General features: G+C 69.9%; 98 protein-coding genes and 2 pseudogenes (2 of these 100 cut by a window edge). 44 read left to right on the top strand and 56 right to left on the bottom strand.

Going from position 1 to position 115,343, the window contains the following annotated elements:
• The 9 genes from mgtA to dacB form a co-directional block, all read left to right on the top strand.
• Positions 1 to 1,848: the 3' portion of a magnesium-translocating P-type ATPase gene (gene mgtA / locus AB0H21_RS04915; RefSeq protein ID WP_358511828.1), read on the top strand. It extends 804 nt beyond the left edge of the window; only the last 1,848 of its 2,652 coding nucleotides appear in the window; its start codon lies beyond the left edge, outside the window; the stop codon is at positions 1,846 to 1,848.
• Positions 1,849 to 2,055: 207 nt separating this feature from the next.
• Positions 2,056 to 2,316, top strand: coding sequence for a Sec-independent protein translocase subunit TatA (tatA, locus tag AB0H21_RS04910; RefSeq protein WP_358511825.1), 261 nt, complete (start codon positions 2,056 to 2,058; stop codon positions 2,314 to 2,316).
• 244 nt (positions 2,317 to 2,560) lie between these two features.
• Positions 2,561 to 3,979 (top strand): LCP family protein, encoded by a 1,419-nt coding sequence (locus AB0H21_RS04905; RefSeq protein ID WP_358511822.1) that lies wholly within the window; start codon positions 2,561 to 2,563, stop codon positions 3,977 to 3,979.
• Between the two features lie 181 nt (positions 3,980 to 4,160).
• A complete protein-coding gene (locus tag AB0H21_RS04900) occupies positions 4,161 to 5,468 on the top strand; it encodes a hemolysin family protein (protein ID WP_358511819.1) in 1,308 nt (435 codons plus the stop codon).
• A gap of 137 nt (positions 5,469 to 5,605) precedes the next feature.
• Positions 5,606 to 5,833, top strand: coding sequence for an SRPBCC family protein (locus AB0H21_RS04895; protein WP_358511816.1), 228 nt, complete (start codon positions 5,606 to 5,608; stop codon positions 5,831 to 5,833).
• Between the two features lie 54 nt (positions 5,834 to 5,887).
• Entirely contained in the window at positions 5,888 to 6,082 is a 195-nt protein-coding gene (locus tag AB0H21_RS04890; protein ID WP_358511814.1) for a hypothetical protein, read from the top strand.
• 102 nt (positions 6,083 to 6,184) lie between these two features.
• The gene (locus AB0H21_RS04885) at positions 6,185 to 6,493 is read left to right on the top strand and encodes a 4a-hydroxytetrahydrobiopterin dehydratase (RefSeq protein WP_358511811.1); all 309 of its coding nucleotides are present in this window, start codon (positions 6,185 to 6,187) and stop codon (positions 6,491 to 6,493) included.
• Between the two features lie 116 nt (positions 6,494 to 6,609).
• The gene (locus tag AB0H21_RS04880; RefSeq protein WP_358511808.1) at positions 6,610 to 7,152 is read left to right on the top strand and encodes a DUF1707 and FHA domain-containing protein; all 543 of its coding nucleotides are present in this window, start codon (positions 6,610 to 6,612) and stop codon (positions 7,150 to 7,152) included.
• Positions 7,153 to 7,379: 227 nt separating this feature from the next.
• Complete coding sequence (gene dacB, locus AB0H21_RS04875; RefSeq protein WP_358511805.1) at positions 7,380 to 8,942, top strand: D-alanyl-D-alanine carboxypeptidase/D-alanyl-D-alanine-endopeptidase; 1,563 nt, start codon at positions 7,380 to 7,382, stop codon at positions 8,940 to 8,942.
• Positions 8,943 to 9,027: 85 nt separating this feature from the next.
• Here dacB and ilvC read toward each other — a convergent pair whose 3' ends face one another.
• From ilvC to AB0H21_RS04850, 5 genes are all read right to left on the bottom strand, one after another.
• Positions 9,028 to 10,014, bottom strand: a complete 987-nt coding sequence (gene ilvC, locus AB0H21_RS04870) for a ketol-acid reductoisomerase (RefSeq protein WP_358513011.1) — start codon at positions 10,012 to 10,014, stop codon at positions 9,028 to 9,030.
• 39 nt (positions 10,015 to 10,053) lie between these two features.
• Positions 10,054 to 10,578: an acetolactate synthase small subunit gene (ilvN, locus tag AB0H21_RS04865; RefSeq protein ID WP_358511802.1), complete on the bottom strand. Its 525-nt coding sequence runs from the start codon at positions 10,576 to 10,578 to the stop codon at positions 10,054 to 10,056.
• 58 nt (positions 10,579 to 10,636) lie between these two features.
• The gene (locus AB0H21_RS04860) at positions 10,637 to 12,427 is read right to left on the bottom strand and encodes an acetolactate synthase large subunit (protein WP_358511799.1); all 1,791 of its coding nucleotides are present in this window, start codon (positions 12,425 to 12,427) and stop codon (positions 10,637 to 10,639) included.
• A 417-nt stretch (positions 12,428 to 12,844) separates the two neighbouring features.
• Positions 12,845 to 15,502 carry an EAL domain-containing protein gene (locus tag AB0H21_RS04855; protein WP_358511796.1) on the bottom strand — a complete coding sequence of 886 codons (2,658 nt, stop codon included), beginning with the start codon at positions 15,500 to 15,502 and terminating at the stop codon, positions 12,845 to 12,847.
• A gap of 243 nt (positions 15,503 to 15,745) precedes the next feature.
• The gene (locus AB0H21_RS04850; protein WP_358511793.1) at positions 15,746 to 16,654 is read right to left on the bottom strand and encodes a 2-hydroxyacid dehydrogenase; all 909 of its coding nucleotides are present in this window, start codon (positions 16,652 to 16,654) and stop codon (positions 15,746 to 15,748) included.
• Between the two features lie 82 nt (positions 16,655 to 16,736).
• On the opposite strand from AB0H21_RS04850, the gene AB0H21_RS04845 reads away from it, so the two are divergent.
• The gene (locus tag AB0H21_RS04845; RefSeq protein WP_358511790.1) at positions 16,737 to 17,933 is read left to right on the top strand and encodes a PQQ-dependent sugar dehydrogenase; all 1,197 of its coding nucleotides are present in this window, start codon (positions 16,737 to 16,739) and stop codon (positions 17,931 to 17,933) included.
• A gap of 57 nt (positions 17,934 to 17,990) precedes the next feature.
• Here AB0H21_RS04845 and AB0H21_RS04840 read toward each other — a convergent pair whose 3' ends face one another.
• The 8 genes from AB0H21_RS04840 to AB0H21_RS04805 all read right to left on the bottom strand — a co-directional run bounded on the left by AB0H21_RS04840 (position 17,991) and on the right by AB0H21_RS04805 (position 29,015).
• The gene (locus tag AB0H21_RS04840) at positions 17,991 to 20,405 is read right to left on the bottom strand and encodes a VanW family protein (protein ID WP_358511787.1); all 2,415 of its coding nucleotides are present in this window, start codon (positions 20,403 to 20,405) and stop codon (positions 17,991 to 17,993) included.
• A gap of 256 nt (positions 20,406 to 20,661) precedes the next feature.
• Complete coding sequence (gene gatB, locus AB0H21_RS04835) at positions 20,662 to 22,170, bottom strand: Asp-tRNA(Asn)/Glu-tRNA(Gln) amidotransferase subunit GatB (protein WP_358511784.1); 1,509 nt, start codon at positions 22,168 to 22,170, stop codon at positions 20,662 to 20,664.
• Positions 22,163 to 22,801 carry a DUF4276 family protein gene (locus tag AB0H21_RS04830; RefSeq protein ID WP_358511781.1) on the bottom strand — a complete coding sequence of 213 codons (639 nt, stop codon included), beginning with the start codon at positions 22,799 to 22,801 and terminating at the stop codon, positions 22,163 to 22,165. Before AB0H21_RS04830 ends, gatB begins: the two co-directional genes overlap by 8 nt.
• Positions 22,801 to 24,114, bottom strand: a complete 1,314-nt coding sequence (locus AB0H21_RS04825; RefSeq protein ID WP_358511778.1) for an AAA family ATPase — start codon at positions 24,112 to 24,114, stop codon at positions 22,801 to 22,803. The genes AB0H21_RS04830 and AB0H21_RS04825 overlap by 1 nt, the downstream gene beginning before the upstream one ends.
• A gap of 27 nt (positions 24,115 to 24,141) precedes the next feature.
• Entirely contained in the window at positions 24,142 to 25,632 is a 1,491-nt protein-coding gene (gene gatA / locus AB0H21_RS04820; RefSeq protein WP_358511775.1) for an Asp-tRNA(Asn)/Glu-tRNA(Gln) amidotransferase subunit GatA, read from the bottom strand.
• A complete protein-coding gene (gatC, locus tag AB0H21_RS04815; RefSeq protein ID WP_114027854.1) occupies positions 25,629 to 25,928 on the bottom strand; it encodes an Asp-tRNA(Asn)/Glu-tRNA(Gln) amidotransferase subunit GatC in 300 nt (99 codons plus the stop codon). The genes gatA and gatC overlap by 4 nt, the downstream gene beginning before the upstream one ends.
• Before the next feature lie 148 nt (positions 25,929 to 26,076).
• Entirely contained in the window at positions 26,077 to 28,146 is a 2,070-nt protein-coding gene (locus tag AB0H21_RS04810) for an EAL domain-containing protein (RefSeq protein WP_358511772.1), read from the bottom strand.
• A 284-nt stretch (positions 28,147 to 28,430) separates the two neighbouring features.
• Complete coding sequence (locus AB0H21_RS04805) at positions 28,431 to 29,015, bottom strand: TetR family transcriptional regulator (protein WP_358511769.1); 585 nt, start codon at positions 29,013 to 29,015, stop codon at positions 28,431 to 28,433.
• 189 nt (positions 29,016 to 29,204) lie between these two features.
• Here AB0H21_RS04805 and AB0H21_RS04800 point away from each other — a divergent pair, with 189 nt between their 5' ends.
• Positions 29,205 to 30,161 (top strand): SDR family NAD(P)-dependent oxidoreductase, encoded by a 957-nt coding sequence (locus tag AB0H21_RS04800; protein ID WP_358511766.1) that lies wholly within the window; start codon positions 29,205 to 29,207, stop codon positions 30,159 to 30,161.
• A gap of 50 nt (positions 30,162 to 30,211) precedes the next feature.
• Here the strand turns inward: AB0H21_RS04800 and ligA are convergent, their stop codons facing one another.
• The 3 genes from ligA to AB0H21_RS04785 all read right to left on the bottom strand — a co-directional run bounded on the left by ligA (position 30,212) and on the right by AB0H21_RS04785 (position 34,350).
• A complete protein-coding gene (ligA, locus tag AB0H21_RS04795) occupies positions 30,212 to 32,500 on the bottom strand; it encodes an NAD-dependent DNA ligase LigA (RefSeq protein ID WP_358511763.1) in 2,289 nt (762 codons plus the stop codon).
• 237 nt (positions 32,501 to 32,737) lie between these two features.
• Entirely contained in the window at positions 32,738 to 33,214 is a 477-nt protein-coding gene (locus AB0H21_RS04790; RefSeq protein ID WP_358511760.1) for a hypothetical protein, read from the bottom strand.
• A 131-nt stretch (positions 33,215 to 33,345) separates the two neighbouring features.
• Complete coding sequence (locus AB0H21_RS04785) at positions 33,346 to 34,350, bottom strand: methionine synthase (RefSeq protein ID WP_358511757.1); 1,005 nt, start codon at positions 34,348 to 34,350, stop codon at positions 33,346 to 33,348.
• A 92-nt stretch (positions 34,351 to 34,442) separates the two neighbouring features.
• Here AB0H21_RS04785 and AB0H21_RS04780 point away from each other — a divergent pair.
• Positions 34,443 to 34,763 (top strand): annotated as a pseudogene (locus AB0H21_RS04780) (ATP-binding cassette domain-containing protein); the annotation flags it as partial.
• Positions 34,760 to 35,395: an MBL fold metallo-hydrolase gene (locus AB0H21_RS04775; protein WP_358511754.1), complete on the top strand. Its 636-nt coding sequence runs from the start codon at positions 34,760 to 34,762 to the stop codon at positions 35,393 to 35,395. The pseudogene AB0H21_RS04780 and the gene AB0H21_RS04775, both read left to right, overlap by 4 nt.
• A gap of 29 nt (positions 35,396 to 35,424) precedes the next feature.
• Here the strand turns inward: AB0H21_RS04775 and mnmA are convergent, their stop codons facing one another.
• Positions 35,425 to 36,495, bottom strand: coding sequence for a tRNA 2-thiouridine(34) synthase MnmA (mnmA, locus tag AB0H21_RS04770; RefSeq protein WP_358511751.1), 1,071 nt, complete (start codon positions 36,493 to 36,495; stop codon positions 35,425 to 35,427).
• A 110-nt stretch (positions 36,496 to 36,605) separates the two neighbouring features.
• Between mnmA and AB0H21_RS04765 the strand changes: the two genes are divergently transcribed.
• Positions 36,606 to 37,631 carry a DUF695 domain-containing protein gene (locus tag AB0H21_RS04765; RefSeq protein WP_358511748.1) on the top strand — a complete coding sequence of 342 codons (1,026 nt, stop codon included), beginning with the start codon at positions 36,606 to 36,608 and terminating at the stop codon, positions 37,629 to 37,631.
• A 69-nt stretch (positions 37,632 to 37,700) separates the two neighbouring features.
• On the opposite strand, the gene AB0H21_RS04760 is transcribed toward AB0H21_RS04765, so the two are convergent.
• Positions 37,701 to 38,645: a MerR family transcriptional regulator gene (locus AB0H21_RS04760; RefSeq protein ID WP_358511745.1), complete on the bottom strand. Its 945-nt coding sequence runs from the start codon at positions 38,643 to 38,645 to the stop codon at positions 37,701 to 37,703.
• A gap of 173 nt (positions 38,646 to 38,818) precedes the next feature.
• On the opposite strand from AB0H21_RS04760, the gene AB0H21_RS04755 reads away from it, so the two are divergent.
• Positions 38,819 to 40,171, top strand: a complete 1,353-nt coding sequence (locus AB0H21_RS04755; protein ID WP_358511742.1) for a helix-turn-helix transcriptional regulator — start codon at positions 38,819 to 38,821, stop codon at positions 40,169 to 40,171.
• 109 nt (positions 40,172 to 40,280) lie between these two features.
• Here the strand turns inward: AB0H21_RS04755 and AB0H21_RS04750 are convergent, their stop codons facing one another.
• Positions 40,281 to 40,943 carry a pentapeptide repeat-containing protein gene (locus AB0H21_RS04750; RefSeq protein WP_358511739.1) on the bottom strand — a complete coding sequence of 221 codons (663 nt, stop codon included), beginning with the start codon at positions 40,941 to 40,943 and terminating at the stop codon, positions 40,281 to 40,283.
• A gap of 230 nt (positions 40,944 to 41,173) precedes the next feature.
• Here AB0H21_RS04750 and AB0H21_RS04745 point away from each other — a divergent pair, with 230 nt between their 5' ends.
• The 6 genes from AB0H21_RS04745 to tgmC all read left to right on the top strand — a co-directional run bounded on the left by AB0H21_RS04745 (position 41,174) and on the right by tgmC (position 45,217).
• Positions 41,174 to 41,419, top strand: a complete 246-nt coding sequence (locus tag AB0H21_RS04745) for a hypothetical protein (protein WP_358511736.1) — start codon at positions 41,174 to 41,176, stop codon at positions 41,417 to 41,419.
• Positions 41,391 to 41,909, top strand: coding sequence for a DUF6879 family protein (locus AB0H21_RS04740; RefSeq protein ID WP_358511733.1), 519 nt, complete (start codon positions 41,391 to 41,393; stop codon positions 41,907 to 41,909). Before AB0H21_RS04745 ends, AB0H21_RS04740 begins: the two co-directional genes overlap by 29 nt.
• An 8-nt stretch (positions 41,910 to 41,917) precedes the next feature.
• Positions 41,918 to 42,784: a helix-turn-helix transcriptional regulator gene (locus tag AB0H21_RS04735; protein WP_358511731.1), complete on the top strand. Its 867-nt coding sequence runs from the start codon at positions 41,918 to 41,920 to the stop codon at positions 42,782 to 42,784.
• A gap of 87 nt (positions 42,785 to 42,871) precedes the next feature.
• Positions 42,872 to 43,132, top strand: coding sequence for a putative ATP-grasp-modified RiPP (gene tgmA / locus AB0H21_RS04730; RefSeq protein ID WP_358511728.1), 261 nt, complete (start codon positions 42,872 to 42,874; stop codon positions 43,130 to 43,132).
• A 4-nt stretch (positions 43,133 to 43,136) separates the two neighbouring features.
• On the top strand, positions 43,137 to 44,099 hold the full coding sequence (gene tgmB, locus AB0H21_RS04725) for an ATP-grasp ribosomal peptide maturase (protein ID WP_358511725.1): 963 nt from the start codon (positions 43,137 to 43,139) through the stop codon (positions 44,097 to 44,099).
• Positions 44,096 to 45,217: an ATP-grasp peptide maturase system methyltransferase gene (gene tgmC, locus AB0H21_RS04720; protein WP_358511722.1), complete on the top strand. Its 1,122-nt coding sequence runs from the start codon at positions 44,096 to 44,098 to the stop codon at positions 45,215 to 45,217. The genes tgmB and tgmC overlap by 4 nt, the downstream gene beginning before the upstream one ends.
• A 26-nt stretch (positions 45,218 to 45,243) precedes the next feature.
• On the opposite strand, the gene AB0H21_RS04715 is transcribed toward tgmC, so the two are convergent.
• Complete coding sequence (locus AB0H21_RS04715) at positions 45,244 to 45,555, bottom strand: hypothetical protein (protein ID WP_358511719.1); 312 nt, start codon at positions 45,553 to 45,555, stop codon at positions 45,244 to 45,246.
• Positions 45,556 to 46,414: 859 nt separating this feature from the next.
• On the opposite strand from AB0H21_RS04715, the gene AB0H21_RS04710 reads away from it, so the two are divergent.
• The 3 genes from AB0H21_RS04710 (at position 46,415) to AB0H21_RS04700 (ending at position 49,377) form a co-directional block, all read left to right on the top strand.
• Positions 46,415 to 47,122 (top strand): hypothetical protein, encoded by a 708-nt coding sequence (locus AB0H21_RS04710; protein ID WP_358511716.1) that lies wholly within the window; start codon positions 46,415 to 46,417, stop codon positions 47,120 to 47,122.
• A gap of 145 nt (positions 47,123 to 47,267) precedes the next feature.
• The gene (rplK, locus tag AB0H21_RS04705; protein ID WP_358511714.1) at positions 47,268 to 47,693 is read left to right on the top strand and encodes a 50S ribosomal protein L11; all 426 of its coding nucleotides are present in this window, start codon (positions 47,268 to 47,270) and stop codon (positions 47,691 to 47,693) included.
• A gap of 247 nt (positions 47,694 to 47,940) precedes the next feature.
• Positions 47,941 to 49,377, top strand: a complete 1,437-nt coding sequence (locus tag AB0H21_RS04700) for a DUF234 domain-containing protein (protein ID WP_358511711.1) — start codon at positions 47,941 to 47,943, stop codon at positions 49,375 to 49,377.
• Positions 49,378 to 49,652: 275 nt separating this feature from the next.
• Here the strand turns inward: AB0H21_RS04700 and AB0H21_RS04695 are convergent, their stop codons facing one another.
• Complete coding sequence (locus tag AB0H21_RS04695) at positions 49,653 to 50,813, bottom strand: cysteine desulfurase family protein (protein ID WP_358511708.1); 1,161 nt, start codon at positions 50,811 to 50,813, stop codon at positions 49,653 to 49,655.
• 59 nt (positions 50,814 to 50,872) lie between these two features.
• On the opposite strand from AB0H21_RS04695, the gene AB0H21_RS04690 reads away from it, so the two are divergent.
• Positions 50,873 to 51,382, top strand: coding sequence for a TetR/AcrR family transcriptional regulator (locus AB0H21_RS04690; RefSeq protein ID WP_358511705.1), 510 nt, complete (start codon positions 50,873 to 50,875; stop codon positions 51,380 to 51,382).
• 268 nt (positions 51,383 to 51,650) lie between these two features.
• On the top strand, positions 51,651 to 52,865 hold the full coding sequence (locus tag AB0H21_RS04685) for an MFS transporter (protein WP_358511702.1): 1,215 nt from the start codon (positions 51,651 to 51,653) through the stop codon (positions 52,863 to 52,865).
• Positions 52,866 to 53,016: 151 nt separating this feature from the next.
• On the opposite strand, the gene AB0H21_RS04680 is transcribed toward AB0H21_RS04685, so the two are convergent.
• The 20 genes and pseudogenes from AB0H21_RS04680 to AB0H21_RS04585 form a co-directional block, all read right to left on the bottom strand.
• Positions 53,017 to 53,535, bottom strand: coding sequence for an NUDIX hydrolase (locus AB0H21_RS04680; RefSeq protein WP_358511699.1), 519 nt, complete (start codon positions 53,533 to 53,535; stop codon positions 53,017 to 53,019).
• Positions 53,536 to 53,815: 280 nt separating this feature from the next.
• Entirely contained in the window at positions 53,816 to 55,255 is a 1,440-nt protein-coding gene (locus tag AB0H21_RS04675) for a hypothetical protein (RefSeq protein WP_358511696.1), read from the bottom strand.
• 271 nt (positions 55,256 to 55,526) lie between these two features.
• Positions 55,527 to 56,384 carry a hypothetical protein gene (locus AB0H21_RS04670; RefSeq protein ID WP_358511693.1) on the bottom strand — a complete coding sequence of 286 codons (858 nt, stop codon included), beginning with the start codon at positions 56,382 to 56,384 and terminating at the stop codon, positions 55,527 to 55,529.
• Positions 56,381 to 56,944: an RNA polymerase sigma factor gene (locus AB0H21_RS04665; RefSeq protein WP_358511690.1), complete on the bottom strand. Its 564-nt coding sequence runs from the start codon at positions 56,942 to 56,944 to the stop codon at positions 56,381 to 56,383. The genes AB0H21_RS04670 and AB0H21_RS04665 overlap by 4 nt, the downstream gene beginning before the upstream one ends.
• 178 nt (positions 56,945 to 57,122) lie before the next feature.
• Positions 57,123 to 57,248 (bottom strand): annotated as a pseudogene (locus tag AB0H21_RS04660) (electron transfer flavoprotein subunit alpha/FixB family protein); the annotation flags it as partial.
• Between the two features lie 224 nt (positions 57,249 to 57,472).
• Complete coding sequence (gene narI, locus AB0H21_RS04655) at positions 57,473 to 58,207, bottom strand: respiratory nitrate reductase subunit gamma (protein WP_358511687.1); 735 nt, start codon at positions 58,205 to 58,207, stop codon at positions 57,473 to 57,475.
• Positions 58,204 to 58,812, bottom strand: a complete 609-nt coding sequence (narJ, locus tag AB0H21_RS04650) for a nitrate reductase molybdenum cofactor assembly chaperone (protein ID WP_358511685.1) — start codon at positions 58,810 to 58,812, stop codon at positions 58,204 to 58,206. Before narJ ends, narI begins: the two co-directional genes overlap by 4 nt.
• Positions 58,809 to 60,464: a nitrate reductase subunit beta gene (gene narH, locus AB0H21_RS04645; protein WP_358511682.1), complete on the bottom strand. Its 1,656-nt coding sequence runs from the start codon at positions 60,462 to 60,464 to the stop codon at positions 58,809 to 58,811. Before narH ends, narJ begins: the two co-directional genes overlap by 4 nt.
• Positions 60,464 to 64,129: a nitrate reductase subunit alpha gene (locus tag AB0H21_RS04640; RefSeq protein WP_358511679.1), complete on the bottom strand. Its 3,666-nt coding sequence runs from the start codon at positions 64,127 to 64,129 to the stop codon at positions 60,464 to 60,466. Before AB0H21_RS04640 ends, narH begins: the two co-directional genes overlap by 1 nt.
• A 16-nt stretch (positions 64,130 to 64,145) precedes the next feature.
• Positions 64,146 to 65,339 (bottom strand): MFS transporter, encoded by a 1,194-nt coding sequence (locus tag AB0H21_RS04635; RefSeq protein ID WP_358511676.1) that lies wholly within the window; start codon positions 65,337 to 65,339, stop codon positions 64,146 to 64,148.
• A gap of 422 nt (positions 65,340 to 65,761) precedes the next feature.
• Positions 65,762 to 66,715, bottom strand: coding sequence for an electron transfer flavoprotein subunit alpha/FixB family protein (locus AB0H21_RS04630; RefSeq protein WP_358511673.1), 954 nt, complete (start codon positions 66,713 to 66,715; stop codon positions 65,762 to 65,764).
• A gap of 13 nt (positions 66,716 to 66,728) precedes the next feature.
• Complete coding sequence (locus AB0H21_RS04625) at positions 66,729 to 67,508, bottom strand: electron transfer flavoprotein subunit beta/FixA family protein (protein WP_358511670.1); 780 nt, start codon at positions 67,506 to 67,508, stop codon at positions 66,729 to 66,731.
• 336 nt (positions 67,509 to 67,844) lie between these two features.
• Positions 67,845 to 69,068: a serine/threonine-protein kinase gene (locus AB0H21_RS04620; protein ID WP_358511667.1), complete on the bottom strand. Its 1,224-nt coding sequence runs from the start codon at positions 69,066 to 69,068 to the stop codon at positions 67,845 to 67,847.
• A gap of 84 nt (positions 69,069 to 69,152) precedes the next feature.
• Complete coding sequence (locus AB0H21_RS04615) at positions 69,153 to 71,420, bottom strand: serine/threonine-protein kinase (protein WP_358511664.1); 2,268 nt, start codon at positions 71,418 to 71,420, stop codon at positions 69,153 to 69,155.
• Positions 71,421 to 71,427: 7 nt separating this feature from the next.
• Entirely contained in the window at positions 71,428 to 74,157 is a 2,730-nt protein-coding gene (locus AB0H21_RS04610) for a protein kinase (RefSeq protein WP_358511662.1), read from the bottom strand.
• Between the two features lie 438 nt (positions 74,158 to 74,595).
• Positions 74,596 to 75,120, bottom strand: coding sequence for a YbaK/EbsC family protein (locus tag AB0H21_RS04605; protein WP_358511659.1), 525 nt, complete (start codon positions 75,118 to 75,120; stop codon positions 74,596 to 74,598).
• Between the two features lie 3 nt (positions 75,121 to 75,123).
• Positions 75,124 to 76,809, bottom strand: coding sequence for an FAD-dependent oxidoreductase (locus AB0H21_RS04600; RefSeq protein WP_358513009.1), 1,686 nt, complete (start codon positions 76,807 to 76,809; stop codon positions 75,124 to 75,126).
• A gap of 68 nt (positions 76,810 to 76,877) precedes the next feature.
• Positions 76,878 to 77,720 (bottom strand): M55 family metallopeptidase, encoded by an 843-nt coding sequence (locus AB0H21_RS04595; RefSeq protein ID WP_358511656.1) that lies wholly within the window; start codon positions 77,718 to 77,720, stop codon positions 76,878 to 76,880.
• Between the two features lie 221 nt (positions 77,721 to 77,941).
• Positions 77,942 to 78,346, bottom strand: coding sequence for a hypothetical protein (locus AB0H21_RS04590; protein ID WP_358511654.1), 405 nt, complete (start codon positions 78,344 to 78,346; stop codon positions 77,942 to 77,944).
• Between the two features lie 139 nt (positions 78,347 to 78,485).
• On the bottom strand, positions 78,486 to 78,698 hold the full coding sequence (locus AB0H21_RS04585; protein ID WP_358511651.1) for a hypothetical protein: 213 nt from the start codon (positions 78,696 to 78,698) through the stop codon (positions 78,486 to 78,488).
• A 23-nt stretch (positions 78,699 to 78,721) separates the two neighbouring features.
• Between AB0H21_RS04585 and AB0H21_RS04580 the strand changes: the two genes are divergently transcribed.
• Positions 78,722 to 79,423, top strand: coding sequence for a hypothetical protein (locus AB0H21_RS04580; RefSeq protein ID WP_358511648.1), 702 nt, complete (start codon positions 78,722 to 78,724; stop codon positions 79,421 to 79,423).
• Between the two features lie 493 nt (positions 79,424 to 79,916).
• Here the strand turns inward: AB0H21_RS04580 and AB0H21_RS04575 are convergent, their stop codons facing one another.
• Positions 79,917 to 80,690, bottom strand: a complete 774-nt coding sequence (locus AB0H21_RS04575) for an enoyl-CoA hydratase-related protein (protein ID WP_358511645.1) — start codon at positions 80,688 to 80,690, stop codon at positions 79,917 to 79,919.
• A gap of 137 nt (positions 80,691 to 80,827) precedes the next feature.
• On the bottom strand, positions 80,828 to 83,431 hold the full coding sequence (glgP, locus tag AB0H21_RS04570; RefSeq protein ID WP_358511642.1) for an alpha-glucan family phosphorylase: 2,604 nt from the start codon (positions 83,429 to 83,431) through the stop codon (positions 80,828 to 80,830).
• 431 nt (positions 83,432 to 83,862) lie between these two features.
• Here glgP and AB0H21_RS04565 point away from each other — a divergent pair, with 431 nt between their 5' ends.
• From AB0H21_RS04565 to AB0H21_RS04540, 6 genes are all read left to right on the top strand, one after another.
• Positions 83,863 to 85,890 (top strand): alpha-1,4-glucan--maltose-1-phosphate maltosyltransferase, encoded by a 2,028-nt coding sequence (locus tag AB0H21_RS04565; RefSeq protein WP_358511639.1) that lies wholly within the window; start codon positions 83,863 to 83,865, stop codon positions 85,888 to 85,890.
• Positions 85,891 to 85,942: 52 nt separating this feature from the next.
• Positions 85,943 to 87,655 carry a maltose alpha-D-glucosyltransferase gene (gene treS, locus AB0H21_RS04560; RefSeq protein WP_358511636.1) on the top strand — a complete coding sequence of 571 codons (1,713 nt, stop codon included), beginning with the start codon at positions 85,943 to 85,945 and terminating at the stop codon, positions 87,653 to 87,655.
• Positions 87,652 to 89,082, top strand: coding sequence for an aminoglycoside phosphotransferase (locus tag AB0H21_RS04555; RefSeq protein ID WP_358511633.1), 1,431 nt, complete (start codon positions 87,652 to 87,654; stop codon positions 89,080 to 89,082). The genes treS and AB0H21_RS04555 overlap by 4 nt, the downstream gene beginning before the upstream one ends.
• Positions 89,083 to 89,129: 47 nt before the next feature.
• Positions 89,130 to 89,582, top strand: a complete 453-nt coding sequence (locus AB0H21_RS04550) for a hypothetical protein (protein ID WP_358511630.1) — start codon at positions 89,130 to 89,132, stop codon at positions 89,580 to 89,582.
• Positions 89,583 to 89,741: 159 nt separating this feature from the next.
• Positions 89,742 to 92,051 carry a 1,4-alpha-glucan branching protein GlgB gene (glgB, locus tag AB0H21_RS04545; RefSeq protein ID WP_358511627.1) on the top strand — a complete coding sequence of 770 codons (2,310 nt, stop codon included), beginning with the start codon at positions 89,742 to 89,744 and terminating at the stop codon, positions 92,049 to 92,051.
• A 68-nt stretch (positions 92,052 to 92,119) separates the two neighbouring features.
• Positions 92,120 to 93,811: a S49 family peptidase gene (locus tag AB0H21_RS04540; protein WP_358511624.1), complete on the top strand. Its 1,692-nt coding sequence runs from the start codon at positions 92,120 to 92,122 to the stop codon at positions 93,809 to 93,811.
• Positions 93,812 to 93,815: 4 nt separating this feature from the next.
• On the opposite strand, the gene AB0H21_RS04535 is transcribed toward AB0H21_RS04540, so the two are convergent.
• A complete protein-coding gene (locus AB0H21_RS04535; protein WP_358511621.1) occupies positions 93,816 to 94,223 on the bottom strand; it encodes a cupin domain-containing protein in 408 nt (135 codons plus the stop codon).
• A gap of 61 nt (positions 94,224 to 94,284) precedes the next feature.
• Here AB0H21_RS04535 and AB0H21_RS04530 point away from each other — a divergent pair, with 61 nt between their 5' ends.
• The 4 genes from AB0H21_RS04530 (at position 94,285) to AB0H21_RS04515 (ending at position 98,174) form a co-directional block, all read left to right on the top strand.
• Positions 94,285 to 94,758 carry a MarR family winged helix-turn-helix transcriptional regulator gene (locus AB0H21_RS04530; RefSeq protein ID WP_358511618.1) on the top strand — a complete coding sequence of 158 codons (474 nt, stop codon included), beginning with the start codon at positions 94,285 to 94,287 and terminating at the stop codon, positions 94,756 to 94,758.
• Positions 94,759 to 94,881: 123 nt separating this feature from the next.
• Positions 94,882 to 96,090, top strand: coding sequence for a DUF262 domain-containing protein (locus AB0H21_RS04525; RefSeq protein WP_358511615.1), 1,209 nt, complete (start codon positions 94,882 to 94,884; stop codon positions 96,088 to 96,090).
• The gene (locus AB0H21_RS04520; RefSeq protein WP_358511612.1) at positions 96,083 to 97,228 is read left to right on the top strand and encodes a DUF3696 domain-containing protein; all 1,146 of its coding nucleotides are present in this window, start codon (positions 96,083 to 96,085) and stop codon (positions 97,226 to 97,228) included. Before AB0H21_RS04525 ends, AB0H21_RS04520 begins: the two co-directional genes overlap by 8 nt.
• A gap of 25 nt (positions 97,229 to 97,253) precedes the next feature.
• Complete coding sequence (locus tag AB0H21_RS04515; protein ID WP_358511609.1) at positions 97,254 to 98,174, top strand: hypothetical protein; 921 nt, start codon at positions 97,254 to 97,256, stop codon at positions 98,172 to 98,174.
• Positions 98,175 to 98,269: 95 nt separating this feature from the next.
• Here the strand turns inward: AB0H21_RS04515 and AB0H21_RS04510 are convergent, their stop codons facing one another.
• From AB0H21_RS04510 to AB0H21_RS04475, 8 genes are all read right to left on the bottom strand, one after another.
• Positions 98,270 to 98,740 carry a carboxymuconolactone decarboxylase family protein gene (locus AB0H21_RS04510; RefSeq protein ID WP_358511607.1) on the bottom strand — a complete coding sequence of 157 codons (471 nt, stop codon included), beginning with the start codon at positions 98,738 to 98,740 and terminating at the stop codon, positions 98,270 to 98,272.
• Between the two features lie 205 nt (positions 98,741 to 98,945).
• Positions 98,946 to 99,113 carry a hypothetical protein gene (locus AB0H21_RS04505; RefSeq protein ID WP_358511604.1) on the bottom strand — a complete coding sequence of 56 codons (168 nt, stop codon included), beginning with the start codon at positions 99,111 to 99,113 and terminating at the stop codon, positions 98,946 to 98,948.
• Positions 99,110 to 99,589 carry a flavin reductase family protein gene (locus tag AB0H21_RS04500; RefSeq protein WP_358511601.1) on the bottom strand — a complete coding sequence of 160 codons (480 nt, stop codon included), beginning with the start codon at positions 99,587 to 99,589 and terminating at the stop codon, positions 99,110 to 99,112. Before AB0H21_RS04500 ends, AB0H21_RS04505 begins: the two co-directional genes overlap by 4 nt.
• Positions 99,590 to 99,651: 62 nt before the next feature.
• Positions 99,652 to 100,716: a hypothetical protein gene (locus AB0H21_RS04495; RefSeq protein WP_358511598.1), complete on the bottom strand. Its 1,065-nt coding sequence runs from the start codon at positions 100,714 to 100,716 to the stop codon at positions 99,652 to 99,654.
• Between the two features lie 170 nt (positions 100,717 to 100,886).
• Positions 100,887 to 101,813, bottom strand: coding sequence for an ABC transporter substrate-binding protein (locus AB0H21_RS04490; protein WP_358511595.1), 927 nt, complete (start codon positions 101,811 to 101,813; stop codon positions 100,887 to 100,889).
• Between the two features lie 35 nt (positions 101,814 to 101,848).
• Positions 101,849 to 102,520: an ABC transporter permease subunit gene (locus tag AB0H21_RS04485; RefSeq protein ID WP_358511592.1), complete on the bottom strand. Its 672-nt coding sequence runs from the start codon at positions 102,518 to 102,520 to the stop codon at positions 101,849 to 101,851.
• Entirely contained in the window at positions 102,517 to 103,182 is a 666-nt protein-coding gene (locus tag AB0H21_RS04480; protein ID WP_358511590.1) for an ABC transporter permease, read from the bottom strand. The genes AB0H21_RS04485 and AB0H21_RS04480 overlap by 4 nt, the downstream gene beginning before the upstream one ends.
• Positions 103,175 to 104,215: an ABC transporter ATP-binding protein gene (locus AB0H21_RS04475; protein WP_358511587.1), complete on the bottom strand. Its 1,041-nt coding sequence runs from the start codon at positions 104,213 to 104,215 to the stop codon at positions 103,175 to 103,177. The genes AB0H21_RS04480 and AB0H21_RS04475 overlap by 8 nt, the downstream gene beginning before the upstream one ends.
• A 401-nt stretch (positions 104,216 to 104,616) precedes the next feature.
• Between AB0H21_RS04475 and AB0H21_RS04470 the strand changes: the two genes are divergently transcribed.
• Positions 104,617 to 106,290 carry a hypothetical protein gene (locus AB0H21_RS04470; protein WP_358511584.1) on the top strand — a complete coding sequence of 558 codons (1,674 nt, stop codon included), beginning with the start codon at positions 104,617 to 104,619 and terminating at the stop codon, positions 106,288 to 106,290.
• Positions 106,291 to 106,322: 32 nt separating this feature from the next.
• On the opposite strand, the gene AB0H21_RS04465 is transcribed toward AB0H21_RS04470, so the two are convergent.
• Complete coding sequence (locus AB0H21_RS04465; RefSeq protein WP_358511581.1) at positions 106,323 to 106,790, bottom strand: acyl dehydratase; 468 nt, start codon at positions 106,788 to 106,790, stop codon at positions 106,323 to 106,325.
• 644 nt (positions 106,791 to 107,434) lie between these two features.
• On the opposite strand from AB0H21_RS04465, the gene AB0H21_RS04460 reads away from it, so the two are divergent.
• From AB0H21_RS04460 to AB0H21_RS04445, 4 genes are all read left to right on the top strand, one after another.
• Positions 107,435 to 108,094, top strand: coding sequence for a TetR family transcriptional regulator (locus AB0H21_RS04460; protein WP_358511578.1), 660 nt, complete (start codon positions 107,435 to 107,437; stop codon positions 108,092 to 108,094).
• Between the two features lie 191 nt (positions 108,095 to 108,285).
• On the top strand, positions 108,286 to 108,957 hold the full coding sequence (locus tag AB0H21_RS04455) for a FadR/GntR family transcriptional regulator (RefSeq protein WP_358511575.1): 672 nt from the start codon (positions 108,286 to 108,288) through the stop codon (positions 108,955 to 108,957).
• A gap of 274 nt (positions 108,958 to 109,231) precedes the next feature.
• Positions 109,232 to 109,579 carry a YciI family protein gene (locus AB0H21_RS04450; protein ID WP_358511572.1) on the top strand — a complete coding sequence of 116 codons (348 nt, stop codon included), beginning with the start codon at positions 109,232 to 109,234 and terminating at the stop codon, positions 109,577 to 109,579.
• A gap of 94 nt (positions 109,580 to 109,673) precedes the next feature.
• On the top strand, positions 109,674 to 110,972 hold the full coding sequence (locus tag AB0H21_RS04445; protein ID WP_358511569.1) for a sigma-70 family RNA polymerase sigma factor: 1,299 nt from the start codon (positions 109,674 to 109,676) through the stop codon (positions 110,970 to 110,972).
• A gap of 103 nt (positions 110,973 to 111,075) precedes the next feature.
• On the opposite strand, the gene AB0H21_RS04440 is transcribed toward AB0H21_RS04445, so the two are convergent.
• Positions 111,076 to 111,651 (bottom strand): hypothetical protein, encoded by a 576-nt coding sequence (locus AB0H21_RS04440; RefSeq protein ID WP_358511566.1) that lies wholly within the window; start codon positions 111,649 to 111,651, stop codon positions 111,076 to 111,078.
• 337 nt (positions 111,652 to 111,988) lie between these two features.
• Between AB0H21_RS04440 and AB0H21_RS04435 the strand changes: the two genes are divergently transcribed.
• On the top strand, positions 111,989 to 112,273 hold the full coding sequence (locus AB0H21_RS04435; RefSeq protein WP_358511563.1) for a hypothetical protein: 285 nt from the start codon (positions 111,989 to 111,991) through the stop codon (positions 112,271 to 112,273).
• Between the two features lie 282 nt (positions 112,274 to 112,555).
• On the opposite strand, the gene AB0H21_RS04430 is transcribed toward AB0H21_RS04435, so the two are convergent.
• Positions 112,556 to 113,155 (bottom strand): superoxide dismutase family protein, encoded by a 600-nt coding sequence (locus AB0H21_RS04430; RefSeq protein WP_358511560.1) that lies wholly within the window; start codon positions 113,153 to 113,155, stop codon positions 112,556 to 112,558.
• Positions 113,156 to 113,496: 341 nt separating this feature from the next.
• A complete protein-coding gene (locus tag AB0H21_RS04425) occupies positions 113,497 to 113,895 on the bottom strand; it encodes an amidohydrolase family protein (protein WP_358511558.1) in 399 nt (132 codons plus the stop codon).
• Between the two features lie 260 nt (positions 113,896 to 114,155).
• On the opposite strand from AB0H21_RS04425, the gene AB0H21_RS04420 reads away from it, so the two are divergent.
• Positions 114,156 to 115,343 carry the 5' portion of a cytochrome P450 gene (locus AB0H21_RS04420; RefSeq protein WP_358511556.1) on the top strand. 15 nt of this gene lie beyond the right edge of the window, so 1,188 of the gene's 1,203 nt are visible here — the first part of the coding sequence; its start codon is at positions 114,156 to 114,158; the stop codon falls past the right edge of the window.

Genomic DNA, 115,343 nt, shown 5'->3' with positions numbered 1-115,343 from the left:
TGGAGCCTGGTCCGGTTCATGGTGCTCATCCCACCGCTCGCCCTCATCGTCAACGTCGTCCTGCGTGGCCGGGGGCTGGAGGCTCTGCCGTTCGCCGTGGCGGTGGCGGTCGGGCTCACGCCGGAGATGCTGCCGGTCGTCGTGACCGCGGCGCTGGCGCGGGGCTCGGCCGCGCTGGCGCGCGGCAGGGAAGTGATCGTCAAGAGGCTGCCCGCGCTGCACGATCTTGGTGCGATGACCGTCCTGTGCACGGACAAGACCGGCACTCTTACCCAAGACCGTCCGATCGTGGACTGCGCGATCGGGCCGGACGGCCGCCGAGATGAGCAGGTACTCCGCTGGGCGGCCGTGAACAGCCTATGGACGCTGCAGCTCGCGGACCTGCCGTCGCCGGACGCTCTGGACGAGGCGATCCTCCAGGCCACCCAGGAGTTCGAGGGGTTCGAGGGTGTGGCGGCCCTGCCGTTCGATCCGGTGCGCCGCATCTCCTCCGCGGTGGTGCACCATCCTGGATCCGCGGACTCGCAGACGCTGGTGGTCAAGGGCGCCGTCGAGTCGGTGCTTCAACGGTGCACGCGGGCGCGCACCGCGGGTACAGATCACCGATTGGACGCCGCCACCCTGGACCGGCTACACCACCTCGCCGAGAAGAAGGCCGGGGAAGGGCGGCGGCTGATCGCCGTCGCCATCGCGCGGCGTCCGGGGCGCATCGGCCCGTACGGCCCCGAGGACGAGCAGGACCTGATCTTTCTCGGCTTCGTGGCATTGCGCGACGCTCCGGTGCCCGGTGCCGCCGACGCGCTCGCCGTCCTGGCCCGTCGCGGAGTCACCGTCAAGGTCCTCACCGGCGACCATCCCGCGACCGCCGGGCAGGTCTGTCGTGATCTCGGCATCGACCCCGGTGCGGTCGTCGTCTGCGACGAGATCGACGGCCTTGACGACGCGGCCCTGCGTGAGCTGGCCGGCCGGACGACGGTCTTCGCCCGATGCTCCCCTGACCACAAGGCGCGGATCGTGCAGGCCCTGCGGGAAGCCGGTCACAATACCGGTTTCCTGGGGGACGGAGTCAACGATCTTCCTGCTCTGCGCGCCGCCGACGTCGGGATCTGCCCACGTGACGCCGTCGATGTCTCGCGCGAGGCCGCAGATGTGGTGCTGGCCGCCAAAGACCTCGCCGCCATCGGCCACGCGATCCTGGTCGGCCGCCACAGTACCGGCAACATCGTCACCTACCTGCGCGTGGTCCTGTCGTCCAACCTCGGAAACGTCATCGCGATGCTCGGCGCGGGACTGTTCCTGCCCTTTCTGCCCATGCTTCCGATGCAGGTCCTGGTGCAGAACCTGTGCTTCGACGCGGCACAGCTCGCCTTCGTCTTCGATCGGCCCGACCCCGCGGCGCTGCGCCGTCCTTCCCGGCTGATGCCGCGAGGGCTGTTTCGTTTCGTCGTGGGCTTCGCCTCGCTCAACGCGATGGCCGACCTGGCCACCTTCGCCGTGCTGGCCTCGGTGGTATCCGGCTCCACCGAACCCGGCGGACAGGCGTTCTTCCACTCAGGCTGGTTCGTCGAGAACCTGCTCACCCAGGCGTTGATGATGCTGCTGTTGCGCCGGCGACGAGCTGTCTCTGTTCCGCTGTTCGTCGCGATCGGCGCTCTGGCCTGCATTGGAATCCTGCTGCCGCTTTCCCCGGCCGCCGCCTTCCTCGGGCTTGCCACACTGCCGGCGACCTTCTACATGGTGCTGGCAGTCGTGGTGGTGCTGTACGGCGGCGCGCTGGCGTCGCTCACTCTCGCGAGGCGTGCGTCCACCGCCGAACGGTTGCCCGCTGTCGTCGGGGACGACGCCTAGGGCTCCGCGGTAACGCGCGGAGCGCTCATCGTGGGACCGGGCAGGGGTTCGGCCGCGGCGGCTTCTTGTCATCCCATGGCAGCTCCTGTTGAAGCGCGCGACATAGGTTGTATAGTTGCGCAATGCAGCAAGTGTGAGCCTTGGCGTCGAGACACGCGACCAAGCCCGGCGTGTGCCCTGACAAGGAGAGAAGGGATAGAAGGACCCATGCTCCTTCGCAATGGCCTCGAGCCATGGCATCTGATGATCGTGGCGCTGGCGGCGATCCTTCTGTTCGGCTCCAAGAAGCTCCCGGACGCGGCCCGGGCTCTAGGCCAGTCGCTGCGCATCCTCAAACACGAGACCGCGGCCATGAGGGACGACCACGATGGCCGGCCATCGGAGCCTCAGGCGCGACAGGTGACCGCCTCGGGCGCGATCACCGCCGGCACGGACGGCGTGGTGCGTCCGGACGGCGCCGCCGGCTGAGTCCTGGTACGGGGAGGGGAGTATGGCGGCCGCACACCCACGAACCGCTTTCGGCCGGAGGTCCCAGCGACTGGCGGCGATCGCGATGTGGACGTTGGTGTGGATGTTGCATGCCTACGACGTGTGGCTCCGCTGAGCCGGCGACGTCGGCGAGTCTCATCGCGAAAGCTACGCACGCGGCTCCAGGAGCCGACGGGAATCCTTCCAGGGCAGCGCCCCTGGCTTCGTCTCCATGGAGTTTCACTTGAGCACCGGGCTTGCGGACACCCGCCCTCCCGCGCCCGCCGAGGCTCCGCCGCGGCGCCGTAGACGGCGTTGGCTGTGGTGGGTCGTGTCGATCGTGATGACGCTGGTACTCGTCATCGTCGGCGTCGTGGTGGCGGTCTACGTGAAGCTGAGCGGCAACGTCAAGCACATCGACGTGACCGCCGACGATCTCGGCGCGACCCGCCCGCCCAAGGCCCCCACCACCGCGTTCAACGTGCTGATCGTCGGTTCCGACCAACGGGACGGTAAGAACGCCAAGTACGGGCACCACATAGACGGCGAGCGCACCGACACCATCATGCTCGCCCACCTGTCGTCCAAGCGCGACAACGCGATGGTGATCAGCTTTCCGCGTGATTCCCTGGTCCCGTTGCCCGCCTGTCGCGCGAAGGGCAAGCTGCCGGGCCAGCGGCCGCACCTCGGCATGATCAACGAATCCTTCAACAGCGGTGGCATCGGATGCACCTGGAAGACGATCGAAACGCTCACCGGCATCCGGATCGACCATTTCGTCAAGGTCGACTTCACCGGATTCAAAGGCATGGTGAACGCGGTCGGCGGCGTCGAGGTCTGCCTGCCCGAACCGATCAATGACAGAAAGGCACTGCTGCGCCTGCCCGCCGGCCGCCAGACCCTCAAAGGAGAGCAGGCCCTGGGCTACGTGCGCGCTCGCTACAGCCTGGGCGACGGCTCCGACATCGGCCGCATCCAGCGGCAGCAGATGTTCATCGCCTCGATGATCAAGAAGGTGATGAGCGGCGAGACGCTCACCGACCCCGCCCGCCTGCTGGGCTTTCTCGACGCGGCGACCAAGTCCGTGACCACCGATCCCGAGCTCACCCCCGGAGTCATGAAGGACCTGGCCGACAGCGTCCAGGGATTGGCGGCAGGGCAGATCCGGTTCGTCACCACGCCATGGCGCTACTCCCTCAGTCACCCTGGCCGCGTCGAGTGGGTTCAGCCGCAGGCGCGAACCCTGTTCCGCGTCGTGGCAGGGGATAAGACCCTCGCGGGAGCGGGTGTCAAGGGCGGCCAGACCAAGGTGCCTCGCTCCAAGGTCCAGATCGAGGTGCGCAACGGCACCTACCGCAGCGGCCTGGCGATTCAGGTCGCCGCCGCCTTGGAGCAGCGGGGCTACCACGTTACCAAGATCGGTGACGCCGCGCACAAGCCCTCCCCCAACACCACCATCCTGTACTCGCCGAAGGGAGCCTCCCGCGTGCCGACCCTCACCGAGGATCTGCCCACCGCCACGACGAAACTCGTCCCGAACGCCGACACCTCACGGCTGGTGGTGACGCTCGGAGACGACTGGAAGGGATTCAAGGCCGAGCGGCCTGAAGACTCGGAGGCCCTGCGAGGCATCGACGCCCGCCATGACTCCTGTGCGACGTGACCCGACCTGGAATGCCGGCCTGGCTTCTTCGGTGAGCCCGGGCGGTCGGGCCGGGCGGATCGCCGCCATGCAGTGGTCGCTGACGGAGGACGAACGCGGGGAGACCGGATCCCCTTGAGGGAACTTCGCCGCCCTGTAGGTCCGTTTTAGCTATACCTATCCCCCAAGGAGCCCCTCTGTCGTGGATGGCTACTGGTTTCAGCTTGTCCTCGTCATCGTCCTGGTCATCATCAACGCGATCTTCGCGGGGAGCGAGCTCGCCCTGATCTCACTGCGTGAGGGGCAGCTTCGCCGGCTGGAACAGAAAGGCGCGGGCGGACGAGCCCTGGTGCGCCTGGCCCGCGATCCGAGCCAGTTCCTGGCCACCATCCAGCTCGTCATCACCTTGTCCGGATTCCTGGCGTCGGCCACCGCCGCGGTGACCTTGTCCGAACCTCTGGTACCTCTACTCGGCTTTCTGGGCGCCGCCGCCGACCCGGTGGCGATCGTGCTCGTCACGATCGCGCTGACCTTCCTGACGCTGGTGTTCGGCGAACTGGCGCCCAAGCGGGTGGCGATGCAGCGTGCCGAGACGTGGGCACTGGTGGTGGCCCGGCCACTGAGCCTGATCGCCACCGTGTCGCGGCCGGTGGTGTGGGCCCTGGCCAAGTCCACCGACCTCGCGGTGCGGCTGATGGGCGGCGACCCGAGCCGGCACAGGGAGGAGATCAGCTCGGACGAGATCCGTGAACTGGTCGCCGCCCACCGCGGCTTCACCCCCGAGCAGCGCCTGATCATCTCCGGCGCGGTCGAGATCAGCGAGCGGGTTCTGCGTAAGGTTCTCGTCCCACGGCGCGATGTCTTCACCCTGGACGCCGAGGCCCCGACGGCGCACGCGGCCCGCCTCCTGGCCGCTTCGGGACACTCGCGCGCCCCGGTCGTCCGCGACGGCACCCTGGAAGGGGCCGTGGGGATCGCCCACTTACGTGACCTGCTCACCGATGAGTCCGGGCGCACCGCCGCGGCGGTGGCGCGCCCGCCGCTGCTGCTGCCCGACAGCCTGCCGGTCTCCGACGCGTTGCGTCGCTTCAAGGGCGAACGCCAGCAGTTCGCCCTCGTCATCGACGAGTACGGCGCCGTCGACGGCATCGTCACCCTGGAAGACCTGCTGGAGGAGGTCGTCGGGGAGATCTACGACGAGACCGACGACGATGTGATGGAAGTTCACCGCGAGGCCGACGGCAGCATGCTGCTGCCCGGCGCATTCCCCATGCACGACCTGCCCGACCTCGACGTGCACCTGGAAGACCGCCCCGACGGCGACTACACGACCGTCGCGGGCCTGGTGCTGGCATTGCTCGGGCGCGTTCCCACCGCGCCCGGCGAACGCGTCGCCCTGGGAGGCTGGCAGATGACGGTCGTCGCCATCGACCGCCACGCCATCACCCGGATCCGCTTCCAACCCCCCCAGACCACCCCGGCGGCGCCGGAGCCGCACGTCAGCCGCTGAGTAGTCCGTACCGCCTTCGCCGTACGTTTCCGGCGAGCGACCGCGCGGTTCGCCGCGTACGGTTGGAACGTGGAGGCGAGAAGCCGGATGCTCTCACCTCGCGGGCAGTTCCTCCAGTTCCTCAGCGCGAGCAGACCATGCCGGGAAAGCGAGGAGAATCGCACACGATCGACACGTCGATTACGATCCGCGCCACTCCTGCGCAGGTCTGGGCGATCCTCACCGACTTCGGCGCGTACGAGAGCTGGAATCCGTTCATCCTGCGCGCCCGGGGCGAGGCGGTCGTGGGCGGCACGGTCGCGCTACACATCCCTATTCGCGGCTTTTCATGGCGCACCTCAGCCCTTTTACTAGGCGAGGCGTAAGCGGCTATTTGGGCGGCGCTCCGGGAATTGACACTATTGCACCGCTATGGCCGGATGACCAAGGTGACCGATCTGAATCACCCATCACACCCGTCCTCCGAGGGTTACCATCACCGTAATCGCCGGATGGTGGACCGCAGTGAATTCGTCATCGGCTTTCCTTGCGGCACCGATCCGGCGAGCGGCACATGGTACACAATCGAATATGCAGCCCATATCAGCAAACCTCGGCTGATCCTCCCCATATAAGACGAGGAGGGCTGAACTCCAGAATGGCCGAATCCGCACGGCAAGCCGCTGCTCGCACTCTTCGCATCCGCGAGCCGCGTAGACCGCAGTGAGGAGAAGACGATGCCCCCTCAGCCGTTGACCGACGACCAGATCGTCATCCAGCTTGGCGGCCTGCCTGGATGGAAGCGTGACGGCCACACCATCACGCGGACGTTCAAGCACTCCTACCACGAGTGCGTGCACCTGGCGATGTACATCGCCGCCAAGGCGCGCGAGATCGGTCACCATCCCGACATCCACATCACCTGGCAGCGGATCCAGTTCGCGATCACCACGCATGACTCCGGAGGCAGGCTGACGGCCAAGGATTTCGACCTCGCGCGCCACATCGACGCGATCGCCACCGGCCACGGCGCCAGCCCGGCCTGAGAGCGAGGACGCCACAGAGACGCGAGGTTTCTCTGGGAGCGGTGGGGTGGGCGGCGTGGGGGACGAGATCCCGTATATTCTGGACACCTTGCCGTTGCCAGACCGATACTCGGGACATGAGTTCGACGCACCCGCCTGTGCGCGCCTCCGACGGGGATCGCGAACGCGCGATCAGTGATCTTCGCGATCATGCCGTCGAGGGGAAGATCTCACACGACACCTTCCTCGGACGGGTCGATCAGGCGCTGCGCGCCCGCAGTCGTGTCGAGCTGACCGATCTGGTGTCCGATCTGCCTCCACGCGGCAAATGGCGGCGCAGGCTGACGGACGCGGTGTCCGCGTTCTCGGAGCTGACGACCCGGGTGGAGAACGCCTGGCGGCGTCCGCGGCTGCCCCGGCTCGCGCTGCCCGTGGACAGCCGGGTGCGGTACGTCGTCGGCCGCGGCTCGGAGTGCGATCTGATCCTCACCGATCTCACCGTCTCGCGCGTGCACGCCGAGCTGCGCCGCGAGAGCGAGGACTGGCTGCTGGTCGACCTCGGCTCGCTCAACGGAACCCGGCTGAACGGCTGGCGTCTGGTCGGCCCGGCCCGGGTGCGCATCGGCGACGAGATCTCGTTCGGCGAGTGCGCGTTCATGGTCTCGTCTCCCGTGGCCTGACCCGCGCGCACGGGGCCTGCCGTCGCCCGGCCCACCGGCGAGCCTTCCACGGCGTCCCGCGCCGGCCCAGGGGCGGCCCGCGCGGTTCCGGGACGGCGGCCCGGTGATCTCTGTACCGTTCGGGGGTACAGGGGATTGTGGCGTCGTGGATACGTAGGTTTCCGTATTGTCCGGCGGCGCCGGTGTTGTCGATGATCCCCCAAGGCCGAGCCCCTGGAGGCACCCCCATGCGCAGACACCGAAAAGTCACCACGTTTCTGGCCGCCGCCGCGCTGGCCGCGACGTTGACCCAGGCGACCGGCGGCGGGGCGAGCGCCGCGGACCCGGCTCCCGGCGTGACCGACCTCGTCCAGGATCTCGACCAGATCCTCAGCGCGCCGTTCCTCGGCGTGGCGCGGGCGGGCGTCGTCGTCAGGAGCGCCGCGACCGGCGAGCAGCTCTACGCGCAGGACGCCGGCAAGGTCTTCGCCCCGGCGTCCAACACCAAGCTGCTGACCTCCGCCGCCGCCGTGGACGGCCTCGGTCTCGATTACCGCTTCACCACGACCGTGCTGAGCTCCGGCCGCCGCGCCGGGTCCGCGCTGGCCGGCGATCTGTACCTCAAGGGCACCGGCGACCCGACCTTGCTCGCCGCCGACTACGACGCGCTCGCCGCGAAGGTGGCGGACGCGGGGATCAAGCTGGTCACGGGCAAGCTGGTCGCGGACGACACCTGGTTCGACGACGTGCGGCTCGGCACCGACTGGGCGCAGGACGACGAGCCGTACTACTACTCGGCGCAGATCTCGGCGCTCACCGCTTCACCGAACACCGACTACGACGCCGGTTCGTTGATCGTCTCGGTGGCCCCGGGAAGCGCGCAGGGCTCCGCCGCCAAGGTGAGCACCACGCCCGCGACCGATCACGTCACGATCGAGAACCACGCCACCACGGGCGCCTCGACCGACGTCACGGTCACCCGCGTGCACGGCACGAACCGGATCGTGGTCACCGGCACGGTGGCGAACACCTACCAGGAGTGGATCGCCGTCGACGACCCCACCGGGTACGCGGCGTCGCTGTTCCGGGCGGCGCTGGCCGAGCACGGCGTGCGCGTCCTCGGGAAGACCGTCCGGGGGGCGACGCCGGGGACGGCGGCGAGCGTGGCGGAGCGCGAGTCGATGCCGCTGCGCGAGCTGCTCGTTCCGTTCATGAAGCTCAGCAACAACATGCACGCCGAGATCCTCGTCAAGGCCCTCGGCCGCAAGGTGTCCGGCCAGGGCACGTGGGACGCGGGGCTGGCGGCCGTCACCGCGTTCGCGAAGGCCAACGGGATGGCGAACGTGCGGCTGCGCGACGGCTCGGGCCTGTCGCGGGTGGACGCCGTCGCGCCGGGCGAGCTGACGGCGTTCCTGATCGCGCTGCGCGCCAAGCCGTGGTACCAGACCTGGTACCAGGCGCTGCCGATCGCGGGCAACTCCGACCGGTTCACGGGCGGCACGCTGCGCAGCCGCATGGCCGGGACTCCGGCGGCGAACAACGTGCACGCCAAGACCGGCTCGCTGACGTCGGTGAGCGGGCTGTCGGGGTACGTGACCAGCGCGGACGGCGAGCCGCTGGTGTTCTCGATCCTGTCCAACCAGTACCTGACCGGCAACCCGAAGAGCGCGATCGAGGACGCGATCGCCGTGCGGCTGGCGCGGTTCAAGCGCGACACCCCGGTGAACACGGCCGTCCCGCTGCGGACCGCGCCGGACGCGGGCGAGGATCGCGGGCTGGAGTGCTCCTGGCTCAAGCCCGCCCAGTGCTGACCTGGGCGGCCTGACACGAACTCCTGGACGCGCGGAGGCCGGTCCCCTCACATGGAGCACATGGAGGGGACCGGCCTCGGCGGGATCACTTCTCCTTGAGCCAGCTCATCATCGGGCGGAGCTTGGCGCCGGTCTTCTCGATCGGGTGCTCGGCGAGCTCCTCGCGGTACTTGCGGAAGTTGCCCTGGCCGCCGTCGAACTCCTCGACCAGCTCGCGGGCGAAGGCGCCGGACTGCACCTCGCCGAGGATGCGCTGCATCTCCTTCTTGGTCTCGCTGGTGACCACGCGCGGCCCGCGCGAGTAGCCGCCGTACTCGGCGGTGTCGGAGACCGACCAGTACATCTTGGAGATGCCGCCCTCGTACATGAGGTCGACGATCAGCTTCATCTCGTGCAGGCACTCGAAGTAGGCGACCTCGGGCTGGTAGCCCGCCTCGACGAGGGTCTCGAAGCCGGTCTTGATCAGCTCGGACACGCCGCCGCACAGCACGGCCTGCTCGCCGAACAGGTCGGTCTCGGTCTCCTCGGTGAAGGTGGTCTTCAGCGCGCCGGCGCGGGTGCCGCCGATGCCCTTGGCGTACGACAGCACGAGCGGCCAGGCGTTGCCGGTGGCGTCGCGCTCGACGGCGACGAGCACCGGGACGCCGCGCCCGGCGGTGAACTGGCGGCGGACGAGGTGGCCGGGGCCCTTGGGGGCCACCATGGCGACGTCCACGCCCTCGGGGGCCTCGATCAGGCCGTAGCGGATGTTGAGGCCGTGGCCGAAGAACAGCGCGTCGCCCTCGACGAGGTTCGGCGCGACGTGCTCGGCGTACAGGTGGCGCTGGATGTGGTCCGGCGCGAGGATCATGATGAGGTCGGCCTCTTCGGCCGCCTCCCCCGGCGTGACGACGCGCAGGCCGTCGTTCTCGGCCTTCTCGCGGCTCTTGGAGCCCTCCGGGAGGCCGACGCGGACGTCCACGCCCGAGTCGCGCAGCGACAGCGCGTGGGCGTGACCCTGGCTGCCGTATCCGAGGACGGCCACGTGCCGGCCCTGGATGATCGACAGGTCGGCGTCGTCGTCGTAGAAGATCTCAGTCACTTGCTTGTGCCTTTCGTGGGTTCGTACGGCTCACGCGCTGCGGTCCAGGGCCCGGAGCGAGCGGTCGGTGATGGAACGGGCGCCGCGGCCGATGGCCACCATGCCCGACTGGACGAGCTCCTTGATGCCGAACGGCTCCAGCACCCGGATGAAGGCGTCGAGCTTGTCGGGCGTGCCGGTGACCTCGATGGTCACGGCGTCGGTGGCGACGTCCACGCAGCGCGCGCGGAAGAGGTTGACGAGCTCCAGTACGTGCGAGCGGGTCTCGGAGTCGGCCCTGACCTTGATCAGGGTGAGCTCGCGCTGCACGGACTGGGTGGGGTCCAGCTCGACGATCTTGATCACGTTGACCAGCTTGTTGAGCTGCTTGGTGACCTGCTCCAGCGGCAGCTCGGCGACGTTCACGACGATGGTCATACGCGACACGTCGTCGTGTTCGGTCGGCCCGACCGCGAGCGAGTCGATGTTGAAACCCCGCCTGCTGAACAGCGCGGCGACCCGGGCCAGCACGCCCGGCTTGTTCTCCACGAGAACCGACAGCGTGTGGCGGCTCATGCATTCCCTCCCGCGAAACCGGTCAGTCGTTGGCGGCGTGCGCGGACCCGGGGCCCGGTCACACGTCCTCCTCGTTGTCCCACACGGGAGCCATGTCCCGCGCGATCTTGATCTCGTCGTTGCCGGTACCGGCGGCGACCATGGGCCAGACCATGGCGTCCTTGTGGACGACGAAGTCGACGACCACCGGCACGTCGTTGATCTCCATGGCCTTGCGGATCGTCGCCTCGACGTCCTCGGGGCGCTCGCACCGCAGCCCGACACAACCGTACGCCTCCGCCAGCTTGACGAAGTCGGGGATGCGGCGGACCGACTGCAGGTCGGTGTTGGAGTAGCGCTCGTTGTAGAAGAGCGTCTGCCACTGCCGGACCATGCCGAGGTTACCGTTGTTGATGATCGCGATCTTGATCGGCACGCCTTCGAGCGTGCAGGTGGCGAGCTCCTGGTTGGTCATCTGGAAGCAGCCGTCGCCGTCGATCGCCCAGACCACGGCGTCGGGCCGGCCCATCTTGGCGCCCATGGCCGCGGGGACCGCGAAGCCCATCGTGCCCGCGCCGCCGGAGTTGATGAACGTGCCCGGCTGCTCGTAGGTGACGAACTGCGAGGCCCACATCTGGTGCTGGCCGACGCCCGCCACGTAGAAGGCGTCCGGGCCGACGATCTCGCTGAGCCGCTTGATGACGTATTGCGGGGCCAGCGAGCCGTCGCCGGGGTCGTCATACCCGAGCGGGTAGGTCTCCTTGTAGCCGTTCAGGACGGTCCACCAGGCGGTGTAGTCGCCGACGTGGCCCTCGGCCTGCTCGTGCTTGACGGCGGCGACCAGATCGGTGAGCACCTCCCGGCAGTCGCCAACGATCGGCACGTCGGCGTGGCGGTTCTTGGAGATCTCGGCCGGGTCGATGTCGGCGTGGATGACCTTGGCGTGCGGGGCGAAGGTGTCCAGCCTGCCGGTCACGCGGTCGTCGAAGCGGGTGCCGAGCGCGATGAGCAGATCGCTGCGCTGGAGGGCGCCCACGGCGGCGACCGTGCCGTGCATGCCGGGCATGCCGAGGTGCAGCGGGTGGCTGTCGGGGAAGGTGCCCCGGGCCATCAGCGTGGTGATGACCGGGATGCCGGTCAGCTCGGCGAGCTCGGCGAGCTCGGCGGAAGCGCGGGCCTTGTGAACGCCACCGCCGACGTACAGCACCGGACGCCTGGCCTCGGACATCAGCCGCGCCGCCTCCCGGATCTGCTTGGAGTGCGGCCGGGTGACCGGGCGGTAGCCGGGCAGGCGCATCGTGGGCGGCCAGGAGAACGGGGCCTTGGCCTGGAGGGCGTCCCTGGCGATGTCGACCAGGACGGGCCCCGGGCGGCCGGTCGAGGCGATGTGGAAGGCCTCGGCGATGATGCGCGGGATGTCGGCGACGTCGGTGACCAGGAAGTTGTGCTTGGTGATCGGCATGGTGATGCCGCAGATGTCCGCCTCCTGGAACGCGTCGGTGCCGATGAGCGGCGACGCGACCTGGCCGGTGATGGCGACGATCGGCACGGAGTCCATGTAGGCGTCGGCGATGGCGGTCACGAGGTTGGTGGCGCCGGGGCCGCTGGTGGCCATGCACACCCCGACCTTGCCGGTCGCCTGCGCGTACCCCTCGGCCGCGTGGCCGGCGCCCTGCTCGTGCCGTACGAGGACGTGCCTGACCTTGGTGGAGTCGTAAAGCGGGTCGTAGGCGGGCAGGATGGCGCCGCCGGGGATCCCGAACACCGTGTCGACCCCGACGTGCTCCAAGGCCCGGACGAGGGCCTGCGCACCTGTCAATTCTTCGGTCATCGGCTCGTTTCCTTGCGTGGCTGAGCTGTGTGTGGCCATAAAAAATGCCCCGCCCGCCGGGAGGGCGGTGCTGGGGCTGCGCGCAGGCTGGGGACTCTTCGTCAGCGACCCGCGCGCCGGCGAATTACTACGCCATCGAGCCGAGCCCGCAGGCCGGCAATCTGGTCCCCAGTGATACGCATGCCGCAACGATAGCCCCTGACACAACCGACGTGTCAAATCCCCGGACACAAGTCTCACGATATGGGATCTCGGACCTATGGCCGCACCTCTGGCACGGCGTGTTCGGGGCGCTGTGCCTATGGCCTCGCTCCGCTCGGCGGTTCGGGGCGCCCCGGAGGCGGCGTTCTTCCGTCGTCACTCGGAAGGGGCTCGTCCCGGCCCTCCTCCTCCAGAACACCGCCGCGCCCGAACAGCCTATGGCCACGTCTCCAGCACGGCGTGTTCAGGGCGCCTTCAGGCGGTGTTCTGCAGGGGAGTGCAGTTCGTGCGCATCAGGGAGTCGACGCCGCGGGCCGCCATCGGGCGGGCCACCAGGTAGCCCTGGCCGCGCGTGCAGCCCATCTCGCGCAGGAGCTCCAGCTGCTCGGGGCGTTCGATGCCCTCGGCCACGACGGTCAGCCCGAGATCGTGCCCGAGCCGGACGATCGTACGCGTGAGCAGGGCGAGCGTCTCGTCGCACCCGAGGCCGGACACGAACGACGGATCGATCTTGATCATGTCGACGGGAAGCTGGCGGAGCAGCGCGAGCGAGGCGTAGCCGGTGCCGAAGTCGTCGATGGCCAGGCGCACGCCGAGCGCCCGCAGGGACGACAGGCGGGCGATGACCTCCTCGGCGTCCTCGACCAGCATCTCTTCGATCACCTCGAGGGTGAGCGCGCTCGCGGGCAGCCCGCTCTCGGCCAGCGCCGCCTCGACCGTCTCGACGAACCGGGGCGCGGTGATCTGGCGGCTGGACAGGTTGAGCGACAGCCCGATGTCCCAGGACGAGGCCCGCCACGCGGCCACCTCCCGGCACGCCTCGCGCAGGATCCACTCGCCGAGGGGGACGATCAGCCCGGTGTCCTCGGCGGCGCCGAGGAACTGCTGCGGCGGGACGAACGTGCCGCCCGACCACCAGCGCACCAACGCCTCCACGGCGGTCACCCGGGACGTCGCCAGGTCCACGACCGGCTGGTACTCGACCGCGAACTGCTCGGCCAGCAGCGCCCGCTGGAGGTCGGCGGCGAGCTCCAGGCGGCGTACGACGTCGGCGTGCATGTGGGCGGCGAACACCTCGACCCGGCGCCCGCCGAGCTCCTTGGCGCGGGTCATCGCGACGTCGGCGTTGCGGATCAGATCGCCCGCCGGGACGCCGTCCTCGGCGAACGCCACGCCGACGCTCGCCGTCAGTGCGATGTCGCGGTCGGCCACGCGGAACGGCTCGGAGGACACCGCGCGCACCAGGCGCTCGGCGAGGTCTATGGCGGACTGCCCCTCGGCGCCCCCGCCCGAGCCGCCGGACTCCAGCAGCACCGCGAACTCGTCGCCGCCCCAGCGGGCGAGCGTGTCGTCGGAGTTGACGGCGGCGCGCAGCCTGCGGGCGGCCTGGCTCAGCAGGTAGTCGCCGCTGGCGTGGCCCACGGAGTCGTTCACGCCGGTGAACCCGTCCAGGTCCATGAACACCACGGCCATGCGGGCGGCGCCCCGGCGCGCGAGCAGTTCGCGGGTGCGCTCCTCGAAGTAGGCGCGGTTGGGCAGGCCGGTGACGCCGTCGTGGAAGGTCAGGTGGGCGACCTGGTTGCGGAGGGCGACCTGGTCGCTGACGTCGCGCGTGGAGATCAGGACGAGGTCCTCGCCCTCGCGCGGGTGGCGGGTCGCGACGGACTCGGCGGGCCGCCAGGTGCCGTCCGCCGCGCGCACCCGGCAGGAGACCCGGCAGGCCCCCACGCGGTCGGGGGAGGATTCGTCCTCGGTGGTCATGGTCCGCAGGGCGGCCTGGAGGGCGGGTACGTCCTCGGAGTGGACGTACCCGAAGACCGCCTGGCCGACAAGCTCCTGGGGGCTGTAGCCGTACAGGGCCTCCACGCCGGAGCCCATCTCCTGGATCACCCCGTCGCGGTCCAAGACCAGGACGATGTCGCCGACGTTCTCGGCGAGCTGGATCAGCCGCCGCTCGCCGGTCTCCAGGGTGGTGCGCATGCTGGTCGTCGACAGGTCCAGGAAGAAGACCTTGACCAGCAGCACGAGCATGATCGAACCGCCCGCGACGGGCAGCACCGGCGTCAGCGGCGGGGCCCATCCGGCGACCATGCGCACCGCCACGACGACGGTGGCGACGGCGACCAGGGCCAGCGGCGCGCCGTCCACCACGACGGCCGCGGCGGGGCCGGCCGGGCGGGCGCGGGTGCGGGTGGACCACGGCGTGGCCGCGAGCAGCAGCAACGCCACCGGGGCCAGCATGCCCACGACGAGCGGAGGCCCGTCCGAGGCCGTGGCCCGCCCGATGGACGTGGCGAACTCGCCGACCGTGATCGTGGCCAGTACGGCCAGCGCCGCCAGCCCGGCGCGGCGCTCGGCCGAGCGGGCGGCCAGCACGGCGGGCGCCACCGCGCACGTCGCGAGCAGGCACAGCACGGGCGAGGCCAGCGAGGTCGGCTCGTCCGCCTTGGCGTAGACCGGGGCGAGCAGCAGGACCCAGCAGATCGTGAACAGCGACGCCGCGCTGAGATAGGCCCCGGCTACGTACTGGAGCAGGTAGCTGCCGTACGCGGGCCTGCGGGCGGTGCGGCCCGTGCCGAAGGCGAGCAGCAGGGTGCCCACGAGCAACAGCACGTCGGCGAAGGTCAGCACGAAGGGTGTGCCGTCGGCCAGCGGCCGGACGCCGACCCCCGCCACCCAGGTGACCGCCCCGAAGGACAGCCAGCGCAGGGAGGAGGACCGCCGCCGCGAGCGGCGCGCGGCACGCACGGAGGCGACGAACAGCGAGATCGCGGCGATCAGGCCCGCGACGACCCCGGCCACCGCGGTGACGACCACGGAGGACCCGTTGACCAGGAGGGCCGCCGCGAGCGCCACCGCGCCGAGACCGGCGGCGGCGCTCAGCGGGACCCTCGGGTCACGCAGGCCGTTCAACGTCGTCGCCCATGCGGCTCATCCCTGTCACGTGGCAAGTGTCGCGCCCGAGCGGCGGCGCGGGAGGCGGCAACCGCGAGGTCGTCACCGTTCCGATAACCACCATGCCACCCCGCAACAACTGGGCCCGCAACAACCGGGCCGGGCGCGCGATGAGACTCACCGTACGCAGCAGAGGTCACGAGGCAGCTACGGTCTGGGTTTGCTTTCCTATCGGTCCGAGTCAGGACGCGCTGTCAACGCTCAGTACAAGCCTGTGATGAGGTTCTTCAGCGGTTCCCCGGACAAGTATCTCAGCATCTGAGACCGCATGAGCCGGCGCAGGCGGCGGATCGAGGCGGGGGTGCTCCCGGCGACGTGCGGGGTGACGAACAGGCCCGGCGCCGTCCACAACGGGTGGTCCTTCGGCAGGGGCTCGGGGTCGGTGACGTCCAGCGCCGCCCGCAGCCGCCCCGATCGTAGCTCGGCCAGGAGCGCGCCGGTGTCCACCACCGGACCCCTGGCCGCGTTGACCAGAACGGCGCCGTCCTTCATCGCGGCGAGGAACCGGGCGTCCACAAGTGCCGCGGTCCCCTTGGTGGACGGCACGAGCAGGACCACCACGTCGGCCTCGGGCAGCAGGCGGGGAAGCTCGTCCTGACCGTGCACGCCCTCGCGGGCCGTCCTCGCCACGCGGACGACGTCCACCTCGAAGCCGTCCAGGCGGCGCTCCAGGGCCTCGCCGATAGCGCCGTACCCGACGATCAGGACCGTGGAGTCGGCGAGCACGCCGGTGTGGCGGTAGGTCCACTCGCCGCGCTCCTGGGCCGCGGCGAAGGCGGGGAACTCGCGCAGGACCGCGATCATGGCGCCCACGACCCACTCGGCGGTGCCCGCGTCGTGCACACCGCGGGCGTTGCACAGCACCACCCCGTCCGGCAGGTGCCCGAGGTACGCGTCCACGCCGGCCGTGACGGTCTGCAGCAGGCGCAGGCCGGTCATGCGGCGCAGAAGGCCCGGCAGGCCCGGCGGCGGGATCAGCGAGGGGATCCAGACCTCGACCTCCTCGGCGCCCTCGGGAGGCTCCCCTGTGCCGTCGAAGATGACGCACTCGACGTCGGGCAGGTCGGTCAGAACCTCCGCGACGGCCTGCGAAGGCACCCAAATCTTCATGACCGTCAACCCTAACGACGGTCTCGCGGTGCCCGGAACCTGGCGGCCGGGGCAGGAGTATTGAATCCACGGAGGAGGTCACATGACGAACCGATCGTTCCACCCCGGCCCCCGGCGGGGCGCGGCCACGGCGTCCACCGGAGCGCTCGCCAGGGTGCCCACCGGAGTGCTCGTCAGGGTGCTCGCCGGGGTTACGGCCGTGGCCCTGGCGGCCGGGTGCTCGGCGGGACATCCCGGACGCGCGGACGGCGCCGAGCCCACCGCGGGGGCGGGCTCCCGGCACGCCTCGCCGCCGGACATCGCGCCCGAGCGCACCCCCGGGACGCCCCGGACGCTCGCGGCAAACCTCGCGGTGCCGTGGGCGATCGCGTTCCTGCCCGGCGGCGACGCGCTGGTCACCGAGCGGGACTCCGCGCGACTGCTGCGCGTCACCCCCTCCGGCCGGGTCTCCCAGGTGGGCGTGATCGAGGGCGTCGACCCGGGCGGCGAGGGAGGCCTGCTCGGCGTGGCCGTCTCGCCCACGTTCGCGCGGGACCACTACGTCTTCGTCTACTTCACGGCCGCGAGCACCAACCACATCGTGCGGTACCGGTACGACACGGCCCTGTCCGACCCGGTGAAGATCCTCGACGGCATCCCCAAGGGCCGCATCCACAACGGGGGCCGCCTCGCGTTCGGCCCCGACGGCTACCTGTACGCCTCCACGGGCGAGACGGGCGACCCTTCCCTGTCCCAGGCCCTCGGCTCGCTGGGGGGCAAGATCCTGCGCATGACCATGGACGGCAGACCCGCGCCCGGCAACCCGTTCGACAACGTGATCTGGAGCTACGGCCACCGCAACGTGCAGGGCATGGCCTGGGACCCCGCGGGCCGCATGTACGCCACCGAGTTCGGCCAGAACGCCTTCGACGAGGTCAACCGGATCGAGAAGGGCCACAACTACGGCTGGCCGAAGGTCGAGGGCTTCGGCGGCGGCGGCGCCTACACCGATCCCCTGCTCACCTGGACCCCGGCCGAAGCCTCGCCGTCGGGCATGGCGTACGCGGGCGGGTCGCTGTGGGTGGCGGCGCTGCGCGGGCAGCGGCTCTGGCAGATCCCGCTCACCTCGGACGGCAAGGTCGGCAAGCCGATCGCGCGGTACAGGGGCGAGTACGGGCGGCTGCGGGCGGTGGCGGCGTCGCCGGACGGCAAGGCGCTGTACGTGAGCACGAGCAACAAGGACGGACGGGGGTCGCCGAAGGACGACGACGATCGCGTCCTGGTCGTGCCGCTGCAGTAAAGGGACTAGAATCAGGACACGAAAGAACCCGTGAAAGGGGCACCGGCATCGGTGCCCTTATCCACGGCCGTTCCCGCTGTGGCCGCTCTGGGTGCCGTTTCTGGCCGCTGGTGCCGTGAGCATGGCGCTCTGGCTCCCACGGCTGTTCCCATGGCCGTTCTGGTTGCCGTTCGTGTACCGGTTGGGGGAGCCGTTCTTGTTCTGGCCGCCCTTGTTCTGGCCGCCGTTGTTCTGGCCGGAGCCATCTAATCGCTTGTTCCCGTTCGGTACGTCCGACATGGGCTCTGGGGCCTGATCGCCGGTCGGATTATCCGGTTTCGAGCGATGTAATGGTGTCGGATCGGGCGTCGGCGCGATGTCGGGCTTCGCGTCCGGCCGGCGCCGGGGGCCGCTCCCTTCCGCGCCCAGCGATCCGCCGTCCTGGCAGACCACCTTGCGCTGCGGCTCGTACGTGACGGTCGCCGGCTTGTCCCGCCGGACGACCTCGCCGTCCTTGGAGAACACGCGGGTCACCGTCACCGTGAACCCGGGCCCGCCGCCCATCGGGAGGCAACGCGGGTCGTCGTCGGTGACCGTCTCCGGCTGGGTGACGGCGGTCCGCTCGGAGGTCTCGGCCTCGATCTTGTCGTAGGTCCTCGTGCTCCACAGGTTCACCGTCACCGACGTGCCGGTGGAGGCGGTGGTGATCAGCACGCCGTGCTCGGTGCCGTTCTTCCACCGCAGATCCTGGTCGGGGTACTCGACCGCCGCGTCCCGCCCCGGCGGATAGCGCACGACGTGGAAGGTGTGCGTCGTGTGCTCGACATCGTCCATGCCGGCGAAGTAGGCCGCGTTGTACATGGTCGTCGCGAACTGCGAGACTCCCCCGCCCATGGCGATGACGAGGTGGTCGTCCTCGATGGCCTGGGCGGCGATGAACCCCCGCGCGACGGTCGGCGCGCCGATGGCTTCGTTGAGCGAGAACGTGTCCCCCGGCCTCACCACGAGGCCGTCCACGAGGCGGGCCGCCCGCTGGATGTTGGTCACCCGCGCGGCGCAGCACGAAAAGGAGGTGGTGAACTCGCCGACCTTCTCCTTCACGCCGAGCTTGAGCGCCTCGGCGTCGGTGAGCGATGGCCGGGTGATCGCGAGCGACACCGGGATCGTCCTGCTGCCGCCCTGGTCGATCAGCCTGGTCAGGGCGCTGGTCAGCTCGGCGTCGTCGATGCCCCTGCCCGCGCGGGCGGGCACGAGCTTCGGCGCGCCGTTCTCGATCACGAACCTGGCCGCCCTCGGCGCCTGGGTGACCCCGACGAGCCCGGCCTCCACGCCGCCGACCGCCTTACGCGCGTCGAACTTCGGCTCGACCATGCCGTTCTGCTGGGGCTCGAAGACGAGGTTCGCGGCGATGACCGCCGGGGAGAGGACGGCCCGCTGGGAGCCGTTCGTCAGGGTGATCGGCCCGGACACCGCGCGGCGGGCGTCGTCGAGGAACCCCGCGAACGCCTCCTGGCTCGCCTTCGGGCGGACGGTCACGACCGTGAGCGTGGCGGCGGAGGAGGCGGGGCCGTTGACGAAGGCCCGCCTGATCGCCTCCTCGGTGGCCTGCCGGTCGAGCGCGACGCCCTCGCGCGGGGGGATGACGCGCGGCCTGGTGCCCTCATAGACGATGCGCCCCTCACGCGCCGGGCGGTCGATCGTCTTGGCGATCTTGCGTACGCGCTGGGCGAGCTTGACGTGGTTCGTCGAGATCTTGAGCGGGAGCTCCTGCTCGCCGGTGAAGGCCTGCAAGACGTCGGCGGGGGCCGGGAAGCCCGTCTCCGCCTCGGCGACCGTCGACTGGGCGTCGATGGCCAGACCGACCTCGGCGGGCTTGAACTTGTCCAGGGGACGGCCGCGCAGCAGGAGCGAGAGATCCTGCTGGTCGTTGCCGTCGAAGCGCGCGTGGACGCGGTCGAGCGCCTCGGTCTCGGTCAGGCCGCCGATCTCGACGCCGGCGACGTGGGTGCCGGGCAGCACCTTGCCCCACATGAACGTCGCGGGGACGACGTAGGCGAACAGGAACAGCAGGGCGAGGCCGCCGGCGACGACCAGGAAGCGCCGCAACCTGCTCTTCCCGGGGGGAGGCTCCGGGACCATGATGATCGACGGCTGGCCGTCCGGATCGTCCATACTCCACCGCACCCGCGCGGTGCCGGTCATCGGCCACGGCTGGGCGGGCGGGGACGGCGGGGGCAGCGTGCCGGGCTGGCCGGATGACGGACCTGGCGTGGCGGCGGGCTTGGGCGGCGGCGCGGGAGGGATCAACATCTCGGGCGACACACCGGGCGGCAGGGGCGTCACGCCCCGCGGCAGCTTCTTCTTGGGCGGGGTCGCGCCGGGCGTCGGGTCCGCGGGGGCCTTCCGGTCGGCGGGCAGGGCGACGGGAGTTTCCGGTCGCACCGCCGCGAAAGGGTCCGGCGGCGGGTCGATGGACGCTCCGGCGTTCCGCACGCCCCCGTCTCCTCCCGCTCTCCGTACCGGTTCCCCCGCCTCACCCTAAACCACGGGCACTCGCAAATTCTTCTACATCAGCGGATGAATCCAGCCCCACGCGCGGCCGATTGGGGGGTGAAAGAAATATCCAGTCAGAAAGAATCGCACCCCGCGGTCGAGACGGTGACGGGCCCCGCGAGCACATCGCGGGACCCGTGACCCCTCCGGACCTGGGACGGGACGGCCGGGGCACGCGCCCGGCGCCCGGACGGTTTTATTCGCCGACCCCGAGCCGCTCAAGGATCAGCTCGCGGGCGCGGCCGGCGTCGGCCTTGCCCCGGCTGGCCTTCATCACGCCGCCGACCAGCGCGCCCACCGCGGCGATCTTGCCCGCGCGCACCTTGTCGGCCGCGTCGGCGTTCGCCGCGAGCACCTGGTCGATGATCGAGGTGAGCTCGCCCTCGTCGCTGACGATGCGCAGGCCCCGGGCCTCGACGACCTCGTCCGGCGAGCCCTCGCCCGCCAGCACGCCCTCCAGCACCTGCCGGGCCAGCTTGTCGTTCAGCGCGCCCGAGGCGACCAGCTCGACGACCCGGGCGATCTGCGCGGGTGTGATCGGCAGGTCGGCCAGGGCCGTGCCCGTCTCGTTGGCCCGGCGGGCCAGCTCGCCCATCCACCACTTGCGCGCGTCGGCGGCGGGCACCCCGGCCGCGACCGTGGCCTCCACCAGGTCGATCGCGCCGGCGTTGTACATCGCCGCCATGTCGAGCTCGGAGACGCCCCATTCGTCGCGCAGGCGCCTGCGCCGGGCCGCGGGCAGCTCGGGCAGCTCGGAGCGCAGCTCCTCGACCCACTCGGGGGCCGGGGCGATGGGCAGCAGGTCGGGCTCGGGGAAGTAGCGGTAGTCCTGCGCCTCCTCCTTGGAGCGGCCCGAGGTGGTGGCGCCGGTGTCCTCGTGGAAGTGGCGGGTCTCCTGAACGATCTTCCCGCCGTCGGCGAGGATCGCCGCCTGGCGCTCGATCTCGCCGCGCACGGCGCGCTCGACGCTGCGCAGCGAGTTGACGTTCTTGGTCTCGGTGCGGGTGCCCCACTCGCTGCCGCCGCGCGGCATCAGCGAGACGTTCACGTCGCAGCGCAGCGAGCCTTCCTCCATGCGGACGTCGGACACGCCGAGCGCGCGCATCAGCTCGCGCAGCTCGGTGACGTACGCGCGGGCGACCTCGGGGGCGAGGCCGTCCGTGCCAGGGATCGGCTTGGTGACGATCTCGACCAGCGGGATGCCCGCCCGGTTGTAGTCGACGATCGAGTAGTCGGCGCCGTGGATGCGGCCGGTCGCGCCGCCGACGTGCGTGGACTTGCCGGTGTCCTCCTCCAGGTGGACCCGCTCGATCTCGATGCGGACCGTGGAGCCCTCGACCTCGACGTCCAGGTAGCCGTTGACGCACAGCGGCTCGTCGTACTGGCTGATCTGGTAGTTCTTCGGCATGTCCGGATAGAAGTAGTTCTTCCGGGCGAACCTGCACCATTCCGCGATCGTGCAGTTCAAGGCCAGGCCGATGCGGATGGTCGACTCGATCGCCTTGTCGTTCGCCACCGGCAGCGCGCCCGGCAGCGCCAGGCAGACCGGGCAGACGTGGGTGTTCGGCGGCGCCCCGAACGTCGTCCGGCACCCGCAGAACATCTTCGACGTCGTGCCGAGCTCGACGTGCGTCTCCAGCCCGAGCACCGGCTCGAACCGCTCCAGCGCCTCGTCGAACGGCATCGTCGCCAGCGTGTCAGCCATGCTGATAACCCAATCCTTCCAAAGCCTTGATCATGTCATTCCACCACTGCTGGAAGGCGGGCACCTTCCTCAGCACGCCTACATCGGCGAACTCGGCCATGGAGATGTAGAAGTCGCGGACCACTCCTGGCTTGGCAGGGTTCATCCCGGCTTCTCCCTTCAACAACCCCTCCAGGACCGCCTTCGGGTCCGGGCAGCCCTCCACCGCCGCGCCCGACACCAGACCGTTCCTCACGCGACGGACGCTCAGAGCCCGCGCCAAGGCCACGTGGTCCGCGAGGATCCACGCCTCGGTCTCCCGCATGGGCACCACCGCCACCAGAGGCTCGGCGAAGTCGCCCGCGTCCCATGTCCGCCGCATCCTGGCGATGACGGGGTCGGACTTGGCGGTCGGCGCTCCATCGTGGTGGTAGAGCACCACGTCGAAGGCGCCGCGTTCACCTTCGAGGGCTGCGAGCACCGGCTCCGGGTGCTGGCTGCCCGCCTTCACCATACTGCGAACCTCTTGGATCTCCCGGCACGCCGGAAACGACTCCAAGGCCATGGTCTCCAGCGCCCGCCGTAACAAGATCGGTAGGAACCAGTCGTCCGAGGGACCTTCCCGCACCAGCACGCAGCTCAAGCTCCGCATCAGACCGACGCCTCTACTCCGGCGCGGAACCTGCTCAGCTCGGACTCGGTCACCCGGGGCCAGCGCTCACCGTCGACCCGTACCGGGCCTTGATCCTCCCTAAGCCGCCGGACGCGGGTGACCCGGCTGGCCACCCCGTTCTCCAGGATGGTGGTCATGTCCAGGAAAGCGAGGTTGGCGGAGGGCACCTCATCGAGCACGATCGGCGAATGACTGGTGAAGATCGCCTGACGGTACGGGAGCGGGCCGCCTGAGGCATCCCGCTCAGGAGGTTCACTCACGTCGGTGACCAGGCCGGCGGTCAGGGCAAGCAAATGCCGGAATCGTTCAGGGAAAACACCGTTCTCCGGCTCCTCGACGGCCGCGACGCCTTCATCGTGCAGGACCGCGAGGATGGCGAGCATGCGCAGGGTGCCGTCGGAGGCGAACTCGGCGCCGATCCCCTGCTCGTATGGAGAGGAGAACTCCAATCGCGCATCCCTGCGATTCTTGTCCTCGACGATCACGAAGTCACTGACTTCTCTGACCAGCCCGACGAGGTGCATCTTTATCTCGCCGATCACACCCAGTGGGCGCTCCTTGGACCTGGTCGACCTCCCCAGGTACCGCAGATAGTTCGGTAGATCACGGCCTGACGTGTCCATGAGCGTAGGACCGCCGAACTCACTGGACAGGCGCAGCGAGCTTGCCTCCAGGTGAAGAAACCGGACATCGTTGAGCTCGATGAGGATCTGCCTGACGACGCCTGCGTCCTCGATGGTCGAATTATCGGGATCTTTCGAGGATGTCAGAGCCATTTCCAGCAAGCTAGAGACCCCAGGCACCTGCGACAGGTCAGGGGCGAGCTGCACCTCACGCCGCTCCGGGTATGTGACCCATCCTTCGGTGTACCACTCGGGCGCCAGCGCGACGGCCTCCGGCCATCGATCCTCAGCGGGCGACAATGCGATAAGCCGCTGACCCTCCACGACGATTCTCTCGAGAGAGTCTTCCGGCTCGGTCCACGCGAGATCGAACTCATAACGCCATCGATTGGGCAGGCGTTTCAGGCCCAATAGGAACTCGACCGCGAAGCGCATCCGGTCCACCTGGGTGCCGTCCCCACGCCTGCGGAACAGACCACGGGCGTCACCGCGGACGGCCGCCACGGCAGAATCCAGCCCGTGAACGGCCGCCCTCGAGAGAAAGGACAAGGCGTCCAACAGATTGGACTTGCCGCTGGCGTTGGTGCCGATGAGGACGAGGAACGGCGGCACGTCCAGCGCGAAGTTCTCGAACGACTTGAAGCCGTCGATCTCGATGCGTGTGATCATGACGCCGTTCCTCCCTCCGCCGGATCGTTACAGCGAGGGCGCCTTGGACAACAGCGGGCCGCCCCACCGGGCCTCGTACGCCTTCTCGACGGCGGCGCCCACGCGGTAGCAGCGGTCGTCGCCGAGGACCGGGGCCATGATCTGCAGGCCCACCGGCAGGCCGTCCTCGTCGGCGAGGCCGCACGGCACCGAGATGGCCGCGTTGCCCGCGAGGTTGGCCGGGATCGTGCACAGGTCGGCGAGGTACATCGCCATCGGGTCGTCGGCGCGCTCGCCGATCGAGAAGGCGGTGGTCGGGGTGGTCGGCGAGACCAGCACGTCGACCTGGTGGAAGGCCGCCTCGAAGTCGCGCGCGATCAACGTGCGGACCTTCTGCGCCGAGCCGTAGTACGCGTCGTAGTAGCCGCTCGACAGGGCGTACGTGCCGAGCATGATGCGCCGCTTGACCTCGGCGCCGAAGCCCTGGGCGCGGGTCAGTGCCATGACCTCCTCGGCGCTGCGGGTGCCGTCGTCGCCGACGCGCAGGCCGTAGCGCATGCCGTCGAACCTGGCCAGGTTGGACGAGCACTCCGACGGGGCGATCAGGTAGTAGGCGGGCAGGGCGTAGGTGAAGTTCGGGCAGGAGACCTCGACGACCTTGGCGCCCAGCGACTCCAGCAGCTCGACCGCCTCGCGGAAGCGGGCCAGTACGCCGGGCTGGTAGCCCTCGCCGCCGAACTCCTTGACCACGCCGACCCGCAGCCCGGCGACGTCGCCGTGGCGGGCGGCCTCGACCACCGGCGGCACCTCGGAGTGGATGGACGTGGTGTCCATCACGTCGTGGCCGGAGAACGCCTCGTGCAGCAGCGCGGTGTCCAGGACGTTGCGGGCGAACGGGCCCGGGGTGTCCAGCGAGGAGGCGAAGGCGATCAGCCCGTAGCGGGAGGAACCGCCGTACGTCGGCTTCATACCGACGATGCCGGTGACGGCCGCGGGCTGGCGGATCGAGCCGCCCGTGTCGGTGCCGGTGGACAGCGGCGCCTGGTAGGAGGCCACCGCGGCGCTCGAACCGCCCGACGAGCCGCCGGGGATGCGCGCCAGGTCCCACGGGTTGCGCGTCGGACCGTAGGCGGAGTTCTCGGTGGAGGAGCCCATCGCGAACTCGTCCAGGTTGGTCTTGCCGAGGATCACCAGACCGGCCTCGCGCAGGCGCGCGGTCACCGTCGCGTCGTACGGCGGCCGGTAGCCTTCGAGGATCTTGGAACCGGCCGTGGTCGGCATGTCCTTGGTCGTGAAGACGTCCTTGTGGGCGATCGGCACGCCCGCGAGGGGGCCGAGCTCCTCGCCGGCGGCGCGGCGGACGTCGACCGCGCGGGCCTGCTCCAGCGCCGACTCGGCGGCGACGTGCAGGAACGCGTTGACCCGCCCGTCGACCTCGGCGATGCGGTCCAGGTGGGCCTGGGCGACCTCGACCGCCGAGACCTCGCCCGAGGCCATCAGCGCGCCGAGCTCGGCGGCGGTCTTGCGGGTGAGACTCATGCCTCCTCCCCGAGGATGCGCGGGACGCGGAAGCGATCGTCCTCGACGGCCGGGGCGGCCGCCAGGGCCTGCTGCGGGGTCAGGCTCGGCCGCGTCTCGTCGGGACGGTAGACGTTGGTGAGCGGCAGCGCGTGCGAGGACGGCGGGACGTCGTCGGTGGCGACCTCGGCCACGCGCGCGACCGCGCCGATGATGGCGTCGAGCTGTGTCGCGTAGTGATCGAGCTCGGCGTCGGCCAGCGCCAGCCGGGACAGCCGGGCGAGGTGAGCGACCTCGTCGCGGGTTATGGCGGACATGAGTCGTTAACCCGTTTCATGGATGGCAATTGGACAGTGTCATCATCCTAGGGCGCGTGACCGAACGTGGCCGAACCATTAACCTTCGTTCGCCGTACCCGGGGACGCGCGCCCGCCCCGGGCCGTTGTCCGCCCGGAGAACCCGAGGCTAGCGGGCCGTGAACTCGGCCGAGCCGTAGCGGTCGTACGACGGGGCCGCGTCCATGCGTGCCCGCAGCCAGGCCGTCATGTCGTCGGCGGGCATCGGCTCGGCGAACCGCCAGCCCTGGGCGGCGTCGCACCCCATCTCCCGCAGGATACGCGCGACCTCCTCCGACTCCACACCCTCGGCCACCGATCGCAGCCCGAGCGAGCGCACCAGGTCGACGATCGAACGGACGATGCGCTCGTCGTCCACGGACTTACCGAGTCGCTGCACGAACGAGCCGTCGATCTTCACCTCGGACACCTGGAGGCGCTGAAGCCGGACCAGCGAGGAGTAGCCGGTGCCGAAGTCGTCCAGGGACAGCGGGATCCCGAGCTGGACCAGCGCGTGCACCGAGTCGGAGGTGTAGGCCTGGTCGGTCATCAGGATGCGCTCGGTGACCTCCAGCTGGATCGCGCGCGGCGGAAGCCCGAGACGGTCGAGCCCGGCCTCCAGCGTCTCCGGCAGCGCCGAGTCCAGCAGGTCGCGGGCCGAGACGTTGATCGAGATCGGCACCTCCAGCCCGGAGTGCCACCATTCGGCCGCCTGCTCCAGCGCCGCGTCGATCACGTGCGCGGTGATCTGGTGCATCAGGTAGGACTGCTCGGCCAGCGGGATGAAGTCGGCCGGCGAGATCCGGCCGCGCTCGGGGTGCCACCACCGCAGCAGGGCCTCGGCCCCCTCGACCGTACCTGTGGCCAGGCTCACCTTCGGCTGGTAGTGCAGCCGAAGATCGCTGCCGCCGATGGCCCGGCGCAGGTCGCCGAGGAGGTTCAGCCGCTCGGGCGAGTTGCGGTCCCGCTCGGCCACGTACACCTCGACGCCGCTGCGGCCCTCCTTGGCGAAGTACATCGCGACGTCCGACCGCTGCAGGAGCAGCTCGAAGTCCGGCGCGTGGTCAGGGTACAGCGCGATGCCCACCGACGCGTCCATGTCGAAGGTCATCCCCTCCAGCCGCACGGGCTGGGTCAGGGCGGCCCGTAGCCGCGCCGCCACCTCGCGGGCGGCGGCCGCGTCCCGCACCGTCGGCAGGAGCACGGCGAACTCGTCGCCGCCGAGCCGCGCCACCACGTCGCCGGGCCGCACGCTGTGGGTCAGGCGGTGGGCGACGATCTGCAGCAGCCGGTCCCCCACGGGGTGCCCGAGGGTGTCGTTGACCTCCTTGAACCGGTCGAGGTCCAGCAGGAGCAGGCCGACCCGCGCGTCGCCGCGGGACTCCGACAGCGCCTCCTCCGTCCGGAGGATCAGCAGCTTGCGGTTGGGCAGGGACGTCAGGCCGTCGTGCATGGCCTGGTGGTCGCGGCGCACCGACATGGAGGCGGTGAAGTACATGGTGGCCAGCGGGGCCACGAACAGGGGGACCAGCGCGGGCGAGCGGCTCATCACGACCACGACCAGCGGCGCGAGGCCGAGGAGCGCGGCGTAGACGAGGCTCTGGTGGCCGATCGTCGTCCGCAGCACGCGCGTCAGCGACCGGCGCTCGTGCAGCGCGACGGCCCCGCACACGAGCAGGCCCCGCATGACGAAGTAGGCCAGCGCCGCCAGCCCGACCGCGATCATGTCGGTGCCCTCCGGCACCCAGGGGAAGGCCGGGCGCGGGTGGTGCCCGAACAGGCCGAGGACGACCGCGGCGGCCGTCGAGGCCAGCGTGACCTGCGCGACGTTGAACGCCACGCGGTGCCAGGCCCTGCGGTAGGACAGCCCGCTGACCACCAGTGCCAGCCCGTGGATCAGCACGGCCACCGACAGGCCGTGGTAGAGCAGTATCGCGAAGGTGAACAGCGTCGAGGTCGCGGTCCCTCCCGCCAGGCGCGAGATGGACACCACGATCGGCCGGAGCTCTCCGAGCACGACCAGCACCACCAGCACCCAGAACAGCGAGGTGCGCCCCAGCTCGGACAGCTCCTCGAGGCCGAGCCGGACTTCGGCGACAACCAGCGCCGCGAAACCGGTGGTCACGACCCCGGCCAGGTACGTCCAGAGCGGAGAGAACGGCCGCGGTGCGGTGTCGCGCGTGTCGGATGGGTCCGTCATAGGCAAGTAAACCCCCAAGAGGTCACTATGGGAGGGTACGGCCTCTGGGCCACTTCGCGAAACCGCTTGCGCACGTTCCGTCACCGGAGATTTCCGCCGCCCCCTTTCCCGCCTCGCAACGCCGCCCAAATCCCCTCAAACCCCCACCGTCCGCACCCCCCGAGAGGGGGAAGCCCTGGCAGAACAGCCCCGCCTTCACCGTCACCCGTGTTCACCGGCACGACCGCGACACGGCCCGCATTGGCCAGACGTGGCCGCAGGACGGAAGGCCTAAGGGATGCGGGTCAGTCGCCGCGGGGGGTGTTGTGGCGGAGGGCGTCCATGAGGAGGTCGAGCATGCGGCCCGCCTGCTCGCGCTGGGCGGGATCGCCTGCGACGAGGGAGATGCCGCTCAGGCTGGCCAGCACGTCACCGGGAAGGACGTCGGCGCGCATGACGCCCGCCTCGGCCCCCGCCCGGAGCAGCGCGGTCATCGCGGCGACCAGGCGCTGGCGGCTCTCGGAGAACGGGTCGCCGCCGGAGGCGATCACGGCGCGCAGCGCGTTCGTCATGCCCCGCTTGGTGGTCATGTAGTCGACGAAGTGGTCCATCCAGGCGCGCGCGGCCCGGTCGGGGGGCAGGGTCTCCAGCAGTCCGGGGACGGCGTCGCACAGCCGGGCGAGCTCGTTGCGGTACGCGGCCTCGACCAGCGCCTCACGGGTGGGGAAGTGGCGGTACAGCGTGCCGATGCCGACGCCCGCTTCCTTCGCGATCGCGTCGAGCGTCACGTCCGGGCCGTCCTGCGAGAACGCGCGCACGGCGACCTCCAGGAGGCGGTCGCGGTTGCGCCGGGCGTCGGCGCGCAGTGGTCGGGCGCCGCTGGGCTGCACGGTGGTCCTCCTGGGTATTGCGTGAGGCAAATCGTAGTCGCCGATGCCGGCGACGGGGCCGGACTCCCTGGCCCGCGAGCGATTTGCTAACCGGAGGAAACTCCGCATAGAGTCGAAGCGTAGTGGAGGTTCCTCCGATTAAATGGTACCGGGACCTCCTTTACCCATCGAGAGGTAGACGGGACAACCATGGCCGCGACCGCACGCATCACCACACCGTTCAACGCCGAGTCCACCGCCGCCGAGGTCGTCGAGGGCATCGACCTCACCGGCCGCCGCGTCATCGTGACCGGCGGGGCGTCCGGCATCGGCGTCGAGACCGCCCGCGCGCTCGCCGGGGCCGACGCCGAGGTCACCCTGGCCGTACGGGACACCGCCGCCGGCGAGCGCACCGCCGAGGACATCGTCGCGACCACCGGCAACAAGCAGGTGCTCGTCGCGCGCCTCGACCTCGCCGACCAGGCGTCCGTCGCGGCGTTCGCCTCCGGCTGGGAAGGCCCGCTGCACATCCTCGTCAACAACGCCGGCGTCATGGCCGCGCCCGAGACCCGCACACCCGAGGGCTGGGAACTCCAGTTCGCGACCAACCACTACGGCCACTTCGCGCTGGCCAACGGCCTGCACCGGGCGCTCGCGGCGGCCGGGGGCGCCCGCGTCGTCTCGGTCAGTTCCAGCGCGCACCTGCGCTCGCCCGTCGTCTTTGAGGACATCCACTTCCGCGAGCGCGCCTACGAACCGTGGAGCGCGTACGGGCAGTCCAAGACGGCGAACGTCCTGTTCGCGGTCGAGGGCACCAAGCGGTGGGCGGACGACGGCATCACCGTCAACGCGCTGATGCCCGGCGGCATCCGCACCCGCCTGCAGCGCTACGTCTCCGAGGAGGATCTGGAGCGCCTGCTCGCCGCGGCCGCGGCGAGCGGGGAACAGATGTCCTGGAAGACCCCCGAGCAGGGCGCGGCCACGTCCGTGCTGGTCGCGACGTCGCCGCTGCTGGAAGGCATCGGCGGCCGTTACTTCGAGGACTGCGCGGAGGCCGAGGTCAGAGAACCGGGCGGCCTCAGCCGCAGGGGCGTCGCGGCGTACGCCCTGGACCCCGAGGCCGCCGCCCGCCTGTGGCAGGTGACCACCGAGGCCCTCGCCGCCTGAACCCCGACGCCCGCCGGACACCGGGGCTTCCGATACGACGCCCCTCAGGGTTACGCGGGAGCCTCGGCTCCGGCGGGCACTTCGTCCCCGGTCTTCCCGGAGTCCGGCGTTTCCCCGGGGTCTGCGGTCTTCCCGGAAACAGCGGTGTCCGGGGCGTCCGGGGCCTCGGCGGCGTTCACTGGCACCACGGCGTCGGGGCCGTGGTCCAGCAGGGTGCGGAAGCCCTCCTCGTCCAGGATGGGGACGTTGAGCTTGAGCGCCTTGTCGTACTTCGACCCCGCATTCTCGCCCGCGACCAGGAAGCTCGTCTTCTTGGACACCGAGCCGGTCACCTTGCCGCCCCGGCCTTGGATCGCCTCGCCGGCCTCGTCGCGGGTGAAGCCCTCCAGGGTGCCGGTGACCACGAGGGTCAGGCCCGCCAGGACCTGGGGGCCCACGCCGGTCGGGGGCTCGTCCTCCATGCGGACGCCCGCCGCGCGCCACCGCTCGACGATCTCGCGGTGCCAGTCTTCGGCGTACCACTCGCGGATGGACGCGGCGATCGTCGGGCCGACGCCCTCGACGACGGCCAGCTCTTCCTCCGAGGCGCCGAAGATGCGGTCCAAGGACAGGAACGCCGACGCCAGTGCCTGGGCCGCCGTCGGCCCGACGTGGCGGATCGACAGCGCGACGAGCACCCGCCACAGCGGCTGCGACTTCTTCTCTTCGAGCTGCGCCATCATGTGCTCGGCGTTCTTGCTGGGCTCGCCGTTCAGGTTGGCGAAGAACGAGACGACCTTCGGCTCGCCGGTCTCCGGGTCGGTCTTCGGCAGGCCGGTGTCCGGGTCGCGGACCACGGATCTGATCGGCAGCAGCCGCTCGATGGTCAGGTCGAACAGGTCCGCCTCGGTGCGCACCGGCGGCTCCTCGGGCGGCAGCGGGGCCGTCAGCGCGGTCGCGGCGACGTAGCCGAGGCCCTCGACGTCGAAGGCCCCCCGCCCGGCCGCGAAGAAGATGCGCTCACGAAGCTGCGCGGGGCACGAGCGGGCGTTGGGGCAGCGGATGTCGACGTCCGCCTCCTTCATCCGCCGCAGCTCCGTGCCGCACTCGGGGCACGTGGTGGGCATGACGAACTCGCGCTCGCTCCCGTCGCGCAGCGCGGCCACCGGCCCGACGATCTCGGGGATGACGTCGCCCGCCTTGCGCAGCACCACGGTATCGCCGATGAGGACGCCCTTGCGCTCGACCTCGGAGGCGTTGTGCAGGGTGGCCCGCTCGACCGTGGACCCGGCGACGACGACGGGCTTCATCACGCCGTACGGCGTCACGCGCCCGGTGCGGCCGACGCCGACGTGGATGTCGAGCAGCTTGGTGTTGACCTCCTCCGGCGGGTACTTGAAGGCGATGGCCCACCGGGGCGCGCGTGAGGTCGAGCCGAGCTGCCGCTGGAGCTCGATGCGGTCGAGCTTGACGACGACGCCGTCGATCTCGTACTCGGTGTCGTGGCGGTGCCGGCGGTAGTTCTCGATGAACTCGCCGATCTCCGTCAGGCTGCCGACGACCTGGAACAGGTCGCTGACGGGCAGGCCGAACGCGCGCAGCCGCTCGTAGACGCCCGACTGGGTGGCGGGCGGCGGGGTGCCGCCCTCCCACAGGCCGACGCCGTGGCAGATCATCTTCAGGTCACGCTGGGCGGTGATCCGCGGGTCCTTCTGGCGCAGCGACCCGGCGGCGGAGTTGCGAGGGTTGGCGAACGGCGGCTTGCCGGCCGCGACGAGCTGTTCGTTCAGCTTCACGAAACCGTCGACGGTCAGGTAGATCTCGCCGCGCACCTCGAGAACGTCGGGGACGTCGTCGCCCTCCAGCTTGTGGGGGATGTTGGCGATCGTGCGGACGTTGGCGGTGACGTCGTCGCCGACGCGCCCGTCGCCGCGCGTGGCACCCCTGACCAGCTTGCCCTTCTCGTACACCAGGGCGATGGCCAGGCCGTCGATCTTCAGCTCGCACAGGTAGGGCGGGGGGTCACGTTCGAGCAGCCGCTCGGCCCTGGCCTGCCAGGCGGCGAGGTCGGCGTCGTTGAACGCGTTGTCGAGGCTCTCCAGCCTTCGGAGGTGCTGGACGGGGGTGAAGTCGCTGGAGATCGGGGCGCCGACCTTCTGCGTCGGCGAGTCGGGCGTCTTGAGGCTGGGGTGCGCCTCCTCGAGCGCGCGCAGCTCCCGCATCCAGGTGTCGTACTCGGCGTCGCTCACGGTGGGCGCGTCGAGCACGTAGTAACGCCAGTTGGCCTCCTCGGCCAGCTCGGCCAGCTCGGCGTGGCGCCCCCGCGCGGCCACCGGGTCGCCTTCCACCTCGGCAGTCATGCCGTCTCCCCTCGTTCATCCGACCCAAGGAGAACGCTACGGGCAACATGCCCCCGCATCGGCGCACTACCTGGGGAATCGTTACCCCCACCATGCCATTCGGCACCGACATTTCCGCACGGGAGGCATCGGGACGGCAACAGGCGATCCGGGGTTCAGGGGACCCTGGATCGCCTTGACAGCCGTCATCACCGGTAAAGCCCGTTTAATCCGACTTTTGCCGATATTTCGGGTCGGTCAGCCGCCCTGCGACCAGACGCCCTCCCACTGCGAGCACTTGCCGGTGATCCGAGTGGAGGTGCCCCGGCATACCTTGGACGAGGAGGTCACCATGTAGCCGGCGTTCACCCGGAACGAGCGCGGCGTCGACTGCGAGCAGTTCTTGAACGTCGCCGTGTGCCACTTGCCCCGGTCCGACAGCCACTTGATCTTCAGCCAGGAGCACGTACGGGCGCCGCCCCCGTCGTACAGGTTGCCGGTGATCCGCAGTCCCGAGTCGGACGACGTGATCTTGCCGCTCGCCCAGCCCTTGGAGTCCGTAGACCGGGTCGGGCCCCAGTACCAGGTCTCGAAGGGCGCTATCACGGCCGCTCCAGCGGAACCCGTGGCGCCCGTGGACGCTGTGGACGCTGCCGAGGCGGCGGCGGGCAGGGCGGCGAGCCCGAGGGCGGCGGCGGTGGTGAGCCCGAGCAGTACACGAAGACCGCTACGCATGACTTTCTCTCCCGATCTGGTGCGTCTTTCAACACACCTAGAGATAGACCCCAGCGCTTGCAGCGGACTTTGCGCGGGCTTGCAGTGCTCATGGCCGCGCCTCCGGCACGGCGGTTCGGGGCGCGTGCCTCTTACTCTTCTTCGGGGTCCTCGCGTAGCACGCGGACCGCCTCGCGGCACTTGGCCAGCGCGCTCCTGGCGTACGCGGGCGAGGCCCCCGCCAGCCCGCACGACGGAGTGAGCACGACCTGCTCGGCCAGCCGCGACGGCGCGAAGCTCAGCCGGTTCCACAGATCGACGGCGGGCTTGGCGACGACGCCGATGTCCTGGAGCCGGGCGTCCGTGCCCGGCACGACGCCGAGGAACAGCGCGGTCCCCCGCTCGATCGCCTCGCCGATCGCGTCCTCGTCGCGGCGCCGCAGCAGGCCCGCGTCCAGCGAGACACCGCCCACGCCGGCCTCCCGCAGCACGCCGAAGGGCACATCCGGCGCGCAGCAGTGCACGAGCGTGAAGGCGTCGGACGGCACGACGGCGCGGAGCCGTTCGGCGGCGACCGGGGCCTCGACGGCGGCGAGCCGTCCGAAGCCGGACGCCGTCGGCACGGTGCCCGCGAGCGCGCCGGGCAGGCCGGGCTCGTCGAGCTGCACGAGCACCTGGGCGCCGGGCACGCGGGCCCGCACGGCGGCGACGTGGGCGGCCAGGCCCTCGGCCAGCGAGTCGGCCAGGTCGCGCACGGCGCCCGGGTCGGCGAGCGTGCGGTCGCCGTGGCGCAGCTCGATCGTGGCGGCGAGCGTCCACGGCCCGCACACCTGGATCTTGAGCGGCCCCTCGTACCCCTGCGCGACCTCCTCAAGCCCGTCCAGGTCGCGGGCGAGATGCTCACGGGCGCGGCGCAGGTCGCGTCCCGGCCGGTCGGTGAAGCGCCAGCCGGACGGCCGCACCTCCACCGGCAGCTCCACGAGCAGCGACGCGGTCCTGCCGATCATGTCGGCGCCGACGCCCCGGGCGGGCAGCTCCGGCAGGTACGGCAGGTCGGGCACCTCGCCGAACACCACCCGCAGCGTCTCCAGATGGTCGGTGCCCGGGTGGGAGCCCACCCCGGTCGCGCTCGCCGTGGTCCACGGAAACTCGCTCACAGGCCGCAAGCTTAGGGACTTCCACACGCCCGCCGCGCGCGGGGCGACATGCGCGGGACAAGCGGCCGTGCAGCGTCCTCCAAGCCGACGGCCTGTCCGGGGGGCAGCGGCAGCGGCTCGCCCTGGCCCGCGCCCTGCCGGCCGGGCCGCGCGTGCTCGTCCTGGACGAGGCGACCAGCCACCTGGACACCGCCACCGAGGCCGCGATCGAGGCCGGCCTGTCGGGCCTGCTCCAGACGCGGATCGTCATCGCCCATCGGCTGAGCACGATCAGGGACGCCGATCTGATCCTCGTCCTGCGCGACGGCCGGATCGCCGAGCGCGGCGACCACGACCGGCTCGTTGCGCTCGGCGGCGAGTACGCGGCGCTCGCGGGACGGCGGAATCCCACGCGCGCGATGATGGGAACATGAAGCTCACCAAACACGGCCACGCGTGCGTGCGCCTGGAGAAGGACGGCGCCACCCTGGTCATCGACCCGGGCGGCCTCACCGAGGAGTCCGCCCTCGAAGGGGCCGACGCCATCCTCATCACGCATGAGCATTTCGACCACCTGGAGGTCAAGCGCCTCGGCGGCCTGGGCTCCGGGGTTCAGATCTGGACCTGCGCGGCGGTCGCGGCCCAGTTGGAAGGCCTGAGCGCGAAGGTCAACATCGTGGGCGAGGGCGACTCGTTCACCGCGGCCGGCTTCGAGATCGGCGTGGCCGGCCAGCAGCACGCCAAGGTCTGGCCGGAGATGCCGCCGGTGCAGAACATCGGGTTCCTGATCGACGGGGAGGTCTTCCACCCCGGCGACTCGTTCACCGTGCCCGGCGCCCCGGTGGGCACCCTGCTCACCCCGACGGGAGGGCCGTGGATGAAGGCCGCCGAGATGCTCGACTACCTCAAGGCGGTGAACCCCCGACGGGCCTTCTCGATCCACGACGGCCTGTACAACGACGTGGGGCTCGGGCTGGTGGACGGGCTGCTCGGCCTCAGCGCCAAGCAGCAGGGCGGCGACTTCCGCCGTCTGAAGCCCGGCGAGAGCTTCGTCATCGAGGGCTGACCACCTGGTGACAGGGCCTCAGGAGGACCTCAGGAGGACGCGGTGATGGTGGCGGAGCCGAGGACGACGTCCCCGCTGTAGAGGACGGCCGCCTGGCCCGCCGCCACCCCCGTCGCGGGCGTGTCGAGCGCGATGTGCAGCACGCCGCCGGAGAGCTGAACGCGGCAGCCGTACACCTCGCCATGCGCGCGCAACTGGACCTGGCAGGTCAGCGGCTCGTGCGGCTCGGTGATGGGGCCGTTGAAGACGGGGCGCTCGGCGACGATCGAGCTCACCGCCAGCGACTCGCGCGGGCCCACCGTCACCGTGTTGGACACCGGCTCGATCGACAGAACGTACCTCGGGCGGCCGTCGGAGGTCGGGCGGTCGAGGTGGAGGCCCTTGCGCTGGCCGACGGTGTAGCCGTACGCCCCGGCGTGGGTGCCGAGGACGGCGCCGGACTCGTCGACGATCGGGCCGCGCTCGGAGCCGAGCCGCTCGGCGAGGAACCCGCGCGTGTCGCCGTCGGCGATGAAGCAGATGTCGTGGCTGTCGGGCTTGTCGGCCACGGCGAGGCCCCGGGCGGCGGCCTCCTCGCGGACCTCGGCCTTGGTGGAGCCGCCCAGCGGGAAGATCGCGTGGGAGAGCTGCTCGCGCGTGAGCACGCCGAGGACGTACGACTGGTCCTTGCCGGCGTCGACGCTCCTGCGCAGCACACCGTCCTCAAGGCGGGCGTGGTGGCCGGTGGCGACGGCGTCGAAGCCGAGGGCCAGCGCGCGGTCGAGCACGGCCTCGAACTTGATCTTCTCGTTGCAGCGCAGGCAGGGGTTCGGGGTGCGGCCGGCGGCGTACTCGCTGACGAAGTCCTCGACGACGTCGCGGTGGAAGCGCTCGGCCATGTCCCAGACGTAGAACGGGATGCCGATCACGTCGGCGGCGCGGCGCGCGTCGCGGGAGTCCTCCAGCGTGCAGCAGCCCCGGGCGCCGGTGCGGTAGGACTGCGGATTGGACGACAGCGCGAGGTGCACGCCCGTGACGTCATGGCCGGCCTCGGCGATGCGGGCGGCCGCCACCGCGGAGTCGACGCCGCCCGACATGGCGGCAAGCACACGAAGACTCATAACACTCCCGAGATTACCCCCCCGGCGACCCCCTCGGGGTATCCCCGGCGGGTGACGAGATCATCTACCGCGTTGGCGTTCGGCGGCGGCACCTGGGAGGATCCAGGGCCATGCGAGAGTTCGGGCGGACGGACGAGCCGCAGGACGCGATCCCCGGCTTCTGGGAATGGTGGGCGCGGGCCCGCCCCGAGGTCGACGCCCGCGCGGACGCGGGAGACCTCGACGGGGCCGCCGAGCTGGTCGCCGTGGCGGCCGCCGCCGTGCACCCGGAGCTGGTCGTGGAGGTCACGCCGGGCAGGTCGGCCCGGCGGTCCCTGGTGGTGTCCTCGGCGGGCGACCCCGAGCTGCGGCCGCTCGCCCACCGCTGGGCGCTGGCCGCGCCGCCCTCCGACGGGACGTGGGAGTTCCACCCGTCCCGGCAGGCCGTCGCGGATCCCGAGGGCCACGTGACGAAGGTGAACGGGCGGGAGTTCGGGCTGGACAAGCTGGTGCTGGGGCTGCGCGTGCCGCAGGGGACTCCCCGCATCGACATCTCCGCCTATCACCCGATTTTTCCTGACCTGGATGACGACACCCGCACCGACGCCACCCTCCTCGCCCTCGACCGGCTGATCGGCGAGGACGAGGTCGCCCGCTGGGTCGGCGACATCACCGCCGCGACCTTCCAGCCCATCGACGCCGTGGCCGCCGTCCACCTGCCCGCCGTCGTCGCCGACGTCGCCTCCGAGTACGCGGTGGAGCAGTGGGTGCTCCTGACGGGAGAGACTGCCGACGGGACGCGCCTGATCGCCGCCGCGCGCCACCCCCTGCGCTCGGTCGACCACCCGCTCTTCGACCTGCGCGTCGGCATCACGCTGCCGTACGCGAACGCGGATGAAGAGGGCCTGCCCGCCGGGGACTCCCCCGAGGCGCTGCGCGCGTTCGAGGAACGGCTGGTCGCGCGACTCGGCGACTCGGCGGTGCTGGCCGTCCACATGAGCAGCGACGGCGCCCGGGTGCTGCACGTCTACGCCGACCCGGACGGGGATGCGGTGGCCGTGGCAGAGGAGCTCACCGCGCAATGGACCGAGGGCGCGGGGTCGGTCGACGTCGCCCTCGACCCCGGCTGGCTCGTGATCTCCCCGTTCCTGAGCTGACCGGCTCCCCCGTCGAGACCAGACCTGCCCTGTTCAGGCTGGTGACCGGCCTCAGGAACCTCGGGACCCTCAGGACACGGACCGGGCGCGCACGCCGAGAGCCCTGGCTATCCAGCGGTGGACGATGGTCTGCGGCGGGGGCCAGGGCGTGCCGGTGACTGTCGCCACCAGCTCCCAGTGGCGCTCGGCGCGCGGGTCGTGCTCCTCGTACCCGCGGGCCAGCGCGCGGCGGAACTCGGGACCGTCCTCGGCGCTGTGCACCGTCGCGAGCAGCGCCACCGCCCGGCCCAGGACCGGGCCGGCCTCGGAGGTTCCCGGCTCTACCCCCGCGTCGATCGCCCGCTGGACCAGCTCGGCGACGGCCGCGTTCGCCTCGTCCCAGCCCGCCGCGTCGAGCTTCCCGGCCTTCTCGCGCCGGTCCCAGAACTCGTCGCTCTGGCGGCGCAGAGAGGCGCGGTAGTCGTCGTCCGAGAGCAGCTCGACCAGCTCCAGCCAGGCGTCGAGCTGCTCGATCGCGGGCTCGGCGGGCAGCTCGGGGATCATCGCCTCGCGCAGGCATTCCAGCCACCGCTCACGGGCGATGTTGCCGCCGCCGACCTCCGCCACGAACGAGTCCATCAGGGCCTCGCGCTCGGCCGCGCCGATGCGGCCGAGGGCGTTGAGCCTGCGCAGGTCCTCCTCCGTGGGGTCGCCCCGCTCCAACGTCGCCCGCAGGACCGCCCGGGTGCGTTGCAGGTTCCTGAGCTGCGTCTCGACCGTGCGCAGGTGCAGGTCGAGCACCTGGCGCAGGTCGCGGTCGCCGAGAGAGCGGATGGTCGCGAGGCCCACGCCGATCTCGCGCAACGTGCGAACGAGTTCGAGCCGCGCGACGTCGGCCTCGCCGTACAGGCGGTACCCGGCGGACGTGCGCTCGCGCTCGGGCAGCACCCCGGCGTCGGAGTAGAACCGGATGGTCTTGACAGGCAGCCCAGACAGCCTGGACAGCTCACCGATGGTGTAGGTCTCGCGGGCCATGCCTCGATCATCCCACTGAGTCTCCAGTAACTGGACACTTCACCGCCACCGACGCCTCCGACCTCGCAATTCGCGACACGGACTCCCCAATTTCCGCACATCACCAGCAGTAGCGGTGCAATCATCGAGAGTGATCGAAGCTGGCGTCAGGACAACAGCGGTACGGATCGCGCGTGGCCGTACCCGAGCACGAGCGCGAGGGGGCCGCCATGACCGCGAACCCGATCGACCCGCACACCTCGGCGTGGCACCTGTTCGGCGCGGTCATGCGCCGCTGCCGTGATGCCAGGCCCAATCTCGGCCTGCGCCAGGCGGCCACGCAGATGTACACCGACTTCTCCAACCTGGCGAAATGGGAACGCGGCGAACGCACACCCCCACCGGACATGATCAGCCGCCTCGACCAGGTGTACGGCGGTCAGGGCATCCTCACCGCGCTGTACGACGTGCTGGTCCGGCTCAACGCCGCCACCGAATCAGAACGACTGCGCGCGGGTAGATACGCGGAAAATCCCCCATACGGCATTGGAGACGACGACATGGAACGTCGGGCCGCCCTCCAGTTCCTCGCCGGACTCGGCACTCTCGGGACCCTCGGCCTCTCCAGCGAACCCTTCCGCCAACTCCTCGATCACACCTTCGACCACCCCCACCGAGACCTCGCCGAGTGGGAACTCGCCTGCGCCGACCATCTTCACGCCTTGCGCACCCGCCCTCCCGCTCAGGTCGCCGCCGACCTGTCCATCGACCTGATGGCGGTCCGTGGCCAGGTCCAGGTCTCCACACCGGCCGAGGTGACAGAGCTCCAGCGCATCACCGCCGTCCTCGCTTCCATCTACGCCAATGCGCTGACCCGGCTGGGAGATCACGGCGCGGCCATCCGCTGGTGGTACAGCGCACGACAGGCGGCCGATGCCTCCGGCGACCTGGCGCTCCGGCTCCTGGTCCGAGGCGAGGAGGCCGGCCATGGCCTCTACGGCCAGCGCGACCCAGAAACGGTATTGCGTATGGTGCACAGCACCCAGCAGCTCGCCGGCCAACCCACCGTCGACCTGCTGATCACCGAGGTCAAAGCTCTGTCGATGCTCGGCAGGCATGACGAGGCGCTCAGGATGCTGGCCACCTTGCACAAGACCGCGGAGCAGGGCGTCACCGCGGACCGGTACGGCTTCTGGAAACCAGATCAGATCCACTTCGCCGAAAGCTGGGTGTACGCCGCTGCAGGCCAGGAGGCCGCCGCAGACACCGCCCGGGAAATCGTGTTGAAGCTCGCACGAAGCGACGTGTACCCCATCAACGTCCAGCTTCACAGCGCACTGTGCACAGTCACCCGAGGCGGTGTCGAGGAGGGCCTACGACATGCGGCGGCGACCATCGACGCGCTTCCCCCCGCCTATCGAGGCGTTCGTCACATAGTCGAAACCACCAAGCTGGTACTCCGCGCCGTCCCCCGCGACCAGCAGACCCGTCCTTCCGTCATCGAGTTCCGCAAGCTCCTGGCCGCCGCACCTCCGCAAAACACCTGAAGTCCGGATTCACCCTGCCTGACGTTCCCGATCTCTATACGTCCCTGGATGTCGCTGAACTGGTCGAACAGCAGTCGTAAGCCCATGCCTCCGCAAGCCGGTTGATGTCTTAACCGACGCTGATCTCCAGATCGGCCGCGAGCGCCTGAGCAAGGCCCTGGAGCTGTGGTCGATCAATGATGATCTTCTTGAGTGTGCTCACTCCGCGAACGCCGGACAGGTCGTTGCCCCGCAGGTCGCAGCCGCGATAGGTTCCACCGTCGAACTCCGTCAGGTGCAGGTCACAGCCATCGAAGGCCACACCGCTCAGGTCAGAACCGACGAACCGCGCTTCCTGCAACGAACAGCCGATGAAGATCACCGAGCCTATGGCGCGGAGGCGGGTGAAGGCCGTGTAGTCCAGCTTGCACCGCTCGAAGACCACGTCACCGAGCGTGACGTTTTCCCACACAGCGCCGAGCAGCTTGCAGTCCGTGAAGGTGACGCGAGAGAGCTTGCTGTCCACCCAGCGGAGGCCGGACAGGTCACAGCCGGAGAACTCCACTGAGTGCAGACTTACGTCATCCAGGCGGGCACGCTGGGTAGTGAGACCGCTGACGCGCCCGTCCATAAGCTGGATCCCCGACAGGGCCAGCTCGCGCAGGCTGGCGTCGGCGTATCGGAAATCGCGCAGCTTGCCATGCTCGCCCTCCAGCGAATCGACCTCGTCCAGGTCCGCGTCGTCCAGATCGGGCAGCGTAACGCTCGTCTCGCGTACGGTGTGTGTATCCATTTTTTTCTGCCTTCCAAGGGGAGATGCTTGGTCCCGTCATGGGCCGGTGTCAACGCGCCCAGGACAGTCATCTGTACTTGCTCCAGTTGTCCCAGCTCAGCTTGTTGTCGAACCCAGCGGATTGAGCCGAAGCGGGGCTGCAGGCCCTGCGGGCTTGACTACCCCGAGACCTACGGTCAGGCTCGGTAAAGTCGCAAGTAGTCGCATACTCAAGGCCACGGGAGGCCAGCATGGCGCTACGGTTCGTCGGCATCGATCCCAACACCGGCGATGCGAACTGCCCCTCTGTCTGGATCGACGAGCGGGACGGCTCCTTCGTGATCCAGGGGTGGGAGGTCGTAGACCCAGAGGAGCGAGCGGAGATCGCCGCGCGCAGCGCGATCCTGGAACACGAGAGGATCGTTCGCATCCCCGCCCGCATGAGAGACATCCTGTTGGAGGCATGCAGTGCCCAAGCAGTCGATGACGTTCGCTGACCTGCTCGCCGGATGCCGCCGATCCGCCGTGCATCTGGAGATGCGAGACAGTTACACCCCCGATGACGCCCAGTTCCTTCGCTGGAAGTCGGACGGCAAGATCGACCCCTCAGAGGACCGCTGGCAACAGTGGATGCACCTCGTGCGCTCGACCGTCAGCCGGGGGGTTCCAGTGCTCCGCGCACGCATCGTGTCTGAGCCCGTAACCGACTTCATCCGGCATGAATACGACCTCGGAGACGCGGTCAATATCCCCGCCGGCGAGCAACTGCGCTGGCTTCCCCGGCGGCAAGCATCCGACTTGGCGCTGCCGGGCAACGACTTCTGGGTCTTCGACGACCACTTGGTTCGGTTCGGCTACTTCTCCGGCGCAGGTGACTACCTGGGGGATGAGCTGACGGATGATCCTGCAGTGATCCGGCTGTGCCACTCAGCGTTCGATGCCGTCTGGGAACGGGCGATCGACCACGCGGAGTACCGGCTCACCTGATCCACGCCATGTCCAGTTCGCTGCCGACACCCTACGCCAGTGCTCGCCAAGCGCGACAAGACCTCGCAAACCGACTTCGCGAGATGCGTCTGGACGCCGGCCTGACAGCCCGCGCCGTCGCAGCGGCTGCGGGCTGGCACGAGTCGAAAACGTCGCGGATCGAACACGGGCACAAGGCCCCTTCGGACTCCGATATACGAGCCTGGTGTACGGCCTGTGGGCAAGAGGATCAGGTAGCCGACCTGATCGCGACGGCACGGACGGCCAACTCCATGTATGTCGAGTGGCGCCGCCGCCATCGGGCGGGGCTACGTCATATTCAGCAATCCGGTATCCCGCTCTACCAGGCAACTCGGCACTTTCGCGTCTACTGCTCCAACGTGATCCCCGGGCTTCTGCAGACACCCGGCTATGCCCGTGCGATGTTGACCGCCTTCGGTGCATTCCACGGCACCGCTGACGGGTCTACCGACATCGACGGCGCCGTAGCCGCGCGTATGGAGCGCTCGCGCGTGCTGTTCGAGGGGAACCGCCGATTCGCGGTCCTCGTGGAGGATTCCGTCCTGTACTACCCGATCGCGGACGCTGAGGTGATGGCAGGCCAGCTCGGGCACCTGCTGGCCCTTATGGCCCTGCCTTCTGTCTCGCTCGGTGTGATCCCCCGCACCGCGCCGCGCCGGATGTGGACCTGCGAAGCGTTCAACATCTTCGACGACGACCGTGTCTTCGTGGAACTCCTCTCGGCGTCCCTCACGATCACAGCGCCACACGAGGTGGAGCTGTACGTCAAGGGGTTCGCCCGGCTGGCAGAGACGGCCGTGTACGGCGCGCCTGCCCGTGCGCTGATCACAGCCGCGATCGAACGGCTCCACTGATTCGCAAGTTTCCGCACACTCGTAGAGCGGACGCGTCAGCCGTCTCTACCGTCGCACCGTGACGGCACGCGACGAGGGGAAGATGCGATGGGAAACCTGAAGATCCAGCCGTGGGGCTTGAGCCGAGCAACCAGGGTCCACGTTGGGGCTCCGCTCTACGAACTGGTGGAAGTGGACCCCGAAACGCAGCTATCGGTGTTCTTCGACGAGCACGGCGAGATCATCGACGCCAAGAAGGAGCCGAGCGTGCGCCGGTACCAGACGGTCAGCATGTCCAAGCCGCATGACGGCGGCAAGGACGCGCCCAACGTTGCCGATGACTCCGACAACGACAGGGAAAATGACTAACGGCGTGGTTCTGGTGATCACTTCGCCGAATGACGCTACGGCGAACATGGTCATCGCCTCCCTCAATCAGCGGGGGGCACCGGTCACACGGGTCGACCCCGCCGATATCGGGCCCAGCCTGCAGTTCGGTGCGTACCTGGGAGGCAACCAGGCCCGATGGTCCGGGCGTCTCATCACGGAGAGCCGGGACGTCGCCTTGGAGGACGTGCGCGCGATCTACCATCGTCGGCCGTCGCGGTGGCGTTTTCGGGAACTGGAAGGGCCCGCCCGCGACTTCGCCGTCGCCGAGGCGCGGCACGGCCTGGGCGGTCTCCTGGGAAGCCTGGGCTGTCGCTACGTCAACCATCCGGAGCACGTCGCCAAGAGCGACTTCAAACCCAGCCAGTTGCGAGTGGCTGCGAGCCTGGGGCTCACCATCCCGGCAACGTTGATCACCAATGACCTGGATGCGGTCCGCAGGTTCGCCGTTGATCACACATCGTTGATCTACAAATCGTTCCGAGGATATCCGCACTGCCCGGACGGAACGGCGGCGGCCGTCTGGACGCAGCGAGTGGAGGCCGATGAGGTGGACGAGTCCGTCACCCTTACCGCGCATCTCTTCCAGGAAGAGGTCGCCAAAGAGGCTGACGCGCGGGTGACGGTCGTAGGTCGGCGGGTGTTCGCCCAGAAGATCACTTCACCGGCCGGCGAGTTGGACTGGCGGCGCGATGACTGGGACACCCTGGTACACACCCCCATCGAGGTACCCTCACCAATCGTCGCCGGCCTGTACGGCTACCTCGACAGATTCGACCTCGTCTTCGGTTGCTTCGACTTCGCCCTCGAAGCGACCGGCGACGACGCCGACCCCTACCGGTGGATCTTCATCGAGTGCAATCCGAACGGCCAGTGGGGCTGGCTTCCCGATTCCGATGCGATAGCGGATGCTTTCGCCGACACGTTGTTGGAGGGGTGGTTCTCATGAGCCTGGCAGCGGACCTTCGTCGCTCCCTGGCCGACTCGATCGGCTCCGCGGACTGGCGTCCGGCGGTGGACGCCGTGCCCCGTGAACTGTTTCTCGGGGACGCCGTCTACCGCCAGGAGGATGGGGGCTGGGCTCCAGTTCGGCGGGCCGGGATGAGCCAGGAGGAATGGCTGAGGCTGGTCTACACCGATGAGACGTGGGTCACTCAGATCGACGGGGTAGTGGCCGAGGACGCGATCGGACCCGTGAAGATTCTGCGTCCTACCTCCTCATCGACCTTCCCCGGACTCGTCGTGCGGATGATGGAGACTGCCGAGATCGGCGCAGGTGACAAGGTTCTGGAGATCGGCACGGGTACGGGGTACTCCACCGCGTTGCTGTGCCACCGGCTGGGTGACAAGCGGGTGACCTCCATCGAGTTCGACCCCGTCATCGCGGCTCGCGCCAAGAAGGCCCTCGCCGAGGCCGGGTATTCGCCCATGCTCATCGAAGGAGATGGGTTGCTGGGGTACGAGGACAACGCCCCTTACGACCGGCTCATAGCCACCTGCGCGGTAAGGGTGATCCCTTCGGGATGGCTGGAGCAGGTGCGGGCCGACGGGACGATCACAACACCGATGCTGGGATGGACCGGCGGCGTCGCGTGTGCCCACCTGCGTGTGGCGGAGGACGGGTCGGCGAGCGGTCGCTTCGTCAACGATGACGTGTACTTCATGATGGCTCGTCCGCACAACCCGCCACCCCGGCCGACCATGACCCTGGGGATCGGCGAGGTGAGCAGGAGCAGGATCGACCCGTCGCTCCTGAAGGACGACACGGCCCTGTTCGTGGCCCAGCTCGCCGTTCCGCGGGCACAGCACGGCTGGGCCGGTGACATCCTCACGCTGCTGGAAGTCGGCGCCGGGGCACAGGCCGACGTCAGGCCGGATCCAGATGGTGGCTGGACAGTGCATCAGCACGGGCCGATCAAGCTATGGGATGAGGTCGAGGAAACCGTTCTCCTGTGGCTGGAGGCGGGGCGCCCCCACCAGTCCGGCTTCGGTCTCACCGTCACCAGGGAACGCCAGTACGTCTGGCTGGGCGGGCCGAACGGTCCTACCTGGGACCTGCCCGCCTAGCCAGTGATTCCTCTCGTCCGGGGGTTCTACGACTCAGCGGACCTCGCTCGGGCCTGCTGGAGGGCCTCGGCGATGGCGGCGAACTCGCTGAGCGCCGCCTCCAGGTCCTCCACGATCTCCTGGGCGATCACTTCGGGAGGCAGCAACGCGTCGGCGCCCTCCAGCGAGGGGTCTTTCAACCAGGTGATGTCCAGGTTGACCTTGTCCCGCGCCATCAGGTCTTCGTAGTCGAACGGCCGGAAGCGCTCCGTCTCGCTCCGGTGCGTGCGCGGCTCCCCCGGCCGGTAGCACTTTACGAAATCGTCCAAGTGGTCGCGGCGCAGGGGGTTCTGCTTCAACGTGAAGTGCTGGCCTACGCGGAAGTCATACCCGGTCGATCGCGGAACGCCATTGACACCCTCCGGGAGAGTACGAGCAGAGCCCATCTTCGTGTTCACGGTTGCGTTCAGGCTCATCGGGGAAGTACTCTCGTTGAGACTTAGGCAGGGGGGCCGTCCGCGAGGACCGCTCCCCATCGCCTTTCCTAGCCTGTTGCGGACTAGTTTCGCCCATCTACGGTCGCACGTCATCTCTTTGCACTTAATCGTGACGCTGATCGTAGTCGGCCGCATTTTCTGGCGCGCTACCGCCTAACATCCAGACAAAACGCCGGAAAACGCATAAATCCTAGTAACCGCATACCCGTATTCTCGCGATCCCGCGCGGCACGGGTCGGTCGGCTCTGAGGTGTGGTCCGGGCGGGTGGCAGGGGGGGAGCGGACCGGTCGCCGGAGCCGGAGGGAGAACGCCTGCGTATCCCACGATTTCCACGACACCACCCCGTGTAGTGATGCGATCGACGCTAGACGCGCTGACGGCCCCAGGCAGTTCGCCGACGAACCCTGCTCCCACTCGCCAAGCGCTTGGACGGCGACTACGCGGTGGTCGTCGAATCAACTAGGAATCGCCGACGCCCAGGTCTCGCCCGGCCAATCCGAAGTCACCATGAGTAATGACCATCCAGCTCAGGGCCCCGGCGCCACTCAATGCGTTGGGAAATCAACTCTCCGGCACCCCTCCCAATCGTCACATTTTACGCACACCGCAAAATGTCGGACCGGCATGAGGGGCGTCTATACCGATAGCGCGAACGGTATGCCCGACGACCGTCCGAAGGGGATCATCACCGCGTTCTATCCCTGACCCTAGGTTGGATGGATGACCATGTTCGATGGCTACGTCGATGAATTCTGCTGGACGGCGAGACAGCAGTTGGAGCACGATCTGGAGAGTTCCGGCTATGGGTCCCTCCTGGCGATCTCCACATCGCACGACGGCATCGGACTCTGGGCGTCCGCCACCGTGTCCCTTCCGGGCCAGGACGAGCCTTGGGAGTTTCACCGGCTGATCCTCCGCCAGAACGAACTGGCGAGCCATGCGGTACCGGGACACGGCGAGGTGGAGGCGACGGTCTTCACCGCCCTGCTGATGGAGGTGCTCGCCACCCGGCCATGGCCCCCCGCTGATTCGATGTCCGCGAGCCCTGCCAAGCCGTCGTCGATCCCGTCGGGAGCGGTGGAGGCTTGGCCAGGGGGGCCGCATCTGAGGTCGCTCGTCCCTGGAAGCCTTCGCGCGCGACATGTCGGCTACATCAGGGAACTGCATGCGGCGACCTGGGCGCCATTGCGGCAAGCGATCACGCGGGACCCGTGGATCGGCCTGAAGCCGGAGTTCCTGGAGGACCCCCAGGGCGTATGGCTCCATATGTCGATGCGCCGGGAAGACGATGGAGTCAGAACATACTGGAGATACCGGGAACTGGTCATCCCCCCGGAAGGGCCCGCCGAACCGGCGGCCGTCGTCGGCCACTGCTACGTCGACCGAGCCATCTCCGACTTCCAGGGCCGGTGGCCGCTCACGCCTTAGCCGGACAGGCCGGCGCGGCGGGCGCGTTCGACGGCGCCGGGAAGCGCGTCCACTAGGGCTTCAATGTGCTCGCGAGGTCGTCGCGCGCCATGCCGCCGATTATTCCGGTTGAGTCTCCAGTAACTGGACACTTTAGCGTTTCGGCATGGCCAAGAACAAGATCACCAGAGTCGTGAAGCTCCAGGTCAGGGCCGGTGAGGCGAGTCCGGCGACGGTCGGCAAGGACCTCGGGCCGCTGGGCATCAACCTGATGGACTTCTGCCGCCGGTACAACGCCGCCACCGAGGCGCAGCGGGGGTTCGTGGTCCCCGCCGAGATCACCGTCTACGAGGACCGGTCGTTCGACCTGGTCACCAAGATGCCGACCACGGCGTCGCTGCTGCGCAGGGCGGCCGGGCTGGACGGCGGCAGCCCGCGTCCCGGCCACGTGCCCGCCGGGACGATCAGCCGCGACGCCCTCCGCGAGGTCGCCCGCACCAAGATGCCGGACCTCAACACCACCGACCTGGACCAGGCCGAGAAGATCATCGCAGGCACGGCCCGCTCCATGGGCCTCACCGTCAAGGAGTGACCCCGAGGGCCGTGCCATGTCAGGCGCGGACCGCCGTACGTGCCAGGTCAGGCGCGAACTTCCATGCCAGGCCGGACCCGGACGGCCGCGCTAGGACAGGCCGGCGCGGCGGGCGCGTTCGACGGCTGCGGGGAGGACCTCCACCAGGGCGTCGACGCTCAGATCGATAGATGACGCCCGCGTCATAGTCGGATCTCTCTTAGTAAGATTGAGTCTTAGTAAGATGTGGTCTGACCTAGGAGGATCGGTGGACTTCGCTGGTAGGGAGGCCGATCTCAAGGCGCTGGAAGGCCAGCTTCGTGCTGTGGTCGACCGGAAAGGGGCCACGCGTGGGCGAGCCGTGATCATGACGGGTCGTCGGCGCGTGGGGAAGTCTCGGCTGGTCCAGGAGTTCTGTGACCGTTCGGGGCTGCCTTACCTGTTCTTCCAGGCCACGAAGGGGCGCAGCCCCGCCGCTGAGCGACTTGACCTCGTCGAGGCCATCTCGTGTTCCGCTCTTCCTGGCCGGGAACTGGTCGCGGGTGCCGAACCACCGGACTGGAACCACATGCTCCGGTCGTTGGCGGTCGCGATGGGGGAACAGGCACCGTCCATCGTCGTCCTCGACGAGGTGCCCTGGTTGGTCGAGCAGGACGGCGAGTTCGAAGGGGCTCTCCAGACCGTCTGGGACAGACATCTGTCAGCCCGGCCGGTGCTGTTGATCCTGGTCGGCAGCGACCTCTCCATGATGGAGTCGCTGCAGGAGTACGATCGGCCGTTCTTCGGACGCGCCACACGGATGACCGTGCGCCCCCTGGATCTGCCCGATGTCGCGGAGATGACGGGCCTCGGCGCGGCCGAGGCGATCGACGCACTGCTCGTCACCGGAGGGTTTCCCGAGGTCGTCCAATCATGGGAACCGACGATGACCAGGATGGAGTTCCTGCGAGCAGGCTTGGGCAACCCGCTCTCTCCGCTGCTCATGGCGGGTGAGCTGTCGCTGCTCGGCGAGTTCCCGTCGGCTACGCACACGCGGGCGGTCCTGGAGGCCATCGGCACAGGGGAGCGGACGTTCGGCGCGATCGCGAACAGGGTCGGCGGCTCGCATCCCCTGCCGGCCGGAACGCTCTCGCCGATCCTCGCCAACCTGATCGCCAAGCGGGTCGTGCATGCCGATCTGCCGTTGTCAACGGAGGCGGACACCAGGAACAAGCGGTATCGAGTGGCTGATCCATATCTGCGGTTCTGGCTGGCCTTCCTCCAGCGGGCCGTTTCCGAGAGTGAACGTGGTCGTCCGGACGTGGCCCTGCGGCGTATTGAACGGTCATGGACCACGTGGCGTGGCCGTGCGGTGGAGCCGGTCGTTCGCGAACGACTGGCCAGGCTTCTGCCTGACGATGACTGGCCGGACGCGGAGGTGATCGGTGGCTGGTGGAACCGGCGGAACAATCCCGAGATCGACATCGTGGCCGCCGATCGCGAGCCGGTAGCGGGCCGCATACAGTTCGTCGGATCCATCAAGTGGCTCGATGCGCGGCCGTTCGATCGGCGTGACTATGACGAGCTGGCCCGTGGTGCGGGCTTTGTGCCCGGGACGACGTCGGACACGCCCTTGGTAGCGGTTTCCAGGGCTGGATTCGAGCCCGGGCTCCCGCTCTCCGCGGCGTGGACGCCCGAGGATCTGCTCCGGCCGATCCTGAGCTGAGCCCGGCAAGGCAAGCCCGCGGGCTTTGCCGGGTCCTGGATTGGCTTTGGTGTATGTCCAGGTGGGCGGGATGCAGGGCCTGTGACAGGTTCGCGTGCAGGAGGGTCATCTACCCTCTGGGGCGTGCGCGGGCGAGCCCTCACGCACAGATCAATGCGTGCGGACCCAAGGCGAAAGCCCGGGAGTGCGCCGTTTTTTCGCGAGACGGACAAAGCGTCTCCAGTGCTTGGCCTTCGGTGTCCAGCAACACCTGCCACCCGGCCGCACGCCTGCGCTCAGGACAGGCCTGCGCGGCGGGCGCGTTCGACGGCGGCGGGGAGGACCTCCACCAGGGCGTCGACGTCCTCGCGGGTCGAGGTGTGGCCGAGGGTGAAGCGCAGGGAGCCCCGCGCGCGCAGGGCGTCGGAGCCCATGGCGAGCAGGACGTGGGACGGCTGCGCGACCCCGGCCGAGCACGCCGAGCCCGTGGAGCATTCCACGCCCTTGGCGTCGAGGAGCATCAGCAGCGCGTCGCCCTCGCACCCGGGGAACGAGAAGTGGGCGTTGCCGGGCAGCCGGTCGCGCGGGTCGCCGTTGAGGATCACGTCCGGCACGGCCTCGCGCACCCGGGCGATCAGCTCGTCGCGCAGCGCGCCCAGCCGCGTGGCCTCCTGCTCGCGCCGCTCGACCGCCGCCCGCACGGCCGCCGCGAACCCGGCGATGGCCGGGGTGTCGAGTGTGCCCGAGCGGACGTCGCGCTCCTGGCCGCCGCCGTGCAGCACGGGCACCGGGTCGACCCCGCGGGCCAGCAGCAGCGCCCCGACGCCCATGGGCCCGCCGACCTTGTGCCCGGACATGGTGAGCGCCTGGACGCCCGAGGCGCCGAACGAGACCGGGAGCTGCGCGACGGCCTGGACGGCGTCGGTGTGGAAGGGGATGCCGTGCTCGCGGGCCACCGCGGCCAGCTCGGCGACGGGCTGGACGGTGCCGACCTCGTTGTTGGCCCACATCACGCTGACCAGCGCGACACGGCCGGGGTCCTGCTCGACGGCCGCGCGCAGCGTCTCGGGATGGACGCGCCCGTGCTCGTCGACGTCCAGCAGCTCCACCGACGCGTTCTGCCTGTCGGCCAGCCAGTGGGCGGGGTCCAGGGCGGCGTGGTGCTCGACGGCGCTGATCAGGACGCGGTCGGCGCCGGTGGCGGCGTGGCGGGCCCAGTACAGGCCCTTGATGGCGAGGTTGTCGGCCTCCGTGCCGCCGGAGGTGAAGACGACCTCGCTGGGCCGCGCACCGAGGGCGTCGGCGATGGTCTCGCGCGACTCTTCGACGACCCTGCGGCTGCGGCGGCCCGCCGCGTGGAGGGAGGAGGCGTTTCCGACCAGCGCGAGCTGTGCGGTCATCGCCTCGATCGCTTCGTGGAGCATCGGCGTGGTCGCCGCGTGGTCTAGGTAAGCCATGGCTCTCTCAGGGTACCCAGTTTTGCCAACTATACCGTCCGGACGGTATAGTGACGGATGTGAGGAGAGATGAGCTTTTGAACGCGGCGGAAGAGCTGCTGGCCGAGCAGGGGGCCACGTGCCTCACCCTGTCGGCCGTGGCCGACCGCGCCGGCGTCAGCAAAGGCGGTCTCCTCTATCACTTCAACACCAAGGAAGCCCTGATCAAGGGCATGATCGAGCGGTTGGTGGCCGACTTCGACGAGTTGGTCGCCGCCCAGGGCGAAAGCTCCTACACCCGCGCCTACCTCGCCGCGACGCTCGCGGCGGTCCGCAGCGGCCGGTTGAGGCGGTGGGCCGTCGTCACCGGCGCGGCCGGCGACCCCCAGTTATTGGCGCCGATGCGCGAGGCGATGGCCCGGTGGCATCGCGAGGGCATGGAGTCCGAGCCCGACCCCGTCGCCGCCCGCATCGTCCGCCTCGCCTGCGAGGGATTGTGGGACGTGGTGACGCACGACCCGGAGTTCTACGCCGACGCGCAGTACGAGGAACTGCACCGCAGGCTCCTCGCCTTCCTCGCGAGCCCTTGACCGGCTCGACGCCCTGAACTTCCCCGAACCCATCTGAAACCTCTGACACGCTGACGCCCCCCGCCCTTCCCTGTCGTCCCGGGAAGGGCCGCCGCCGCGTGCGCCGGTCCCGGCGCGCCCCGGCGATCCCCCGCCCCGGCGTCACGCTTCCCCCTGCCCGGCACTCCCCCCTGACCCGCGCCCCTGTCCGTCCGGGCGCCGACCGGTGTGCCCGGAGCCCATCCCCCACCTCCGAGATCCGCGTGAACCACCTCGAAAGGAACTTCTCATGACGCGCGTCCTGAGGATCGCCCGCACCCGGGCGGCCCTCACCTTCGTCCTGGCCGGCCTGATGTGCGGCACGTTCACCGCGCGCATTCCGGCGCTGACCGGCAAACTCGGCCTGTCCGAGGCGTCGGTGGGCGTCGTGCTCCTCGCGTGGGGGCTCGGGGCACTGGTGACGATGCAGTCCCTGCGCGGTGTGATGGCCCGGGCCGGTAGCCGCGCGGTCCTGCGCGCCGGCGCCCCGCTCAGCGCGGTGTCGCTGGCCGGCATCGCCTTCGCCCCGTCGCTGCCGTGGGCGGTGGCGGCGGCGGCGCTGTTCGGCATGGCGTTCGGCACGGTCGACGTCGCCATGAACGCCCAGGGCTCGACGGTCGAGCGGGCGTACGGGCGTCCGCTGATGAACGGCATGCACGCCGGATGGTGTGTGGGCGCCATATCGGCCGGCACCCTCGGCACGCTGGCGATCACGGCGGGCGTGTCCTTCGAGGCCAACCTGGTCGCGGTCGCCGTGGTGTCGGCGCCGATGGCCTTCCTGCTCAGCCGGGGCTTCCTGCCCGACCCGGTCGCCCCCGCCGCCTCCCCAGGCGCTCCCCAGCGCGCGATGCCCCCGGTCGTGTACCTGCTCGGCGCCATCGCCTTCGGCGCGTTCATGGTCGAGGGCGCGGTCGCGGACTGGAACGGGCTGTTCCTGCGCGACACGGTCGGCGTGCCCGAGGCGGTGGCCGCGCTCGGCTACCCGATCTTCGAGGCGGGCATGCTGCTCGCCCGTCTCGCGGGCGACCGCCTGCGCGCCCGCCTGGGCACCCGCCGCCTGATCGTCGCCTCGGGACTCGGCACGGCCGCGTCGTTCGCCCTCGTGATCGTCACCGCGTCCCCGCTGGTCGCCATACCCGGCATGCTGCTCATCGGGCTCACCGTGGCCACCATCTCGCCGATGGCCATGTCCCTGGCGGGCACGGCCACCGCCACCCCCGGCCCCGCCATCGCCCAGACCGGCGCGATGGGCTACGCGGGCCTACTCCTCGGCCCCGTGGTGATCGGCTTCCTCAGCCACGCCGCGACGCTGCGGACCGCACTCGGCGTGGCCGTCATCCTCGGCGCCCTCATCGCGGCGGCCGCCCGCTTCCTACCCCGCGAGCCCGCAGCCGTGACCGGCGTCCAGCCGCTACGCGAGCGGGCCGCCGAGCCAGAGCCGGAGCCCGTCTCGCTGGCCGCCTGACGGCCCGCACGACCGGCCCTGACCGCCCCTGTGACCCGCGCGGTCACAGGGGCGCGAGGAAGTGGCCGTCAGCGCGGCACGGTGGCCGAGAAGAAGGCATGGCTGTCGATCCCTGTCTTTGCCCGGTCGGACCGTCGGTCGGCGGCGGGGCTCAGCGCGCTGCGACCGGGTGTCCGGCCGCCAGCCGACGCAGGTACGCGCGGATGCGATCGCGGTCCTCGGGGAAGACGCTCTCCCACTCTTCGTCCATATCGACCCACTTCGGCGGCTGTCCGCTCTCCCCGCCGAGCGGCACATCCAGGCCGATGACGGCGGCGTACGACAGACCCAGCGTCGGGCACCAGTCGGCCCGGTAGGACCGCACGGTGACGGCCGCCGGCGCGGGGAGCAGCTCAGCACTCAGCCCGGTCTCCTCCTTGAGCTCCCGGACCGCGGCGGCCCGCGGCGTCTCGCCGCACTCGACCTTGCCGCCGGGCGGCACCCATCCGCGCACGCGGTGCTTCACGAGCAAGATGTGGCTGAAGGCCGGGTCGGTGACCCACACCTCGGCCGCAAACGGCTCCGTCGGCTCCTGCCGGGCATGGTCGAGCCACGCTCGGGCGTCGTCGAACTCAAGCACTGCGAGGCGAGCATCGCAGACCGCCGCTTCCAAGGTCATCTGATCAACCACCTGGCTCATCTTAGGCCGACGCCGTACGCGCCCCAGGTACGCGGCCGCAAGCGCCATGCGGCCAGGATCAGCAGCGAGGGCACCGTCGCGGTGTCCGTCTCGGGAAGTGGAGCCGGTCATGCGCGGTGACACCACGCGCGCCGCCTGGGTCGTTCTAGGTGGGATCCACCTGCTCAACCAGACCGCGCCCCGCCCGGCGGACGACCCGATCGTCTTGGTCCAAATGGCTCCAGCTTGACCGTTTGTCGGCGTGCACCACGACATGGCGCAGCGCCTGCACCTAGGGAGTCGTCCCGTGGATCTTTGGTGGCAGATCGTCGAGCGAACGGGCGCCCGCGGGGGCGGACCGGCCGAGGAGCGCGTGCAGGGCGAGGGCGGCGGCGAGACAGGCGGGCGGGATGACGGGCAGGACGTAGCGGTGGTCGAAGTCCAGGACGGCGACCGGGCCGACCAGCAGGCCCATCGCCAGCATCCAGGGCAGCAGCGCGACGCGGCGCCGCGTGACGGTGCCCGCCGCGCCGACGAGCAGGATGGCGCCCAGCAGCGGCCCACGCAGGTAGGCGGGGTACTGGTAGGCGATCAGGAAGTCGGAGTACGGCCGGACGGAGGACATGCCGCGGATGTCGGAGCCGTACTCCCTCCGCACCTTGTCGATCAGCGGCTGTTCGGGCAGCGGCCATGATCCGTTGGCCCAGCCGAAGGCGGGGGTGACCCGCTTGGGATGGGCGACGGGGGTCCAGGCGAAGGCGATCGAGGTGTCACGGGCCACGTCACGCACGTAGTCGAACGGCTGGGCCAGGATCGCCCTGACCGCGAAGGAGCGCGCCAGCGCGTTGTTGGCGAACCGGCCGCCGGGAAGCCTGTTGAGCGAGGCGCCGGGCGCCCACACGTACTCGGAGGCCGCGTCCACGACGGTGCCGTTGGGGCACAGGACTGCTTCGCTGGGCGGAGGCTTGATGATCGAGCAGTCGGCGAAGGTCATCGTGCGCGCCCACAGGGCGACCCCGTCGGCCTCGTTGAGCGCGAACCTGCCGTTGTGCGCGGCGTACCAGGCGGCGTAGGCCACCACGGGCAGCGTCCCGGCGAGGGCCACGGCGAGCAGTCGCCCGAGGCCGGCCCGCTGAAACGCCAGCACGATCAGGACCACCCCGATCAGAGGCAGCGCGATCGTCCGGGTGACCGCCGCCGCCGCGAACAACAGGCCCGCCCCCATGGCGGCCCGGATCGACAACGCCGGTGACCACATGAGCGTGGTGAGCCCCGCGACGATCAGGAAGGTGAACAGGGTGTCCGACAGGACGGCGTGTTCCAGTTGGAGGAACGAGGCGTCGAACAGGGCGGGCACGGTGGCCACCGCCGCGGCCCACGCGGGCAGCGACCTGCGGCGGAGCACCGCGTAGATCATCACGCCGATGGACGCCCCCAAGAGGTGCTGGAGGGCGGCCACCAGTTCCATGCTGTGGAACGGCCACAGCGCCCTCAGCAGCAGTGAGTATCCGATCGGATGGAACGCCCCGGACGGTGCGAGATGGACGGCGGTGTCGAGGTAAGTGAAGGAGTCGTACCAGTACAGCCGGGCGGGCCGGTAGCCGAGCATCGTGACCACCCGCATCCCGGCGGCGAGCGCGAGCACCACGGCGAAGAGGCGGTGGTCCGCGAAGACCGCGAGCCACGCGGGGCGGCGCGGGGAGGACGTGGCCGGGCGGACTTCTGTGAGCACGCTGAATCCGATCGTCGTCGGTGAGGTCGCCTGGAAACCGAATCCGCGCATGCCGAAGACGACCGGCGGGGCCGGCCGGAGGCGGCGCGGGGGTGTTCAGGCCGGAAGGGTGGCGAAGGCGTGCGGACGCCGACGCCGTGGAGCGGGAACGCGCTCAGGCGGAATGTCGCGGGGAAAGGCGTTCAACCCGTGCGACGAGGGATGTGGGTCCTCGCATCGGTGACCGGGAGCGCCGTACGGCCAGCGCCCGGCCACCGGGCCGAGGGGTGGTTCAGGAGCCGCTCTTGCAGAAAGCGTTGAACGGCCGGGGCTTGGGATTCGGTGTGGGCATGACGAGAATGCGCGCCTTGCCCGCCGCGCTCATGACGCCCTCGTGGACGTACCATCCGCCGGGAGCCGTGGGTGCGAAGGTCTTGGTCCCATAGGAGGTGAACTGCGGCTCCACACCACGTTCCCGCAGAATCGGCAGGATCTCGGCGACGGTCATGTTGACGTAGCGGACGCAGTGCAGGGGCTCGCCGGGCAGGTCGATCCCGGGAGGCAGCTTGTACTCCTCGCCCGGACGGGCCTCGCGGCCGAGCACGATCTCGGCCTTCTCCTTGTAGCCGACCGGAACCTTCAGAGTGGCCGCGCATCCCCCGAACCGCTCACAGGGTCCCGGCTCGTCGACGGTCGTGATGGGCGTCCTGACGTCGCCGGACACCGGACGGCCCGGCTCGCGTGGCTGCACGCCGTTGATGACGAACAGGGTCCGGGCGTTGCTCGCCGACGTCGGCAGGACGGTCAAATCGATGTCGAGCCCGCGCGCCCTCAGTTCGGCCTGGTAGACGTCCGGATTGGCGAACAGGTCCTTGACCGTGATGATGTAGTAGTCGCCGTCCCGCTTGATGTCCAGGGCCGCGGAGGCCGGGGCCGAGCCGACGCCGATCGCGGCGACGGCGGCCACGGCTGTGAGCGCGGCGATCCACCGGCTGCGGGGCTTGACGGCCCACCGGCGGCGGGGCGGGGCGGGGGCGACGGCTCTGGTGATCTCCTCGAACAGTTCCCGGGCGAGCGGGGTCATACCGGGGCCCGGGTCGGGGGCGATATCCGACACCAGGCGGTCGATGGTGCGGTCGACGTCGTTCATCTCGCCTTTTCCTTCGTCAGTGTGATCGCACGGGAGCCGTATCGGGCCAGGTCGAATCCGGCGGCGCTCAGTTCGCCCGCCAGGCGTTTGCGCGCCCGGTGCAACCGCAGGCGTGCGGCTCCGCGCGAGCAGCCCAGCACGCTCGCGATCTCCTCGGAGCTCAGCCCCTCCCAGCTCACCAGGGAGAGGACCTCCCGGTCGTCAGGAGCGAGCCGCCCGAACGCGGCACGGACACCGTCGAGATCGTCCACGCCGGACGGGCCGGTCGCGTCGCTCCACAGTGCGAGCTGCGCGCCCAGCCGTTCGACCAGTTCGCCGCGGCGGGACTCGGCCCGGCGGCCGTTGGCCAGCACGCGGCGGGCCACTCCGTACAGCCACAGGCGGGCTCTGGCCCCGTCAGGGATGTGGTCGAGGCGGCGCCAGGCAGTGGTGAAGGTCTCGGCGAGAGCGTCGGCCGCGTCGTCGGAGGAGGCGGTGCGCCGCCGAATGTACGCGAGGATCTCGGCGTAGTGCGCGGTGTAGATCTCCTCGAAGCTCCGCTTGAGGTCTGGGGGACCCACGCTGCTCCCTCTCGTCGGGGGACTCTTCACTTTGTACGTGTCCGTCACCCGGAGGTTGTTTCACCTCGATTCCTAGAAACTTCGCCCCTCGTGCTCGAAGCCGTCCGGCACACGAAGAAGGACGGCGCCGCGCCCCAGGTCGTGGGCGCGGCGCCGTCTTCGGACGCCTTGGCGGCGGTTACTTGCGCTTCTCCACCTCTCCGGTGAGCTGCGGCACGACCTGGTGCAGGTCACCCACGACACCGAAGTCGGCCAGCTCGAAGATCGGGGCCTCGGAGTCCTTGTTAATCGCGACAATTCTTCTCAGCAGGGCAAACCACCACCCGCGTGCCCATGTTTCGCGGCCGGTTTCCCGAATGAGCCTGTTTGCCTGGGTGGGTCACCGGGTCATGTTGTGGGGCGGGCGGCACGGCCGGCGCCTCCAGGAACGGGTGGGCTGATCAAGGCTCAGCGCGCTTGTCTTGACCGTTTCAGGAATCTCTTCCTCCAGATGTACGCCAGGGTTCGGGGCCATGGGGCGGGGATTGGTCAGGAGCGGCTGATGGGTTCCCAGCCGCGTTGTGGTGTGCGGGCGCCGGTCCGGTTTTCGCGGCTGCGGTAGAGGATGTAGGGGCGGGTGAGATAGCCGATGGGGGCGGTGAGCATGTGGACCAGACGGGTGAAGGGCCAGATCGAGAACAGCAGGAGTGCGCTGAGCGCGTGCAGCCGGAACAGCACCGGAGCGTCGGCCATCAGCTCGCTCTGGGGTTGGAGGTAGAAGACCGAGCGGAACCACGGTGAGATCGTCGTGCGGTAGTCGTACCCACCACCGATGATGTTGGCGGCGACGGTGGCGGACAGGCCGAGCACGATGACCAGGGCGAGGACGGCGTACATGAACTTGTCGTTGCGGGTGGTGGCGGTGAAGACGGGTCCCACGGTGCGGCGGCGGTAGATCAGGATCGCCAGCCCGGCGAGCGTGCTGACGCCCGCGAGCGTGCCGAGCACGACGGCTGTGAGGTGGTAGGCCTCCTCGCTCACTCCGGCGGCCTCGGTCCAGCTCTTGGGGATCACCAGGCCGCCGATGTGTCCGAGGAGGACGACCAGGATTCCGAAGTGGAACAGCGGGCTGCCGATCCGCAGCAGCCGCGACTCATAAAGCTGAGAGGAGCGGGTGGTCCAGCCGAACTTGTCGTAGCGGTAGCGCCAGATGTGTCCGAGTACGAACACCGTGAGGGCCACGTAGGGGGCCACCACCCACAGCACCGTGTCCAGGGCGTTCATCGTCGTCCTCCAAGCATCCCGAAGGGTTCCAGGCCGACTTCTTCGACAGGTGGCCCCTCGGCGGCCAGGCGAACGGCGGCGGCGCGCTCGCGCAGGGTGGGCTCGGGGAGCGTGGCCAGCACCGCCGCGACGACGTGGGCGTACGGCGAGTTCTCGGCCTCGAGGGCGTGCAGCAGTGTCTCGACGCCGGCGCGGTGCTCGCGTAGCAGCCGTACGGCCTGGCTGGTGGCTCCGCGCCCGGACAGCTCGCACACGACGGCCAGGTGGTCGGGCAGCTCGTCCTCGGCGATCTCGAAGCCGGCGGTGCGGTAGGCGTGCTTGAAGCGCAACAGCGCCATGCCGCGTTTGCGCGTGTCGCCGTAGGTGTAGTAGGTGAGGTACGGGCAGCAGCGGCGCTTGAGGTCGAAGGTCGCCACGTAGTGCGCGGCCAGTTCGGGGAGCGGGGTGGCCGTCAGGTGTTCGAAGAAGGCGGCCAGCCGGGTCGCTGCCTCACCCGGAGGAAGGCCGGCCACGGTCCCGGCGAGCAGCGGCAGCGACTCGATCAGCCGCTCGTCAGGGTAGCTCAGCAGCACCGAGGCGGTCAGGTGCACGATGCGCTCGTTCACGACGAGTTGTCCTTCCGCTTCGGGAACAGTCCTTGGGGCAGCCCCTTGCCGTCCCAGTTGAGAAGGTTGACGCGGCCTGCCCGGTCGGCCGGGTCGGCGAGGGCACCGCTCTCCTGGCGGTCCTTGAGGGCGTGGAAGTTCTCCACGGCGACGGGGGCGAGGGTCCCTGAGGCCTCGCCGAAGGGGCCGCCCATGCCGGGGCCGCCGTCGTAGTCGAGGCTGCAGCCGGTGGCGAGTTCCTCCAGGTGCGCGCCCTGCTCGGCGTGGGCCTTGGGGATGACGTAGCGCTCGGCGTAGGGGGCGATGGCCAGCAGCCGGTACATCTCCTCGACCTGAGCGCCCGTCATGCCGGCCGATGTGGCGATCGACTCGTCAGGGTCCTTGCCGAGGTTGATGCGGCGCATGTAGGAGCGCATCGCGGCGAGGCGGCGCAGGACGGCCCGTACGGGCTCGGGGTCGCCCGCGGTGAAAAGCTCCGCCAGGTAGCCGATGGGGATGCGCAGGGCGTCGATGGCGCCGAACAGGTTGCCGGCGTCCTCGCCGTCGTGGCCGCTCTCGGTGAGGACGTCGACGACGGGCGACAGCGGCGGGATGTACCAGACCATCGGCATGGTCCGGTACTCGGGGTGCAGCGGGAGCGCGACGCCGTACTCGAAGATGAGCTTGTGGATCGGCGAGCGCCTGGCCGCGTCCAGCCAGTCCTCGGGGATACCGCTCGCCCGGGCGGCGGCGATCACGTCGGGCTCGTGCGGGTCAAGCAGGACGCTCTTCTGCGCCTCGTACAGAGCCTTCTCGTCGGGCACGGACGCGGCCTCGGCCACCCGGTCCGGGTCGTAGAGGATCAGGCCGATGTAGCGCAGGCGGCCCACGCAGGTCTCCGAGCAGACCGTGGGGATGCCCACCTCGACGCGGGGGTAGCAGAAGGTGCACTTCTCGGCCTTGCCGGTGCGGTGGTTGAAGTACACCTTCTTGTAGGGGCAGCCGGTGACGCACATCCGCCAGCCCCGGCAGCGGTCCTGGTCGACGAGGACGATGCCGTCCTCCGAGCGCTTGTACATCGCCCCCGAGGGGCAGGAGGCCACGCACGAGGGGTTGAGGCAGTGCTCGCAGATGCGCGGCAGGTAGAACATGAAGGCCTGCTCGAACTCCAGCTTGACCTGGTCGGACACCCTCTTCAGCACCGGGTCGGCGGGCGCGAGCTCCGGGCCGCCGGCGAGGTTGTCGTCCCAGTTCGCGCTCCATGTGATCTTGGTCGGCTCGCCGCTGATGAGCGACCTGGGCCGGGCGACCGGCGTCTGCTCGGAGGCGGGGGCGGAGAACAGCCGGTCGTAGTCGTAGGTCCAGGGCTCGTAGTAGTCCTGGACGGACGGCATGAGCGGGTTGGCGAAGATGGTGAGCAGCTTGTGCAGCCGCCCGCCGGCCCGCAGCCGCAACCGGCCGCGCCGGTTCAGGTCCCAGCCGCCCTTCCAGCGGTCCTGGTCCTGATAGGTGCGGGGGTACCCTTGGCCGGGCCGGGTCTCGACGTTGTTGAACCAGACGTACTCGGTCCCGGCCCGGTTGGTCCAGGCCTGCTTGCAGGTCACCGAGCAGGTGTGACATCCAATGCACTTGTCCAGGTTCATCACCATTGCAAGCTGCGCCATGACGCGCATCAGTAGTCGACCTCCTGCGAACGGCGGCGGATCACGGTGACCTCGTCGCGCTGGTTTCCTGTGGGCCCGAGGTAGTTGAAGGCGAAGGAGAGCTGGGCGTAGCCGCCGATCAGGTGGGTGGGCTTGACGAGCAGCCGGGTCAGCGAATTGTGGATGCCGCCGCGCCGCTTCGAGGTCTCGCTGATCGGCACGTCCACGACCCGCTCCTGGGCGTGGTACATGTACACGGTCCCGGCGGGCATGCGGTGGGAGACGACCGCGCGGGCCACGACCACGCCGTTGCGGTTGACCGCCTCGACCCAGTCGTTGTCGCGTACGCCCGCTCTGTCCGCGTCGGCCGGGCTCATCCAGATGGTCGGCCCGCCGCGTGACAGGGTGAGCATCAGCAGGTTGTCCTGGTATTCGGAGTGGATGGACCACTTGGAGTGCGGCGTGAGGTACCGCACCGTGATGCCCTGCTCGCCGCCCTCGCCCACGCCGGGTTCACCGAACATCGCCGTCATGTTCAACGGAGGCCGGTAGACGGGCAGCGCTTCTCCGGCCTCGTGGATCCAGTCGTGGTCGAGGTAGAAGTGCTGGCGTCCGGTGAGGGTGTGCCACGGTTTTTGGCGCTCGACGTTGATGGTGAAGGCCGAGTAGCGCCGGCCGCCGCTCTCGCTGCCCGACCACTCCGGCGAGGTGATCACCGGCACCGGGCGGGACTGGGTGTCGGCGAAGGTGATGCGCCGGTGCTCGTCGGCCAGCCCGTCGAAGGAGGTTCCGGTACGGCGGGCGAGGGTGGCGAAGCCCTGCGCGGCCAAGCGCCCGTTGGTCGTGCCGGACAGGGCCAGGATCGTCTCGCACATCTGAACGTCCCGGGCCAGGGAGGGCCGACCGGCGGCGACGCCCTCGCGCACGGTTCCGTTGAGCCGGCGCAGCCGATCGACCTCGGCTTCGACCTCGAAGGTGACGCCCTTGGTGGTGGCGCCGAGCCGGTCCACCAGCGGTCCGAGCGCCGCCATCTTCTCGGCGACCGCCGCGTAGTCCCGCTCCACCGTGACGATCTTGGGGAAGTTCCGTCCGGGCACCGGGGTCTCGCCGGTTTCCCGCCAGTCACCGGTACGGCCATGCGGAGTCGACAGCTCGTCCGGGGTGTCGTGCAGGAGCGGCACCGCCATCAGGTCCGTTCGCACGCCCAGGTGAGTGCGGGCGAGCTCGCTGAAGGCCTTGGCGATGGCGTGGAAGGCGGCGAAGTCGGTGCGGGTCTGCCACGGCGGATCGATCGCGGGGCTGAACGCGTGCACGAACGGGTGCATGTCGGTGGAGGACAGGTCGTGCTTCTCGTACCAGGTGGCGGCCGGGAGCACGATGTCGCTGAACAGCGTCGTCGACGTCATGCGGAAGTCCAGCGACAGCAGCAGGTCGAGCTTGCCCCGCGGCGCCTCCTGCCGCCAGGTCAGGCCTGCGGGGCGCTGCTCGGGCTCGGCTTCCTCGGCCCGTACGGAGGAGTCGGTGCCCAGCAGGTGACGCAGGAAGTACTCGTTGCCCTTGGCCGAGGAGCCCAGCAGGTTGGCCCGCCACACGGTCAGCACCCGGGGCCAGTTGCGAGGGTCGTCGGGGTCTTCGCAGGCGAAGCCCAGCCTGCCCGAGGCGACCTGCTCGGCGATGTACGGCCCCGCTTCCCGTCCGGAGGCCGCCGCCTCGTCCGCCAGGTCGAGCGGGTTGCGGTCGAAGGTCGGATAGGACGGCATCCAGCCGAGTCGCGCCGACTGCGACAGCAGGTCGGCGGTCGCCTTCCCCGCGAAGGTGCCGTTGCCGAGCGGGGAGGAGACCACGTCGGCGGAGAAGGTGTCGTAGCGCCACTGGTCGGTGTGAAGGTACCAGTAGGCCGTGCCGATCATCTGCCGGGGCGGTCGCACCCAGTCCAGGCCGAAGGCGAGTTGCGCCCAGCCGGTGACCGGCCGGCACTTCTCCTGCCCCACGTAGTGCGCCCAGCCGCCGCCGTTGACGCCCTGGCAGCCGGTGAGCGTGACCAGGGCCAGGAAGGACCGGTACATGGTGTCGGAGTGGAACCAGTGGTTGGTTCCCGCCCCAAGGATGATCATTGAGCGGCCGCGCGACTCCTCGGCGTTGCCCGCGAACTCCCGGGCGATCCTGATCACCTTGTCCGCCCGTACCGAGGTGACCGCCTCCTGCCAGGCGGGCGTGTACGGTTCGGCCGGGTCGTCGTAGCCGGTCGGCCAGGTTCCCGGCATGCCCTCGCGGGCGACGCCGTACTGGGCGAGCATCAGGTCGAACACCGTGGTCACCAGGTGGCCGCCCACGCGGCGGGCGGGTACGCCGCGGTGCAGCACGCCGCCTATAGGCTGGTCGAACCGGGGCAGTGCGACCGGGACGGCCTGCGTGGACCCGTCCTCGTCGAACAGCGTGAGGGTGGGGTCCACGTCGCCCAGGTCGAGGTTCCAGCGGCCCTGGCCCTCCTCGGAGTAGCGAAAGCCGAGCGAGCCGCCCGGCACGACCGGCTCGCCGGTCCGACGGTCGAGCAGCACCGTCTTGAAGGCCGCCGCCTCGCCGTCCTCTCCGAGGTCGGCCGCAGTGAGGAACTTGTCGGGCAGGTACGACCCGTCGCGCTCGCGGAGCCGTACCAGGAACGGCAGGTCGGTGAAGCGCCTGACGTAGTCGGCGAAGTAGGGCGTCGGCCGCTCGACGAAGAACTCCTTGAGGATCACATGTCCCATGGCCATGGCCAGCGCGCCGTCGGTGCCTGGATGCGGGGCCAGCCACTCGTCGGCGAACTTGCACGCGTCGTTGTAGTCGGGCGAGACCGTCACCACCTTCTGGCCCCGGTAGCGTGCCTCCGCCATGTAGTGCGCGTCCGGGGTGCGGGTCACCGGGACGTTGGAGCCCCACAGCATCAGGTAGGCCGCGTCCCACCAGTCGGCCGACTCCGGCACGTCGGTCTGGTCGCCGAACACCTGCGGCGATGCGACCGGCAGGTCGGCGTACCAGTCGTAGAACGACAACATCGACCCGCCGACGAGCGAGACGAACCGGGCGCCGACGGCGTGTGAAGCCATCGACATCGCCGGGATCGGGGAGAAGCCCGCGATCCGGTCGGGACCATAGGTCTTGATCGTGTGAACGTGCGCCGCCGCGATGATCTCGGTGGCCTCGTCCCAGCTGATGCGGACCAAGCCGCCCTTGCCGCGTACGGACTGGTAGCGGTGGCGCTTGACGGGGTCGGATGTGAGCTCCGCCCAGGCCGCGACCGCGTCACCCAGCCGGGCTTTGGCCTCGCGGTACATCTCCACCAGCACGCCCCGCGCGTACGGATAGCGCACGCGCGTCGGCGAGTAGGTGTACCAGGAGAAGGCCGCGCCCCGGGGGCAGCCGCGCGGCTCGTACTCCGGCCGGTCGGGGCCCACGCTCGGGTAGTCGGTCTGCTGCGCCTCCCAGGTGATGATGCCGTCCTTGACGTAGACCTTCCACGAGCACGAGCCGGTGCAGTTCACGCCATGGGTGGAGCGCACCACCTTGTCGTGGCTCCACCTGTCCCGGTAGAAGACGTCGCCCTGGCGTCCGCCGATCTGGTGCAGCGTCCGCAGGTCTTCGGATACCCGGCCCGCGCGCAGGTGCCGGCTGAGCCGGAGCAGGGCGTCGGTGACCGGTCCGTCCAGATCTGACATATATGTTCCGCTTTCTCTACGTCAATGGCTGGATCTGCTGGCGCGTGCGCAGGATGAACCAGCAGTAGACGAATGCACCGAACGCCATCGTGGCGAGGAGCATCAGGCCGACGGCGTAGGAGCCGGTGGCCTGGAAGATCAGCCCCATCACGATCGGCGGCAGGAAGCCGCCCAGACCCCCCGCCGCACCGACCACGCCGGTGGCACTGCCGACCATGCGCCCGGGCACGGCGCGGCCGAGGAGAGCGAAGACCGCGCCGTTGCCCAGGCCGAGCGCGGCGGCCATGGCCAGGAAGCCGGTCGTCGCCAGTGGCATGACCGGGGCGAAGGAGACGGTGATCGCGCACACCACCACGCTTCCCAGCGCGGCGCTCAGCACCCGTTCGCCCCCGGCACGGTCGGCCAGCCATCCGCCCAGCGGGCGGGCCAGAGTGGCCAGCAGCACGAAGCCTGCGGCGCGCGCCGCCGCGTCGGTGGTGGTGGTCAGGCCGTAGGCGGCCTTGAGGTACAGCGGCAGGTAGACGCCGAACGCGACGAAGCCGCCGAAGGTGAGCGCGTACAACCCGGCCAGCTCCCGCGTGGTGCGCAGCCGCGCGGCGGCGAGGAAGCGGGTGAGGAACGGCTCGGTGGCCGGCTGGGTGCCCGGCGCGTCGCGGCCGATGGCCAGGAACGCCAGGCCGACGAGCACCAGGGCGGCGGCGACCACGAAGAAGGGTGCCGGGCGCCCGAACGAGGTCGCGATCTGCGGGGTGGCGAAGCCGGAGATCGCGGTGCCGATGTTGCCCATGCCGAAGATCCCCAGTGCCAGGCCCCGGCGCTCCGGCGGGAACCACGCGTTGACGTACGGCACGCCGATGGCGAAGGTCGCCCCGGTGAGACCCAGCACCAGGCCGCCGACCAGCAGTGCCGGATAGCTCTGCGCGAAGGCGAGGAAGACCGTGGGGACCACGCCCAGCAGGCTCGCCACGGCGAACATCAGCCGCCCGCCGTACCGGTCGGTCAGCGCGCCCAGCACGATCCGGCCCAGCGATCCGACGATGACGGGTACGGCCACCAGGATCGACACCTCAAGCGGGCTCAGGCCGAGCAGCTCCTTGTAGGTCGGCCCGAGGGGGCTGAGCAACGCCCAAGCCCAGAAGTTCACCGCGAAGCCCGCGGTGGCGAGGACCAGCGCGTGTGAGCGGCCCGCCGTGGCCGTGTGCGTCGTCAATGGTTTGACCGTCGTCATGCCTGCCCCAAATCTCAGAGTGGTATCCCGGATGCAAGTTTCGTGGCCGATCACGGGAGAGCATCAGGGACTTTGGTCCCCGCCGTAGCGGCGTAGGGTCCTGGCAATCTGCAGGTCGCGGTGATCTTGAGATGCGCTAAAGGGCGCGGGACGTTTTCAGGTCGCGGGCAGCGCGGCGGCGAGCACGATGATGCCGACGGAACCGACGCCCACCTACACCGTGACCCACCTCAGTACGAGAGGGGGGGCAGGTGAACGTACGCCGGGATGGGAACCAGTCCTCTCAGGTCACCCGGCGCCTCATCCCGGTTGTGGGTGCCTGCCGGGCCTTCCGGCACACGAAAAAGACGGCGCCGCGCCCAGGTCGTGGGCGCGGCGCCGTCTTTCGGACGCCTTGGGGGCGGTTACTTGCGCTTCTCCACCTCTTCGGTGAGCTGCGGCACGACCTGGTGCAGGTCGCCCACGACACCGAAGTCGGCCAGCTCGAAGATCGGGGCCTCGGAGTCCTTGTTGATCGCGATGATCGTCTTGGCGGTCTGCATGCCGGCCCGGTGCTGGATCGCGCCGGAGATGCCCGCCGCGATGTAGAGCTGCGGCGAGACGGTCTTGCCGGTCTGCCCGACCTGGAACTGGTGGGGGTACCACCCGGCGTCGGTGGCGGCCCGCGAGGCGCCCACGGCGGCTCCGAGCGCGTCGGCCAGCTTCTCGATGACCGCGAAGTTCTCGGCGGAGCCGACGCCGCGCCCGCCGGAGACCACGATCGCGGCCTCGGTGAGCTCGGGACGGGCGCCCTTCTCCTGCTTGACCCGCTCGACCACTCGCGCGCCCTTGGCGGCGTCCGACAGCGCGACCGTCACCTGCTCCTCGGCCGCGGCCCCCGCCGACGGCTCGGGAGCGGTGGAGTTGGGACGGACGGCGATGATCGGGGTGCCCTTGACGGCCCTGGACCTGACGTTGACGCCGCCGCCGAAGATGGACTGCTCGGCGACGAAGCCGTCGCCGAGGCCCACGGCGTCGGTGATCACGCCGGAGTCGGTCTTGATCGCGAGGCGGCCGGCGATCTCCTTGCCCTCGGCGGTCGCGGCGACGAGCACCGCTGCGGGCGAGGCGGAGGCGACGAGCTGGGCGAGCAGTTCGGCCTTCGGCGCGACGACGTAGTCGACGATCTCGTCGGAGCCGGCGACGTAGATCTTGTCGGCGCCGTACTCGGCCAGCCGGGCCTTGGCGGCCTCGGAGTAGCCGGGACCCGCCCACACGGCCGACGCGCTGCCCAGCGAGCGGGCCAGCGTCAGCAGCTCCAGGGTGACCTTCTTGACCTCTCCGTCGACATGCTCGACGAGAACCAGAATCTCAGCCATTGGTGGTCGCCCCTCAGATGAACTTCTTCGACGCGAGGAACTCGGCGGCCTTCGACCCGCCGTCGCCCTCGTCCTTGACGATGGTGCCGGCCGCGCGCGGGGGCGCGACGGCGAACTCGACGACCTCGCTCCAGGCTCCGCCGAGGCCGACCTGCGCGGCGTCGATCTCGGCGTCGGCGATGCCGAGGGTCTCCACCGGCTTCTTCTTGGCGGCCATGATGCCCTTGAACGAGGGGTAGCGCGGCTCGTTGATCTTCTCGACGACGGAGACCACGGCGGGCAGCGAGGCCTCGACCTTGTCGAAGCCGTAGTCGGTGACCCGCTGGATCGCGATCGCGGAGCCGTCGATGTCGACCTTGCCCGCGAGCGTGAGCTGCGGGACGCCGAGGCGCTCGGCCAGCATGGCGGCGAGCACGCCGGTGCGCGCGTCGGTGGACTCCGAGCCGAGGACGACCAGGTCGAAGCCGATCTTCTTCAGCGTCTGGGCCAGCGCGTACGAGGTGGAGAGGGCGTCGGAGCCGTGGAGGGCGTCGTCGACCAGGTGGACGGCCTTGTCGGCGCCCATCGCCAGGGCCTTGCGGATCGTGTCCGTGGCCTTGCCCGGCCCCATGGTGAGCACGGTCACCTCGCCGCCGTGGGCTTCCTTGATCTTGAGCGCCTCTTCGACGGCGTATTCGCACAGCTCGTTGATGACGCCGTCGGCGGCGTCACGGTCGAGCGTCTTGTCCTTGGCATTCAGCTTGCGCTCGGTCGCCGTGTCGGGGACCTGCTTCACGCAGACGACGATGTTCATGGCCGGTGGCCGACCTCCCGTTTCACAGGCGCCACCACATCGCTGGGATGGCGCCGATTCCTCGGCACGTGCGCGCGGGGCACGCGCACGTCGTACGAGCCGCCCCGGCGATCGGCACCGGAGGCCGCTTTCAGATTGTCATGGGCCCGGGAGCGTGGTGACAGCGGGTGCCCCGGGGCGATCATCCGTTTCCGGGCACATCGCCCCTTCCCTATGTTACCCATGAGTAGCTTAGCGGCGAACCCGCAGCTACCCGGCCCGCGCGAGCCTCGGGGGCTACTTTTCCCCACCATACCGAACTTCATTCCAGAACTATGCTCGGGAAGGTGTCCGCCCTCAGCTCGCGAACGCGATCGTCACGAGGACGACCATCACGGTGCCGAGCGCCAGAACGAGCGTGAACGGGCTGAACAGCGCCGTGAGCAGGGCGTACAGCCCGACCGTACCCGCCCCGCCGACCAGGTCGAACACCACGCGCGCCCTGGCCTTGGCCACGACGCCGAAACCCGCGTCCACGAGCACGCCCACCCCGTACGCCGCCAGCACCAGCAGCGACAGCTCCGGGACGTACCCATGGGCCGCCGCCGCCACCAGCCCCGACACCACGCCCGCGCCCACCACCCAGCGCTTCCTGACCTTCTCGCGGTGCCGCGCGAGGGTCGCGTCCACGGACCCCGCGGGCTCACGCTTGTCGGCCGGGCGCCACTCCTCGGTCGGCGGCTCGGTGCTCGCCACGCGCCTGCGCGGCGGCGGCACCAGCACCGGCGGCACCGGCGCGCCCAGCCGCGCGCACAGATCGGCCGCCGTCGGCCGGGACGCCGCGTCGGCCCGCAGGCACTCGGCCAGCAGCGGAGCCAGCCACGACGGCACGTCCGCCAGGTCGGGCTCGTGGTGGACGACGCGGTAGGCGACCGCCGGCGCCGGGCCCGTGCCGTACGGCTGGCGTCCCGAGGCCGCGTACGCGACCGTCGCCCCGAACGCGAAGACGTCGGCCGCCGGGCCCGCCTCGCGGCCCTCCAGCACCTCGGGCGCGAGGTAGCCGGGCGTGCCCAGCACGGCACCGGAGGCCGTCACCGAGGACGCGTCCAGCGCGTCCGCGATGCCGAAGTCGATGACGTGCGGCTCGCCGTCGGCGATGATCACGTTCGCCGGTTTGAGGTCGCGGTGGACGACGCCCGCCGCGTGGATGGCCGCCAGCGCCTCGGCGAGCCCCGCGGCCAGCCGCTGCAGATCGTCGCCGCGCACAGGACCGCCCGCCGCGACGAGGGCGCCGAGCGAGCGCCCCTGGACGTACCGGGTGACCAGGTAGGGCCGGGGGCTGGTCATCGAGGCGTCCAGCACCTCGGCGATGTGCGGGCCCCGGACCCGCCGCATGGTCTCGACCTCACGCCCGAGCCGGGCGAGCGCGACCTCGTCCGAGGCGACATGCGGATGCAGGACCTTGACGGCAACGGTGTGCCCCTCGGGATCCAGTGCGAGATGGACCTCGCCGAACCCGCCCGCCCCCAGCCTCGACAACAGGCGGTAGGGCCCGAGCTGATCCGCCGCCGGCACGCTCATGCGACTCCTTCCGGGGGTTCCATCGTGCGCGCTCTGCGGGCTCATTTCCACACTGACACTGGGGGAAACGATGACCGTCTCGGGTCATTTCCCCCAGAAGGCCAGAAAACTCAGGCCCAGATTCTTCAAGAGATCTTTGACCAGCCCGCTGACGAGCCCCGTCGCGCTGCTGCGCGCCGACGCGCTGAGCGAGTTGATCACCTGCGAGGGCGCCTCCCAGGGCGTCCACGACGGCTCGGCCGTGACGGCGGCCATCACCGCGAAGAACGCGAGCGTGCCGAAGAGGATCGTCACCACCATGCCCGCCCCCGGACTGCGGATCACCGCCGTCAGCGTGCGGGCCACGGCCTTGCGCGGCTTGCCGCCCCCGGGCAGCACGAACAGCCCGGCGACGAACGCCGACGCCCCCCACGCCGCCGCCGAGTCGCCGTCCATCTGCGCCAAGTAGTGCAGCCCGCCCCAGGCGCAGACGCCGAACATCGCCGCCAGAGGCGTGATCACGAGCGTCGCCAGCGCGGACTTGATCAGCGCCCACGGGGTGCCGAGCACGGCGAGCAGAGGGTCGCTCGCGCTGCTGCCCCGCACCGAGCGGCGCTCGGCCAGATCGCCCCACAGGTGCTCCCCGACGCGCAGGCACAGCACCACGACCACCATGAACACGCACGCCAGCACGGGCACCATGCGCGCGAACGCGACCACCACGACCAGCAGCACCGCGGCCAGCAGCGGATGCCCGGCGCGGTACCGCGGGCGGTCCTGCCGGGGCTCGGGCCCGTGCCCCTGGTCCGGCTGATACGGCCGCGCACCCACCGGCGGCGGCGCCGAACCCGGGGCGGCGCCGGGCGCGGGAGGCGGCGCGGGCGGGTAGACGGCCCTCTGGTCCGGATGCGGCGGCGGGGGCGCGTAGCCGGGCGGAGCCGCGTGGCCGGGCGGCGGCCCGTACGGGGCGGGCGGGTACGCGGGCTGCGGCGCGTATCCCGCCGGGGGCGGCGCGTACGCGGGCGGCGAGTACGGGGGCGGCGCGGCGGGAGGCGGGCTCGTGCTCGGCGGGGACACCGCGGGGGGCGCAGAGGCCGCGACGGCCTTGCGCCTGCGCTCAGGCTCGGCGTACTTCACGGGCGGCAGCAGGTCGGAGAAGCTGTCCTCCCGGGCGAGCTTCTCGCGCGTGGTGCGCGCCTCGCCGGGCTCGGCACCCTCCGCCCCCGAGCCCGCTGGCACTCGACCGCCGTCGGTCAGGACCCGCGTGCCGTCCCCCAGGACACGGGTACCGTCGCTCAGGACCCGCGTGCCATCGTCCAGGACACGGGTACCGTCATTCAGAACGCGGGCACCGTCGTCCAGGACACGCGTGCCGTCGTCGGCGCCGGAGACGCCGGAGACGCCGGGCACACCGGGAATTCTCGCGGCGCCGGAGACACCCGGAGTCCCGGGGGCCATGGTGCCCCGGAGCCTGCTCGCACCCGCGCCCTCGCCGTTGCCGCCCGAGCCGCCGATCCTGCGCGTGTCTCCCGCCCGTACCGGGCTCTCCTGAAACGCGGTCAGGCTCGGGTCCAGCGCCCGCGACATCGCCAGCAGGCGGCGCGCGTCCGGCCGGACGGAGGCGTCGACGGCGAACGCCGCGCGCAGCCAGCCTCGCAGCCAGACGGGGGCCTGGTCGATGTTCGCCCGGCCCTCCATGATGTTGTAGCAGACCGACTCGAAGGTGCCCGTGCCGAACGGCGGCTTGCCCGTCGCGCCGAAGAAGACGGTGGCGGCCAGCGCGTGCACGTCCGCCGCCTGCGTGATCTCCTCGTCCCTGATGATCTCGGGCGCGAGGTAGCCGGGCGTGCCGACGAACATGCCGGTCTGCGTCAGCCGGGTCGCGTTGACCAGGTGGGCGATGCCGAAGTCGATCACCAGCGGGTCGCCGTCGACGAGCATGACGTTCGCCGGCTTGAAGTCGCGGTGGATCACGTCCGCCGCGTGGATCGCGATCAGCGCCTCGCACAGCCCGCGCGCCAGCCGGATCACGCCCTCGGCGGACAGCGGCCCGTCCGACAGCACCGTCTCCTCAAGCGTGCGGCCGGGGGCGAACCGCGTCACGATGAACGGCGTACGGCCGGTGAGCTCAGCGTCGATCACCGCCGCGACGCGCGGGCTGCGCACCCGGCGCATGGTCTCGACCTCGCGCGTCAGGCGGTCACGGGCCTTGAGGTCGGCGGCCACGTGCGGGTGGAGCACCTTGACGGCGACCTGCCTGCCCTCGTCGTCCAGGCTGAGGTGGACGACGCCCATGCCGCCCTCGCCCAGGCGGCGCAGCAGCTTGTATGGGCCGAGCCTGTCCATCGTCTCGCGCATCGCCTCACCCGTCATGCCCCCGTCAACCTGCCTTCGCTCGAAGCCGGCTGAGACTCTTCAGCCACTCCGTCATCTCCACAGGACTCCAGACTGCCTCTCCCGACGGCCTGATGAGCGTGGTCACCGCGTAGAAAGCCGCCGCGGCGGCCAGAACCCCGAGTACGCAGGTGACGGCGATGGCCGCCCCCCTCGAGGGGAAGACGGCCGCCAGCGAGCGGTTCATCTGCCGGCCCGGGCCCACGACGCCGGGACCGGCGCAGATGATCCACAGCGACACCGCGACCCCGCAGCTCAGGACGAGGCTGGACGACAGGGGCCTGACCAGGAAGGCCAGGACCAGCGCCACCGGAACGCCGAGGATCAGCGCGTACGGTACCAGCGCGATCGTCAGCCCGATCGATTTCAGCAGCGCGCCGGGACGGGCCAGCACGCCGAGCACGCCGGGCCCGCTCGACGGGTGCCCGGCGTCGTGCGCGGGCTGCGCGATGTCGGCGGCGCGCAGCAGCACGGCGCCGAGAACGACCACCACCGTCACCACCACGGGCGCCAGCACCGCGGCGGCGATCACGAGGACCAGCGCCAGCACGCTCGCCGCGCCGTACACGGGCGAACCGGCGTGCAGACCGGGCGTCCGGGCCGCGCCGGGGTCCGGCGTCGCGTCCGAGGGCAGGTGCATCGTGGGAACGTACGACGGGCCCTGCTGCCGGCGGACGTGCGGCGTCCTCTCGAAGATGTCCGGCGGCTGCTCGAACAGCGCCTGCGGATACGGATGCCCGCCCGCCCCACCGGCCCGCCCCTGCTGGCCCGCTCCCTGCGCGGCCCCTTGCCCGGAAACGGCCCCTTGCCCGGAAGCCGCCCCTTGCCCGGAGGCCGCCCCCTGCGCGGGAACCGCCCCCTGCGGAGGGCTCGTCCCGAGCCCTCGAGAGGCCCCGGCGCCGTAAGCGGGGTTCGGCCCTGTGCCCCGAACGGGCGGCGCGCCCTGCGCGGCCGAGGAGGTCATCCCGAGCCCATGAGAAGGGCCCCCCTGACCGTGAGCTCCCGTACCCTGACCGTGAGCCCCCGTACCTTGGCCGTACGGTGCGACGCCTTGCCCGTGCGTCCCCGCGCCCTGGCCGTGCGGCGGCGATCCCTGCGGACGGGACCCCATCCCCTGGCCGGGCTGGTACGCCATTCCCCGGCCGGGCTGGGCCCCCGTGCCCTGCGCGGGCTGGGCCCCCGTGCCCTGTGCCGGCTGTGACCCCGTGCCCTGCGCGGGCTGGGATCCGGTGCCGGGCCCCTGGTAGGGCCCCGTACCCGGCCGCGCGGGCGCACCCGTGGCCCCGGTGGCGGGCCCGGTCCCCAGGTGATGGCCTGACCGGGCGTCGGCCTCCTTCAGCTCCTCCGGGCGTACCCGCCGGGTGGGCACCTCGCCCTGGTCTAACGCCCCGGGCCGGGCATCCCACGGACGGGACTGCCCCGGCGGGGCGAACCGCGTCGGCATCTCTCCCTCGGCGACGGGCCCGGGCTGGGAGTCCCCGGCGCGCGGACGGACTGCGGGCGTGTCCCACTCCACCCCGACCTCGCGCAGCTCCTCCCCGGTCACGCGCCGGGTCGGCCACGGATCTCCCGGGCCCGCGTCCTGCGGGACGTCGCCCAGCAGCGACACGTACTCGTCGGCGGAACCGCCCGCAGGCCGTCCCGGACCCGCCGCACCGGTCACGGACGCCCCGGGAACGGAAAGTCCGGGCACCGCCGCGCCGGGCACCCCCGCTCCGGGGACGGACGCGCCCGGGGCCGCCGGGCCGCCCGCGACCGGTTCGGGTAGCAGGGAATGGCCCGTGCGGGGCGGCTCGACGCGGGAGGCGCCGGTACGGACGGGCCGGGTGCCCGGAGGCGGGCCCGTCAGCGGCTGGTCGTCCGGCGGCATCTCCGGAAGCGTGATCACCTCGTCGGGTATGCTCGCCCGCCCCTGCCCCCCACGCGGGGGGACCATCCGCGAGAGCTGCGCGGCGAGCTCGGCCGCCTTGGGCCGCCTGGCCGGGTCGCGGTGGAAGGCGGCGCGCAGCAGCGGGCGCAGCAGCGCCGGAGCGGCCTCGACGTTGGCCCGCCCGGCGGTGATGTTGTAGAAGATCATCTCCAGCGTGCCCTTGCCGAAGGGCGGCTGGCCGCTCGCGGCGTACAGCATCGTGCCCGCCCAGGCGTGCACGTCGACCTCGGGCCCCGCCTCGTGCCCCTCGATGATCTCGGGGGCGAGGTAGCCGGGGGTGCCGATGAACATGCCGGTCTGTGTGAGCCGGGTGGCGTCGACGGCCTGCGCGATGCCGAAGTCGATGAGGACGGGGTCGCCGTCCAGCAGCAGGACGTTGCCCGGCTTCAGGTCGCGGTGGATGACCCCCGCCGCGTGCACCGCCGCCAGCGCCTCGGCCACGCCGTGCGCCACCCGCAGGAGCGCGCCGACCGCCAGGGCGCCGTCGCGTTTGACCGTGTCGTCCAGTGGCATTCCCGGGACGTACCTGGTCACGATGTAGGGACGGCTGCCGGTCACGTCGGCGTCGAGCACCTCCGCGATGTAGCGGTTCCGCACCCGCCGCATGGTCTCGACCTCGCGCGCGAGCCTGCGGCGCGCGACGTCGTCCCCGGTCACCTCGGCGCGCAGCGCCTTGACGGCGACCTGCCGCCCCTGGGAGTCGAGCGCGAGGTGGACCACGCCCATGCCACCCTCACCGAGCCGCCGGAGCAGCCGGTAGGGGCCCAATCGGTCGTCATGATTCATCTGATCTCCGGCGGTGCCCCGGTTTCGTGTCCGGAGGAAGGTGCCTTGCTCCAATTGTCACATCTTGCTTACCGTGCGCAATGCCCATGGACATCGGCCTTCGATCGACGGCATGGCCTGCCGCCACCACGTGCACACGCGGCAGGCGCCCCTCAACGCCCGCCGGCAGGCAGCCGGACCCCCGCCGCCGACCGCCGGTTCGCCCTCCCGGCCTCACCCGGCCACGAGAGCACCCCGCGGACGTCTGCCCACGGTCTTTGACGGTACGTAGCACCATACCGGCTTAAACCCCATACATAAGTGAACCATGAGGCCACATTCCCGGTAGTACAACGGTCCACGGGGTGGCATAGGTTTCCCAAGCCGGGAAAGTCCTCGTCAAGTCGCCGCCCGCGCGCGGGGCCGTACGTATGGGCGGGTGAGGCGGGACCCTCGGGGTCACTGCGCGAGCGCGACCACCTCGGCGGTCTTCAGCCGCGTGAGCGCCTCGCCCGCGATGGCCAGCTTCGAGGCCCGGATGCCGCTGCCGATCACGACCTCCGGTCTCCGCGCCACCTCGGCGTCGACCAGCACGGGCCACTCCTCCGGCAGCCCCAGAGGCGCGATGCCGCCGTACTCCATGCCGGACATCTCGACCGCGTCCGCCTGCGGCGCGAAGGACGTCTTGCGCGCGTCCAGATGGCGGCGGATCACCCCGTTGACGTCGGCGCGCATCGTCGCGAGCACCATGACCGCCGCGTACCGCGTCTCGCCTCCCCGCTTGGCGGCGACGATCACGCAGTTCGCCGAGTCCTCCAGCGCGACCCCGTACCGCTCGCAGAAGGCGGCGGTGTCGGCCAGCGCGGGGTCGATCGGCGCCACCGCGACGTCGTCGGCCAGGTTCTCCAGGGCGCGGGCGACCGGATCGGCGAGCAGGTCGCGCCGGTCGCGCGCAGGCACCCATTCGAGCGTGCCCAGTGCCATGGGTCATCTCTCCTTCAGTACGCGGTGATGAAGCTCGGTCACCACCTTACGGGCGGACTCGAAGGCCCCCGCCTGCCAGGCGATGAGGTGCGTGAGCCAGTCGCCGGCGAAGTAGACCCGCCCGGCGGGGCGCTGGAGCAGCGAGAAGCCGCTCATCGACGGCCAGCGGACCCAGGCCCCCTCGATGTGCGGCTGCCGCCGCCAGGCCACCGACACCGACGCGAGGATCCCCTTGGCGTACGCGCGGCCGTGGACCTTCGCGCCCTGGACCAGCGCGCGGCGCAGGCGCTCGCGGTGACGCAGCCGGTCGTACGCCTCGGCGTCCTGGGCGGTGTTGTAGTAGCCCACGACCAGGCCGCGCTCGCCGTGGAACCCGTAGGACGGATACCAGATGTGCCCGATGTCCAGGTCCGTCTCGGTGGCGCCGCCGTAGATGCGGTCCTCGACCTCCCACCAGCGGCGGCCGTACTCCAGGCCCAGCTTCCCCGCCGACAGCGGCACCGGCGTGGCCAGCGCGGACTGCACGTCGGCGCCGAGGTTGCCGGGGATCTTGGCGAGCAGGTGCGGCGGCAGCGCGGCGACGCAGTAGTCCGCCCGCAGGAAGGACCCGCCCTCGACGGTCACCTCGACCCCGCCCGGCCGGTTCATGATCTTCGTGACGCGGGTGCCCGTACGGATGCGGGCCGCGCCGACCCGCGCCGCGAGCGCGCGCACGATCGCGTCCATGCCGCCGACCGGCTGGAACATCGGCATCGCCTGCTCGTACCCGGCGTCCATGGTGAGCACCCGGCCGAGTCGGGCGCTCAGCACGTCGGTCAGCGGCGGCGGCGGGCCCAGATCGGTCCCCGTCCCCACCCCCGGATTGACCCGGTACCCCCGGCGCTCGCCGCCCGCGTACGAGTGCGAGGCGCCGATATCCCCGAAATGGGAGAGGAAGTCCAGAAGGCGTTCCTTGTCGCCCTCGGTGAGGCGCGTGTCCAGCGCCCCGGCGTCGATGGCCTTGGCCAGCAGTTCGGAGATGTACCCGTAGGCGTCCGCGCGGGCCGTGCGAACGCGGGCGGGACCGCGCATTCCGGCGGTGAGCACGTACGCGGCGGCGTTGCCGTTGACGAACACCTCCAGGGGGACGCCCAGCTCACGGCAGTAGTCGAGCGTCACCATCCACTGCGCGATCCGCGCCGGACCGGCGTTGAAGTACGTCCCCTCGCCGAAGCCGACCCGCTGCGTCTCCCCGCGCTCCCCTGGGGACAGAGTCGTCGGAGACATGTTCGGGGACATGTGCGCCGTCGGCGCCCCGGATGCCCCAGGCGACGCGCCGCCTGCCAGACGCCCGGCGGCTGCGCTCCCCGCGCCTCTTTCCGCCACGTGGGGCAACTCGGTGACGATGTCCCCACCGCGCAGGGTCAGGCTGCGCCCTCCTACGCGGTCGCGGGCCTCCAGCACCGTGCAGTCGTACCCGGCCTTGCCCAGCTCGTACGCGCACGCCAGCCCTGCCACGCCCGCGCCCAGCACGAGCACCTTCGCGGCCGAACCACCGCGCAACGAGAAGTCGGACCGCTGCGGCGGGACGTACGGCGCCGGCCCTCCCCCCGTCGGGGGCACCGGGGTCGTCGTCTCGGTGGGGGCCAGGCCGAGTACGCCCATCGCGGCGTACATCGCACCCGCGCCGCCCGCCGCGCCGATGCCCATCAGCAGCGAGCGCCGCGTCAGCCCGTCCGCGCCGGCGCGCCGCGGTAACCCCTCGTCCTCCACGAGGGTCAGCCGTAGATGCCGCTGCCGCAGGCCACCTGGCCGGCGATCGACGCGTACAGGCCGAGCAGGCCCATGATGTCGCGGAAGTCGTCGGTGGTGAACTCGGTGTGCCGGGGGCCGGCCTGCCGGGTGCCGGGCACCAGCGAGCAGGCGGCGGCGATGGCCGTCGAGTTCCACTCCACGCCGAGTGTGACCGGCAGCGGGACGACGTACGGGCGGAAGTCACCGAGGCGGTTCAGCGCCCGCGCCGCGGCCTCCCGGATCAGCGCCTGCGCGACGCTCGGCGTCAGCAGTTCGGCGGCGAACCGGTCGACGCCCCTCTTCACCGCGACCGTCTCAACGTCCCCGAGCAGCGACCGGGCCTCCTCACAGACCGCCTCGTCCCCCGTGACCAGCGCCACCGGCACCCCGAAGAACCCGGCGAACCCGGCGACCAGCGCGGTCTCGCCGACGACCTCGCCATTCAGGTAGACGTTCTGGATCTCCTTGCCCATCCAGGTGTGGTTCAGCACGCCGTGCCGGACGCCGGCGCGGGCGTGGTACCCGGTGAAGCACGCGGCCTGGAAGTCGCCCGTCAGCCCCTGCGCCATGCGCATCGGCTTGCCGGGGCCGCGGATCAGTGAGGCGCGCGGATCGAGCAGGTCCACCCGCAGGTTCTTCGTCGAGCCGTGCGCGTCGTTGACGACCACCGCCGTCGCCCCCGCCTCGCACACCCCCGCGACCACCGCGTTGGCGTCGGCGGTCATCAGCTCACAGCCACGCTCGTAGCCACGACCTCCGGCGTGCATCTCCTCGGGGTCGGTAAGCCCCGTCACGCCCTCCATATCAACCGACACATAAACCTTCATCGCGATACCCAGTTTCCCACCCCTCCACCACCACCGCCGCCCATACACCCACACTCGCCCGCCCAAAGCGCCCCAACGGCCACGACCAAGCCGATCACTACGGCCACCGTCCCGACCTCCCGCTCAAGCCACGCACCTCCCCGAGGCCACCCCGGAGACATCGCCATAGGCCCCCAACCGGCTCATCGACCCGAACTGAAATCGCGCCGCATGCCGGAAACTCAGCTCCAGAGGCGTCCGGGACCGACAGCGGAACGCATCAGCTCGACGTCCGGTGCCCGTACCAGGAATTCGGCCCGCTCACCGCCGACGACACCATGGAACACCCTGTTCCGCCTGCGCGTCACGCCGTAGACGCCAGGGGACGACATATCGACGATGTCCACAACCGAGACCGCCGAGAACCGCCACCGGAACGAGGAGCCTTGGAGTATCAGCCTCCCCCGCCCCCAACGCCTGCCGGAACGGTCCACGAAACGCATTTTGCAGGGGATCCTCACCTCCACCCCTGACTGATACTCCGCCCTGATATTGGCGGACCGCAACTCCACCCACAGGGCCCCGACGAACTCAAACAGGGCAGCGACGAAGTCGAGGAAAATCTCGAAAAGGAATTCGGCCAACAACCTGAAGCCCCTCGAAAGTCCAAGGCCGAGGCCACGCCCAACCCGACGATCGGAGCTCCAGCCATTCTTGGAAACCGTTCACAGCGATCGTCCCTTGCCGATGACCTAGCGCTCGTCGAGAGAGGGAACGGCCGGCCGTCTAGGGCGTGCCGGCCCTGTCCACGCGGCGGCGCAGGAACTCGATCTCGCGGCGCAGTTCGGCCATCTCACGTTTGAGCGCCTGGACCTCCCAGAGGGCGTCCCGGACGTCCTGCCGGTGGTCGGCCCGTGTGACGTACCGCCCGTCGAGCCGCCGAAGCACGGCACGCCGCACCCGCATGGGCAGTAACGCCCGCATGACAAACCGCGCCATGACAGTCACCCTAGCGGCAAAACATGATCTACCCGAACCCGACGAAGGCCGTGAGCTTTCGACCCGCGGCCCCCCGTCATTCCCAGGTTTCGCAAGTTATCATCAGCAATGTGGGAACGTCAGCGCCAGACCTGTTGCCCATCTTCCGGTCTCGGTTTCAGGCCGATCTCTTGGCTCGCGTCTACCTCGCAGCCGGTCAAGAATTCTCGATCAGTGACCTGGCCACCGGCCTCGGCCACCCCGTCAGTACGACGCAGCGCGAGGTGGATCGCCTGGTGGCGGCGGCGCTGCTGCGGGAGCGGAGGATCGGGCGCACGCGCCTGGTCCGGGCCAACACCGAGGCGTCCACCTACCGGCCGCTGGCTCAACTGCTCGCGGTCTCCTTCGGAGCACCGGCGATCATCGCCGAAGAGTTCGCCGACATCCCTGGCATCCACGAACTGGTGGTCTTCGGTTCGTGGGCGGCCAGGTACCGCGGGGAACCCGGCCCTCAACCTCGCGATGTCGATCTGCTCGTCATCGGATCGCCGCCACGAGGGGACGTCTATGACTCCGCAGAACGGGCTGAGCAGCGCATAGAACTTTCCGTGAATCCCGTCATACGCAGCGTGTCCGCATGGGAGTCTGGCACGGACGGGCTGATCCAGCAGATCAAGGGGTCTCCCACTTTCCAAATCGACCGTCACCAGAAGGTTGGGGACAACAGTGCGGTGGACTCTGGGTGAAGAGGTCATCCAGCGACTCATCTCAGACGGCGAGCTCCAGCGGGTCCCGCTGGCCCGCGACATGGCCCGATCCATGCTGCAAGCAGCCGAAAGTCACCTGGCCTCGGTGAAGAAGATCCAGGACGATGATCCCGAGGGCGCTTACGCGCTGTGCTATGACGCCGCGCGAAAGGCTTGCTCGGCTCTTCTCCAGGCACAAGGTCTTCGCGCCACGTCGGCCGGAGGTCACATCGCGCTCAAAGACGCGGTGGTCGCTCAGTTCGCCGGCGCCCCTGAGGGACGTGTGCTGCGCCGGCTCGACCAGAAGAAGGAACGTTCTGGAGTACGGCGGCCAGCCCGGAGAAGCCGTGACTTCGGAGGAACTCCAGGAAGCCGCGTCCTGGACCGCGGCGATGCTTGAGTTCTGCGCCCGCCTGATGCCACGGCTGGACCCGTTCTGACGGCGTGGCCGATGTTCCTGGTCGTGCCGCCGCCTCCTTCGGAGGGCGCGTCTTCAGCGGCCGGTGAAGTCGGGCTTGGTTTTTTGGGTGAAGGCCGTGAGGCCGGTGTGGGCGTCCTCGGTGGCGAAGAGGGCCGAGAAGTGCAGGCGTTCGATCTCGAGGCCGGTGTCCAGGTCGACGTCGAGGCCGTGGTCGACGGCCTGCTTGGCGGCGCGCAGGGCCAGGGGCGGCCCGGCGGCGAAGCGCTCGGCGAGGGCGAGGGCCTCGGTGTACACGTCGGCGTCGGGGACGACCTTGTCGACCAGGCCCACGGCGAGGGCCTCGCCGGCGTCGACGTGACGGCCGGTGAAGATGAGGTCCTTGGCGCGGGCGGGTCCGATCAGCCGGGGCAGGCGCTGGGTGCCGCCCGCGCCCGGGATGATGCCGAGCGCGATCTCGGGCTGGCCGAGCTTGGCGCCCGCGCCCGCGACGCGGAAGTCTGCGCAGAGGGCGAGCTCGCAGCCGCCGCCGAGCGCGTACCCGGTGATCGCGGCCACGACGGGCTTGCCGATCTTCGCCACGGCGGTGAAACACGCCTGGAGGCCGCCGGAGTGCGCCGACATCTCGGCGTAGCCCATGTGGGCCATCTCTTTGATGTCCACCCCGGCGGCGAACACCCGCTCGCCGCCGTAGATCACGACGGCGCGCACGTCCGGGTCGGCGTCCACCTGCCGGGCGGACGCGCCGAGCTCTTCCTGCATCTGGCCGTTGAGGGCGTTCATCTTCGGCCGGTCCAGGCGGATCGTCGCGATGCCGCCGCCGGACTCGACGCGTACGAACTCTCCCATGACGCCCTCCTCAGGGGTGTGGCGCCGCGCCCCCGGCGGCGCGGCATCCCCCACCTTAGGGTGCCGCCGATCACCGGCGGCCCGCGGGTGCCGCGCGCGTGAGGGCTCCGCCCCGGAAGCCGGGGCGGAGCCCTCCGTCAGCGCAGGGTGCCGTTGGTCATCCCCACCGGCTCCTCCGGCGAGGCGATCAGCCCGAGCTCGGCCGGGGAGGACATCAGCGTGTGGAACGGCACGACGCGGACGGTGTACCCGAACGCGCCGGTGCGGTCCAGCGGGACCACGCCGGTGTAGGTGGCCTTGCCGTCGTCGCCCACCGCCTCCACGGCCAGCGAGACGTACGACGGCTTGATCAGGTCGTCGTGGCCGCCGACCTTGCCGTAGGCCGCCTGCACGCTCACGTCGTCCGGGGACAGCTCCCCGAGCGCGATCGTGGCGCGCACGTCCATGGACACCCCCAGCTCGGGCGTGTCGCCGATGCCGGAGGTCTCGACGTGCTCCACCCGGACGCCCGGCCAGGCGCGGGTGACCCGCAGCTTCCAGGCGGCGAACTCACGCGCCCGGACGTGGTCGGCCTTGGACAGCTCGCGCGCCGACCCCGCCGCCGGGGTGTAGAGATCGACGACGTAGTCGCGCAGCATGCGCCCGGCCAGGACCTTCGGGCCGAGCGAGCTGAGCGTGTGCTTGACCATCTCCAGCCAGCGCCGGGGGTACCCGTCGGCGGCGCGGTCGTAGAAGCGGGACGAGACCTCGCGCTCGATCAGGTCGTACAGCGCGGAGGCCTCCAGCTCGTCGCGGCGGTCGGCGTCATCGACGCCGTCGGCCGTCGGGATGGCCCACCCGTTGTCGCCGTCGAACCACTCGTCCCACCAGCCGTCCTTGATGGACAGGTTGAGGCCGCCGTTGAGCGCGGCCTTCATGCCGGAGGTCCCGCAGGCCTCCAGGGGACGCAGCGGGTTGTTCATCCACACGTCGCAGCCCTGCACCATGAGCTGCCCGAGGTTCATGTCGTAGTCGGGCAGGAAGACGATGCGGTGCCGGACGTCCTCGCCGTCGGCGAACCGGACGATCTGCTGGATCAGCTTCTTGCCGCCCTCGTCGGCCGGGTGCGCCTTGCCCGCGATGACGATCTGGACGGGGCGCTCCGGGTCGAGCAGCAGCTCCTTGAGCCGCTCGGGCTCCTTCAGCATCAGCGTGAGCCGCTTGTAGGACGGCACGCGCCGGGCGAAGCCGATCGTCAGGACGTCCGGGTCGAGGGCCTCGTCGATCCAGCCGAGCTCGGCGCTGGAGGCGCCGCGGGACCGCCAGGAGGCCCGCAGGCGCGCCCGGGCCCCCTCGACGAGCTGTCGGCGCAGCCTGCCGCGGATGCCCCAGATGTCCTCGTCGGAGAGCTTCTGGATGCCCTCCCAGCCCTGCGCCTTCTCGATCAGCGAGGGGAGCTCCTTGCCCGCCAGCTCCATCACCTCGCGGCCCACCCAGGTGGGGGCGTGCACGCCGTTGGTGATCGAGCCGATCGGGATGTCGTCCAGGTCGAAGCCCGGCCAGAGCCCCTGGAACATCTCGCGGCTGACCTCGCCGTGCAGCTCGGAGACGCCGTTGACGCGCTGGGCGAGCCGCATGCCCATGACGGCCATGTTGAACACCGAGCCCTCGCCCGGGGTCTCCGGCGTGCCCGGCTCGGCGCCGAGCGCGAGGATGCGCTCCACGGGCACCGTCGGCCAGGAGTTGGCGCCGCCGAACTGCCGCTCGATCATCTCGACGGGGAAGCGGTCGATGCCCGCGGGCACCGGCGTGTGGGTGGTGAACACCGTGCCGGCCCGCACGGCTTCCAGCGCCTCGTCGAAGGACAGCCTGTGCTCGGTGAGCTCGCGGATGCGCTCCAGGCCGAGGAAACCGGCGTGGCCCTCGTTGGTGTGGAAGACCTCGGGGTCGGGGTGCCCGGTGATCCGGCAGTACGCGCGCAGCGCCCGCACGCCGCCGATGCCGAGCAGCAGCTCCTGCAGGAGGCGGTGGTCGGTGCCGCCGCCGTACAGCCGGTCGGTGACGTCGCGGGCGACGTTGTCGTTCTCGGCGACGTCGGAGTCGAGCAGGAGCAGCGGGACGCGGCCGACCTGCTCCACCCAGATCTGGGCGTGCAGCGTGCGGTCGCCCGGCAGCGGGATCGCGATGCGGGCGGGCGTGCCGTCCGCATCCTTGAGCAGGGACAGCGGCAGGCCGCCGGGGTCCAGGCTCGGGTAGTGCTCCTGCTGCCAGCCCTCGGCCGACAGGGACTGCGTGAAGTAGCCGTGCCGGTAGAGAAGCCCGACGCCGAGGATGGGCACGCCGAGGTCGCTGGCGGCCTTCAGGTGGTCGCCGGCGAGGATGCCGAGCCCGCCGGAGTACTGCGGGAGGGCGGCGGCGATGCCGTACTCGGGGGAGAAATATCCGATGGCCGCCGGCGCGCCGGGCAACGTCTGGTACCAGCGGGGGGCGGTCATGTACTCGCGCAGGTCGTCGGCGGCGTCCGCCAGCCTGCGGAGGAATCTGCGATCACGTGCGAGCTCGGACAGCCTGTCGGCCTCCACCGCTCCCAGGAGCGCCACGGGATCGTGGCCTACCCGCTCCCAGGTGTACGGGTCAACCTCCGCGAAAAGGTCCATGGTCTCGGGGTGCCAGGACCAGCGCAGGTTGTGCACCAGCTCGCCCAGGGCGGCCAGCTCGACGGGAAGGACGGTACGGACGGTGAATCTGCGGATTGCTCTCACGGGGCCAGACCCTAGTTACTCAGCGCCACGACGCGCGACCGAAACGCTCTTTGCGTCTGCCAGATCTCTTGCGATTCGCTCTCACCACTAGCAAACATGCTCAAACCTCACTAAAGCCGACGCGGCACAGTGATCACAACTCGATCATGTACGACTGTCGCGCACACCGGCAACATGATGGAGAAAGGGCGCGCCGGACCCCCCTAACTTCCCCCGAGCAGGCTTGAGGAGGGACTATGGGGGCAGTCCCATGTAGGAGCCTCACCTTCACACCTCCGGTCCCGGGGATGACACAGGTCACTCCTGACCGGTCGCGACCGTGCCCACAACCACTCTCCGGCAGCCGACCGGAACTACCCGAAAGCAAAGATCAATCCTTGCCCTCACAATTCCCGGTGGCGCCCGGTGCGTCGCCGCTACCTTGAGACGCGATGATCGGACGAATCCCAATTCAGGACATTCACCCAGTCGTCGACTGCGGGCGCTGGCCCGCGAAATCCGCGGCGGGCGAGACCTTCGAGATAGCCGCCACGGTGTTCCGCGAGGGACACGACGCGGTGGCGGCCGGGGTGGTTCTGTTCGCCCCGGACGGCACTCGAAAGCCGCTCCTGCTCATGCGGGAGGGGGAGCCCGGCACCGACCGGTGGTCGGTGGAGGTGACGCTGCCCACGGAGGGCACCTGGCAGTACCGGGTCGAGGCGTGGAGCGACCCGGCGGCCACGTGGCTGCACGACGCGGGCATCAAGATCCCTCGCGGCATCGACGTCGACCTGATGTGCGAGGAGGGCGCCCGCGTCTTCGAGCGGGCCGCGAAGGGCGTGCGCCCCGCGGGCTGTGACGACTGCGCCCACCGCGCGGCGCTGCAGGCCGTGGCGGACAAGCTGCGCGACGACGAGCTGGACCCGCGGGCGCGGCTCGCGGCCGCCCAACTCCCCGAGACCGCCGCCGCCCTGGCCGCCCACCCGCCGCGCGATCTGGTGACGCGCGGGCCGAGGTACCGCGTCCATGTCGAGCGGCGCCGGGCGCTGTTCGGGTCGTGGTACGAGCTGTTCCCCCGGTCGGAGGGCGCGGTCGTCGAGGAGGACAACGTCCCCAGGTCCGGAAATTTCCGGACTGCTGCCGAGAGGCTGCCGGCCGTCGCGGGCATGGGCTTCGACGTCGTCTACCTGCCTCCGATCCACCCGATCGGCGACGCCTTCCGCAAGGGCCGCAACAACACCCTGAACCCCGAGTCGTACGACGTCGGCTCGCCGTGGGCCATCGGCTCGGCGGACGGCGGCCACGACGCGATCCACCCCGACCTCGGCACGCTGGAGGACTTCGACGCCTTCGTCAGGCGCGCGGGCGAGCTGGGCCTGGAGGTCGCGCTCGACCTGGCGCTCCAGTGCTCCCCGGACCACCCGTGGGTCAAGGAGCACCCGGAGTGGTTCACCGTCAGGGCCGACGGGACGATCGCGTACGCCGAGAACCCCCCCAAGAAGTACCAGGACATCTATCCCCTGAACTTCGACAAGGACCCCGAAGGGATCTTCGCGGAGGTCCTGCGCGTCGTCCGTCACTGGATGGACCACGGCGTGCGCATCTTCCGCGTCGACAACCCCCACACCAAGCCGGTGGAGTTCTGGGAGCGGCTGCTCGGCGAGATCCGCGCCACCGACCCGGACGTCGTGTTCCTGTCGGAGGCCTTCACCCGGCCGCCGATGCTGCGCGCCCTGGCCAAGGTGGGCTTCCACCAGTCGTACACGTACTTCACGTGGAGGACCACCGAACGGGAGCTGGAGGAGTACCTCTTCGAGCTCTCGCACGAGACGTCGCACTACCTGCGGCCGAACCTCTTCGTCAACACCCCCGATATCCTGCATGAATACCTCCAGACCGGGGGCATGCCGGCCTTCAAGATCAGGGCCGTCCTGGCCGCGCTGGCCTCGCCGTCGTGGGGTGTCTACGCGGGCTACGAGCTTGGGGAGAACACCCCGGTACGTCCGGGCAGCGAGGAATATCTGAACAGCGAGAAATACGAGCTGAGGCCGCGCGATTGGGCGACGGCCGAACGCGAGGGCCGCAGCCTTGCGCCTTTCCTCACGGCGCTCAATTTGTTCAGAAGAGCGCACCCGGCGGCCCAGGAACTGCGTAACCTACGGTTCCACAACGTCGACCACCCGGATATGATCTGCTTCTCAAAGCGGCTGCCCGGCGCCTTTGACCCGTCCACACGACGGCACGGCATAGGCGATGTGGTCCTGGTCGTCGTCAACCTCGATCCGCACAACACCCACGAGGCGACGGTCACGCTGGACATGCCTGCCCTCGGCCTCGATTGGGGCGCGGAATTCATCGTGGACGACGAGCTCTCGGGTGAGTCGTATCGCTGGCGGCATGCCAACTACGTACGACTCGATCCACATATCAACCCAGCCCACGTCCTCACACTGCGAGCGACGCCGGCGAGCCGGCCATAGGCGCCCGGCCGCGTAGGCGGATGCGCGCATAAGCACAGCGGGGAGTCCACAGGTGAGCTTGACGCCTCAGCCCGTCCCGAACACCTTCACACACGAAACACCACGCGACCCGCGTTGGTACAAGCGTGCCGTCTTCTACGAGGTCCTCATCCGAGGATTCGCGGACTCCAACGGAGACGGTACCGGAGACATCCGGGGTCTGATCAACAAGCTGGATTATCTCCAGTGGCTCGGCGTCGATTGCCTGTGGCTCCTGCCGCTCTACGAATCCCCCCTCAAAGACGGCGGATACGACATTTCCGACTTTATGAAGATTCTCCCCGACTTCGGGGATCTGGGAGACTTCATCAAGCTCGTCGACGAAGCGCACAAGCGGGGCATGCGGGTCATCGCCGACCTCGTCATGAACCACACCAGCGACCAGCACCCGTGGTTCCAGGCCTCCCGCCACGACCCCACGGGGCCGTTCGGGGACTTCTACGTCTGGTCGGACGACAACGAGGCGTACAGCGACGCCCGGATCATCTTCATCGACACCGAGGCGTCCAACTGGACCTACGACCCGGTGCGCGGGCAGTACTACTGGCACCGGTTCTTCCACCACCAGCCGGACCTCAACTACGAGAACCCTGCCGTGCAGGACGCCATGCTGGAGGTGCTGAGGTTCTGGCTCGACCTCGGCATCGACGGATTCCGCCTGGACGCGGTGCCGTACCTGTTCGAGCAGGAGGGCACCAACTGCGAGAACCTGGCCCCGACCCACGCCTACCTCAAGCGGGTCAGGCGCGAGGTCGACCGCCTCTACCCCGACCGCGTGCTGCTCGCCGAGGCCAACCAGTGGCCCGCCGACGTCGTCGAGTACTTCGGCGACCCGGTGACCGGCGGCGACGAGTGCCACATGGCCTTCCACTTCCCGCTCATGCCGCGCATCTTCATGGCCGTGCGCCGGGAGACCCGCTACCCGATCTCCGAGATCATGGCCCAGACGCCCAAGATCCCCGAGAACTGCCAGTGGGGCATCTTCCTGCGCAACCACGACGAGCTGACGCTCGAGATGGTGACCGACGAAGAGCGCGACTACATGTACACCGAGTACGCCAAGGACCCGCGCATGCGGGCGAACGTCGGCATCCGCCGGCGCCTGGCGCCGCTGCTGGAGAACGACCGCAACCAGATCGAGCTGTTCACCGCCCTGCTGATGAGCCTGCCGGGGAGCCCGGTGCTCTACTACGGCGACGAGATCGGCATGGGCGACAACATCTGGCTGGGCGACCGCGACGGCGTCCGCACGCCCATGCAGTGGACCCCGGACCGCAACGCCGGGTTCTCCGACTGCGACCCGGGCCGCCTCTACCTGCCCGTGATCATGGACCCGATCTACGGGTACCAGGCGCTCAACGTCGAGGCGCAGCAGAAGAACTCCGGCTCGCTGCTGCACTTCACCAAGAAGATGATCGAGATCCGCAAGCGCCACCCGGTCTTCGGTCTCGGCGAGTTCACGGAGCTCAACTCTTCCAACCCCAGTGTTCTGGCCTTCGTCCGGGAGCTAGGCGACGATCGAGTTCTGTGCGTCAACAACCTGTCCCGCTTCCCGCAACCCGTGGAGCTGGACCTGCGGAGGTTCGAGGGGGTCACGCCGGTGGAGTGCACGGGTGGGGTTCCCTTTCCGCCGATTGGTGAACTTCCGTATCTTTTGACGCTCCCTGGGCATGGGTTCTATTGGTTCACCCTTCCGCCAACGAGCGCAGCAGCCGAGGAGACGTGACACATACTCTCGAAGCGCTTCTTGCCGGCTGGATCACCGGTCAACGGTGGTTCGCCGGCAAGAGCCGCGCGATCAGCGAGCTCGCCGTCGAATCCGCCACCCCGCTGCCCCTCCGTGATCCTGAAGAAATCCTCCACAACGCTGTGGCGGGTTCCTCCAGGACCACGGACCCGGTGGCCCGGCCGCGGACCCGCGGGCAGGTATCCGTCCGACACCTGGTGATCACCGTCCGGCAGGGTGACGCCACCGACCGTTATCAGCTTCTGGTGGGCTTTCGCCCGGAACTGCCGCAACGGCTGCGGCACGTCGCGATCGGCCTCACCGACGAGGGCTACGCCTACGACGCCGTCCACGACGCCGACGTCACGGGCGTGCTGCTCTCGGCCGTCGCCGGGGACGCCGACGTCGGCCCCCTGCGCTTCCGCCACATGCCGGGCACCGAGATCGACACCTCGGCGCGCAGCCTCGTCCTCGGGGGCGAGCAGTCCAACACCTCGCTGGTGTTCGGCGACGCCTACATCTGCAAGCTTTTCCGCAAGCTGATCCCCGGGGTCAACCCGGAGGTGGAGGTCGTCTCCGCCCTCGCCCGGCGCGGCTCGCGCAACATCGCCCGCCCCTACGGCTGGATCGAGGCCGACATCGCGGGGCAGAACACCACGCTCGCCTTCACCCAGGAGTTCCTGCCCACCGCGAGTGACGGCTGGTCGCTGGCCCTCACCAGCGTCCGCGACCTGTACGGATCGCCGCCGGGCACGCCCTGCTGCGACGCGGGAGGCGACTTCGCCGCCGAGTCCCACCGGCTCGGCGTGGCCACCGCCAACCTGCACCGCCAGATGGCCGACGCCTTCCCCACCAGCACGATCGAGGCGCCGGAGGTCAAGCGGATGGTCGAGGGCTTCAGGCGCCGCCTGGACTCGGCCATCACGGAGGTGCCCGAGCTGGCCGCCCACGCCGCGTCCGCCCACGAGGCGTTCGACCGGCTGGCCGACATGGGACGGCCGATCACCGTCCAGCGGGTCCACGGCGACTACCATCTCGGCCAGGTGATGCGCACGCCCAGCGAGTGGATCGTCCTGGACTTCGAGGGCGAGCCCGGGCAGCCGCTCAGCGAGCGCCGCGCCCTGGACTCCCCGCTCCGGGACGTCGCCGGCATGCTCAGGTCGTTCGAGTACGCCGCCCGCCACCTGCTGTTCGGCCGCGCGGACGCCGCGGCGCTGGAGCCGTGCGCGTCCGAGTGGGCCGAGCGCAACCGGGCGGCGTTCATCGCCGGGTACTCCGCGGGCGGCGGCAGGATCCACGGCGACGACGCGATCCTGCTGCGGGCACTGGAGCTGAGCAAGGCGGCGTACGAGGTCGTCTACGAGGCGCGCAACCGCCCGGCGTGGCTTCCCATCCCTCTCGCCGCCTTCACCCACGCCGCCGCGTAGATTACGATCCGTAATCGCGTTCATGCGAGGCGTGAGGCGGTGGGAGGATGCGGCGAAGGGGGCTCGCCGTCGCGGGGGCCGGGGCCTTCGCCCTGGCCCTTCTGCTGACGGCGTGCCTGGCGGAGCCGCCGGACTGGCGGGCGTCCGGGGCCTACGGCGATCCGGGGCCGGACGCCGCGCGGCCCGGTGCCCCCCGGCCCTCGGCCTCGCCGTCGATGCGCCCTGCCCCGGAGCCCTGGGAGGAAGCGCGGGCCACGGACGTGCTGCTGGCGCATCCGGCGCTCGGCCGCACGGTCAGGAGGGCGTACGCCCGGGCGGCGGGCCGGCCGCTGCGGTCGGCCGCGGACCTGCGCGTCCGCACGTTGATCTTCCGGCGGCACGGCTGCGAGGCCCATCGCTGCCTGCAGTTGTTCGTCGAGTTCCCGGGCCACCGATGGCTGGACGTCGGGCGCGTGATCGTCGATCTTTCCACCGGCGACGTACGAGTCCTGAAATGGTGAGATATGCACCTCCGTAACCCCCAGACCGCACGTTTGCCATAGGCAAGGTGTGATCCCGCCGAGATCGTGGGTTGGCGGTCCGATCTGGGGCAGGGTTAGCTGAACACACACGTTGAGGCGAGCGACGGCGGCAAGGAGCCGAGGAGCGGTGAGCGACTGATGAACGCGGAGAACGCCGAGAACGCGGAGAACGCGGACCTGGACCTGGACCTGAACCGGCTGGCCGGCGGCGCGCACCACGATCCGCATTCGATCCTGGGCGCGCACCCCACCCCCGGCGGGCTGACCGTACGGGCGTTGAAGCCCCTGGCCAAGAAGGTCGAGCTCGTCCTCGACGACGGCGACCAGCGCGCGACCCACCAGATGACCCACCAGCGGTACGGCGTCTTCGCGGTGACGCTGCCGGGCGTGGACAAGATCCCGCCGTACCGCCTGCGGGTCACCTACGAGGGCGCCGAGCCGCTGGAGGTCGGCGACCCGTACCGCCACTGGCCCACCCTCGGCGAGGTCGACCTGCACCTGATCGGCGAGGGCCGCCACGAGCGCCTGTGGGAGGTACTCGGCGCCCGGGTGACGCGCCACGACGACGAGGACGGCACCGCCTTCTCCGTGTGGGCCCCGAACGCGCGCGGCGTCCGCGTCGAGGGCGGCTTCAACCACTGGAACGGCTCCGGCCACCCGATGCGGTCCCTCGGCCGGTCCGGCGTGTGGGAGCTGTTCGTCCCCGGCCTCGGACCGGGCGACCACTACAAGTTCTCCGTCCTCGGCGCCGACGGCGTCTGGCGGTCCAAGGCCGACCCGATGGCCCGGCGCACCGAGGTCCCGCCCGCGACCGCCTCGATCATCGAGGCCTCCACCTACGCCTGGGGCGACGAGGAGTGGATGCGCCGGCGGGCCGAGCGCGACAACCTCGCCGAGCCGATGGCCGCCTACGAGGTGCACCTCGGCTCCTGGCGCCCCGGCCTGTCCTACGCCGAGCTCGCGACCGAGCTGGTCGAGTACGTCCAGAACATGGGCTTCAGCCACGTCGAGTTCCTGCCCGTCGCCGAGCACCCCTTCGGCGGCTCCTGGGGCTACCAGATCAGCTCGTACTACGCCCCGACCGCGCGGTTCGGCACCCCCGACGAGTTCCGGCACCTCGTGGACAGCCTGCACGCGGCCGGCATCGGCGTCCTGCTCGACTGGGTGCCCGCCCACTTCCCCAAGGACGAGTGGGCGCTCGGCCGGTTCGACGGCACCCCGCTGTACGAGCACGCCGACCCCCGGCGCGGCACCCACCCGGAGTGGGGCACCTACATCTTCGACTACGGCCGCAACGAGGTGCGCAACTTCCTGGTCGCCAACGCGGCGTACTGGCTCAAGGAGTTCCACATCGACGGCCTGCGCGTGGACGCCGTCGCCTCGATGCTCTACCTCGACTACTCGCGGCGCGAGGGCGAGTGGACGCCCAACATCTACGGCGGGCGCGAGAACCTCGACGCGGTGGAGTTCCTCAAGGAGATGAACTCGGTCGCCTACCGCGAGGCGCCGGGCATCGTCACGATCGCCGAGGAGTCCACCGCCTGGCCCGGCGTGTCCCGTCCCGTCTACCTGGGCGGGCTCGGCTTCGGCTTCAAGTGGAACATGGGCTGGATGCACGACACGCTGGCCTACCTGCAGCACGAGCCGATCTTCCGCCAGTACCACCACCACCAGATGACGTTCTCGCTGATGTACGCCTACTCCGAGAACTTCGTCCTGCCGCTCTCGCACGACGAGGTCGTCCACGGCAAGGGCTCGCTGCTCGGGAAGATGCCCGGCGACGAGTGGCAGCGGTTCGCCAACCTGCGGGCCCTGCTCGCCTTCATGTGGGCCCACCCGGGCAAGAAGCTGCTGTTCATGGGCAGCGAGTTCGGCCAGGGCTCGGAGTGGTCCGAGGAGCGCGGGCTGGACTGGTGGGTGCTCGACTTCGAACCCCACCAGGGCGTCCAGAAGCTCGTGCGCGACCTCAACCGCGTGTACGGCGAGACGCGGGCGATGTTCTCGAGGGACCACTCGCCGGAGGGGTTCCAGTGGATCGACGCCGACGACGCCTCGGGCAACGTCTTCTCGTTCGTCCGCCACGGTGACGACGGGTCGATGGTGGCCTGCGTCGCCAACTTCTCCGGCCGGCCGCACGAGGAGTACATCCTCGGCCTGCCCGCCGGGGGGCACTGGGACGAGGTGGTCAACACCGACGCCTTCGACTACCACGGCAGCGGCGTCGGCAACTTCGGGTCGATCGAGGCGGTCGAGGAGCCGTGGCACGGGCTTCCGTACTCGGCCCGCCTGCGGGTGCCGCCGCTCGGGGCGCTGTGGCTGCGCCGCGCCGCGGAGCCCGTGACCGAGACCCCTGCGGCGGTGACCTCCGAGGCCGCCGTGGCCGAGGAGGCCGAGGAGGCCGAGGAGGCCGATGAGGCCGATGAGAACGCGGTCGAGGAGGACGTGTGACGGGCGGCGTGGTTCGCCAGGGGAAAACGCTGCGCCTCTTTACGCTCCACGTCGCCTAGGGTGTCGCTATGGACGCGACAAAGGCGATCATCGAATCGGTCGACCGGTTCCGGCAGAAGCGCACGGCCCCGTTGATCCTCGAGCTCGACCTCACCGAAGGGCTCGCCGAGGGGCCTCCCTCCGACCCGCTGGGGGCGCTCCTGTCCATGCGCAAGACCCGCCTGTCCGACGTGCTGGAGGGGCTGCGCCGCGCGCGTAAGGACCCGCGCGTCAAGGGCCTCGTCGTCAAGATCGGCGGACGGCCGCTCGGGCTGGCCCAGGTGCAGGAGCTGCGCACCGCGATCGTCCAGCTCCGGGCGGCGGGCAAGCTGACGGTGGCGTTCGCCGAGACCTTCGGCGAGTTCGGCGCGGGCACGGTCCCCTACTACCTGGCCAGCGCCTTCGAGAAGGTCTACCTCCAGCCGTCCGGCGACGTCGGGCTGACCGGCGTCAGCCTGGAGCAGCGGTTCCTCAAGAACGCCCTCGGCAAGATCGGCGTGGAGTACCAGATCGGCCAGCGGCACGAGTACAAGACCGCGGCCAACACGTACACCCAGGACCACATGACCGAGGCGCACCGCGAGTCCGCCGCCCGCATCGCCGAGTCGGTCATCGAGCAGATCGTCGCGGGCGTCGCCGAGGGGCGCGGCCTGCCGCCCGAGCGCGTCCGCGAGCTCATCGACCAGGGCCCGTTCATCGGCACCGAGGCGCTGGAGGCCGGGCTGGTCGACAAGCTCGCCTACCGCGACGAGGTGTACGACGAGATCCGCTCCGAGGGCGACCTGCTGCTGTACGTCTCGCGGTACGCCAAGGGGCCGATCTCGGGCAAGCTGCCCCACCCTGGCGAGCGGGTCGTGGCGCTGATCCACGGCAACGGCATGATCCGTCTCGGCCGCAGCGGGCGCAGCCCCCTCGGCGGCGGGGGCGCCATGGGGTCGGACACGATCAGCGCGGCGTTCCGCGCCGCCCGACGCGACGACAGCGTCCGGGCGGTCGTGTTCCGCGTGGACAGCCCCGGCGGGTCGTACGTCGCCTCGGACGTCGTCTGGCGCGAGGTCGTGCTCACGCGCAAGGCCGGCAAGCCGGTGATCATCTCGATGGGCGACCTCGCGGCCTCGGGCGGCTACTTCGTCTCCATGGCCGCCGACGTGATCGTCGCCCAGCCCGGCACGCTCACCGGCTCGATCGGCGTGTTCGGCGGCAAGCCGTCGGTGGCCGAGCTGCTCGACCGCATCGGCGTCACCTCCGAGTCGGTCGACGTCGGCGCCAACTCGGGCATGTTCTCCCCGAGCCGGGCCTACTCCGAGCCGCAGTGGGAGCGGGTGAACGCCTGGCTCGACCGCATCTACGACGACTTCGTGGGCAAGGTGGCCGAGGGGCGGGGCATCGGCCGCGACCGCGCACACGACCTGGCGCGCGGCCGGGTCTGGACGGGCGCGGACGCGTTCGACAGCGGGCTGGTCGACCAGCTCGGCAGCCTGGAGGACGCACTCGGACTGGCCCGCGGCCGCGCCGGCCTGCCGCAGAACGCCCCGGTCCGCACCTACCCGCGCGTGCACCCGCTGGAGCGCCTGCGTCCCGCCGAGTCCAGCGAGGACCGCGCGGCCGCGCTGAGCCGGGTCCGCCTGGAGGCCTGGGGGCCCCTCACCCGCCTGACCGCCGAGCTCGGCCTTCCGGCGTACGGCCCGCTGATGCTTCCCGGCCAGTGGACGATCCGCTGACCGGTCAGGCGATCCAGGCGGGCAGCAGCTTGTCGCCGTCGGGCAGGGCGCAGCCCGGCTTGACGTCCACCGCGTCGTCGATCGTGTAGGCCCTCGCCCCGGCGGGGGCCGCGGCGATCACCGACAGCCCGGTGCCGGCCGCCACCTGGCGGGGGACGTCGGCGGGCATGATGACGGTGTCTCCGGAGGTGATCGTGAAGGTCTCGTCGCCGAGGCGCACGGTGGCCGTGCCGGCGAGCACCGTCCACACCAGCTCGGCGTCGAAGGCGTGCGGCGGTCCGGCCTGCCCGGGTTCCATGTCGACGCGCCACAACGACAGGCCCGCGCCGCCCTGCGTGGGCGAGGCGAAGGTGGTCATGACGGCGTTGGGCGTCTCGGTCCTGCGGTTCTCGGCGTCGCGGATGACGGGCATGGGGTCTCCTCGGTATAATCGACAACTTGGTTGTCTAAAATGGTGAACGAGGTTGTCCATCGTGTCAAGTGACCCCCCGGGCTTCGAACTGCCCCTGAGACTGTTCCTCGGCTTCCGCACACTGGTCGACGAGCTCCACGCCGAGCTCGCCCGCCAGGGCCATCCGGATCTGCGGCCTATGCACGGGTTCGTCATGCAGGCCATCGGGACGCGCGGCACGACGGCCGCTGAGCTCGGCCGGCGGCTCGGTGTCTCCAAGCAGGCCGCCGGGAAGACGATCGACACGCTGGAGCGCCTCGGCTACGTCGAGCGGGGTACCGACCCCGGCGACGCCCGCCGCAAGGTCGTCCGCCTCAGCGCGCGCGGCGTCGACAGCCTCGCCCGCTCGGCCCGCATCTTCGACGACCTGCGCGCCCGCTGGGCCGCCGCCATCGGCGAGGACCGCCTCCGCGCCATGGAAGCCGACCTGCGCACCCTCACCCCGCCCGACTACTTCCGCGTGGACATCCCCGGCTGGTTCGGCGGCTACCAGTGACGACCGACTCGCAGCACTGCGGATTGGTTGATCGTCGTTCGGCCATCAGCACGGCACTACGAGTCGTTACTGTGTAGGCCGAGGCTCGTAAGGCCCGAGGCCAGACCGGAGCGATAAATCACTATGACCACCGCATCAGATGACAATCCACGCCAAGGCGACGTTTTGGGGATCGAGTACGAGTCACTCGAAGTGCCAATCGAGTACAGCTCCACCCATACCAGCACCGGAATCGAGTACGAGTCGATTGACGATATCAACGAGCCGTTCGACCCGGAGCGCATCGACGTCATCACACGCACGCCGACAGTCGATCTTCTGTTGTCCCGCATCCGAGACGACATGATCGATCTTGCACCGGACTTCCAACGCGCGGCGGGCATTTGGAATCAGGACAACCAAAGCAAGCTCATCGAATCCTTACTGCTTCGGATCCCGTTGCCCACCTTTTACGCGGCGGAAGACAGAAAGGGCGTCTGGGTCATCGTCGATGGCATCCAGCGGCTCACCACAATCGCAAGATTCATCGACCCGGAAAGCATCGGGCTGAAACCTCTGGCACTACAGAACCTTACATACCTACATCAATACAACGGCTATAGATACAAGGATCTCCCAGGCCGCCTGCGTATCCGCCTACGCGAAACCGAACTCGTACTCCACCTTATACGGCCCGGAACGCCTGAAGCGGTCAAGTTCAATATTTTCACTCGAATCAACACGGGGGGCCTGCCGCTGTCCCGCCAGGAACTTCGACATGCCCTGATACCCGGACCCGCGCGCATCCTACTTCGAGAACTCGCCGAGTCGAACGCGTTTCTCCGTGCGACAGCCGAAAGCATCAAATCCGAACGCATGGACGACCGCGAGATGGTACTGCGATTCATCGCGTTCCACTTGCTCGACGACATCGCAACCTACGACCAGCGAGACTTCGACCGATTTCTACGTAGCATGATGTCTTCGATCAACAGCCTGGGAGACAAAGCAATAAAAAGTCTCAGGAGCGAATTCCAGAAATCCATGGACGCCTCCTGGATACTCTTTGGAGCCTACGCGTTTCGCAAGCGCTCACGGCGCAGCGAGCTACGGCGACTACCCATCAACAAGGCTCTCTTCGAGGCCGTCGCCGTGAACCTGGCAAAGCGACCTGAGGAGAAAATCGTTTCTCTCATCCAGCGTAAGGATAGGCTGCAGGAGAAGTTCATCAAGCTTCTCCTGCATGACACTCAGTTCGAAGGGGCCATCTCCGTCAGCACCGGAGATCCCGCCAGGGTCCGCACCCGGTTTGCGGCAATCGACAAGCTGTTTCGCGAGGTGGAAAGTGCTTGACTCGATCGGTGTGACCAATTTTAAGGCATTTGCCCGCGCCGACATCCCCCTACTCCCATTCACCCTGCTGTCCGGCCTGAACAGCGCCGGCAAGAGCACCATCCTGCAATTACTGGCTCTACTGCGCCAATCGTCCGACGCCGGAGTACTCGAAGACGGCGATGGAAGAGGGCTCCTACTCAACGGAGACCTCGTGGAGCTCGGCACCGGGCGCGATGTGCTCCATGAGGACTACGTCGACACCGGAAGTGCGGGGCCCGAGATCGTCCTCAGACTACGCCAAGGCACCTCATCCAAGACCTGGAGCGCGGCCTACGGCTCCGAGAGCGATCTTCTACCGCTGAGCTCCGAGACTCCCCCGGGGCCCTTCGCCTCGCGCCTTTTCGGCAAAGGGTTTCAGTATCTCCGAGCCGACCGCCTGGGTCCGGCCGTAACCTATCCCAGATCACACGAGACTGCGGTGAGGAAGCGGTTTCTGGGAAGCCGAGGCGAACATGCGGTCAACTTCCTGCGCCACTACGCCGACGACCTGGTCCAGCACGAGTCACTCCTGCACCCAAATGCTGACTCCCCTTCTCTCCTCCATCAGACTGACGCATGGATGCGTGAGATATGCCCCGGCGTCAACCTCCAGGCATCCGGCGTTGAGAACACTGATCTCGTGCGCCTTACGTACCAGTTCGGCACTGCCGGTGTTGCTTCGAGCCAGCGTTACCGATCGACAAATGTCGGTTTTGGTCTTTCATACGTTCTGCCCATCCTGATCGCCTGCCTCACCGCAGAATCGGACAGTCTCATACTTTTGGAGAACCCTGAAGCACACCTGCACCCACGCGGGCAAACCTTGATGGCCACAGTGGCGGCGGCGGCCGTCGCAGCTGGCGGCCAGCTCATCGTGGAAACCCACAGCGATCATTTCTTGAACGGGCTCCGACTCGCGGTGAAAGCTGGCACAATTTCACACGACGCGGTGCAGCTGCTGTACTTTCAACGTAACTCTGATATGGAGCGCGGACGTCTGGTGCAGCCACAGATCGAGATCCACACACCCCGAATCGGTCCGGACGGCATGTTGTCGGAGTGGCCTCACGGGTTCTTCGACGAGTGGGAGCATTCGCTGGACCAGCTTCTGGGCTGACCGTCACAGACAAGGAGCCCCCCGGTTGTCTGTACTTCTCTGCCTCAACGAGCTCTCGTGCGCGTCCGAGGCCGACCACCGACGTGTGGACGCCGACATGGCGAGCTTCGTCGATCTCCTACGACTGTGTAAGCAATGGAGGGAGAATGTCGCGCTGGTCACAGCGGTTCAGCTCAAGGAACTGGAGCTCGCGCCCGGCTACCCCATCAGTGTATGGGCGGCAGATGGCCGAAACCGCGACAGGTGGCGCTTCATCCGAGGGCTACAGAATCGTGCGCCTTTCCGCACCGTGATCTCCGGAGACGTAGTGGATCAGGTCGAATACCAGGTCGACGGCACACGTGCCCACGGCGTGGGAACGGCGCACCTGGTCGACGGGCTTGCCGTCAGCCTGCCGGTCGAGCACCGCTGGGGTCACGCATGGCTCGGCGCGGACCGTAGCCTTCTGACGGAAGACACCGACGGGGAACTCACCCTGCGGAAGGACCAGGTCCACGTACGACATGCGTCAACGCCCGAACATCTCCGCGAACATGAGGAATGGGCGAAGAGCTCGGGTTACAACGCCGTTCGGACTGGCGCGGCGCTGTGGGAGTCCCGGTTTGATTTCTTCCCGCATCTCCGCTTCCTTCCGAGAGTGGCGCGAGATCTCCAGGGCCTGAGATACGACTGGGTAGTGCCTGTCCGCGAACGTCTCCTGGAGATGGAGTCAGCGGTCGCCAAGTGGGACATCACTAATTCTCCGACCCCCTCGTGGCGCTCGAAGGAGTCCGGTGAGGGTGAGACACGGCGCCGCCTTTGCCGATTCACCGATCTTGACGGCATAGAGCGAGAGTTCGTCGAGCACCTCCGCTTCACACCCGGACCGGGTCGGCTTCACTTCCGGCTGGTCCGAGAGGAGCGTGCCGCCGTCATCGCCTACATCGGGACAAAGATCCTCGGCTAATCCCGGGCCACGAACCTTTGGTCCCGTGGCACAGCGTTGCCGTGCGGCCCGCAACGGCATCAGCCAAAGCGGGCCACAGGCATGTGGCACCCGTTCTACTGCGAAGAGGTCGCGTGGCGGTGGGAGCCGGCGACCGAGCGGATCGTCACGTTGATGCGGTTCCAGGCGTTGATCTGGGCGATCGCCATGACGAGCGCGGCCAGGGACTGCTCGTCGTAGTGGTCGGCGGCGTCGTCCCACACATGGTCGGGCACGCCCTCGCTGTCGGCCAGCCGGGTCATGGACTCGGCCAGGGCCAGGGCGGCGCGCTCCTCGGCGGTGTAGTACGGCGCTTCCCTCCACCCCGCGAGCGCGTACAGCCGTTCATCGGTCTCGTCGGCGCGCTTGGCGTTGTGGTAGTGCATGTCCAGGCAGAACCCGCAGCCGTTGATCTGGCTGGCCCGGATCTTCACCAGCTCCAGCGTGCTGTGCGGGACGCCGCTCTGCGCGAGGTACGCCTCGACCTGCTGCATCGCGCGGTAGCCACCGGCGGCGATCTTCGCGAAGTTGTTCACACGTGGCTGCATTGCCGTCTCCTGTCATTCGTGGTCTCCGCACGGCGGGCCGCCGTACGGATGTGTCCGGGTGTGGGGCAGTCTCGCGCGCCCGGCGGTCGCCACCGTCCGGCCCGCGAGCATTCGCCCGCATTTCGTGATGTACGCCGGGGAATCTGGACGTTTTGTATCCGGTTTCATCGCCTACGTGTGCGCCGATCGTCCCCATGTGCATTGGTCAGCCCCGCCCGTACCAGCGCCGGACGCCCTCGCCCAGGTTCGGCACGTGACGTTCGGCCGCCGCCGCGACCTCGGCCAGCGTCTGCGCCGCCAGCGCACGCCGGTAGGCCGGCTCGGCCTTACGCATGGCGGTCGAAACGGCGGCGACGGCGCCCCGAACGGTCATGTGACGGACTTGTAGCGGCCGCGCATGCGTACCAGGGGTGGGAGGGACGGGTCCACGTAGTCGACGGCGAGGACCTGCGCCAGGAAGAGGGTGTGGTCGCCGGCGGGGATGACGCGAGCAGTCTCGGCCTCCAGCGCGGCGACACCACCGTCGATGACGAACGCCTCCGTGTGGTGGCCCCGGTGGTGGGGGGTGCCGGCCACGAGGAGACGGGCACTCGGGCGGCCGGGCGTGGCGAAGCGGCTGGCGATCACGGCCTGGCCGCCGGAGAGCAGGCTCGCGGCCCAGCGGTCCTGGCGCAACATCACCTCGCACAGATACCCCGAGGCTGTGAGGCTGACCAGCACCATCGGCGGGTCCGCGGAGAGCGACGCGAAGGTGGTGACGGTCGTCCCGATGTCGTCACGCCCATCACGGATGGTGACCACGGCCACCCCCGCGACAAGCTGCCTCATCGCCTCCGTGAACTCGTTCATGTCCCCCACTCCTACCACTGGTCACCACCGGACAACGCCCCCCGGCCGATCACCTCCATCGGTTATGACGGCGCAGGTGTCGCTCGCGTGGCGGCGTCGGTGAGGGTGTACTCCACACTCACAGGGGCGCCGCCTTCGGTGGAGTAGGCGGTGGCGGTCAGGAGCAGGTCGCCGGATTCCGTACGGACGAGGTCGGGGGCCTCCGGGGCTCGGAGCCCGGGCGGGAGTGGCAGGGTGCGCTTGCTCCATCGCCCGTCGCGGTGGTGGAGCATGATGAGCGGTTCCCCCTCCCGGCGGGCACTGATCCACAGGCCGCCCTCCCCGTCGGGAACCCCCTCGCCGAGGTCCGTGCCGCGGATCTTGAGGTCGAGGAGCCTCCAGGAGCGGCCGTCCCAGTGCATCACGACCTCGCGGTGGTGGACCCACTGGTCGCAGCAGAGATTTGTGGTGACCGTCCCGACGGCCCAGACGTCATCGGCCGCGAGCGCGACGATGTCGCTCAGCAGGGCCCCAGGATCCTCCCCGCCGGCGGAGTCGGGCATCGGCACATCAGGGACCGAGGCCGGTGACCACGCGCGGCCGTCCCAGTGCACGATCTTCCCGTCGAACAGGCCCCAGACGTCGTCCCGCCCCACGGGCGCGAGCCGCACCACGTTCGCGGGGACGGGGACGCGCGTCCATTCGCGCCCGTTCCAGTGCACCACCACCCCGCTGGGACCGGTCGGATCGACCGGCATCGGCGGACCCATGATCGTGCCCGCGATCCAGAGATCGTCGGACGCCATGCCGTCGATGTCTCCGACGTAGAAGCCTTCCGGGAGTCGCGGGGTCATGCTCCGCCGGCGCGACCCGTCCCAGTGGGTCACCTCCAGGTCGTCGCCCCTGCTGAACTTCCAGACGTCGTCGCGGGCGAACTTCTTCACGATGTCCGGCTCGTCAGGACCGCCGTCAGAAGAGCGGGGACCGGAGGCCACCCAGCGCGCGGAATCCTCGGGCAGGGGAACGCTGAGGGGGACGTCCTCGCCGTGGGCACACGCCTGCGGCGCGCACGGGTCGCCGAACAGCGCCCAGAAGCACCCGCACAGGACCACGATCACGGCTATTAGAGACGCGACAACCCACCGCATAGGACGATCATCCGGCACGAGAGCCGTCACGGACCGGAGAATACGCGAAAGGTCCTCCCGGTATTCCGGAAGGACCTTTCGGAGATCGGATCGTCAGGGATGGGCACCGGCGACCGGTCTCATCGACGAGGCGAGGGGAGACGGCCACCGGCACGCGGACGGCCCGGGGGTCAGCCGAGGCCGTTCTGGGTCAGCCAGTCCTTGGCGACGGCCGGGGGGTCGTCCTTGTCGACGGCGACGCGCTTCATCATGTCGACCAGCGCGGTCGTGTCGAGCTTGGCGGAGATGGCGTTGAGCGTCGTGCGCACGGTGTCGTCGGTGCCGGCCTTGTTGACCAGCGGCGTGACGTTCTGGGCGCTGAAGACGCTCTTCGGGTCCTGCAGCGACACCAGGCCGTTGATCAGGATCTTGGGGTCGGTGGTGAAGACGTTGCCCACCTGGACGGCGCCGCTCTTGATGGCGTCGGCCGTGGTGTCGCCGGTGGGCTTCCACTCCTTGAACGTCAGGCCGTACACGTCCTTGAACTGGGCCTCGCGGCGCTTCTTGAACTCCGGCGGGCCGCCGACGACGAAGTCCTTGGAGACCTTGGCCAGGTCCTCGATGGTGGTCAGGCCGTTCTTCTGGGCGGTCTCCTTGGTGACGGACAGCGAGTCGTTGTCCTCGGCCGCGGAGGAGTCCAGGAGCTCCAGTTCGGCGGGCAGCTTGGACTTGAGCTCGGCGTCGACGTCGTCCTTGCTGGCGGCGGTGCTCTTGGGGTCGATGAAGCTCAGCAGGCCGCCGTTGTACTCGGGCAGGATGGTCAGCGCGCCGGACTTGATCTGGTCGTAGATGACCTCACGGCTGCCGATGTTGAACTTCTCCTCCACCTGGACGCCCTTGGCCTGCAGGGCCTGGGAGTAGATGGAGGCGAGGAGGACGTTCTCGGGGAAGTTGGCGGAGCCGACGACGACCTTGGCGGCCTCGGCGGGGGCGGAGCCGGACGTGCTCGGGGCCGAACCGGCGCTCGTTGTGCTGAGCGGATCCCCGCCGCCTCCGCACGCTCCTAGAGTTAACACCGCGGCGGCCGTGACCGCCACGGTGGCGAAGATTCGCCTCATCGTGCAATTTCCTTCCATTTCAGTAGGTAATGAGACTAGCGGACGCGGGCCCGCTGGCTCACCCCCGGTGAGACGACGACTCGCTGCAACAGCGCGAAGGCGAGCTGCACGACGAGCGCCAGCGCGGCGACCAGCACCGCGCCGCCGATCGTGCTGGGAAAGTCCTTGGTCGCGAGACCGTCGATGATGTAGCGCCCCAGCCCGCCGAGGCCGACATACGCGGCGACGGTGGCGGTCGCGACCACCTGGATCGCGGCGATGCGCAGGCCGAGCAGGATCAGCGGCAGCGCGACGGGGACGAGCACCCGCAGCAGCACCTGCCCCCCGCGCAGGCCCATGCCGTACGCGGCGTCGCGCAGGTCCTCGTCGACGCCGCGGATGCCCTCGTAGGTGTTGACCAGGATCGGCGGGACCGCGAGGGCGACCAGCGGCAGCAGCACGGGCCATGTGGTGCCGACGCCCGCCAGCAGGACGATCAGCACGACCAGGCCGAGGGTCGGCAGCGCGCGGGCGGCGTTGGCGGCGACGACCACCAGGACGGCCCCGCGCCGGGTGTGGCCGATCAGCAGGCCGAGCGGGATCGCGATGGCCATGGCCAGGAGCAGCGCGGCGAAGGAGAACTCGACGTGCTCCAGCAGGCGGACCGGGATGCCGCCGGAGCCGGACCAGTTCGCGGAGTCGCCGAAGAAGTCGATCAGCCAGTTCACGCGGTCCTCCTCGCGCGGGCCCAGGGCGTCAGCAGGCGCTGCGCGAGGACGATCAGCCCGTCCGCGAGCACGGCCAGGGCCACCACCAGCACGATGCCGACGACGATCGGCGTGTAGAACTGGCGCTGCCAGCCGTCGATGAACAGGTAGCCGAGCCCTCCGCGGCCGATCAGCGCGCCGACGCTGACGAGGCTGATGCTGGACACCGTGGCCACCCGCAGGCCGGCGAGCACGACCGGCACCGCGATGGGCAGGTCGACCTGGAGCAGCCGCCGCATCGGCCCGAACCCCATGGCGACGGCCGACTGGCGCACGCTGTCGGGCACGGCCCCGAGCCCGTCCACCACCGCCGGGATGAGCACGGCCAGCGAGTAGAACGTCAGCGGGACGATCACGGTGGTGCGCTCGGCGAGGCCCGTGATCGGGATCAGCACGATGAAGACGGCGAGTGACGGCAGAGAGTAGACGACGTTCATGAGCCCGACCGTGGGCTGGTAGAGCACCCGCCAGCGCGCGCTCGCCAGGCCAAGCGGAAGTGCGATGACCAGGCCGAGCACCACCGGGATCAGCGCCATCACGATGTGGTCGATGAGGAGCTGCTGGATGCTGGGCCAGTTGCGGCCGATCCAGTCCCAGCGGACCAGCGGCTCGGTGTCACCCATCGCCCGGCACCCGCCCCGCTCGCCGCAGGGCCTCGTCCAGCGCCTCCCGGGTGACGACGCCGGCGAACCGGCCGTCGCCGTCGACCGCGATGGCGGACCCGGGCGGCGCGAGCAGGGCGGCGTCCAGCGCGGCGCGCAGCGAGTCCTTCTTGAGGTCGAACGTCCCGAACGGCTGGAGCCCGTCGCCGCCGTCCGCGCGCCAGCCGATGGGGCGGCCGTCCTCGTCCAGCGCGACCGACCAGCCGGGGACGCCGCGCTCGGTGCTCACGACGAGGCCGGAGGCCGGGACGAACGACAGGCGGCGGATGCCGCGGTCCTTGCCGAGGAAGCCCTCGACGAACGCGTCGGCGGGTTCGGCGAGCAGCGTCGCGGGCGCGGCCATCTGCGCGAGGCGCCCGCCGACGCGCATCACCGCGACGGTGTCGCCGAGCTTGATGGCCTCGTCGATGTCGTGGGTGACGAACACGATCGTCTTGTTCAGCTCGGACTGAAGGCGCAGCAGTTCGTCCTGCAGGCTGGTGCGCACCACGGGGTCGACGGCGCTGAACGGCTCGTCCATGAGCAGCACCGGCGGGTCGGCGGCGAGCGCCCTGGCCACGCCGACGCGCTGCTGCTGCCCGCCGGAGAGCTGGAACGGGTAGCGCTCCGCCAGCTTGGTGTCCAGCCCGACGCGTTCGAGCAGCTCCATCGCCCGCGCGCGGGCCTTCTTCTTATCCCAGCCGAGCAGGTAGGGGACGGTGGCGACGTTGTCCACGATCTTGCGGTGCGGGAACAGGCCGGCCTGCTGGATCACGTAGCCGATGCCCCGGCGCAGGGTCGGCGGGTCGATCGTGCGGACGTCCTGGTCGTCCAGGAGGATGCGCCCGTCGGTCGCGTCGATCATGCGGTTGATCATGCGGAGCGAGGTGGTCTTGCCGCAGCCGGACGGCCCGACGAACACCGTGATGGCCCCGTCGGGCACCTGGAGGCTGAGATTGTCGACGGCCACCGTGCCGTCCCCATAGCGCTTGGTGACGCCTTCGAATGTGATCACGCACGACCTCGTGCTTCTCGGCCGGGTCCATCAGGCCCGGAATCGTCGAGCCGGTTGCACCCGGCTACCACCCGCTCGGCAGCCCCCACGGTAGGTGACGGCCCGACCGCGGGTCCACTTGATCTCCCCCGGCCACAGCCTACGGTGATCGGCACCATCTGTCCCAGGACACTACTCATACCAAAGTTGTCGGGATTACCGAAAAGGGGGAACGGCCACCGGGACACCGCGTCTAGCTGGTACTTTCGCGATATCTATCAAACTTGCATCGATTGGCGCGGCGGTCGTGACAACCTTGGCATGATTGGCTACCACGCCTCCCAGAGCTCCCAGGCTTCCCTCTATCCTCCTCAGCCAGGCCAAACCCACACGCCCGCACGAGAATTCCAGAGGATCCGGCTGTGACCCCTTCGCTCATCGATCGCCGCCCCCGGGCCGAGCTGATCGCCGAGCTCTACGACCGTCACGCCGCCGGGCTGTTCGCGTACTGCCACGACCAGCTCGGTGACACCGCCTCGGCCGCCGACGCGCTGGTGGCCGTTCTCACGGCCGTGCCGGCCATAGAGCCCCCGCGCGCGGCGCTGTACGCGCTCGCCCGCCGCGAGATCTACCGGCGCGACGTCGCCTACGCCTTCCCCAGCGTCGACCCGGCCACGGACCCGGTGACCGCGCTGGTCGAGCGAGTCGTGCGCGAGGTCCGGCCGCACCAGCGCGAGGTGCTGCTGCTGTCCGCCGTCTGCGGGCTGGACACCCCCGAGCTGGCCTGGGTGCTGGACGTCGCCGCCGACACCGCCGAGCAACTGGAGATCAGCGCCCGCCACCGCTTCACCCGGTCGCTCACCGCCGCCATCGCCTCCGCCCGGTCCGGGCCGCTCGTGCCCACGTCGGTGTCCGAGGTGTACGACGCGCTCGTGATCGCTCCGGCGGAGGACGCGCTGGCCCGGCTGCCCTGGCGCACGCCGCCCATCGCGCTGCGCACGCAGGTGCTCAACGGCATCCCGGAGGACGCGAGCGTCGTCCCCGCGAGCCGGCAGGACGCCAAGCACCTCTGGCCGACGACGCCCCGCTGGCCGCTCCCGCTGGCCGAGCCGAACCCGGTCACCAACGCCGGGGTGTTCCCCGCGGAGCTGACGCCTCCCAAGCGCGGGCGCAGGTCGAAGCACGAGGCCACGACCGAGCCGATGCCGAAGGTGCGCGACGCGGCTCCCCCGGAGACGCCGCTGGTGCTCGCCGCGCCGGTGCCCGCGGACGTGCTGGACGCGCCGGCGCCCCCGGACGCCGCCCCCCCGGACACCGTGCCCTCGGACACCGTGCCCTCGAAGTCCGAGCACGTGTCCACGCCCGCGGCCGAGTCGGCGTTCGGCAGGGCGCTGGCCACCGGGCAGTGGCCCACGTTGCAGCGCACGCGCAGGCGGGCGCGTCCCAAGCCGTCCAGGAAGCCGGAGCCCTCCGAGGCCCCCACCACCACCGAAGGTCACCCGGCCGAGGCCGGGCCCGCCGAGGCCCACGCGAGCGAGGCGCGGACCTCGGCACCGGAGCCGGCGGTCCGTGCGACCGGCGACGTGCTCGTGGCCGGGCAACCGATCGTGGCGCTCCCCGAGATCGACCCGGCCGACGCTCTCACGGCCACGCAGCCGATGGACATCGTGATACTCACGGACGACGCCGAGCCGGTGGCGGTGGGCGAGACGGTTGTGAGCGCCGCCGCCGTCGAGGCGAAGACGCCCGTCGAGGCGAAGACGCCCGTCGAGGCGAAGACGCACATCGGGGCCAAGGGGCCCGAGGTCGCGGAGGCCGTCGCCGAGGTCGTCACGGCCACCGAGCCGGACGCGGCGGCGACGGCGTCCGAGTCGGTGGCCACGATCGCCGCCGAACCGGGCGCGGACGCCGAGAAGGCCGGCGAGCCGGCGAAGGCGCGGTCCGTCAGGACGAAGGCGCGTCGGCACAAGCGGCCCAAGCCGATCAAGGTGGGCGAGCACCACTACGACTGGCTGTGGGAGCTGGTCGGTTTCCTGATCTGCGTCGCCATCGCGCTGGCCGTCTTCTTTGCGGTCCCGACGCTCGTCACCCCCTGAGACTCCTCGCGCCCGGCGCGCGGGAGCGTGGGTCAGCGCGGGAGGTGGAGGCGGACAATGCCGGTGGCGTGGTCGCCCAGGCTGACCGTGCCGCGCACCTCGACCGTGACCTCACCGGCCTCGTAGGCGGCGACGGTGCCGTTGAAGATCAGCGTGTCGCCGGCGTACGCGGGGACGCCCAGCCGGACGTTGATGCTGCGGATCAGCGCCTCGGGGCCCGCCCAGTCGGTGACGTACCGCTCGACCAGGCCCATGGTGGTCAGGATGTTCAGGAAATCGTCCCGCGCGCCCGGGTCCTCAGAGTGCGCCGGCCTGTCGTCCATGCCCTCGGGTGCGGCCGAGAGGACATTGACGGAGGTGACGTCAATGCGCAGCGGGGGCAGGGCTGCGCCGCACTCGATGTCGTCTTCCGTCAGTGTGCGCATCACGGCTCCCGGAGCGCCCGCAGGGGCGAATACCAGCTCCTCGTCCGCCTCGCGGCGGGTCACCCGCACCGGCATATCGATACCCACCTTCTCCGCGTCACATTCAACAATATTTCCGACAATTCACGGACCTTCGGATAATTCCATTACGGCCACGACAAAAGGCGGCGTGGTGCCCGGAACGGGCGGGTCGTCGCGCCCGGCGTAGCCCGCAGACCTCACCGAACCCGCTTGTCACCACCCATGTCCGGCCTCCCGTCCTACACGAAGGGCACACCGGTCCCGGCGGGGGCCGGAACTCACCGCAGGCCGGGAATTTCTGGATCCGTGGCCCGCCTGCCCGTCCACCGTCCCAGAAAATCGCGGCATCACGGTTGACCACGGCATTCAGAGGATATGACGGCCGCTCCTCAGACCCGGCTTTCTTCTCCCGGAGAAGAAACTTCAATACCCGGAACATCATTTCCCTCACCGGCTCGCCGCCGGAATACCACGCGACCGGTCATGTCACGAAATATCCCATCCTGACGACCTCCGGCGTGCGCCAGCCACACCGCCAGATCAGCCCCGAACTAGAACAGATTCCAATCCGCACCCGAGGCGGCTTTCGGAAACGCTTCGGGAGACCGGCCCCCCACCCAAACCACATGGAAGACCGGCATTCCCCACAACCGGTCGGTAACAAAGCCCGCTTGCGTCCTATCCGGTAACGTGTTCTCATGCGATCCCCGCATGCCGCCCCCATCACCCCCGCCGCCCCCGACGGCGGCGAGCACCCGGCGCCTCCCACGGCCCCGGCGGCCGCCGGCGTCCGCACGCGCAGTCAGCACCAGCGGCGCAAGCGCATCGTCCAGGCCGCCGCCGCGCTCGCGTCCCGGGGCGGCGTCGAGGCCATGCAGATGCGGACGGTCGCCGAGCGCGCCGGGGTCGCCCTCGGCACTCTTTACCGCTACTTCCCCTCCAAGATGGATCTCGTGGTCGCCGTCGTCAGTGAAGAGATCGACCTGCTGGAGGCCAGCATCGAGCGCAGGCCGCCGAGCGCCGCGACCCCGGCGGGCCGCGCGGTCGACGTGCTGATGCGGGCCACGCGCGGCCTCATGCGTGAGCCGGAACTGGCCGACGCGCTGATCCGCTCGCTGATCATGGCCGACGTCGAGACCCCCTTCGGCGACCGCATGGCCGGACTGCTGCTGCGCGTGTCGGCCGACGGCCTCAGCCTGGAGTCCGCCGACGAAGAACAGTACGCGCTGGCCGGGTCGCTCGCGGGCGTGTGGGTGCACGAACTGCTGGAGATGCTGCGGGGCCGGCGTACGTACGAGCAGGTTCAGCGGCGTATCGAGATCGCGGCGGGCCGCCTGTTCGCCGGCCTCGGCGCCTGAGGTGAACGGCGCCCGGCGGGGCCACGAGCATGCTGACCGGGCCTGGAACACCCGCGACACACAGGCCACATCTGAGGCCCCCGGTGCGCGGTCCTGTTCACGACGGGGTCACATTGACCACTTACACTCATAGACATCCGATGTCTCGGCAGCATCAGCGTTGTTGCGCGCGTATATAGGGTGGTGACTTCGTGGCGGTCACAGACGCTGCGATCGAAAAGATCAAAGGAATGATCGTCTCCGGCGAGCTCGCCCCCGGCGCGCGGCTGCCCAAGGAGGCCGATCTCGCGGAACGGCTCGGCCTGTCCCGCAACTCGCTGCGCGAGGCCGTCCGCGCGCTCGCCCTGATCAACGTCCTCGACGTGCGCCAGGGCGACGGCACGTACGTCACCAGCCTGGAGCCCCGGCTGCTCCTCGACGCGCTGTCGTTCGTGGTCGACTTCCACCGCGACGACACCGTGCTGGAGTTCTTCCAGGTCCGGCGCATCCTGGAGCCGTCCGCCACGGGCATGGCGGCCACCAACATGGACGACGCGGACATCGCCGAGCTGAAGACCATCCTCGACGCCCTGCCCGAGAACCCGAGCATCGAAGAGCTCGTGGCCAACGACCTGCGGTTCCACCAGTTCATCGCCAAGGGCTCCGGCAACACGGTGCTGGCCTCGCTGATCGAGAGCCTGTCCGGCCCCACCACCCGGGCCCGCATCTGGCGCGGTCTCACCCAGGAAGGCGCCGCGGCCAAGACCCGCGAGCAGCACACCGCGATCTACGAGGCCATCTCCGCCCGCCAGCCCGACATCGCCCGCGCCTGGGCGACGGTCCACGTGGCGGGCGGCGAAGAATGGCTCCGCCGGGCCCTCTGACCCTGTTCCCGGTCCCTTGGCGTCCCCGCGCCTGGTCAGCCGCACCGAGCTCCTCCACGCTCCTCCACGGCCGGCCGCGCGGGCCCGCCGCCGCGTCGTTCGCCGCCACGCCCACGCCATGGCATCCTGACCTGGGCGAACTCCCCCGACCGCCCGGTAAAGAAAAATCTCCCGTGATTTCATGGCACGGCACGTCGATCCGGGCGGGTCTCGCGCGTCGGACTCCATACCGAGCCCGGACAGGGCATCGCGAAACACCCCGGAAGGAACTGACATGGCGAAATATCTGATCCTGATCTACGAGGACGAGGCCTCCTGGGCCAACGCGGGCCCCGAGGACTACGAGCGGGCGATGAAGGAGCACACCGCGTTCGGCGAGAACAACCGCGACGTCCTGCGCGGCGGCGAGGCCCTGCACCCGGGTTCGATGGGCACCAGCATCCGCAAGGACGCCTCCGGCGACTTCGTGGTCACCGACGGCGCCTTCTTCGAGACCAAGGAGGGTCTGGGCGGCTACTACCTGATCGAGGTGGACGACCTCGACCAGGCCATCGCCGTCGCCAAGCAGGTCCCCGCCCCGTACGGCGGCGTCGAGGTCCGCCCGGTCATGGTCTTCAGCTGAGACAAGTTCCCATGTCCCGGGCGATCGTTCACGCACCTCGGCCTCACGGGTCCGGCCCGCCCGGATCCCCGGCCACGACGCCCGGGGCCGGGACGTGAACCCCGCCGTCGCCGACGCGGTCGCGGACGCGCACCGTCGCGAGTGGGCCTTCGTGCTCGCCGCGACGGTCCGCGTCACCCGCGACCTCGACCTCGCCGAGGAGTGCGTCCAGGACGCGTACGCGAAGGCCCTGGCTACGTGGGACGAACGGGGCATCCCGGCCAGCCCGGGGGCCTGGCTGACCACGGTGGCGAAGAACCGCGCCCTGGACCTGCTGCGCCGGGACGCGACCATGCGCCGCTCGCTGCCCCTCCTGCTCGACGAACAGACCACCCCCGAACCCCCCGAACCGGACGGCTCGCCAGTGGAGGACGACCGGCTGCGGCTCATCTTCACCTGCTGCCATCCCGCGCTGTCCGAGCAGGCGCAGGTCGCCCTGACCCTGCGCCTGCTGTGCGGGCTCACCACCGCCGAGGTCGCCCACGCGTTCCTCGTCAGCGAGACGACCATGGCCGCGCGCATCACCCGGGCCAAGAAGAAGATCGCCACGGCCCGCATCCCGTACCGCGTGCCGCCCGCCGAGGACCTGCCCGCGCGCATCGACGCCGTCCTCACCGTCGTCCACCTGCTGTTCACGACCGGCCACACCGCCCCGGCCGGCGACACGCTCGTCCGCCACGACCTGCTGGACCGTTCGCTCGACCTGGCCCGCATGCTGCGCGCCCTGCTGCCGGGAAACGGCGACGTCACCGGCCTGCTGGCGTTGATCGTGCTCACCCACGCGCGCAGCGCCGCCCGCGTGGCCGGCGACGGCCGCATGCTGCTGCTCGCCGACCAGGACCGCACCCGCTGGGACCGCGCCGCCATCGACGAGGGCGCCGCGCTCGTCCGCGAGTCGCTCCGGAGCCGTCCCATCGGCCGCTACGCGATCATGGCGGCGATCGCGGCCCTGCACGCGGAGGCGCCGTCCTGGGAGGAGATCGACTGGCACGAGGTGGTCTGCCTGTACGACCTCCTGCTACGCGTCTGGCCGTCCCCGGTCGTCGCCCTCAACCGTGCCGTCGCCGTGGGCTTCGCCGACGGTTTCGCCTACGGCCTCAAGGAACTGGACGACCTCGCCGCCGACCCCCGCCTCGCCGGCTACCTGTACCTGCCCGCCGCCCGCGCCGACTTCCTCCACCGCCTCGGCCGCACCGCCGAGTCCCGCATCGCCTACGAACAGGCCCTGACCCTCACCGACAACACCCTCGAAAAAACCTTCCTCACCACCCGCCTGAACGACCTCGGCCCCGACCAGAATCACCCACCGGCGAACCTGCGAGGACGAGGCCCCACCCGGCGTAACCGCGATTGACTTCCGCAGTCGTTCGACTACGATAGGTCACGCGCGGTCGGGTTCGAACCGCGAAGTGAGGCCGGGCTTCCCGCCGGATGACGGGCACCCGGCCATCGCGTTTTCACCCCCACCCCCGAAACCCTTCCGCCCGCACCCACGCGAGCACCGGCCCTAGCGCTTCCACATACTCACCCCCACGCCCCAGCAGGCGAGCGGCGACGGCTCCCGCGACGATGTCCGGCAACCAGAGCAAGGGCTCTTTGGCCGATGAAGCATGTTCCACGGTGAACCGAGGCGGACGCCCCGCCAGCCCGCTCAGCACCTTTCGGTCGACCTTGTTCTGCTGCTCCTGTCGCTGATCGAGCACGAGGTGCCGTACATCGACGGACATCTCTGAGACGAGCCACCGCAGCGCACGCGCGCGAGCCGCCTCCTTACGTCCTGGAGAGTCGAACGAGCACTCATAGGCGACCGCTGTCATGGGAAACGCGGCCACGGCGCGCACCAGACGTAGGCGCGAGGGACTGTCCTCCGCGTGCCAGTGCGGCCGGGTCCAACCAGGAACCAAAGCCGCGAGCTTCCGGGCCGGTTCGCGGCAGACCTCGGGGTGCGCGAACACAACGGCCACAAGATAGAGGCCGGGTCCGTCGTGAATCGACTCGTCGATGTAGCCGACGCATTGCGACGCAGGGGGCATGAAGCCTCATAGTTTCATAACTCTGCGCACTATCACGACCACTCTTCGTCATCGCTTTGGCTTCGCGACGACAGTCCGACCGTTGAGGGGAGCCTTACGGGGCGGGTGGTTCGTGGCTTGACAGGTTCTTGACGGGTTCCCGGGGCACGGCGGGCTGGTCGGGCGCCAGCGCCTGAAGGCGGCGGGCGGGGCCGGAGGGGCGCGGGTGCCGCGGGGGTGGGTGGGTGCGGGCGTGGTAGGGACCCTGGAAAGACCTCCCTCACCACCCGCCTGAACCAACTGCCCGACCAAGAACAGCGTCGAACACATTAGGTAGCTGCCTGTTTACACTTGGTCCATGGACGAGAACGCCGAGACGGCTCCCGAGGCCCCGCTGGACTACGAGGCCATCCGTCGGCGCTTCCCGTGGGTTGGGCTCGGGCCCGACGAGGAACACGATTTCTCCCAGTCCTATCGCGACGTGATGGCCGCCGCAGGTGCGGGCAGAGAGATCATCGAGGCCGTTGAGACGATCAGGCGGAGTGCGCGCACTGCTCATCGATTCCGGCCCTCTCATGGCACTTCCGCAGGGGAGCTTCGTACGAAGCCGATGACTCGACCATGTGAGCGCCGGCGCCGGTGATCTCAAACGGCCGACGGCGAATACGGCCCGAACACGCGGCTCGCCATCCTCCACCAGAAGACCAACGGCGTGAGCTGCAAGCGCATCACCTGATCAGGTCTGATTCCCCGCGACCCGCGCCCCGATCGTGGTGACGTACCGCCGACGTCACGGACCGGCACGGTCGGGGCGCGCCGAGGCCGCGCGTTCGCGGTGGCGCTCGGCGATGGCCGGTTCACCGGCGAAGCGGGCGGTGTCAATGCGGCGGCCCGGTGGTCGCGGAGTTCTCGAACGTTCATTCGCTCAGAAGTCGGCGTTGACGCAGGCGAGGCGCGGGCCCGCCGTTCCGGCGTGGCCGGTGTCGGTGTGGGTGTGCTCGGCGTGGATGACCACGGAGCGCGGGTGGCGGTCGGTGAACTTCCAGTCCAGGGCGGAGCGCGCGGAGGCGTCGCCGTGGGCGTCCGTGGTGAAGTCCAGCCAGACCTCGTTGCGGGCGTTGGCGTACTTGGGGTCGGTGGAGGGGGTCTTCGGGTCCTGCTGATGCTGGTAGTGCGGGCCGGCGTCCTCTCCCTTGGCCCCGCACGGCTTCATGTGCACGTGCGCGCCGTAGGAGTGGTTGGGGAGCAGGCCGTTGACGCGGAGCTGGACGATCGAGTGCCCGTCGTTGCCGGGGAGGTACCCGACGGCCACCGCGGCGCCCGCCGGGACGAGCTTCTGGTCGTAGGTGGTGGCCACCTGCCCGGCGGTGTACGGTCCGAAGCGGCCGAGCGCGAGGATCGGGTCCTGGCCGCTCGTGGAGCGCACCGGGGCCTGGCGGCCGTGCGCGCCGGGGAGGGCGGCGCCCGTGCTGAGCAACGTCACCGGCAAGAGCAATGCCACCATTCCCGCACGGACCTCCATCATGACATCTCCCTTTCCTCGCCGGGGCCGACGCCTAGTCGTCGGCTTTTGCCGATATACCCGGACATCACGCTGGGTTGGGCCAATGTCGCGTTAAAAGTCCACAATGCATGCCCCTGAGCAGCGCGAACACCGATCCCACCGACGGTCGGACAGGGAAAGGAAATCACCGCCCAGCGGCAGGTGCCATCGACTCGACGGCGTCCAGAATGCCGCCCTCCCCCGCACGGTCCCCGTTTCCGGACAATCCCGCGCATTTCCCGCACTTCACCGGCAATGGCCGCCCCCAGAGGGCAGAAAACGGATAAATCCCGAAAAGTCACCCTATTAAACCGACCCCGGGATCACAGGCGCAACGCGTACGCCGCCCGGGCCGTGCCCTCGAAGACCAGATCGCGCTCGGACACGCTCAGCCCACCCGTGAGGCTCCGCGCGAGCTCCACAACCTGCCCGTAGGAGGCGGCCGGCTCGCACGCCGGCCCGTCCGACCCGGACATCACCCGTTCGGCCCCGAAGCAGGACAGGATATGGCCGGCGTACAGTGCGAGGGCGGCGACATCCCAGGACCGCCAGTCCACCTCGATGACGAGCCCGGACAGCTTGCACATCACGTTGTCGAAGTCTGCATCGTCGCCGAGCCGTCCTCGCAGGTCATGAGCTCGTCCGGCCTCGTCGAGGACGGCGGGCGCTCTTCCCTGGGCGGTCCGACTCGCAGTAGCTTCACACGTCTTCCTCGTAATCACCCGATGTCTTGAGAGGAAGGACTACGCGGAGATAGGCCAGCGCCAAGAGCGCAGGTGGGCACTCGGAACATTCATCCGATGCCCATTTCATAACGAAGACGCTCCACGAGATTCGTACGGTGACATGCTGGATACGGTCCGCCATGCGCGATGGCCGCGGCCCCGGCGCCACGAGGGCGGCCCAGCATGCCCGTACCCGCGGCATAGAACACGTTCTAGAATTCTCGAGCACGCTGCCGATCGAGTCTCTGGGTGGTCAAATGGAAATCAACCTCGTCGACCAGGACCATTACGCGCGGTACGGCGCACCGCACGAGCAGCTCAAGTGGCTGCGCGACAACGACCCGGTCTTCTGGCACGAGGGTGACGAGGAGCGCGGCTGGCCGGGCTTCTGGGCGATCACCAAGCATGAGGACGTCGTCCACGTCTCCCGCAACTCGGAGATCTTCTCCTCCGCCAGAAGGCTCGCGCTGTTCAACGAGGTCCCCGAGGAGCAGCTCCTGCTCCAGCGCATGATGATGCTCAACCAGGACCCGCCGGAGCACACCCGCAGGCGGTCGCTGGTCAACCGCGGTTTCACGCCGCGCCAGATCAACACTCTGGAGACCCACATCCGCGAGATCTGCCACGAGCTGATCGACGAGGTCTCGGACAAGGGCGCCATCGACTTCGTCACCGACGTCGCCGCGCCCCTCCCCCTGTACGTCATCTGCGAGCTGCTCGGCGCGCCGGTCGAGGACCGGAACCAGCTGTTCGAGTGGTCCAACCGCATGATCGGCGCCGAGGACCCGGACTACGCCGGCGGGCCGACCGACGGCGCCGACGCGGCGATGGAGGTCTACGCGTACGCCAACAAGCTCGCCGCCGAGCGCCGCGAACAGCCGCGCCCCGACATCGTCACCAAGCTGCTCCAGCCCGACGAGAACGGCGAGACGCTCAGCGAGAACGAGTTCGACCTGTTCGTCCTGCTCCTCGTCGTCGCGGGCAACGAGACCACCCGCAACGCGGCCTCCGGCGGCATGCTGACCCTCTTCGAGCACCCCGACCAGTGGGAGCGCCTCGTCCGCGACCCCGCCCTCACCCGCACGGCCTCCGACGAGATCGTCCGCTGGGTCTCCCCCGTGAACATGTTCCGCCGCACGGCCACCCGCGACACCGTCCTGCGCGGCAAGCAGATCAAGGAAGGGGACAAGGTCGTCGTCTTCTACTCCTCGGCCAACCGGGACGAGGACGTCTTCGCGGCCCCGGCGTCCTTCGACATCGCCCGCGACCCCAACCCGCACATCGGCTTCGGCGGCGGCGGCGCCCACTTCTGCCTCGGCAACCACCTCGCCAAGCTCGAACTGCGCGTGCTGTTCGAGGTCGTCACCGAGCGGCTGCCCAACCTGCGGCAGACCGGCGAGGCCAAGCGGCTGCGCTCCAACTTCATCAACGGCATCAAGACACTC

Origin of the sequence: Sphaerisporangium sp. NPDC051011 (genome assembly GCF_040653595.1) — a bacterium.
Taxonomy (GTDB): Bacteria; Actinomycetota; Actinomycetes; order Streptosporangiales; family Streptosporangiaceae; genus Sphaerisporangium.
This window is presented reverse-complemented; position numbering and strand designations above follow the sequence as displayed.

What these genes read in the sequence shown, in the direction of transcription:
- tatA (WP_358511825.1), top strand. Translation starts at nt 2,056, where the DNA reads ATGCTCCTTCGCAATGGCCTCGAGCCATGGCATCTGATGATCGTGGCG.
- AB0H21_RS04895 (WP_358511816.1), top strand. Translation starts at nt 5,606, where the DNA reads ATGCCGGGAAAGCGAGGAGAATCGCACACGATCGACACGTCGATTACG.
- AB0H21_RS04890 (WP_358511814.1), top strand. Translation starts at nt 5,888, where the DNA reads ATGACCAAGGTGACCGATCTGAATCACCCATCACACCCGTCCTCCGAG.
- AB0H21_RS04885 (WP_358511811.1), top strand. Translation starts at nt 6,185, where the DNA reads ATGCCCCCTCAGCCGTTGACCGACGACCAGATCGTCATCCAGCTTGGC.
- AB0H21_RS04880 (WP_358511808.1), top strand. Translation starts at nt 6,610, where the DNA reads ATGAGTTCGACGCACCCGCCTGTGCGCGCCTCCGACGGGGATCGCGAA.
- dacB (WP_358511805.1), top strand. Translation starts at nt 7,380, where the DNA reads ATGCGCAGACACCGAAAAGTCACCACGTTTCTGGCCGCCGCCGCGCTG.
- ilvN (WP_358511802.1), bottom strand. Translation starts at nt 10,578, where the DNA reads ATGAGCCGCCACACGCTGTCGGTTCTCGTGGAGAACAAGCCGGGCGTG.
- AB0H21_RS04860 (WP_358511799.1), bottom strand. Translation starts at nt 12,427, where the DNA reads ATGGCCACACACAGCTCAGCCACGCAAGGAAACGAGCCGATGACCGAA.
- AB0H21_RS04850 (WP_358511793.1), bottom strand. Translation starts at nt 16,654, where the DNA reads ATGAAGATTTGGGTGCCTTCGCAGGCCGTCGCGGAGGTTCTGACCGAC.
- AB0H21_RS04845 (WP_358511790.1), top strand. Translation starts at nt 16,737, where the DNA reads ATGACGAACCGATCGTTCCACCCCGGCCCCCGGCGGGGCGCGGCCACG.
- gatB (WP_358511784.1), bottom strand. Translation starts at nt 22,170, where the DNA reads ATGGCTGACACGCTGGCGACGATGCCGTTCGACGAGGCGCTGGAGCGG.
- AB0H21_RS04830 (WP_358511781.1), bottom strand. Translation starts at nt 22,801, where the DNA reads ATGCGGAGCTTGAGCTGCGTGCTGGTGCGGGAAGGTCCCTCGGACGAC.
- AB0H21_RS04825 (WP_358511778.1), bottom strand. Translation starts at nt 24,114, where the DNA reads ATGATCACACGCATCGAGATCGACGGCTTCAAGTCGTTCGAGAACTTC.
- gatA (WP_358511775.1), bottom strand. Translation starts at nt 25,632, where the DNA reads ATGAGTCTCACCCGCAAGACCGCCGCCGAGCTCGGCGCGCTGATGGCC.
- gatC (WP_114027854.1), bottom strand. Translation starts at nt 25,928, where the DNA reads ATGTCCGCCATAACCCGCGACGAGGTCGCTCACCTCGCCCGGCTGTCC.
- AB0H21_RS04810 (WP_358511772.1), bottom strand. Translation starts at nt 28,146, where the DNA reads ATGACGGACCCATCCGACACGCGCGACACCGCACCGCGGCCGTTCTCT.
- AB0H21_RS04800 (WP_358511766.1), top strand. Translation starts at nt 29,205, where the DNA reads ATGGCCGCGACCGCACGCATCACCACACCGTTCAACGCCGAGTCCACC.
- ligA (WP_358511763.1), bottom strand. Translation starts at nt 32,500, where the DNA reads ATGACTGCCGAGGTGGAAGGCGACCCGGTGGCCGCGCGGGGGCGCCAC.
- AB0H21_RS04790 (WP_358511760.1), bottom strand. Translation starts at nt 33,214, where the DNA reads ATGCGTAGCGGTCTTCGTGTACTGCTCGGGCTCACCACCGCCGCCGCC.
- AB0H21_RS04775 (WP_358511754.1), top strand. Translation starts at nt 34,760, where the DNA reads ATGAAGCTCACCAAACACGGCCACGCGTGCGTGCGCCTGGAGAAGGAC.
- mnmA (WP_358511751.1), bottom strand. Translation starts at nt 36,495, where the DNA reads ATGAGTCTTCGTGTGCTTGCCGCCATGTCGGGCGGCGTCGACTCCGCG.
- AB0H21_RS04765 (WP_358511748.1), top strand. Translation starts at nt 36,606, where the DNA reads ATGCGAGAGTTCGGGCGGACGGACGAGCCGCAGGACGCGATCCCCGGC.
- AB0H21_RS04760 (WP_358511745.1), bottom strand. Translation starts at nt 38,645, where the DNA reads ATGGCCCGCGAGACCTACACCATCGGTGAGCTGTCCAGGCTGTCTGGG.
- AB0H21_RS04750 (WP_358511739.1), bottom strand. Translation starts at nt 40,943, where the DNA reads ATGGATACACACACCGTACGCGAGACGAGCGTTACGCTGCCCGATCTG.
- AB0H21_RS04745 (WP_358511736.1), top strand. Translation starts at nt 41,174, where the DNA reads ATGGCGCTACGGTTCGTCGGCATCGATCCCAACACCGGCGATGCGAAC.
- AB0H21_RS04735 (WP_358511731.1), top strand. Translation starts at nt 41,918, where the DNA reads ATGTCCAGTTCGCTGCCGACACCCTACGCCAGTGCTCGCCAAGCGCGA.
- tgmA (WP_358511728.1), top strand. Translation starts at nt 42,872, where the DNA reads ATGGGAAACCTGAAGATCCAGCCGTGGGGCTTGAGCCGAGCAACCAGG.
- tgmC (WP_358511722.1), top strand. Translation starts at nt 44,096, where the DNA reads ATGAGCCTGGCAGCGGACCTTCGTCGCTCCCTGGCCGACTCGATCGGC.
- AB0H21_RS04710 (WP_358511716.1), top strand. Translation starts at nt 46,415, where the DNA reads ATGACCATGTTCGATGGCTACGTCGATGAATTCTGCTGGACGGCGAGA.
- rplK (WP_358511714.1), top strand. Translation starts at nt 47,268, where the DNA reads ATGGCCAAGAACAAGATCACCAGAGTCGTGAAGCTCCAGGTCAGGGCC.
- AB0H21_RS04695 (WP_358511708.1), bottom strand. Translation starts at nt 50,813, where the DNA reads ATGGCTTACCTAGACCACGCGGCGACCACGCCGATGCTCCACGAAGCG.
- AB0H21_RS04685 (WP_358511702.1), top strand. Translation starts at nt 51,651, where the DNA reads ATGACGCGCGTCCTGAGGATCGCCCGCACCCGGGCGGCCCTCACCTTC.
- AB0H21_RS04670 (WP_358511693.1), bottom strand. Translation starts at nt 56,384, where the DNA reads ATGAACGACGTCGACCGCACCATCGACCGCCTGGTGTCGGATATCGCC.
- narI (WP_358511687.1), bottom strand. Translation starts at nt 58,207, where the DNA reads ATGAACGCCCTGGACACGGTGCTGTGGGTGGTGGCCCCCTACGTGGCC.
- narH (WP_358511682.1), bottom strand. Translation starts at nt 60,464, where the DNA reads ATGCGCGTCATGGCGCAGCTTGCAATGGTGATGAACCTGGACAAGTGC.
- AB0H21_RS04640 (WP_358511679.1), bottom strand. Translation starts at nt 64,129, where the DNA reads ATGTCAGATCTGGACGGACCGGTCACCGACGCCCTGCTCCGGCTCAGC.
- AB0H21_RS04630 (WP_358511673.1), bottom strand. Translation starts at nt 66,715, where the DNA reads ATGGCTGAGATTCTGGTTCTCGTCGAGCATGTCGACGGAGAGGTCAAG.
- AB0H21_RS04625 (WP_358511670.1), bottom strand. Translation starts at nt 67,508, where the DNA reads ATGAACATCGTCGTCTGCGTGAAGCAGGTCCCCGACACGGCGACCGAG.
- AB0H21_RS04620 (WP_358511667.1), bottom strand. Translation starts at nt 69,068, where the DNA reads ATGAGCGTGCCGGCGGCGGATCAGCTCGGGCCCTACCGCCTGTTGTCG.
- AB0H21_RS04615 (WP_358511664.1), bottom strand. Translation starts at nt 71,420, where the DNA reads ATGACGGGTGAGGCGATGCGCGAGACGATGGACAGGCTCGGCCCATAC.
- AB0H21_RS04610 (WP_358511662.1), bottom strand. Translation starts at nt 74,157, where the DNA reads ATGAATCATGACGACCGATTGGGCCCCTACCGGCTGCTCCGGCGGCTC.
- AB0H21_RS04605 (WP_358511659.1), bottom strand. Translation starts at nt 75,120, where the DNA reads ATGGCACTGGGCACGCTCGAATGGGTGCCTGCGCGCGACCGGCGCGAC.
- AB0H21_RS04600 (WP_358513009.1), bottom strand. Translation starts at nt 76,809, where the DNA reads ATGGGCATCGGCGCGGCGGGCGGCGCGGGTGCGATGTACGCCGCGATG.
- AB0H21_RS04595 (WP_358511656.1), bottom strand. Translation starts at nt 77,720, where the DNA reads ATGAAGGTTTATGTGTCGGTTGATATGGAGGGCGTGACGGGGCTTACC.
- AB0H21_RS04585 (WP_358511651.1), bottom strand. Translation starts at nt 78,698, where the DNA reads ATGGCGCGGTTTGTCATGCGGGCGTTACTGCCCATGCGGGTGCGGCGT.
- AB0H21_RS04580 (WP_358511648.1), top strand. Translation starts at nt 78,722, where the DNA reads ATGATCTACCCGAACCCGACGAAGGCCGTGAGCTTTCGACCCGCGGCC.
- AB0H21_RS04575 (WP_358511645.1), bottom strand. Translation starts at nt 80,690, where the DNA reads ATGGGAGAGTTCGTACGCGTCGAGTCCGGCGGCGGCATCGCGACGATC.
- AB0H21_RS04565 (WP_358511639.1), top strand. Translation starts at nt 83,863, where the DNA reads ATGATCGGACGAATCCCAATTCAGGACATTCACCCAGTCGTCGACTGC.
- AB0H21_RS04550 (WP_358511630.1), top strand. Translation starts at nt 89,130, where the DNA reads ATGCGGCGAAGGGGGCTCGCCGTCGCGGGGGCCGGGGCCTTCGCCCTG.
- glgB (WP_358511627.1), top strand. Translation starts at nt 89,742, where the DNA reads ATGAACGCGGAGAACGCCGAGAACGCGGAGAACGCGGACCTGGACCTG.
- AB0H21_RS04540 (WP_358511624.1), top strand. Translation starts at nt 92,120, where the DNA reads ATGGACGCGACAAAGGCGATCATCGAATCGGTCGACCGGTTCCGGCAG.
- AB0H21_RS04535 (WP_358511621.1), bottom strand. Translation starts at nt 94,223, where the DNA reads ATGCCCGTCATCCGCGACGCCGAGAACCGCAGGACCGAGACGCCCAAC.
- AB0H21_RS04525 (WP_358511615.1), top strand. Translation starts at nt 94,882, where the DNA reads ATGACCACCGCATCAGATGACAATCCACGCCAAGGCGACGTTTTGGGG.
- AB0H21_RS04510 (WP_358511607.1), bottom strand. Translation starts at nt 98,740, where the DNA reads ATGCAGCCACGTGTGAACAACTTCGCGAAGATCGCCGCCGGTGGCTAC.
- AB0H21_RS04505 (WP_358511604.1), bottom strand. Translation starts at nt 99,113, where the DNA reads ATGACCGTTCGGGGCGCCGTCGCCGCCGTTTCGACCGCCATGCGTAAG.
- AB0H21_RS04500 (WP_358511601.1), bottom strand. Translation starts at nt 99,589, where the DNA reads ATGAACGAGTTCACGGAGGCGATGAGGCAGCTTGTCGCGGGGGTGGCC.
- AB0H21_RS04495 (WP_358511598.1), bottom strand. Translation starts at nt 100,716, where the DNA reads ATGCGGTGGGTTGTCGCGTCTCTAATAGCCGTGATCGTGGTCCTGTGC.
- AB0H21_RS04490 (WP_358511595.1), bottom strand. Translation starts at nt 101,813, where the DNA reads ATGAGGCGAATCTTCGCCACCGTGGCGGTCACGGCCGCCGCGGTGTTA.
- AB0H21_RS04480 (WP_358511590.1), bottom strand. Translation starts at nt 103,182, where the DNA reads ATGGGTGACACCGAGCCGCTGGTCCGCTGGGACTGGATCGGCCGCAAC.
- AB0H21_RS04465 (WP_358511581.1), bottom strand. Translation starts at nt 106,790, where the DNA reads ATGCCGGTGCGGGTGACCCGCCGCGAGGCGGACGAGGAGCTGGTATTC.
- AB0H21_RS04460 (WP_358511578.1), top strand. Translation starts at nt 107,435, where the DNA reads ATGCGATCCCCGCATGCCGCCCCCATCACCCCCGCCGCCCCCGACGGC.
- AB0H21_RS04450 (WP_358511572.1), top strand. Translation starts at nt 109,232, where the DNA reads ATGGCGAAATATCTGATCCTGATCTACGAGGACGAGGCCTCCTGGGCC.
- AB0H21_RS04440 (WP_358511566.1), bottom strand. Translation starts at nt 111,651, where the DNA reads ATGCCCCCTGCGTCGCAATGCGTCGGCTACATCGACGAGTCGATTCAC.
- AB0H21_RS04435 (WP_358511563.1), top strand. Translation starts at nt 111,989, where the DNA reads ATGGACGAGAACGCCGAGACGGCTCCCGAGGCCCCGCTGGACTACGAG.
- AB0H21_RS04430 (WP_358511560.1), bottom strand. Translation starts at nt 113,155, where the DNA reads ATGATGGAGGTCCGTGCGGGAATGGTGGCATTGCTCTTGCCGGTGACG.